At 66.3% G+C, this 112,128-nt stretch carries 101 protein-coding genes and 1 other RNA gene (2 of these 102 only partly in view); 47 read left to right on the top strand and 55 right to left on the bottom strand.

The genetic code is table 11. The features are described 5' to 3' along the window. The 17 genes from ACZ5R1_RS01310 to lptM form a co-directional block, all read right to left on the bottom strand. Positions 1–304, bottom strand: the 5' portion of a protein-coding gene (locus tag ACZ5R1_RS01310) for a glycosyltransferase family 4 protein (RefSeq protein ID WP_027598154.1). The gene continues 896 nt to the left of window position 1, outside the view; the window shows 304 of its 1,200 coding nt (coding positions 1–304); the start codon lies at positions 302–304; its stop codon lies off the left edge, out of view. Positions 305–349: 45 nt separating this feature from the next. Further along, on the bottom strand, positions 350–643 hold the full coding sequence (locus ACZ5R1_RS01315; RefSeq protein ID WP_464712769.1) for a hypothetical protein: 294 nt from the start codon (positions 641–643) through the stop codon (positions 350–352). A gap of 58 nt (positions 644–701) precedes the next feature. After that, positions 702–1,790, bottom strand: coding sequence for a glycosyltransferase family 4 protein (locus ACZ5R1_RS01320; protein WP_042135271.1), 1,089 nt, complete (start codon positions 1,788–1,790; stop codon positions 702–704). Positions 1,791–1,821: 31 nt separating this feature from the next. Then, entirely contained in the window at positions 1,822–3,069 is a 1,248-nt protein-coding gene (locus tag ACZ5R1_RS01325; RefSeq protein ID WP_027598157.1) for a glycosyltransferase family 4 protein, read from the bottom strand. Then, positions 3,066–4,064 (bottom strand): glycosyltransferase, encoded by a 999-nt coding sequence (locus tag ACZ5R1_RS01330; protein WP_464712770.1) that lies wholly within the window; start codon positions 4,062–4,064, stop codon positions 3,066–3,068. The genes ACZ5R1_RS01325 and ACZ5R1_RS01330 overlap by 4 nt, the downstream gene beginning before the upstream one ends. Positions 4,065–4,097: 33 nt before the next feature. Next, the gene (gene rfaH, locus ACZ5R1_RS01335; protein ID WP_042135274.1) at positions 4,098–4,628 is read right to left on the bottom strand and encodes a transcription/translation regulatory transformer protein RfaH; all 531 of its coding nucleotides are present in this window, start codon (positions 4,626–4,628) and stop codon (positions 4,098–4,100) included. 47 nt (positions 4,629–4,675) lie between these two features. Continuing rightward, entirely contained in the window at positions 4,676–6,889 is a 2,214-nt protein-coding gene (locus ACZ5R1_RS01340) for a polysaccharide biosynthesis tyrosine autokinase (protein ID WP_027598160.1), read from the bottom strand. 57 nt (positions 6,890–6,946) lie between these two features. Further along, on the bottom strand, positions 6,947–7,882 hold the full coding sequence (locus ACZ5R1_RS01345) for a glycosyltransferase family 2 protein (RefSeq protein ID WP_007161387.1): 936 nt from the start codon (positions 7,880–7,882) through the stop codon (positions 6,947–6,949). Between the two features lies 1 nt (position 7,883). Further along, positions 7,884–9,419 carry a lipopolysaccharide biosynthesis protein gene (locus tag ACZ5R1_RS01350; protein ID WP_027600347.1) on the bottom strand — a complete coding sequence of 512 codons (1,536 nt, stop codon included), beginning with the start codon at positions 9,417–9,419 and terminating at the stop codon, positions 7,884–7,886. 19 nt (positions 9,420–9,438) lie between these two features. After that, a complete protein-coding gene (locus ACZ5R1_RS01355; RefSeq protein ID WP_007161385.1) occupies positions 9,439–10,611 on the bottom strand; it encodes a DegT/DnrJ/EryC1/StrS family aminotransferase in 1,173 nt (390 codons plus the stop codon). A gap of 44 nt (positions 10,612–10,655) precedes the next feature. Next, entirely contained in the window at positions 10,656–12,035 is a 1,380-nt protein-coding gene (locus tag ACZ5R1_RS01360) for a pyridine nucleotide-disulfide oxidoreductase (RefSeq protein ID WP_464712771.1), read from the bottom strand. Positions 12,036–13,024: 989 nt separating this feature from the next. Continuing rightward, positions 13,025–13,717, bottom strand: coding sequence for an HAD family hydrolase (locus ACZ5R1_RS01365; RefSeq protein ID WP_027598162.1), 693 nt, complete (start codon positions 13,715–13,717; stop codon positions 13,025–13,027). Further along, a complete protein-coding gene (gene xerC / locus ACZ5R1_RS01370) occupies positions 13,714–14,607 on the bottom strand; it encodes a tyrosine recombinase XerC (RefSeq protein ID WP_027598163.1) in 894 nt (297 codons plus the stop codon). Before xerC ends, ACZ5R1_RS01365 begins: the two co-directional genes overlap by 4 nt. A gap of 15 nt (positions 14,608–14,622) precedes the next feature. Next, positions 14,623–15,309 (bottom strand): DUF484 family protein, encoded by a 687-nt coding sequence (locus ACZ5R1_RS01375; protein WP_007161381.1) that lies wholly within the window; start codon positions 15,307–15,309, stop codon positions 14,623–14,625. Then, a complete protein-coding gene (gene dapF, locus ACZ5R1_RS01380; RefSeq protein ID WP_007161380.1) occupies positions 15,306–16,136 on the bottom strand; it encodes a diaminopimelate epimerase in 831 nt (276 codons plus the stop codon). Before dapF ends, ACZ5R1_RS01375 begins: the two co-directional genes overlap by 4 nt. 10 nt (positions 16,137–16,146) lie before the next feature. Continuing rightward, entirely contained in the window at positions 16,147–17,394 is a 1,248-nt protein-coding gene (lysA, locus tag ACZ5R1_RS01385; RefSeq protein WP_464712772.1) for a diaminopimelate decarboxylase, read from the bottom strand. Between the two features lie 9 nt (positions 17,395–17,403). Then, positions 17,404–17,529 (bottom strand): LPS translocon maturation chaperone LptM, encoded by a 126-nt coding sequence (gene lptM, locus ACZ5R1_RS01390; RefSeq protein WP_007161378.1) that lies wholly within the window; start codon positions 17,527–17,529, stop codon positions 17,404–17,406. A gap of 169 nt (positions 17,530–17,698) precedes the next feature. Here lptM and cyaY point away from each other — a divergent pair, with 169 nt between their 5' ends. Both cyaY and rnk read left to right on the top strand, forming a co-directional pair. Continuing rightward, positions 17,699–18,028 (top strand): iron donor protein CyaY, encoded by a 330-nt coding sequence (gene cyaY / locus ACZ5R1_RS01395; RefSeq protein ID WP_027598165.1) that lies wholly within the window; start codon positions 17,699–17,701, stop codon positions 18,026–18,028. Between the two features lie 192 nt (positions 18,029–18,220). Further along, positions 18,221–18,604 (top strand): nucleoside diphosphate kinase regulator, encoded by a 384-nt coding sequence (gene rnk / locus ACZ5R1_RS01400; RefSeq protein ID WP_027598166.1) that lies wholly within the window; start codon positions 18,221–18,223, stop codon positions 18,602–18,604. On the opposite strand, the gene ACZ5R1_RS01405 is transcribed toward rnk, so the two are convergent. Next, positions 18,601–18,879, bottom strand: coding sequence for a hypothetical protein (locus tag ACZ5R1_RS01405; RefSeq protein WP_027600343.1), 279 nt, complete (start codon positions 18,877–18,879; stop codon positions 18,601–18,603). The genes rnk and ACZ5R1_RS01405 overlap by 4 nt on opposite strands. 55 nt (positions 18,880–18,934) lie before the next feature. On the opposite strand from ACZ5R1_RS01405, the gene ACZ5R1_RS01410 reads away from it, so the two are divergent. Both ACZ5R1_RS01410 and ACZ5R1_RS01415 read left to right on the top strand, forming a co-directional pair. Further along, on the top strand, positions 18,935–19,921 hold the full coding sequence (locus ACZ5R1_RS01410) for a magnesium transporter CorA family protein (protein WP_007161374.1): 987 nt from the start codon (positions 18,935–18,937) through the stop codon (positions 19,919–19,921). Positions 19,922–19,957: 36 nt separating this feature from the next. After that, positions 19,958–20,833: an NAD(P)-dependent oxidoreductase gene (locus ACZ5R1_RS01415; protein ID WP_464712773.1), complete on the top strand. Its 876-nt coding sequence runs from the start codon at positions 19,958–19,960 to the stop codon at positions 20,831–20,833. A 146-nt stretch (positions 20,834–20,979) separates the two neighbouring features. Here the strand turns inward: ACZ5R1_RS01415 and ACZ5R1_RS01420 are convergent, their stop codons facing one another. Further along, a complete protein-coding gene (locus ACZ5R1_RS01420) occupies positions 20,980–21,708 on the bottom strand; it encodes an endo alpha-1,4 polygalactosaminidase (RefSeq protein WP_144961253.1) in 729 nt (242 codons plus the stop codon). Positions 21,709–22,038: 330 nt separating this feature from the next. Then, on the bottom strand, positions 22,039–23,433 hold the full coding sequence (gene argH / locus ACZ5R1_RS01425) for an argininosuccinate lyase (protein ID WP_115945129.1): 1,395 nt from the start codon (positions 23,431–23,433) through the stop codon (positions 22,039–22,041). Positions 23,434–23,561: 128 nt separating this feature from the next. On the opposite strand from argH, the gene ACZ5R1_RS01430 reads away from it, so the two are divergent. The 8 genes from ACZ5R1_RS01430 to ACZ5R1_RS01465 all read left to right on the top strand — a co-directional run bounded on the left by ACZ5R1_RS01430 (position 23,562) and on the right by ACZ5R1_RS01465 (position 30,725). Beyond that, the gene (locus tag ACZ5R1_RS01430) at positions 23,562–24,638 is read left to right on the top strand and encodes a sensor histidine kinase (protein WP_007161370.1); all 1,077 of its coding nucleotides are present in this window, start codon (positions 23,562–23,564) and stop codon (positions 24,636–24,638) included. A gap of 4 nt (positions 24,639–24,642) precedes the next feature. Then, positions 24,643–25,389 (top strand): LytR/AlgR family response regulator transcription factor, encoded by a 747-nt coding sequence (locus ACZ5R1_RS01435; protein ID WP_007161369.1) that lies wholly within the window; start codon positions 24,643–24,645, stop codon positions 25,387–25,389. A gap of 93 nt (positions 25,390–25,482) precedes the next feature. Next, positions 25,483–26,421 (top strand): hydroxymethylbilane synthase, encoded by a 939-nt coding sequence (gene hemC / locus ACZ5R1_RS01440; RefSeq protein ID WP_037007646.1) that lies wholly within the window; start codon positions 25,483–25,485, stop codon positions 26,419–26,421. Next, positions 26,418–27,176, top strand: a complete 759-nt coding sequence (locus ACZ5R1_RS01445; protein WP_042135284.1) for a uroporphyrinogen-III synthase — start codon at positions 26,418–26,420, stop codon at positions 27,174–27,176. The genes hemC and ACZ5R1_RS01445 overlap by 4 nt, the downstream gene beginning before the upstream one ends. Positions 27,177–27,193: 17 nt before the next feature. Then, positions 27,194–28,360 carry a uroporphyrinogen-III C-methyltransferase gene (locus ACZ5R1_RS01450; protein WP_042135286.1) on the top strand — a complete coding sequence of 389 codons (1,167 nt, stop codon included), beginning with the start codon at positions 27,194–27,196 and terminating at the stop codon, positions 28,358–28,360. Then, positions 28,357–29,565, top strand: a complete 1,209-nt coding sequence (locus ACZ5R1_RS01455) for a heme biosynthesis HemY N-terminal domain-containing protein (protein ID WP_027598174.1) — start codon at positions 28,357–28,359, stop codon at positions 29,563–29,565. The genes ACZ5R1_RS01450 and ACZ5R1_RS01455 overlap by 4 nt, the downstream gene beginning before the upstream one ends. Before the next feature lie 118 nt (positions 29,566–29,683). Further along, on the top strand, positions 29,684–30,139 hold the full coding sequence (locus tag ACZ5R1_RS01460; protein WP_042135462.1) for a disulfide bond formation protein B: 456 nt from the start codon (positions 29,684–29,686) through the stop codon (positions 30,137–30,139). Between the two features lie 109 nt (positions 30,140–30,248). Continuing rightward, entirely contained in the window at positions 30,249–30,725 is a 477-nt protein-coding gene (locus ACZ5R1_RS01465; protein ID WP_007161363.1) for an Rsd/AlgQ family anti-sigma factor, read from the top strand. On the opposite strand, the gene ACZ5R1_RS01470 is transcribed toward ACZ5R1_RS01465, so the two are convergent. Further along, positions 30,722–31,186, bottom strand: coding sequence for a TIGR02444 family protein (locus ACZ5R1_RS01470; RefSeq protein ID WP_027598176.1), 465 nt, complete (start codon positions 31,184–31,186; stop codon positions 30,722–30,724). The genes ACZ5R1_RS01465 and ACZ5R1_RS01470 overlap by 4 nt on opposite strands. Before the next feature lie 47 nt (positions 31,187–31,233). Between ACZ5R1_RS01470 and ACZ5R1_RS01475 the strand changes: the two genes are divergently transcribed. The 3 genes from ACZ5R1_RS01475 to ACZ5R1_RS01485 are packed head-to-tail and all read left to right on the top strand — an operon-like array spanning position 31,234 to position 34,365. Continuing rightward, the gene (locus ACZ5R1_RS01475) at positions 31,234–33,147 is read left to right on the top strand and encodes an ATP-binding cassette domain-containing protein (RefSeq protein WP_007161361.1); all 1,914 of its coding nucleotides are present in this window, start codon (positions 31,234–31,236) and stop codon (positions 33,145–33,147) included. Further along, positions 33,147–33,725: a mechanosensitive ion channel family protein gene (locus ACZ5R1_RS01480; protein WP_027598178.1), complete on the top strand. Its 579-nt coding sequence runs from the start codon at positions 33,147–33,149 to the stop codon at positions 33,723–33,725. Before ACZ5R1_RS01475 ends, ACZ5R1_RS01480 begins: the two co-directional genes overlap by 1 nt. 4 nt (positions 33,726–33,729) lie before the next feature. Next, the gene (locus ACZ5R1_RS01485; RefSeq protein ID WP_027600338.1) at positions 33,730–34,365 is read left to right on the top strand and encodes a LysE family transporter; all 636 of its coding nucleotides are present in this window, start codon (positions 33,730–33,732) and stop codon (positions 34,363–34,365) included. Between the two features lie 8 nt (positions 34,366–34,373). Here the strand turns inward: ACZ5R1_RS01485 and ACZ5R1_RS01490 are convergent, their stop codons facing one another. Continuing rightward, positions 34,374–35,138, bottom strand: coding sequence for an SDR family NAD(P)-dependent oxidoreductase (locus tag ACZ5R1_RS01490; RefSeq protein ID WP_042135289.1), 765 nt, complete (start codon positions 35,136–35,138; stop codon positions 34,374–34,376). A 100-nt stretch (positions 35,139–35,238) separates the two neighbouring features. On the opposite strand from ACZ5R1_RS01490, the gene ACZ5R1_RS01495 reads away from it, so the two are divergent. Beyond that, on the top strand, positions 35,239–35,700 hold the full coding sequence (locus tag ACZ5R1_RS01495; RefSeq protein WP_017639406.1) for a YaiI/YqxD family protein: 462 nt from the start codon (positions 35,239–35,241) through the stop codon (positions 35,698–35,700). A gap of 9 nt (positions 35,701–35,709) precedes the next feature. Here the strand turns inward: ACZ5R1_RS01495 and ACZ5R1_RS01500 are convergent, their stop codons facing one another. Together ACZ5R1_RS01500 and ACZ5R1_RS01505 are read right to left on the bottom strand one after the other, a co-directional pair. Next, positions 35,710–37,830 (bottom strand): putative bifunctional diguanylate cyclase/phosphodiesterase, encoded by a 2,121-nt coding sequence (locus ACZ5R1_RS01500; RefSeq protein WP_081875192.1) that lies wholly within the window; start codon positions 37,828–37,830, stop codon positions 35,710–35,712. Between the two features lie 118 nt (positions 37,831–37,948). Then, positions 37,949–38,503, bottom strand: coding sequence for a DedA family protein (locus ACZ5R1_RS01505; RefSeq protein WP_027598182.1), 555 nt, complete (start codon positions 38,501–38,503; stop codon positions 37,949–37,951). A 263-nt stretch (positions 38,504–38,766) separates the two neighbouring features. Between ACZ5R1_RS01505 and hemB the strand changes: the two genes are divergently transcribed. Continuing rightward, positions 38,767–39,789, top strand: a complete 1,023-nt coding sequence (gene hemB, locus ACZ5R1_RS01510) for a porphobilinogen synthase (RefSeq protein ID WP_007161353.1) — start codon at positions 38,767–38,769, stop codon at positions 39,787–39,789. A 9-nt stretch (positions 39,790–39,798) separates the two neighbouring features. After that, positions 39,799–42,021, top strand: a complete 2,223-nt coding sequence (gene ppk1 / locus ACZ5R1_RS01515; protein WP_115945132.1) for a polyphosphate kinase 1 — start codon at positions 39,799–39,801, stop codon at positions 42,019–42,021. An 851-nt stretch (positions 42,022–42,872) separates the two neighbouring features. Here ppk1 and ppx read toward each other — a convergent pair. The 5 genes from ppx to ACZ5R1_RS01540 all read right to left on the bottom strand — a co-directional run bounded on the left by ppx (position 42,873) and on the right by ACZ5R1_RS01540 (position 47,311). Further along, positions 42,873–44,372 carry an exopolyphosphatase gene (ppx, locus tag ACZ5R1_RS01520; protein WP_464712774.1) on the bottom strand — a complete coding sequence of 500 codons (1,500 nt, stop codon included), beginning with the start codon at positions 44,370–44,372 and terminating at the stop codon, positions 42,873–42,875. A 112-nt stretch (positions 44,373–44,484) separates the two neighbouring features. Beyond that, positions 44,485–45,216: an amino acid ABC transporter ATP-binding protein gene (locus ACZ5R1_RS01525; RefSeq protein WP_027598184.1), complete on the bottom strand. Its 732-nt coding sequence runs from the start codon at positions 45,214–45,216 to the stop codon at positions 44,485–44,487. Next, positions 45,203–45,853 carry an amino acid ABC transporter permease gene (locus ACZ5R1_RS01530; RefSeq protein ID WP_288404141.1) on the bottom strand — a complete coding sequence of 217 codons (651 nt, stop codon included), beginning with the start codon at positions 45,851–45,853 and terminating at the stop codon, positions 45,203–45,205. Before ACZ5R1_RS01530 ends, ACZ5R1_RS01525 begins: the two co-directional genes overlap by 14 nt. After that, positions 45,850–46,515, bottom strand: coding sequence for an amino acid ABC transporter permease (locus ACZ5R1_RS01535; RefSeq protein ID WP_027598186.1), 666 nt, complete (start codon positions 46,513–46,515; stop codon positions 45,850–45,852). Before ACZ5R1_RS01535 ends, ACZ5R1_RS01530 begins: the two co-directional genes overlap by 4 nt. Before the next feature lie 13 nt (positions 46,516–46,528). Continuing rightward, positions 46,529–47,311 carry a transporter substrate-binding domain-containing protein gene (locus tag ACZ5R1_RS01540; protein ID WP_027600330.1) on the bottom strand — a complete coding sequence of 261 codons (783 nt, stop codon included), beginning with the start codon at positions 47,309–47,311 and terminating at the stop codon, positions 46,529–46,531. A 267-nt stretch (positions 47,312–47,578) separates the two neighbouring features. Between ACZ5R1_RS01540 and ACZ5R1_RS01545 the strand changes: the two genes are divergently transcribed. The 5 genes from ACZ5R1_RS01545 (at position 47,579) to ACZ5R1_RS01565 (ending at position 52,763) form a co-directional block, all read left to right on the top strand. Then, on the top strand, positions 47,579–48,274 hold the full coding sequence (locus ACZ5R1_RS01545) for a FadR/GntR family transcriptional regulator (RefSeq protein WP_027598188.1): 696 nt from the start codon (positions 47,579–47,581) through the stop codon (positions 48,272–48,274). A 107-nt stretch (positions 48,275–48,381) separates the two neighbouring features. Continuing rightward, positions 48,382–48,708: a thioredoxin TrxA gene (gene trxA / locus ACZ5R1_RS01550; protein ID WP_017639417.1), complete on the top strand. Its 327-nt coding sequence runs from the start codon at positions 48,382–48,384 to the stop codon at positions 48,706–48,708. A gap of 227 nt (positions 48,709–48,935) precedes the next feature. Next, positions 48,936–50,198, top strand: a complete 1,263-nt coding sequence (rho, locus tag ACZ5R1_RS01555; RefSeq protein ID WP_007161344.1) for a transcription termination factor Rho — start codon at positions 48,936–48,938, stop codon at positions 50,196–50,198. Between the two features lie 118 nt (positions 50,199–50,316). After that, complete coding sequence (gene ubiD, locus ACZ5R1_RS01560) at positions 50,317–51,783, top strand: 4-hydroxy-3-polyprenylbenzoate decarboxylase (RefSeq protein WP_074583511.1); 1,467 nt, start codon at positions 50,317–50,319, stop codon at positions 51,781–51,783. An 11-nt stretch (positions 51,784–51,794) separates the two neighbouring features. Beyond that, complete coding sequence (locus ACZ5R1_RS01565; RefSeq protein ID WP_027598189.1) at positions 51,795–52,763, top strand: CDP-6-deoxy-delta-3,4-glucoseen reductase; 969 nt, start codon at positions 51,795–51,797, stop codon at positions 52,761–52,763. A gap of 135 nt (positions 52,764–52,898) precedes the next feature. Here ACZ5R1_RS01565 and glpT read toward each other — a convergent pair whose 3' ends face one another. Then, positions 52,899–54,239, bottom strand: coding sequence for a glycerol-3-phosphate transporter (gene glpT, locus ACZ5R1_RS01570; protein ID WP_150340073.1), 1,341 nt, complete (start codon positions 54,237–54,239; stop codon positions 52,899–52,901). A 190-nt stretch (positions 54,240–54,429) separates the two neighbouring features. Here glpT and ACZ5R1_RS01575 point away from each other — a divergent pair, with 190 nt between their 5' ends. Further along, on the top strand, positions 54,430–55,455 hold the full coding sequence (locus ACZ5R1_RS01575; RefSeq protein WP_027598191.1) for a DUF5924 family protein: 1,026 nt from the start codon (positions 54,430–54,432) through the stop codon (positions 55,453–55,455). A gap of 44 nt (positions 55,456–55,499) precedes the next feature. Then, positions 55,500–55,913, top strand: a complete 414-nt coding sequence (locus ACZ5R1_RS01580) for a flagellar basal body-associated protein FliL (protein ID WP_027600325.1) — start codon at positions 55,500–55,502, stop codon at positions 55,911–55,913. A gap of 9 nt (positions 55,914–55,922) precedes the next feature. Here ACZ5R1_RS01580 and ACZ5R1_RS01585 read toward each other — a convergent pair whose 3' ends face one another. Further along, the gene (locus ACZ5R1_RS01585) at positions 55,923–56,378 is read right to left on the bottom strand and encodes an EVE domain-containing protein (protein WP_077171340.1); all 456 of its coding nucleotides are present in this window, start codon (positions 56,376–56,378) and stop codon (positions 55,923–55,925) included. A gap of 182 nt (positions 56,379–56,560) precedes the next feature. Between ACZ5R1_RS01585 and ACZ5R1_RS01590 the strand changes: the two genes are divergently transcribed. Next, the gene (locus tag ACZ5R1_RS01590) at positions 56,561–56,725 is read left to right on the top strand and encodes a hypothetical protein (RefSeq protein ID WP_169742417.1); all 165 of its coding nucleotides are present in this window, start codon (positions 56,561–56,563) and stop codon (positions 56,723–56,725) included. Here the strand turns inward: ACZ5R1_RS01590 and ACZ5R1_RS01595 are convergent. From ACZ5R1_RS01595 to ACZ5R1_RS01610, 4 genes are all read right to left on the bottom strand, one after another. Then, on the bottom strand, positions 56,692–57,327 hold the full coding sequence (locus ACZ5R1_RS01595; RefSeq protein WP_288404052.1) for a 5-formyltetrahydrofolate cyclo-ligase: 636 nt from the start codon (positions 57,325–57,327) through the stop codon (positions 56,692–56,694). The genes ACZ5R1_RS01590 and ACZ5R1_RS01595 overlap by 34 nt on opposite strands. A 9-nt stretch (positions 57,328–57,336) precedes the next feature. Next, positions 57,337–57,514: non-coding RNA, 6S RNA (gene ssrS / locus ACZ5R1_RS01600), on the bottom strand. A gap of 58 nt (positions 57,515–57,572) precedes the next feature. Further along, positions 57,573–57,881, bottom strand: coding sequence for a cell division protein ZapA (locus ACZ5R1_RS01605; protein WP_007161335.1), 309 nt, complete (start codon positions 57,879–57,881; stop codon positions 57,573–57,575). Continuing rightward, positions 57,878–58,108, bottom strand: coding sequence for a TIGR02449 family protein (locus ACZ5R1_RS01610; RefSeq protein WP_007161334.1), 231 nt, complete (start codon positions 58,106–58,108; stop codon positions 57,878–57,880). The genes ACZ5R1_RS01605 and ACZ5R1_RS01610 overlap by 4 nt, the downstream gene beginning before the upstream one ends. A gap of 98 nt (positions 58,109–58,206) precedes the next feature. On the opposite strand from ACZ5R1_RS01610, the gene ACZ5R1_RS01615 reads away from it, so the two are divergent. From ACZ5R1_RS01615 to ACZ5R1_RS01630, 4 genes are read left to right on the top strand one after another with little or no spacing between them, the layout of a single operon-like run. Then, positions 58,207–58,761, top strand: coding sequence for a UPF0149 family protein (locus tag ACZ5R1_RS01615; protein WP_144945809.1), 555 nt, complete (start codon positions 58,207–58,209; stop codon positions 58,759–58,761). 6 nt (positions 58,762–58,767) lie between these two features. Then, positions 58,768–60,117, top strand: coding sequence for a Xaa-Pro aminopeptidase (gene pepP / locus ACZ5R1_RS01620; RefSeq protein WP_288471568.1), 1,350 nt, complete (start codon positions 58,768–58,770; stop codon positions 60,115–60,117). After that, the gene (gene ubiH, locus ACZ5R1_RS01625) at positions 60,104–61,285 is read left to right on the top strand and encodes a 2-octaprenyl-6-methoxyphenyl hydroxylase (RefSeq protein ID WP_058791228.1); all 1,182 of its coding nucleotides are present in this window, start codon (positions 60,104–60,106) and stop codon (positions 61,283–61,285) included. Before pepP ends, ubiH begins: the two co-directional genes overlap by 14 nt. Before the next feature lie 19 nt (positions 61,286–61,304). After that, positions 61,305–62,534 carry a 2-octaprenyl-3-methyl-6-methoxy-1,4-benzoquinol hydroxylase gene (locus tag ACZ5R1_RS01630; RefSeq protein ID WP_027598198.1) on the top strand — a complete coding sequence of 410 codons (1,230 nt, stop codon included), beginning with the start codon at positions 61,305–61,307 and terminating at the stop codon, positions 62,532–62,534. 5 nt (positions 62,535–62,539) lie between these two features. On the opposite strand, the gene cysQ is transcribed toward ACZ5R1_RS01630, so the two are convergent. Together cysQ and nudE are read right to left on the bottom strand one after the other, a co-directional pair. Continuing rightward, a complete protein-coding gene (gene cysQ, locus ACZ5R1_RS01635) occupies positions 62,540–63,382 on the bottom strand; it encodes a 3'(2'),5'-bisphosphate nucleotidase CysQ (RefSeq protein WP_145249151.1) in 843 nt (280 codons plus the stop codon). Next, a complete protein-coding gene (nudE, locus tag ACZ5R1_RS01640) occupies positions 63,379–63,945 on the bottom strand; it encodes an ADP compounds hydrolase NudE (protein ID WP_007161328.1) in 567 nt (188 codons plus the stop codon). Before nudE ends, cysQ begins: the two co-directional genes overlap by 4 nt. Positions 63,946–64,008: 63 nt before the next feature. Here nudE and yrfG point away from each other — a divergent pair, with 63 nt between their 5' ends. The 4 genes from yrfG to ACZ5R1_RS01660 all read left to right on the top strand — a co-directional run bounded on the left by yrfG (position 64,009) and on the right by ACZ5R1_RS01660 (position 68,890). Beyond that, positions 64,009–64,668, top strand: a complete 660-nt coding sequence (gene yrfG, locus ACZ5R1_RS01645) for a GMP/IMP nucleotidase (RefSeq protein ID WP_007161327.1) — start codon at positions 64,009–64,011, stop codon at positions 64,666–64,668. 77 nt (positions 64,669–64,745) lie between these two features. Then, positions 64,746–65,639: a LysR family transcriptional regulator gene (locus ACZ5R1_RS01650; protein WP_007161326.1), complete on the top strand. Its 894-nt coding sequence runs from the start codon at positions 64,746–64,748 to the stop codon at positions 65,637–65,639. A gap of 94 nt (positions 65,640–65,733) precedes the next feature. Continuing rightward, complete coding sequence (gene fdhD / locus ACZ5R1_RS01655; RefSeq protein ID WP_288404040.1) at positions 65,734–66,549, top strand: formate dehydrogenase accessory sulfurtransferase FdhD; 816 nt, start codon at positions 65,734–65,736, stop codon at positions 66,547–66,549. A gap of 16 nt (positions 66,550–66,565) precedes the next feature. Further along, a complete protein-coding gene (locus tag ACZ5R1_RS01660; protein WP_288404038.1) occupies positions 66,566–68,890 on the top strand; it encodes an FdhF/YdeP family oxidoreductase in 2,325 nt (774 codons plus the stop codon). A 61-nt stretch (positions 68,891–68,951) separates the two neighbouring features. Here ACZ5R1_RS01660 and ACZ5R1_RS01665 read toward each other — a convergent pair whose 3' ends face one another. From ACZ5R1_RS01665 to ACZ5R1_RS01675, 3 genes are read right to left on the bottom strand one after another with little or no spacing between them, the layout of a single operon-like run. Continuing rightward, positions 68,952–69,353 carry a type 2 periplasmic-binding domain-containing protein gene (locus tag ACZ5R1_RS01665; protein WP_042135320.1) on the bottom strand — a complete coding sequence of 134 codons (402 nt, stop codon included), beginning with the start codon at positions 69,351–69,353 and terminating at the stop codon, positions 68,952–68,954. Between the two features lie 11 nt (positions 69,354–69,364). Further along, positions 69,365–70,486 (bottom strand): hypothetical protein, encoded by a 1,122-nt coding sequence (locus ACZ5R1_RS01670; RefSeq protein WP_464712775.1) that lies wholly within the window; start codon positions 70,484–70,486, stop codon positions 69,365–69,367. A gap of 51 nt (positions 70,487–70,537) precedes the next feature. Further along, positions 70,538–72,160: a methyl-accepting chemotaxis protein gene (locus ACZ5R1_RS01675; RefSeq protein ID WP_042135324.1), complete on the bottom strand. Its 1,623-nt coding sequence runs from the start codon at positions 72,158–72,160 to the stop codon at positions 70,538–70,540. Between the two features lie 292 nt (positions 72,161–72,452). On the opposite strand from ACZ5R1_RS01675, the gene ACZ5R1_RS01680 reads away from it, so the two are divergent. After that, positions 72,453–72,974 carry a nucleotidyltransferase family protein gene (locus ACZ5R1_RS01680; RefSeq protein WP_420893612.1) on the top strand — a complete coding sequence of 174 codons (522 nt, stop codon included), beginning with the start codon at positions 72,453–72,455 and terminating at the stop codon, positions 72,972–72,974. A 130-nt stretch (positions 72,975–73,104) separates the two neighbouring features. Here the strand turns inward: ACZ5R1_RS01680 and ACZ5R1_RS01685 are convergent, their stop codons facing one another. Further along, positions 73,105–73,671, bottom strand: coding sequence for a methyl-accepting chemotaxis protein (locus ACZ5R1_RS01685; RefSeq protein WP_255211816.1), 567 nt, complete (start codon positions 73,669–73,671; stop codon positions 73,105–73,107). Positions 73,672–73,704: 33 nt separating this feature from the next. Further along, complete coding sequence (locus ACZ5R1_RS01690; protein WP_255211817.1) at positions 73,705–74,967, bottom strand: HAMP domain-containing methyl-accepting chemotaxis protein; 1,263 nt, start codon at positions 74,965–74,967, stop codon at positions 73,705–73,707. Between the two features lie 494 nt (positions 74,968–75,461). On the opposite strand from ACZ5R1_RS01690, the gene ACZ5R1_RS01695 reads away from it, so the two are divergent. Both ACZ5R1_RS01695 and putA read left to right on the top strand, forming a co-directional pair. Next, the gene (locus tag ACZ5R1_RS01695; protein ID WP_042135328.1) at positions 75,462–76,454 is read left to right on the top strand and encodes an LLM class oxidoreductase; all 993 of its coding nucleotides are present in this window, start codon (positions 75,462–75,464) and stop codon (positions 76,452–76,454) included. Between the two features lie 267 nt (positions 76,455–76,721). Beyond that, positions 76,722–80,690 (top strand): trifunctional transcriptional regulator/proline dehydrogenase/L-glutamate gamma-semialdehyde dehydrogenase, encoded by a 3,969-nt coding sequence (putA, locus tag ACZ5R1_RS01700; protein ID WP_042135330.1) that lies wholly within the window; start codon positions 76,722–76,724, stop codon positions 80,688–80,690. 283 nt (positions 80,691–80,973) lie between these two features. On the opposite strand, the gene ACZ5R1_RS01705 is transcribed toward putA, so the two are convergent. Together ACZ5R1_RS01705 and ACZ5R1_RS01710 are read right to left on the bottom strand one after the other, a co-directional pair. After that, on the bottom strand, positions 80,974–83,322 hold the full coding sequence (locus ACZ5R1_RS01705; protein WP_222932059.1) for an FdhF/YdeP family oxidoreductase: 2,349 nt from the start codon (positions 83,320–83,322) through the stop codon (positions 80,974–80,976). A gap of 76 nt (positions 83,323–83,398) precedes the next feature. Next, entirely contained in the window at positions 83,399–83,866 is a 468-nt protein-coding gene (locus ACZ5R1_RS01710; RefSeq protein ID WP_007161318.1) for a tRNA (cytidine(34)-2'-O)-methyltransferase, read from the bottom strand. Between the two features lie 72 nt (positions 83,867–83,938). On the opposite strand from ACZ5R1_RS01710, the gene ACZ5R1_RS01715 reads away from it, so the two are divergent. Beyond that, positions 83,939–84,496: a hypothetical protein gene (locus tag ACZ5R1_RS01715; RefSeq protein ID WP_042135332.1), complete on the top strand. Its 558-nt coding sequence runs from the start codon at positions 83,939–83,941 to the stop codon at positions 84,494–84,496. A 1,109-nt stretch (positions 84,497–85,605) separates the two neighbouring features. Here ACZ5R1_RS01715 and ntrC read toward each other — a convergent pair. The 5 genes from ntrC to glnA form a co-directional block, all read right to left on the bottom strand. Further along, positions 85,606–87,036, bottom strand: a complete 1,431-nt coding sequence (ntrC, locus tag ACZ5R1_RS01720; protein ID WP_042135334.1) for a nitrogen regulation protein NR(I) — start codon at positions 87,034–87,036, stop codon at positions 85,606–85,608. A 12-nt stretch (positions 87,037–87,048) separates the two neighbouring features. Next, positions 87,049–88,113 (bottom strand): nitrogen regulation protein NR(II), encoded by a 1,065-nt coding sequence (gene glnL / locus ACZ5R1_RS01725; RefSeq protein ID WP_007161315.1) that lies wholly within the window; start codon positions 88,111–88,113, stop codon positions 87,049–87,051. A gap of 171 nt (positions 88,114–88,284) precedes the next feature. Next, entirely contained in the window at positions 88,285–88,923 is a 639-nt protein-coding gene (locus tag ACZ5R1_RS01730; protein ID WP_288471582.1) for a DUF4124 domain-containing protein, read from the bottom strand. After that, complete coding sequence (locus ACZ5R1_RS01735) at positions 88,923–89,441, bottom strand: DUF4124 domain-containing protein (protein WP_042135337.1); 519 nt, start codon at positions 89,439–89,441, stop codon at positions 88,923–88,925. Before ACZ5R1_RS01735 ends, ACZ5R1_RS01730 begins: the two co-directional genes overlap by 1 nt. Positions 89,442–89,601: 160 nt before the next feature. Next, positions 89,602–91,008 carry a glutamate--ammonia ligase gene (glnA, locus tag ACZ5R1_RS01740; protein ID WP_017639449.1) on the bottom strand — a complete coding sequence of 469 codons (1,407 nt, stop codon included), beginning with the start codon at positions 91,006–91,008 and terminating at the stop codon, positions 89,602–89,604. Positions 91,009–91,393: 385 nt separating this feature from the next. Here glnA and thiI point away from each other — a divergent pair, with 385 nt between their 5' ends. The 4 genes from thiI (at position 91,394) to ACZ5R1_RS01760 (ending at position 97,730) form a co-directional block, all read left to right on the top strand. Beyond that, complete coding sequence (gene thiI / locus ACZ5R1_RS01745; RefSeq protein ID WP_042135341.1) at positions 91,394–92,848, top strand: tRNA uracil 4-sulfurtransferase ThiI; 1,455 nt, start codon at positions 91,394–91,396, stop codon at positions 92,846–92,848. A 157-nt stretch (positions 92,849–93,005) separates the two neighbouring features. Further along, the gene (typA, locus tag ACZ5R1_RS01750) at positions 93,006–94,823 is read left to right on the top strand and encodes a translational GTPase TypA (RefSeq protein ID WP_027598212.1); all 1,818 of its coding nucleotides are present in this window, start codon (positions 93,006–93,008) and stop codon (positions 94,821–94,823) included. A 146-nt stretch (positions 94,824–94,969) separates the two neighbouring features. Then, positions 94,970–95,359, top strand: a complete 390-nt coding sequence (locus ACZ5R1_RS01755) for a lysozyme inhibitor LprI family protein (protein WP_027598213.1) — start codon at positions 94,970–94,972, stop codon at positions 95,357–95,359. A gap of 433 nt (positions 95,360–95,792) precedes the next feature. Beyond that, entirely contained in the window at positions 95,793–97,730 is a 1,938-nt protein-coding gene (locus ACZ5R1_RS01760) for an autotransporter domain-containing SGNH/GDSL hydrolase family protein (RefSeq protein WP_288471583.1), read from the top strand. A gap of 51 nt (positions 97,731–97,781) precedes the next feature. Here the strand turns inward: ACZ5R1_RS01760 and ACZ5R1_RS01765 are convergent, their stop codons facing one another. The 5 genes from ACZ5R1_RS01765 to ACZ5R1_RS01785 form a co-directional block, all read right to left on the bottom strand. After that, positions 97,782–100,106, bottom strand: a complete 2,325-nt coding sequence (locus tag ACZ5R1_RS01765; protein WP_288479596.1) for a putative bifunctional diguanylate cyclase/phosphodiesterase — start codon at positions 100,104–100,106, stop codon at positions 97,782–97,784. Continuing rightward, entirely contained in the window at positions 100,093–101,142 is a 1,050-nt protein-coding gene (locus tag ACZ5R1_RS01770) for a polyamine ABC transporter substrate-binding protein (RefSeq protein WP_027598216.1), read from the bottom strand. The genes ACZ5R1_RS01765 and ACZ5R1_RS01770 overlap by 14 nt, the downstream gene beginning before the upstream one ends. Positions 101,143–101,296: 154 nt before the next feature. Beyond that, on the bottom strand, positions 101,297–101,926 hold the full coding sequence (locus ACZ5R1_RS01775; RefSeq protein ID WP_027598217.1) for a phosphatase PAP2 family protein: 630 nt from the start codon (positions 101,924–101,926) through the stop codon (positions 101,297–101,299). Positions 101,927–102,096: 170 nt separating this feature from the next. After that, positions 102,097–103,287 carry a methionine adenosyltransferase gene (gene metK / locus ACZ5R1_RS01780; protein ID WP_027598218.1) on the bottom strand — a complete coding sequence of 397 codons (1,191 nt, stop codon included), beginning with the start codon at positions 103,285–103,287 and terminating at the stop codon, positions 102,097–102,099. 116 nt (positions 103,288–103,403) lie between these two features. Continuing rightward, positions 103,404–104,402, bottom strand: a complete 999-nt coding sequence (locus ACZ5R1_RS01785) for an ArsR/SmtB family transcription factor (RefSeq protein ID WP_042135348.1) — start codon at positions 104,400–104,402, stop codon at positions 103,404–103,406. A 213-nt stretch (positions 104,403–104,615) separates the two neighbouring features. Between ACZ5R1_RS01785 and ACZ5R1_RS01790 the strand changes: the two genes are divergently transcribed. The 5 genes from ACZ5R1_RS01790 to tkt all read left to right on the top strand — a co-directional run bounded on the left by ACZ5R1_RS01790 (position 104,616) and on the right by tkt (position 110,202). Further along, the gene (locus ACZ5R1_RS01790) at positions 104,616–105,257 is read left to right on the top strand and encodes a paraquat-inducible protein A (protein WP_027603063.1); all 642 of its coding nucleotides are present in this window, start codon (positions 104,616–104,618) and stop codon (positions 105,255–105,257) included. Continuing rightward, positions 105,254–105,895, top strand: a complete 642-nt coding sequence (locus ACZ5R1_RS01795; RefSeq protein WP_115945141.1) for a paraquat-inducible protein A — start codon at positions 105,254–105,256, stop codon at positions 105,893–105,895. Before ACZ5R1_RS01790 ends, ACZ5R1_RS01795 begins: the two co-directional genes overlap by 4 nt. After that, the gene (locus tag ACZ5R1_RS01800) at positions 105,879–107,525 is read left to right on the top strand and encodes a PqiB family protein (RefSeq protein ID WP_464712777.1); all 1,647 of its coding nucleotides are present in this window, start codon (positions 105,879–105,881) and stop codon (positions 107,523–107,525) included. The genes ACZ5R1_RS01795 and ACZ5R1_RS01800 overlap by 17 nt, the downstream gene beginning before the upstream one ends. Continuing rightward, positions 107,522–108,121 (top strand): PqiC family protein, encoded by a 600-nt coding sequence (locus ACZ5R1_RS01805; protein WP_144961323.1) that lies wholly within the window; start codon positions 107,522–107,524, stop codon positions 108,119–108,121. The genes ACZ5R1_RS01800 and ACZ5R1_RS01805 overlap by 4 nt, the downstream gene beginning before the upstream one ends. An 83-nt stretch (positions 108,122–108,204) precedes the next feature. Beyond that, positions 108,205–110,202 (top strand): transketolase, encoded by a 1,998-nt coding sequence (tkt, locus tag ACZ5R1_RS01810; RefSeq protein WP_464712778.1) that lies wholly within the window; start codon positions 108,205–108,207, stop codon positions 110,200–110,202. Positions 110,203–110,271: 69 nt separating this feature from the next. Here the strand turns inward: tkt and ACZ5R1_RS01815 are convergent, their stop codons facing one another. Continuing rightward, positions 110,272–112,128, bottom strand: partial view of a type VI secretion system Vgr family protein gene (locus ACZ5R1_RS01815; RefSeq protein ID WP_464712779.1) — the 3' portion only. 9 nt of this gene lie beyond the right edge of the window; 1,857 of the gene's 1,866 nt are visible here — the last part of the coding sequence; its start codon lies beyond the right edge, outside the window — the gene reads right to left on this strand; the stop codon is at positions 110,272–110,274.

Consider the following 112,128-nt stretch of genomic DNA (forward strand, 5'->3'; position numbering starts at 1 on the left):
TCAGGACGCCCTTGGCCACCGCATGGCTGCTGGAAATGATCAGGTCGTAGCCGGAGAGGTCGAGTTGCTCGATGGCGTGCGGCATCAGCGGCAGATAGGTCTGATAGCGCTTCTTGGCCTGGGGCAGGCGCTGGATGAAGGTGGTGGTCGCCTGCTTGCCTTGCAGCTGCGCCCGATCCTCGTCCGAGAGGAAGTCGATCACGCTGAACAGGTCGGCCTCCGGCCAGATGTCGAGCAGTTCGGCGAGCACGCGTTCGGCGCCAGCAAAGGTTACCAACCAATCGTGAACGATGGCGATTTTCATGTCGTCTTCCTTAAGCGTGAAATGAAATCAAGTGCTGGTGCTGAATCATGGAGTGCGGGTCTTTCTGGTCACTGCATATCCCCAGGGCAGCCGGGTAATCTCGATCTCGTCCGAAGCGCCGTCGAGTTCGTGCAACTTGATGGTTGGGCTTGGTGCAAAGACGGCGTCTGTTGCAGGCGTTTCGAAACATTCGGCGTTTTCCGGGCGCTCCGCGCTCTCTGCCGCGGTGGCGTCCGAGCTGCTGGGCAGCCGGTGGCAATCAGCGACCTGAAGGACGCGCCCGGACACATTCGAGTCGTCGAGCGTCAGGGGTACAGAGGAACGGCTCTGGCCTGCCATGGCGTTGCTTGTCTCTTCCATGAGTTCTTGATCGCTGAATTGTTGTTGTGGGGTCGTTTCAGGCGGCTCTGGCCGTGACCTTCGTGGTGGTCGCCAGGGCGCTGTCCAGCAGGTCGGAGACCTTTCTCGCCGAGGTCTGCCAGTTGAAGCGCTGGATGTTGGCCAGGCCCTTGGCGCGGAGCGCCTCCCTGAGCGGTGCGTCCTGGAGGATGGTGCGCATCGCCTGGGTGATGCTGGCCGTCTCGTAGGGATCGAAGTAGAGGACGCTGTCCTGCAGCACTTCCGGCATGGAGGCGGTGTTGGCCGAGATCACCGGGCAGCCGCAGGCCTGGGCTTCGAGGGGCGGGATGCCGAAACCCTCGTAGAGCGACGGAAAGACGAAGGCGGTGGCCTGGCGATACTGGCGTGCCAGTTCGGCATCGTCGATGCGGCCGAGCAGCTTGACCCGCGAATCCCGGGCGGCCAGGGTCGCCAGGTCGTTCTGACCGAACACGGCGTGGCTGTCGCCGACGATGCGCAACTCGACCTTCAGATCCCGCGGCAGGGCGGCGAAGGCCTCCAGCATCCGCGAGAAATTCTTGTGGTAGCTGGGCGAGGACACCGCCAGCAGATAGGGGGTCTCGGCGCGATCGATCCTCGGCTCCAGGGTGAAGGCATCGGCGACGGCGTTGGGTACCACCGTGATCGAGTCGCTCGGATAGCGATAGAAGCGCGAGATCTCGTCCCGGGAGAATTCACTCACGGTGATCAGGGCATTCGAGCGCTTGAGCAGCATGGGGATCAGGCAGCGGTACGAGGTGCGGAATTTCCACGAATAGCTCTCGGGAAAGCGCACGTAGTTGATGTCGTGATGGGTGGCGATCTGGTTGGTGTAGAGCAGTGGCGCCGTGCTGCACAGCGACAGCAGTAGGGGACTGCCCTGGCTCTTCAGCCAGTTCGGCAGATCCCATTGCTCCCAGCGCTGCCCCTGGCGGGTGCCGATGACTTCGATGCCCAGCCGTTTGGCCACCTCGGGCCTGACGGCGCCGGGCGGCGCGACGAAGCGCAGGTCGGATCTCAGCTTCGCCAGCTCCAGCGAGATGCATTCCGCGAAGCGCTGAACGCCGCGAAGATCCTGGGTGATGAAGCGGGAATTGACGATGATCATGATTCTGCCCGTTGCCGTGACCTGGGGTGGATCAGTTGGAAAGCTGTGTGTGAGGTACGAGAAGCGGCTTGGTGGAGCCGTGTTGCGCCTTGCCCAGGACGTCCTCGAAGAGCGCCTGGTACTGGTCGAGCATGGTGTCCATGCTCAGCAGATCGGCCACCGCGGTGCGGCTCAGCAGACTCAGGCGCTGGCGCAGCTCGGTATCGTCATGCAGGCACTGCAGGGCGCGGCCCAGGGAGTCGCGGTCGTCGGGGTTGCAGAGCAGCCCGTTGACGCCGTCGCGGACGATCTCCGGCAGGCCGCCCATGCGGCTGGCGATGACCGGCTTCTGGAAGGCACAGGCCTCGACGGCGACCATGCCGAAGGGCTCGGCCCACAGCGACGGCGCGACGAAGACGTCGATGTTCCGGTAGAAGGCTTCAGGCTTCTGATAACCGACGAAGCTGACCTTTTGCGGATCGGCCATGGCCTTGAGCTGGGCTTCGTAGTCCAGCTGGCCCTTGCCGGCGATGGTCAGGGTCGCGTTGAGCGACAGCCGCTGGAATTGCTCGATCAGCCAGCCCACACCCTTGTTTTCCGACAGGGTGCCCATGTAGCCGAAGCGGACGACGCCGTCCGGACTGGGGGTCGCGGTCTCGGCATTGCTGCCGGCGATCAGGCTGGCGTTGTGGATGACCTGGCGCGGAACGCCGCTGAAGTAGCCCTTGTTCACGATGGTATCCAGCAGGTACCGGCTGACGCCGACGACGGCATCCACCTTGGCGGACTGCTCGGCATGGGGCCGGCGCAGGGCCGCGCAGCTGCCACAGAGTTTCTGGCAGCTCTGGCCCTTCTTGAACAGGGTGTTCTTCGGGCACAGCAGGTACATGTCGTGCAGCACCTGCACGATGGGCACGCCGCTGGCGCGGATCTCGTCCCAGGCCGCGACCGACCAGCCGGACAGGTTGTGGCATACCACCAGGTCCGGCTTTTCCTGTTGCAGCACCTGGCGCAGGGGCGCCCGCATCGCGCTGTTGTACTGGTCGCGAAAGTGCCAGCCGAAGCGCGCCAGCGGACCGGGGCGCTGCTGGGTCAGGGGCCAGTAGAAATTCTTCAGCCCGGCGCGATAGACGCGAACGTCGTTCACCGTCTCCTGCCGCACACCCTGCTCGGGACCGGTCACCAGCACGGCCACGTCGTGACCGCGCTGCTGGAAGCCTTCCACGCTGCGTTGCAGGATGAGCTCCGCGCCACCGCCCACATGGGGCGGATAGAAGCTGTTGAGAAAGAGCAGTTTCATAGCGGATAGCTGCGGTTTATCCCCAGCGCGCCGGTTTCGCCGTCCTGGACCGCCTGCCGGATCAGCGCCAGGCGCTGACGGCTCTTGTCGTCACGGGCGAACAGCTTGAGCAGGGTGTGGAAGACATAGCGGTTGAGGCTGTACATCGGCCGGGAGCTGGCCCAGACGTTCTTGTCGAACCAGGCCTGGTTGCGCGCGGCGTAGTAGGCGCGGAAGTCCGAGCCGGCCTGCAGATAGTTCTGGTAGACGTTACTGGTGCCTTCCTTGATGTTCCAGGAGTGCTCCAGCTCTTCGAGTTCCGCCTCGGTGACCATGAACAGCTTTCCGCCGGCCTGGGTGATGCGGTAGGTGTACTCGGTGTCGTCGGAATAGAGCACCAGTTCGCGCAGGGGCAGGCCGATGCGCTCATAGAGGCTGCGGTGGGCGAGCATGCCGCCATAGGGGGCGAAGGGCAGCTCGACCAGGGCTTCCGGCTGGCCACCGCGCGGACGGCCCCAGGGCAGGCGGCGCCAGATCTTGTAGGGGATGCGGGCCACGTGGAAGCCGAAGTAGCTCGAACGTGGCTGGGTGATCATCTTGGTCGGGATGCACTGGGCGATGTCGGCCTGCTGGGTCGGCCGGTAGCCGAGCACGGCGACCTTGTCGTGGCCATGGGCGGCGCCGAGTTCGCCGAGGCGCCGGTGCAGGACGTCGAGGGCATCGCCCAGGGGGGCGTTGTCGTCGTCCATCATCCAGATATGGGTGGTGTCGGTGGCCAGGGCCGCTTCCAGGGCCACGGCGTAACCGTTGGCGGAACCGGTGTTCTCGCTCAGGGCGATCACCTTGACCTGACCGGGCCAGCGGGCTTCGAGGCTATCCAGTGACACCGTCGCCGCATTGCTCACCACGATGACCTGCTGGATGGTGCGCTCGGCCAGGGCGCGGGTGACGAGCTGCTCCAGGTAGCAGAGGCGATTGCCGTAGGTGACGGTAACGACCGTGGTTTTGCATTGCATGAAGAGACTCTCCAAAGGGCCTTGGGTACTGGGTCAGGCGCGCAGCCGTTGGCTGACGGGGGCCGCTGCCGACAATTGATCGAGAGCGACGCTGACCCGCTGTTCGCGCTGCAGGATGCGCAGCAGGATGATGGCTCGCTCATTGCCATCAGCACTCAGGAACACGGCGTCCATTTCCAGCTCCTGACTGTATTGCACCCGCACGGCCGCGCCGGGCTGGTGGGCGGGTGCAGGCTCCGCCAGGGCGGCGAGCCGCTGACGGATATCGTCGATGATGGCTTCGCTCACCGCCGTCGGCTGGGTGCCGAAGCTGACGATGCGATTGACGCCGCGCGTCGAGCGGATGGGGTACCAGTTGTCGTTCACGTCATTGAGCTGGATGAACAGGTACCCCGGGAACAGCGATTCGCTGCCGGCCGCGCGACTTCTGCCGGACGCCTTGCGCTCGCGCTGGGGCCGGAAGCAGACATAGCCCTGTCTGCTCAGGTTTTCTTCGGCGCGGGCCTCCTGATTGGGCTTGGTCTGCACCAGGTACCAGTGACCGGCGGGATGGGCGAGCGTCATGGGCGAGTTCCTTCTCTTGGGGCTATCGGTCGCGACGGAGCGGCGTATCAGGTACGGGGGCCGTATTCGTAGTAGCCGTAGACGCCATCGTCTTCCATGGACGTCGAGGCCTTGCGCTGCACGCCGTTGAGGATGGCGCCCTTGATGGTGATGCCGTTCTGGGCGAAGCGGCGACGGGAGTTCTCCACCGCCTTGAGGGTGCTCTGGCCGAAACGGGTGACCAGCAGGGTGGTGCCGGCGAGGCGACCCACCAGGGCGGCATCGGTCACCGCCAGGATCGGCGGGGTATCGATGATCACCAGGTCGTAGAGGCTGCCCACTTCGTCCAGCAGACGGGAGAAGTTGGCGTGCATCAGTAGCTCCGAGGGATTCGGCGCGGCCTGACCACAGCTGATGATGTCCAGCTGGGCGATACCGCTCGGCACGATGGCTTCACGCAGCTTGCTGCGACCGGTCAGCAGCTCGGACAGGCCGGCTTGCGGCTGCAGGCCGAACACGCGGTGCAGATAGCCCTTGCGCATGTCGGCGTCGATCAGCAGCACGCGCTGACCCGACTGGGCGACCACCGCGGCGAGGTTGCTGGAGACGAAGGACTTGCCGACGCCCGGGGTCGGGCTGGAAATCATGATCACCCGGTTCTTGGCTTCCAGCATGGCGAAGTGCAGGCTGGATCTCAGGCTGCGCAGGGATTCCACCGCCAGGTTGGCCGGCTGCACCACGCTCAGCAGATTGGGTTCGCCGGTACGGGTCTTCTTCTTCAGGCGACGGTTCAGGCGCTCCTGGTCCTTGGTGAAGGGCAGGGTGGAATAGACCGGCAGGCCGATCTGCTCGACGGTGTCCGGATTCTCGATGCCCTTCTGGAAGGCCTGGCGGACGAAGACCACCACCACCGAGGTCACCAGACCCAGCAGCAGCGACAGGATCAGCGCGATCTTGCGGTTGGTGGCCGGCTCGTCGAGGTTGACGTCGGCGTTGTCGACCAGGCGCACGTTGCCGATGGTGCCGGCACGGATGATGTCCTGTTCTTGGGCCTGGTTGAGCAGCAGCTGATAGGTCTGGTTGGTGACCTTCATGTCGCGGTTCAGGCGCAGCAGCTCCTGCTGGGTGCTCGGCAGGGCCTCCACCTTGCGCTGCAGGCTGCGTTTTTCCACTTCCAGCTGGGCGAGCTGGTTCAGCAGGGTCTTGTAGCTGGGGTGATCGCGGGTATAGAGGCGATCGTATTCGGCCTGCTTGAGCTTGAGCTGGGAAATGGAGGTATCGAGGGTGACGATCTTGTCCAGGACCGCCTTGGTTTCCAGGCTGATGTCCACGGAGCGGCTGTTGGTCTGGTAGTTGTTCAGGGCCGCTTCGGCGCTTTCCAGGTCCTTGCGCACCGCCGGCAGCTGGCCACGGAGGAAGTCCAGGCGCTGGGCGGCTTCGGCCGAGCTGCGCTCGACGTTCTGCAGCACGTACAGGCGGCTGATCTCGGACAGGACGCTCTTGGCCAGATCGGGATTCTCGTCGGCCAGGGACAGGTAGATGATCCCCGACTCCTTGCCCGCTTCGCTGGTCTTGATGCGGTTCTGATAGAGCTGCGCGGTGGTGATGACGCGGTTGCGGGTCACCTTGAATTCGGTACCGGGACGCGCGGTCAGGGTCTTGATCTGCATGCGGTAGCCGTTACCGCTGGCCATCTGGCCGACCTGGCCGTCGAGCAGGGGCTGCTTGTCCTTGTCCAGCAGGCGGTAGCGACCATTGCTGCCGGCCACCACGGTCAGGGTTTCACCGTACATGTCGTCCGGCACGTCGAACTGGAAGACGTCGATCTGTTCGCCGCCCCAGGCGAAGCCGCGCAGTTGCGGCCAGCTGTCCGCCAGCTGACCCGGCTTTTCGGCTTCGTAGTGGCGCCACAGGTAGTGGCCGATAAGTGGGAAGAAGCGCGGCTTGGCCTCGATGTCCAGGCGCAGGTTCTCCACAGTCTTGGTCAGCACCGCGCGCGACTTCAGCAGCTCGATCTCGGCTACCGCCGGCGAGGCGGAGTTGGGTCGCACCACGGTCTCGGCGACCGCCGTGAGCGCGTTCTTCTTGGGTTCGATCTGGATCATCGCCCCGGCGACGTATTGCGGAGTCGACAGCACGGCATAGGTGATGCCCACGGCCAGAAAACCCGCGGTGATGCCCGCGATCAGCTTCTTGTGATCAAGAAGCGTGAGGGCCATCGTCTTGAGGTCCAGATGTTGTTCTTCGTGTTGTTCGAACGAAGAGCGCTGCATGACGGTCATTGGGGTCCCTTCCTTTTAGCTGGATACAGCGCAGCCGGAAAACTGCTCTGCGTAAGTTCAGTAGGTGACGCGCTTGGGGGCGAAGCGTCGGCCGATGTTGAGGGTGATGTTGCTTACCGCCCGCAGGAGCGCCTTGACCTTCTGCGTCGGCGGAATCGAGGACAGCGAAAGACTCAGGACCTGGCGCAGGAAGAAGACATGCAGGTCGCGTTCGCCCAGGCGGTAGTAGTAGTTGGCCAGGCAGTACTGGGTGTGGAGATCCATCTGCAGGCGCTTCTGGCTGGCGCGCATGGAAAAGATCCCGCCCTCGTGCACGCGGTAGGCGGCGGGGCGGATCTCGTCCATGAACTTGCCCTTGCCGTGGGCACCCAGCAGCGACCACCAGACGATGTCCATGAGCGCGGCGGTTTCCAGCTCCGGCGGCAGTTCGCGCAGGACGTTGCGGAAGCAGGCGGTCAGGGTCGACAGCGGCAGGGCCTTCTTCAGGTCGGTTTCGCTGCGATCGTAGTGATCCTGGCCATTGAACCGCTGCGGATTGACGATCCCCGTGCTGTTGAAGGCATAGGAGGCGTGGAAGGTCAGGGCGTAGTCCCGGTTGTTCTCCAGGAAGTCCACCTGCAGCTGCAGCTTGCGCGGATCGTTCCAGTAGTCGTCGCCTTCGCAATAGGCGATGTAGTCGCCGCGGGCGTGCTGGAACACCGGCATGCCATAGGGCTTGCCCTGGCTGTACTGGTTTTCCTTTTGCAGGATCAGGCGGATCAGCCGGGGGTAGCGGCGCTCGTAGTCCTGGAGGATTTCCCGGGTGCCATCGGTCGAGGCGTCGTCGTTGACGATGATCTCGAAGGGGAAATCGGTCTGCTGGCGCAGGAAGCCGTCGATGGCCTGGCCGATGTAATCACGATGGTTGAAGGTCAGGCAGACGATGCTGGCGACCGGCCGACTGCAATTCGTCGGCCAGTGCTTCATGATCTCTGCTTCGGTCCGAGCGTCCATGTCAGATACCTGCTTTGTAGAGTTGGGAAAACAGGCGCGAGCGGGTCTGTTTCGGAGAACAGAGCACGTAGCTCAGCGCCATCAGCACCAGGGTCAGGCCACCGCCCAGGGCGAGGGTGGCCAGGATGGAGAACCGCTCCTGCGGTTGAATCTCTTGATACAGCAGCTTGCTCAGGCCCACGCCGATGGCGGTCACCACCACGGCCACCAGCAGATCCTGGTTCCAGTAGCGCTGCAGATTCGGCGCGAAGCGGCCGTGGACGATCATCGGCCAGATCACGAAGGGGATCAGGCGCATGAAGAACCAGGCCAGCGCCGCGCCATAGGCGCCGTAGTGCAGGACCACCAGGATCACGATGGGCACCGAGATGGCCGCCGATACCAGGCTGTACCAGACGTGCAGGCGCAACTTGCCGTAGGCGTACTGCAGGTAGAACTGGAACTGGCTGAGGGCGAGCAGCGCCGAGCCCAGGGCGTACCAGAACAGGATCGGCTCGCTCCAGTGGGCGGAGACCTTGTCGCCGGTCCAGGCAAAGACCAGCGCCTCGCCATGGAAGGCCACCATGGCCGCCAGCGGCAGCAGGATGGCGAAGGCGAAGCGCGCCGCGTTGCGATAGAGCCGTTCCAGTTCGAGCGGCTTGTCTTGGGACACCAGCACCGTCATGCGTGGCAACAGCGCCTGCACCAGCGGATTGGTCAGGGTCACGATGCCGGTGGAGATCAGCGCCACCAGGCTGAAGTAGCCGTACTCGGCCAGGGGCAGCGCCTTGGACAGCACCAGCTTGTCGAGCTGGGTCAGGGCGATCCACAGGATCGAGGTAAAGGACATGCTCAGGGCGAAGGGCACGATGGGCTTGACCCGCTGCCAGTCGAAGCCGCTCCACCAGGTGGGGTTGGGCAGCAGGCGATAGGCCTTGAGCGCATAGACCAGCATCTCGAACACGGCGACGAAGGCCTGGAACACGAAGAAGTCCAGCGGCTCCTGGGAAATCCACATCACCAGGACCAGGCCGCCGAAGTAGCGCACCGTGGCGATCAGCACGTTGACCATGTTCAGCCAGCCGTGCAGCTCGACCCCCTGGACGCCGCTCTTGTACAGCGTCGACAGCAGGCGGAAGGCGATCATCAGCCCCATCAGGCCGATGCAGTGGGCCACGGTCTCGGTGGGCAGGCCCTGGACGTTGAGCCAATGCCCCGCCATCCACTCCGAATTCAGCTCGATGGCGACGAAGGCCAGGGTCGCCAGGGGGATGAAGATGAATTCCAGCGAGCGCAGCAGCTGGCCGCGGGTACGCCCCGCGCCGGTCTGACCGCGGCCGTGGGCGACGTCGCGGACCAGCGAGGCGGAAATGCCGACGTCGAGGAGTTGCAGCCAGGTCTGCAGCACGGCGAAGAAGCCGATCAGACCATAGGTTTCGGCACCCAGATGACCGAGATACATCGGCTGGATCAAGATGCCGATCAGCAGCGCATAGGCTTGGCCGGCATAGTTGATCAGGGTGTTGCGCAACACCGACACTTTCGCGGGACTGGTCATGGGAGATAGCGGGCCAGGGTCAGGTTAGAACAGGAGAGGAGTCGCCGGGAAAATCCCAGCTCGGCAGCAGCTGTGCCGGGGTGATGAGTGCCCGCAAGGATTCCATGCTGGTCTTTTTCTGCTGCGCCAGGAGCAGGGTGTCGATCAGCAGGTCCTGGGTCGCCTGCGGCAGGTCCGGATAGAGCGGCACGCAGAGGATGCGGTGACTCAGCTTGCGCGAGACCGGCTTGATCGCCTGGGGCTGCAGGTAATCCAGGGTTTCCAGCGACGGATAGAAGTAGCGGCGCGGATTGATGCCGACGGCGTTCAGCGCCTTCTTGGTATCCAGCAGACTCGGCTCGTCGCGCAGGGCCACCGGGAAGTAGCTGTAGTTCAGCTGGGTCCCGTAGGTGGGGCGCTGCAGGTCGAAGGCGCCCTGCAGGCGTCTTTCATAGTGCTGACCGATGACGGCGCGGCGGGCCAGGATGTCTTCCAGCTCGTCGAGGATGCACAGCCCCATGGCCGCGGAGACCTCGTTGAGCTTGGCGTTGATGCCGACGCCCTCGATGCGCTCGGCATCGACGATGCCGAAGTTGATCATGCGGCGGACGCGCTCGGCGAGTTCGTCGTCCTCGGTGATGATCGCGCCGCCTTCGATGGTGTGGAACAGCTTGGTGGCGTGGAAGCTGACGGTGGTGATGTCGCCCCACTGCAGTACCGAGCGGCCTTCGAACAGGGTGCCGAAGGCATGGGCGCCGTCGTAGACGACCTTCAGGCCGTGGCGCTGGGCGACCTGCTGCAGGCCGCGGACGTCGCAGGGATTGCCGAACACGTGGGTGGCGACGATGGCCGAGGTGTCAGGCTCAATGGCGGCCTCGACGTTGGCCGGATCCAGGTTCCAGGTTTCCGGGTGGATGTCGGCGAACACCGGCCGGATCCCTTCCCAGTGCAGGGTGCTGGTGGTGGCGACAAAGCTGAACGGCGTGGTGATGGCACTGCCGGTCAGGCCCAGGGCGCGATAGGCGACCTGCAGGGCCAGGGTACCGTTGTTGACCAGGATGATGTTTCTGACGCCCAGATAGTCGCGCAGGCGCTCTTCGAGTTGCGCGTGCAAAGGGCCCTGGTTGGTGATCCAGTTGTTGGCGTAGATCTTGTCGATATACGCCTTGAAGCGTTCCTTATCGCCAAGGTAGGGCTTGGTCACATTGATCATGATCCGGTACCTGCTTATCGAGTCCTTGATACGTGTCGGTTCGGTCAAGCGTGCTCGGCGACCGGGCTGGCCGGTTGCCGGAAGGAGGCGCCGGGCTTGTCCAGGCGCTCCAGAACCGACTCCAGGGCCTCGCGACTGGCATCGTTGTGGAACTGCCAGACCCCGTAGATGCGTCCGGAAAAGGACGCTTCGCTTCCCAGGCGGGGATCCACCGCCAATCCCGAGCCCAGGCCGAACAGGTGCAGGCCCTTGAGGCGCTGGCCGTGCTGGTCCAGCGGACTGCCGGCGGCGTCGGAGTCCAGGCCGCCGCGCAGGGTGCGCAGGGTCAGCGGCCGGCCGTCCTGGCAGCGCAGCTCGGGCACTATGGGTTGGTAACCCATGCCCTGGACCAGCAGGGCGGCGCTGTCGAACAGCGTCTGGGCGCTGGCGAGCTGGTCGGCGCCACCATCCAGCTGCAGCGTCCTGACCTTGACCGGGGTGCCGCCGATGCCCTGACCGGCAAGGACCTGGCGACCGATCTCGTGGGCGCGGTAGCGCAGTCCGCCGGAACGGTTGACCCGCTTGGAAATGGGGCAGATGTCCTGGATCGGGTCGAAGTCGTAGCCGGCGGCCAGGGCTTCGGCGGCGGTCTCGTAGAACAGCCGGATCGGCGAGCGATGGACCAGGGTCAGCTCGCGCAGACCATCGTGGTGCAGGGCGCTGGCCAGGTTGTCCAGGGCGGAGAAGGCACTGTGGGAGCCGCCGACCACGCAGATCGGACCGCCATCCTTGAGGCGCGCCCGATAGCGCTGGCGCAGGGCCTCGGGTTGCAGGCGCAGCAGATTGTCGGAGCTGTCCATCGAGGCGCTCTGGGGCAGCTGCAGGCCCATGGCCTGGATGCTTTCCTCGAAGCTGTGGCGGGTCTGCTGGCCACCCAGGTTGAGGACTAGGCTGGAGGTGCGCACGCGGCGGATGGCACCGGCCTGTTCCAGCCAGACGACATAGCTCGAGCCTTCGCAGGTCACTTCGGTGATGCGGGTCTGGCGCCAGGTGGGGATGCCGTACTGGCGTTCGAGCCAGGGCAGGACCAGGCCGGCGGCCTGCTGGAAGAGCTGGCCGACGATGGGCAGCGCCGGCGCTTCCTGGGAATTCAGCTTGAGGTGGCGAAAGGTCGGCGAGGCCTGCAGCGGGGCCAGGATGGGCGCCAGCAGGGGATCGCGCAGGCAGTCCAGAAAGACGTCGCTGACCGAGTTGGCGATGATCTGATAGTCACCCAGCTTGCCGGCGCCGAGTTCGGTCCCGGCATCGACGATGATGGTGCCGGCCTGGGCCAGCTGCTCCAGGGCGCCACGCTTGATGGCATTGAACAGGAATCCCAGGCCCGCCGGACCGGCGCCGCCAATTAGACATCCTAATGTCGATTCCGATAGATCATTCCTTGCCATCGGGGCATCCTCTCTGTGCGCAATCGGGGCGCAATTAACGTGGTAGAAACTGGCTTTCGCAGTGCCCGGCAGTCAGCAAGAAATTCAAGAGATCGTTTTAATCTTTATTGATTGAGTGACCGTCTGATGAACGTCGGTCAGTACCGGTCCCAGCCATTGCCGGTAATTAATTCGAAAGTATCGGCGCCGGGTGTACAGCAACTTGCTCACGGCCATCTGCCGAAGACTTGCGATCTTTACCCGCTGATTCCGGCCACACTGCGTGCCGCCTTAAGGGTGCTGAAGTTCGTTTGGCTGGGCAGCCACTCGCCCGCCTGTTGCAGGCAAGACTGAAGTGGCATGAGCGAAAAGAGTTAAGTCCAGTTCAGGTGACATCCATGTAGTCCTGCAGGTGCTCGCTGGCACGGTGATCGTCCCCTGCTGTCCAGTGCCTGGGCATGGCTACCGCACAGGTTTGCCGTGTCTTGGGTGGTAACCGGTCCGGTCGGGACATGGCTACCGCACGGGTTTGCACCTGGACGGGATGAACAGAGGGTTATTTACCGATATCAAGACCCGACAACGCAGAAAACAGGAACTTGAAAAGCCATCGGCGAGACGCAGAGGAGGGGGAGGTAATGCTGTCTTCCCTGACCTGTACGGCAGCAGGTTCAGCGCGCAATCCCAGCGCTACTTCGAACCTGGGGCAATGATTGTCAAAAGGGTTTGGACTGTCAACGCGAGGTCCGAACGGCAAATCCGGCCAGCGAGACGGCTATTAATGCCGTTGATCCGGGTGAATCGGCGGCCAAATGAGGTGTGCTTGGCAAAAAAACGGCCGAGGCCGAAGCTTTTGGTGAAGGGAGTCGCAAAGCCTCTGCCAGGCAAGGCAATAAATGTGACGAATATTTTGGCGATTGGTTAACAGAACCCAGGGGTCTAGTAGATGGCTGGCGAGCGGAAATAAATCAGCTTTTCGCTATTTAGTATTGCTAATGTTTTCCGCTGGCTTACCAGCCTGCCAGGACGGCGGGAAGCTCGCTCAAGCTGCGGACCTCCGCATCCGGTTGGCCAGGCCCCTGCCAGGGATGCTGCAGGGGATTGAACCAGACGGCGCGAATGCCGGCGCGCTGGGCGCCCTGGACGTCATCCACGGGGTTATCGCCCACGTGCACGGTGGCTTCGGCGGGAATGCCGGTGAGGCGCAGCGCTTCGCGAAAGGGCGTGGGATCGGGTTTGCCGATGCCCAGCTGCTCGGCATTCAGGGCGAAGCGGAAATAGTCGGCCAGGCCGATGGTCTGGACGTCCGCATTGCCATTGGTCAGCACCCCCAGGGTGTAGCGATCGGCGAGTTGCTCCAGGGTGGGGTGGACGTCATCGAACAGGGTGACCTGCTGGCGGGCGGCCAGATAGACCGCGAAGCCCGCTTCGGCCAGCTGCGCGGCCTCGGGTTCGCCATAGCCGGCATCGAGCAGCGCCTGATGGATGACCCGGCGGCGCAGCTCGCTGACCCGGTGCCTGAGACCGGCGTCCTCTTGCAGCAGGCGATCGCGAATCGCCCAGAGGTGCTCGACCGGCACGCTGCCCAGCCGCGGCGCGGAGGCGGCGAACCAGTCACGCAGCAGGGCTTCGGCGGAGTGGATGACCGGGGCGATTTCCCAGAGGGTGTCGTCGAGGTCGAAGGTCACGAGGCGAATCGTCATCGGCTGGCCTTGCGCTTGGCGCGGGGGTGCGCCTTGTCATAGACCTCGGCGAGCTGGCCGAAGTCCAGGTGGGTGTAGATCTGGGTGGTGGCGATGTCGGCGTGGCCGAGCAGCTCCTGGACCGCGCGCAGATCGCCGGAGGCACTGAGCATGTGGCTGGCGAAGCTGTGCCTGAGCATGTGCGGATGCAGATGCTGGCCCAGCTCGCGCACGCCGGCCTCGCGCACCCGCAGCTGTACCGCGCGGGGCGTCAGGCGCAGACCGCGCTGGCCGATGAACAGGGCGTCGTCACGCGGTGCGGCCTGGAGCCGGACCTTGAGCCAGGTCTCCAGGGCGTCGCGGGCCTTGCTGCCGATGGGCAGCACCCGCTCCTTGTTGCCCTTGCCGCGCACCTGGACCAGGCCCTGGGCCAGGTCCACATCCGCCAGGTCCAGCCCCACCAGCTCGGACAGCCGCAGCCCGGAGCTGTAGAACAGCTCCAGCAGGGCCTGGTCGCGCAGGGCGAGGAAGTCGTCCTCCACGGCGCCGTCGAGCAGCTGCATGGAGCGGTCGACATCGAGCACCTTGGGCAGGGCCTTCTGCGCCTTGGGCGGCGAGAGGCCGTGGGCCGGGTCCTGGCTGCAGTGGCCTTCGCGGATCAGATAGAGATAGAAGCCGCGGCAGGCCGACAGCAGCCTCGCCAGGCTGCGACTGGAGGCGCCGGCCCGGTGCAGCTGGGCGATCAGGGCGCGCAGGCGCCGACTGTCCAGGCCGCCCCAGTCGCTCAGGCCTTCGGCTTCGGCGAAGCTCAGCAGCTTGCGCAGGTCGCGCCGGTAGCCGTCGAGGGTGTGGGGCGAAACCTGGCGTTCCAGGCGCAGATGATCGAGATAGGCATCGAGCTGGACCTGCATGCTCCGCTCCCGGGCTCAGCGCACCGTACGCAAGGGGACGGGAAAGCGCGGCAGGACCCGCGCCAGGACTTCCGCCACATGGCTGAGGAACAGGGTGCCCAGGCTGCTGCGATAGTGCTGGGGATCGGGACTGCCGATCGCCAGGACGCCATGCAGGCCCTGGTGGGAGAGGGCGGCGACGGCGGCGGAGCCGACCTCTTCCTTGGCCGAATCACCGAACAGGAAGGCCAGTTCGTGGGCGCGCAGGACGCCGCTGGTGGTCTTCTCGCCGCCCAGCAGGCCACCGATCACCTTTTGCGCCTCGGCGGGGGTGACGCTGCGGCCGACCGGCAGGGGATGCTCGTGGAACAGGATGAGGCCGACGTAGGGCACCTTGAATTCATGGCGCAGGCTGTCTTCGACGGTGCCTATCACCTCTTCGAGGCTGTTGGCGTCGAGCAGGCCGATGATCAGCCGGCGGGTCTTGTCGAACAGCCGGTCGTTGTCCCGCGCCACGTCCATCAGGTGGGTCAGGCGATGGCGCATCTCGCCGTTGCGATCGCGCAAGAGACCGAGTTGCCGCTCGACCAGGGAGATGGCGGTACCCCGCTGATGGGGCACGCGCATCTCCGCCAGCAGCTCTTCGCGATCGGCGAAGAAATGCGGATGATCCAGCAGCCAGTCGGCGACCTGGTCCGCGGTCAGTTCGGGGGTGTCGCTCATACTCTTACCTGGCCTTCGTAGACACGGGTGGCCGGACCGGTCATGAGCACCGATTGACCGACGCCGTCCCACTCGATGTTGAGCAGGCCACCCGGCAATTCGATGCTCACCGGCGATTTCAGCCAGCCCTGGCGGATACCGGCTACCGCGGCGGCGCAGGCACCGGTGCCGCAGGCGCGGGTTTCGCCGACACCGCGTTCCCAGACCCGCAGGCGGGCGCGCTGGGCGTCGATGACCTGCAGGAAGCCGATATTGGCCTTTTGCGGAAAGCGCGGATGGCATTCCAGCTTGGGCCCGAGGGTCAGTACCGGCGCCTGGTCGACGTCGGCGACGCGCAGCACGCCATGGGGATTGCCCATGGAGACCACCGCCAGTTCGACCGTCTCGCCCTCGACCTGAACGGCATGACTCAGGGTCTCCGTCTCGGCGATGAAGGGGATCTCGGCCGCCTGCAGGCGCGGTGCGCCCATGTCCACGCGGACCTGGCCGTCGCCCTTGAGCAGCAGTTCGATGATGCCGCCCTTGGTCTCGACGCGGATCTGCTTCTTGACCGTCAGGCGCTTGTCGAAGACGAAGCGGGCGAAGCAGCGGGCACCGTTGCCGCACTGTTCGACCTCGGAGCCATCGGCGTTGAAGATGCGATAGCGAAAGTCCACGTCCGGGGTGCTGGGGGTCTCGACGATCAGCAGCTGATCGAAGCCGATGCCAGTCTTGCGGTCACCCCACAGACGGACGTGCTTGGGCTGGATGTGCGCGTGCTGGCTGATCAGGTCGAGGACCATGAAGTCGTTGCCCAGACCGTGCATCTTGGTGAAGCGCAGTTGCATGGAACTCCCCTCAGGCCGGCAGCCGGCTCTCGCCCGCGAAGAGTTCTTCCAGCGTCTCGCGCCGACGGACCAGGTGCGCCTGGTCGCCATCCACCATCACCTCGGCGGCACGGCCACGGGTGTTGTAGTTGGAACTCATGGTGAAGCCATAGGCCCCAGCGGAGCGGATGACCAGCAGATCGCCTTCGGCCAGGACCAGCTCGCGGTCCTTGGCGAGGAAGTCGCCGGTCTCGCAGATGGGGCCGACCAGGTCGTAGCGGCGGGCATCGCCCTGGCGCGCAGTCACCGGCTCCACCGCCATCCAGGCCTGGTACAGCGCCGGACGGATCAGGTCGTTCATCGCCGCATCGACGATGGCGAAGTCCTTGTGGGCGGTGTGCTTGAGGTATTCCACGCGGGTCAGCAGGACACCGGCGTTGGCCACGATGAAGCGGCCGGGTTCGAACACCAGCGTCAGGTTACGCCCGGCGATGCGCTCGCGGATGGCCTGGATGTAGTCGCCGGCCAGCGGCGGCTGCTCGTCGCGATAGCGCACGCCCAGGCCGCCACCGAGGTCCAGGTGGCGCAGGACGATACCGCGCTCGGCGAGGCGGTCGATCAGCGCCAGCAAGCGGTCGAGGGCGTCGAGGAAGGGCGGCAGGGTGGTGAGTTGGGAGCCGATGTGGCAGTCCACCCCGAGGATGTCCAGGTTGGGCAGTTCGGCGGCGCGGGCGTAGACCGCCTCGGCGTCGGCGATGTCGATGCCGAACTTGTTTTCCTTGAGGCCGGTGGAGATGTAGGGGTGGGTCCCGGCGTCGACGTCGGGATTGACCCGCAGCGAGATCGGCGCGACCACACCCAGCTCCGCGGCCACCTGTTGCAGCCGTTCCAGCTCGTCGGTGGATTCGACGTTGAAGCAGTGCACGCCCACTTCCAGGGCACGGCGCATGTCGTCACGGGTCTTGCCGACCCCGGAGAACACCACCCGGTGCGGATCGCCACCGGCGGCCAGGACGCGCTCCAGTTCACCGCGGGAAACGATGTCGAAGCCGGCGCCGAGACGGGCCAGGACGTTGAGCACGCCGAGGTTGGAGTTGGCCTTGACGGCAAAGCAGACCAGGTGCGGCAGACCGGCCAGCGCATCGGTATAGGCGCGGTACTGGCCCTCGATGTGCGCTCGCGAGTAGACGTAGGCGGGGGTGCTGAATTCCTGCGCCACGGCGCTCAGGGCTACCCCTTCCGCATGCAGTTCACCTGCACGGACAGCGAAGACTTCCATGGTGGCTCCTTAGAACACGTCGTGGCGGTGTTCTTTGGCGGCTTTCTGGTCGTCGGGCAGGTACAGCGGGCCTTTCTGACCGCAGCCGGCCAGCAGGCAGGCGCAGGCGATGAAGAGAAGAGACAGGCGCTTCATGACGCTAAACCTTTATTCAGGCGAATATTGCCCGGAGTATAACGGGGTTGAACGACTCTTTGACACGCCCGGATGGCTGAAGCGCAGCTGCCGGCCGCCGTCGCGACTGGACGTCATCTGGGCGGCCCGCTACCGTGCGGCGATTCTTTCCCTTCTTTCGAGGATCGTCATGAGCCGGCTCAGCGAAGCGCAATTCCATCACCTCGTCGACCAGACCCAGCGTCAGGTCGAGGACGCCTATGACGACAGCGGTCTGGACCTCGATCTGGAAAATGCCGGTGGCGTGCTGACGATCAAGTTCGACAACGGCAGCCAGGTCATTCTCAGCCGCCAGCCTCCGCTGGTGCAGCTCTGGGTGGCGGCGCGCTCGGGTGGCTATCACTTCGACTGGGATGGCCAGAACTGGATCTGCGACACCTCGTCCGAAACCCTCGGCGCGCTGCTGGTACGGGTGACCCTGGAGCAGACCGGCGAGAGCGTGGCCCTGCCGGGGCTGTAACGACCTGCGGTCGGTGCGGCTTGACCGCTGCCGAGACCCCTGTGCTAGCGTGACCTGACGGCGCCTTTCGAGCGCCGTTTTCTTTTGCCGCCTCAGGCGGCTTCCCGCTGGGCGCCTGCCGCCCGTCATCCCCGGTGGTCCGGCCGCCTCCCGCGGCGGGGATCGCACCGTCTCGTCCTCCAGGAGTCCGCCATGCGCCACGCATCGCCCATTACCGTTTCCGCCGTCGACCTGCCCCGTCTCGAACGCCTGCTCGATGCCCTGCCCGAATTCGGCCCCGTGGCCGAGGCCCTGGACGAGGAACTGGCCCAGGCCCGGGTGGTGGCGCCCGACGAGATCGGCGCGGTTGTGACCATGAATTCGCGCGTACGCTGCCGCGAGACCGATACCGGCAAGGAGTACCAGGTGGTGCTGGTCTATCCGGAGGACGCCGGTGGCGAGGGGCGGGTCTCGGTGCTGGCGCCGGCCGGCAGCGCGCTGCTCGGAGCCACGCCCGGCGAGCACCTGAGCTGGCCGGTGCCGGGTGGCAAGGAGCAGCAGGTGGAGCTGCTGGCGCTGGAGCCGGCCGAGGCCTAGTCGTCCGCGATCTCGGGCAGGTCCGGCAGGGCCCGCAACAGGCGCTCGTAGTGGGCGCCGTCGAAGGGGCGGTCGGCATCGAGCATGGCGGCGATCTCGCAGGACAGCGCCTGGGCCATCAGCAGCACCGCTTCCTCGCGGTCATAGCCGACCAGGGTCAGCTTGTTGAGTACCGCCTGCACATAGCTCGGCTCGCCGGCGGCAAGCTGATTCTCCACCGCTTCGATTAGATGCGAGGAGACAAAGGATTCTTCGTCATCGGCGTGGTCAATCATGTCTGGATACCTTTTGTTACAGTGCGACCCCTGATGCCGGCCTGGAGTCTTCTCGATGATCACCTGCTATCGCCTGTCCGCCGACGAGCTGGTCGCCCAGCCACTGTCGCCGGGAGACCCGCTGCCCGCGGATCTGCTCTGGGTCGATCTGCTCGACCCCAGCGAGGCAGAGGAACGCTATCTCGAACAGGCGCTGGCGATGGACATCCCCACCCGGGAAGAAATCGCCGAGATCGAGGAATCTTCGCGACTCTATCAGACCGACCAGGCCCTGCACCTGACCACCACGGTGGTCAGCGGCTTCAGTGAGCATCAGCCGCAGGCCTCGGTGGTCAATTTCGTGCTGACCCCCGACTGGCTGGTGACGGTGCGCTACGCCGAGCTGGCCGCCTTCAAGGCCTTTCTCGGCAAGGCCCAGCAGCAGGCACGGCAGCACTGTCGCAGCGACGTCATCTTCGCCTCGCTGCTGGACAGCCTGGTGGACCGCGTGGCCGACATCCTCGAATCGGTGCAGGCGCACCTCAATCGCCTGGCCAAGGCGGTGTTTCGCGAACCCCTGGATCCGCAACAGGAAAAGCAGCAGCCCAAGACCGACCTGCAATCCATCGTCAAGCAACTGGGCCGCAGCAACCAGCTGCTGGCGCAGCTCAGCGAGAGCCTGCTGGGCATCAATCGCATCGTCTCCTACCTGCGCCGGGCGGGGGCGACCTGGATCTCCGGCACGGCCAAGACCTGGTTCAAGACGCTGGAACGCGACGTCCGCTCGCTGAGCGACTACCAGGCCAAGATGAACGGCGAGATCGGCTTCCTGCTCGATGCCACCCTGGGCCTGATCAGCGTGGAGCAGAACAACATCGTCAAGGTGTTCACCATCGCCTCGGTGCTGTTCCTGCCGCCGACCCTGGTGGGCACCATCTACGGCATGAACTTCAAGGTCATGCCGGAGCTGGACTGGCATTTCGGCTATCCGCTGGCGCTGGGCGCCATGGTGGTCTCGGCGCTGATTCCCTATGCCTGGTTCAAATTTCGCCGCTGGTTGTAGCCGGCGGCATCCATCGCACCTTGAGGAGGCAAAGCTATGCGTATCGGATTCATCGGCCTGGGCGGCATGGGCCAGGGCATGGCCGCCAATCTGCTCAAGGCCGGTCATGAGGTGGTGGTCTGGAATCGCTCCCCGGAGCCGGTGCAGGGCCTGGTCGCCCAGGGCGCCCGCGCGGCGGCGTCGCCCGCGGAGGCCTTCGAGACCGAGGTGGTCTTCAGCATCCTGGCCAATGACGCGGCCACCCGCGAAGTGATCCTCGACAGCGGCGCCTTGCAGCGGGCGCAGGCCGGGCTGGTCCACGTCAGCATGGCCACCATGTCGGTGGCCCTGGTCGACGAACTGGCCGCGCGCCATACCGAGGCCGGCGTGGGCTACGTGGCGGCGCCGGTGTTCGGGCGTACCGACGTGGCCGCCAGTGGCCAGCTCAACATCGTGGTGGCAGGGGATCCTGAAGCGATCGCGCGGGTCCAGCCACTGCTCGATGTGCTGGGGCGCAAGACCTGGCCGGTGGGCGCGGAGCCGCGGCAGGCCAATGTGGTCAAGATCGCCGGCAACTTCATGATCGCCAGTGCCATCGAGACCATGGGCGAGAGCACCGCCCTGGCGCGCAGCTATGGCGTGGAGCCCGCGGCACTCTTGGAGATCCTCACCAGCACCCTGTTCGCCGCGCCGGTGTACCAGAATTACGGGCGCCTGCTGACCGAGCGAAAGTTCTCGCCGGCGGCCTTCAAGCTCAGCCTGGGACTCAAGGACGTCGGCCTGGCCCTGGCGGCCGGTCAGGAGAAGGCGGTACCGCTACCCTTCGCCAGCGTCCTGAGGGACAACCTGCTGGAGGCCGTCGCTCAGGGCGAAGGCGATCTGGACTGGATCGCGCTGGGGCAGCGGTCACACAAGAAGGCCGGCCTCGACTGAGAGCCCGCTCAAAGTCTGCTGCGCGTCGGCCAAACTACGTTGAAAAGGCCTTCGGAATGCTCATTTACCACTCGTAAACTCCGCTTCCTCAGGCCTTTTCGCCTTGTTTGGCTCTAGCTCGCGAGCCTTTGAATAGGCTCTCGCGGCTACTTGCAGGCGGTGCCCAGCGCCGCCAGCGACAGCGGGTAGAATTGCAGGTTGTAGCCCGAGGTCTTGGCCTGGCTGCAGCGCTTGGTGCTGTAGAGGCCGTAGTCGATGATCATCACCGGCTTCTTCTGGGTGCGGAAGTAGCTGTAGGCGTTGCACTCGGCGTAGTCGTAGCAGCTCTCGTTGAGGGCGAAGTCGAACTTGGTGTAGAGGCTCGGCACCAGGTCGACGGCGTTCTTCAGGCCCACCAGCAGACTGCGCTTGTGCGCCTCGTCGGCCAGCCAGTTGAGGAAATCCAGCTGCTGGGCCCGGGTCAGCTTGAGGCCGTTGGGGTTGCTGAAGCCATCGACGTTGTCCGGGTCCACCCCCTGGCAGCCCTTCTGCACGGCCAGGTCCAGCCGCTTGGCCAGCAGGGCGCGAACGTCGGCGCGACGGATGTCCAGCCAGCGCTCGCCCGGCCAGGCGTCCAGCGCCTTGCCCAGGGCGGCCTTGGGATAGAGGGCGGCGTCGGGCCGCCAGTCTTCCCAGGTGCCGGCGCTGAAATAGCAGATCACCGTCTTCCCATTGCCCTTCAGATTGGCGATCACCGCCTTGCTGGTGTCATAGAGATCGATGTCGTAGAGGGTGCGATTGGGCTTTTGCAGCACGCCGTTCAGCTGGACATGCCAGGTGAGCGTCTGTGGCAGCGGCGGCGGCAGGGCGGCCTGGCTGGAAGCCGCGGCGAACATTCCGCAAAGCAGGAGGGAACAGGCTGAAAGGCGCATGAGACTTGACTCGAACGGCTGGTCAAGCCTCCAGTATCGGCTGCCGGGTCTCCTTCCTGAGCACCAGTCGTCGTACCTATCAACGGCTGGTCGGCGCTCGTTCGACCGGCTTTCAGGCCTCCTGCGCGGAGACCCCTGGCCTAGAGCCCTTGCCGTCGGACCAGGCGCCTGCGGGGCGGTGGAAGGAGCTCTTGCGCCCTTTGGCGCGGCCGATGAGCGGCAGGGGTGGGGTCTTCGGCCGGCGGCGTTCCCGCCCACCCGCGGAGGGGTAGGCGAGAGGCGCAGTGGCAGGCGTTAGCGCTGGGCCAGCAGCGCGCGGCCGCGCTGCACGGCGGCGCGGACCTGGGCCGGGGCGGTACCGCCAATGTGGTCGCGGGCGTTGACCGAGCCTTCCAGGGTCAGGACGGCGAAGACGTCCTGCTCGATCTGGTCGCTGAAGCGCCGCAGTTCGTCCAGGCTCATCTCGGCCAGGTCCTTGCCGCTGTCCACGCCGTACTTGACCGCATGGCCGACGATCTCGTGGCAGTCACGGAAGGGCAGGCCCTTGCGCACCAGGTAGTCGGCGAGATCGGTGGCGGTGGAGAAGCCGCGGCGGGCCGCCTCGCGCATGATCTCGCGCTTGGGCTTGATGGCCGGGACCATGTCGGCGAAGGCGCGCAGGGAGTCGCGCAGGGTGTCGGCGGCGTCGAACAGCGGTTCCTTGTCTTCCTGGTTGTCCTTGTTGTAGGCCAGCGGCTGGCCCTTCATCAGGGTCAGCAGGCCGGTGAGGGCGCCGAACACCCGGCCGGTCTTGCCGCGTACCAGCTCGGGCACGTCGGGGTTCTTCTTCTGCGGCATGATCGAGGAGCCGGTGCAGAAGCGATCGGGCAGGTCGATGAACTGGAACTGGGCGCTGGTCCAGAGCACCAGCTCTTCGGAGAAACGCGACAGGTGCATCATTGCCAGGGAGGCCGCGGCGCAGAATTCGATGGCGAAGTCGCGATCCGAGACGCCGTCCAGGGAGTTGCCGCCGATGGCCTCGAAGCCCAGCAGCTCGCAGGTGACCTGGCGCTGGATGGGGTAGGTGGTGCCGGCCAGCGCCGCGCTGCCCAGGGGCATGCGATTGACGCGCTTGCGGCAGTCGACCAGGCGCTCGTGGTCGCGGGAGAGCATCTCGAACCAGGCCAGCAGGTGGTGACCGAAGGTCACCGGTTGCGCGGTCTGCAGGTGAGTGAAGCCGGGCATGATGGTGTCGGCTTCGGTCTCGGCCAGTTGCAGCAGGCCGGCCTGCAGGCGGTCGAGCTCGACGAGGATGGCATCGATCTCGTCGCGCAGCCAGAGGCGGATGTCGGTGGCCACCTGGTCATTGCGGCTGCGACCGGTGTGCAGCTTCTTGCCGACCACGCCCAGGCGCTCGGTCAGGCGCGCCTCGATGTTCATGTGCACGTCTTCCAGGTCGACGCGCCACTCGAAGGTGCCGGCCTCGATCTCGCCGCGGATCTCGTCCAGTCCGGCGACGATGGCATCGCGCTCGGCTTCGCTGAGCACTCCGGCCTGGGTCAGCATGCGGGCATGGGCCTGGCTGCCGAGGATGTCGTGGCGGTAGAGACGCTTGTCGAAGTCCACCGAGGCGGTGAAGCGGGCGACGAAGGCGTCGACGGGTTCGCTGAAGCGTCCGCCCCAGGACTGGTTGGTTTTTTCGCTGCTCATGGATCGGCCTGCTGCTGGGCTTGTCGGTAAGGAAAGGAGGGGGCCGATGATAGCAGTCCTGAGCGGGTGCCGGCCCGATTCAACGGAGCCGACTTGCCGACGAGTGGTATCTGACCCACACTGCCTCCATGATACTCGAACGCCGCAAAACCCCCCGACCGGTCAAGGTCGACGACTTCTTCGTCCCGGCGCTCTGCGAACCGGAGGCCCTGCTCGTGCTGGTGGTGCTGGCCGAGCTGCTGGTGCTGGTCCTGGTGCTGGCAGAACCCTTCACCCTGCAGTTCAACTGGATCCGCCTGGCGCTGGTGTCGCTGTTCGTGCAGTGGATCGTGCTGCTGTCGGCGGCGCTGCTCTGTCGCCTGCGGCCCTGGCTGGCACGCCATAGACCGGTGGTGGCGGGCGGTTTCTGCTGCGCCATCGTGGTGGCCCTGACCCTGCTCTGCACCCTGGTGGCCGACTGGCTGCAGCTGGCCGGACCGCTACAGCGGGTCGGCGAGGTGCGGCTGTACATGAGGCACGCGCTGATCGCCCTGATCATGTCCATGCTGCTGCTGCGCTACTTCTGGCTGCAGAGCCAGTGGCGCCGCCAGCAGCAGGCCGAATTGCAGGCGCGCATCGAGTCGCTGCAGGCGCGCATCCGCCCGCATTTCCTGTTCAACAGCCTGAACAGCATCGCCAGCCTGGTCGCCCTGGACGCCGACAAGGCCGAGCGCGCGGTGCTGGACCTGTCGGCGCTGTTTCGCGCCAGCCTCGCCCAGCCCGGCACCAAGGTGCGCTGGGTCGAGGAGCTGGAGCTGTCGCGGCGCTATCTGGAGATCGAGCGCCTGCGCCTGGGCGATCGCCTGCAGTTGCAGTGGGACGTGGACGGGGTGCCGGCGGACCTGCCGATTCCCCAGCTGACGCTGCAGCCGCTGCTGGAAAACGCCCTGATCTATGGTGTGGCGCCGCGCATCGAAGGGGGCCTGGTCACCATCTTCGCCACCTACCGGGAGGGGGTGTTCGAGCTGGTCATCAGCAACCCCTATGACCCCGAGGTGGAGCAGCAGCCACGCCCACCCAAGGGCACCCGTCAAGCTTTAAGCAATATCGAGGCGCGATTGACGGCACTTTTCGGACCAGCTGCGAGTCTCAAAATCGAACGCCGCGACCAGCGGCATACAACGTCTCTTCGCTATCCATGCGAGCGACTCATGCGGGAAGCCTGAGCTTATGAATGTCCTGATCGTCGATGACGAACCCTTGGCGCGCGAGCGTCTGGCCCGTCTGGTGGGGCAACTGGACGGTTATACCGCCCTGGAGCCAACAGCCACCAACGGTGAGGAAGCCCTCGCTTTGGTTGAAAACCTCAAGCCCGATATCGTCCTGCTCGACATCCGCATGCCGGGTCTGGACGGTCTGCAGGTGGCCGCGCGTCTCTGCGAGCGCGAATCGCCGCCCGCGGTGATCTTCGTGACCGCCCACGACGAATACGCGCTCGACGCCTTCCAGGTCAGCGCCGTGGGCTATCTGGTCAAGCCGGTGCGGCAGGAGGACCTGGCCGCTGCCCTGAGCAAGGCCCAGCGACCCAACCGGATGCAGCTGGCGGCCCTGACCAAGCCGCCGGCCAGCGGTGGCCCTGGCCCGCGCAGCCATATCAGCGCCCGGACCCGCAAGGGCATCGAGCTGATCCCCCTGGATGACGTGGTCTATTTCATCGCCGACCACAAGTACGTGACCCTGAGACACTCTGGCGGCGAAGTACTGCTGGATGAACCGCTCAAGGCGCTGGAAGACGAATTCGGTGAGCGCTTCGTGCGCATCCACCGCAATGCGCTGGTCTCCCGCGAGCGCATCGAGCGCCTGCAGCGCACGCCCCTGGGCCACTTCCAGTTGTTCCTCAAGGGCATGAACGGCGACGCCCTGACCGTCAGCCGCCGTCATGTGGCCGGTGTGCGCCGCCTGATGCACAGCATCTGACGTCGCTCGCGGGTTGGCGACCGGCGCGCAGCGGGGGAGGGGCGCCGGTCGACCTGCTATCATGGCCGGCAATCTGACGTGCCGGTAATGTCCATGCTCCGCGAAATCCGTATCGCCACGCGCCAGAGTGCCCTGGCACTCTGGCAAGCCGACTATGTGAAAGCCCGCCTCGAAGCGGCCCACCCGGGCTTGCGGGTGAGTCTGCTGCCCATGACCAGTCGCGGCGACAAGCTGCTCGACGCGCCCCTGGCCAAGATCGGCGGCAAGGGTCTGTTCGTCAAGGAACTGGAAAACGCCCTGCTCGACGGCAGCGCCGACATCGCCGTGCACTCCATGAAGGACGTGCCCATGGAATTCCCCGCAGGTCTCGGGCTGTATGCCATCTGCGAGCGGGAAGACCCGCGCGATGCCTTCGTTTCCAATCGCCATTCCGGTCTTGCCGAATTGCCCCAGGGCAGTGTGGTGGGCACCTCCAGCCTGAGGCGTCAGGCCCAGTTGCTGGCCCTGCGCCCGGATCTCGAGATCCGCTTTCTGCGCGGCAACGTCAATACCCGCCTGGCCAAGCTCGATGCCGATGACTATGACGCCATCATCCTGGCCGCGGCCGGGCTGATCCGCCTGGGCTTCGCCGAGCGCATCCGCGAATACCTGACCGTCGAAGACAGCCTGCCGGCGGGCGGCCAGGGCGCCGTGGGCATCGAATGCCGGACCGACGATGCCGAGGTCCATGCGCTGCTCGAACCCCTGCACCATTTCGACACCGAACGCCGCGTCGCCGCCGAGCGCGCCCTGAATCGGCGTCTCAATGGCGGCTGCCAGGTGCCCATCGCCTGCTATGCGGTACAGGAAGGCGAACTGCTCTGGCTGCGCGGCCTGGTCGGCCAGCCCGATGGCGGGCTGCTGCTGCGTGCCGAGGCCCGCGGCCCGCTGAACGACCCGGCCGGGCTGGGCGTGACCGTGGCCGAAGACCTGCTGGCCCAGGGCGCCCAGGGCATTCTCGATGCCGTCTATGGGGTCTCCGGCGCATCATGAGCGCCTGGCGACTGCTGCTGACCCGGCCGGCGGAGGAGAATCCACCCCTGGCCGCCGCCCTGGACACGGCGGGCATCGCCACGGCCAGCCTGCCGCTGCTGGAATTGCAGCCCCTGGCGGAAACCCCCGAACAGCGCTCACTCTGGCTCGATCTCGATCGCTATGCCGCCGTGCTGGTGGTGAGCAAGCCGGCGGCCCGCATGGGCCTCGCCGCCCTCGATCAGTACTGGCCGCAACCGCCGCTGCAGGCCTGGTTCGCCGTGGGCGCGGCCACCGCCGCCGTGCTCGAAGACTATGGACTGCAGGTGCACCATCCCCAGCGTGAGGACAGCGAAGGCCTGCTGGCCCTGCCGGCCTTGCAGGAAGCCCTAGAGCGCCCGGCGCCCGAGGTGCTGCTGCTGCGCGGAGAGGGCGGCCGCGACCTGCTGGTCGACACCCTCACCGCCCGCGGCGCCCGCGTCGAGGTGCTCGAACTCTATCGCCGCCAGTGCCCGGACTACCCCGCAGGGCAGGTCCTAGAGACCCTGGCAGCGGAACGCCTGAATGCCATCATGGTCAGCAGTGGGCAGGGTTTCGCGCATCTGCAGGCCTGTGCGGGTGCGGATTGGCCCGCGGTGCGCCGTTATCCCCTGCTGGTACCCAGCGCCCGTGTGGCCGAACTGGCTCGTGCCAGCGGCTGCGAGCTCATCATCGAGTGCCAGGGCGCCAGCGCCGGCGCCCTGATCGCCGCGCTTGCCCATCACCATCCGGATTGACCCTACAAGGAATTCCCGTGAGCGAAACTCAAGCCCCCCGCGCCGACGACGTCTCTCCCGATCCTGTCGTGACTCCCGCCTCGCCGCCGCCGGCACCCCCACCGGCAAGCGTGCGCCGCAAGGGCTCGGGCAAGGCGTCCGGTCTGGCGCTGCTGGCCCTGCTGGTGGCCGCCGGTGGCCTGGGTGTCGGCGGCTGGAGCGTCTGGCAACTGCAGCAGGTGCGTCAGGCCGAGCAGAGTCAGGCCGCCCAGGCCGAGGATCTGCGAAGCCAGCTGCGCCAGCTGGAAATGCGCAACCAGGCGTTGAGTGCCGATCTGGGCCGCCTGCCCTCGGCCAACGAGCTGGAAGAGCGCCGCCGTCAGCTCGGTGAGCTGCAGGGCGACCAGCAGCACCTCGCCGAACAGTTCAAGGAGGTGGTCGGCCAGAGTCGCCAGGCCTGGCGCCTGACCGAGGCCGAGCACCTGCTGCGCATGGCCACCCTGCGCATGACCGCGCTGCAGGACGTGCCCAGCGCCCAGAATCTGCTGCAGGGTGTCGATGACATCCTCAAGGCCCAGAACGATCCGGCCGCCTTCGCCGCCCGCCAGCAACTGGCCAATGCCCAGCAGACCCTGCGCCAGCTGCCCGACCTGGATCGCACCGGGCAATTCGTCCAGCTGGCATCGCTGCGCAATCAGGTGCAGAGCCTGGAACCCCTGCCGCCACGCTTTTCCACCACCGTGGCCGACCAGCCCGGCGTCGAGAAGGCCGCGGTCCCGCCGAGCAATGCCCTGCAGCAGTGGTGGCAGGATTTCCGCCAGCGCATCTCCAGCTACTTCCGCATCGACTTTTCCGCCGACCAGCCGATTCGTCCGCTGCTGGCCGAGGAATCCCTGGCCCAGGTGCGCCTGGCCATGAGCCTGGCGCTGGAGCAGGCGCAGTGGGCCGTGCTCAATGGCAACCAGGAGGTCTACCGGCTCTCCATCGAGCAGGCCGAAGACGTCCTCGCCGCCCACTTCAACAACCAGAATCCCGACAGCCGTGCGGTCAAGCTGCGCCTGCAGGAGCTGGCCGAACGGCCGGTCACCTTCGAGGCGCCTGACCTGACGCCGGCCCTGACCGCGCTGCAGGCCTACATCGCCCAGCGTCAGCAAATCCAGCCGAACAATGCCGCCGCCGGCGCGGCTCAGGAGAATCGCCCATGAAGCGCCTGTACCTGCTGTTCCTGTTCGCCCTGCTCGTCGGCCTGGGCGTTGCCGTGGTGCTGGCCAAGGAGCCGGGCTACGTGCTGCTGTCCTACAGCAACTTCCGCTACGAATCGAGTCTCTGGGCCTTCCTGGCTCTGCTGGTGGCGGTCTGGCTGGCTCTCTACATTCTCAAGCTGGTGCTGGGCGCCCTCGGCCTGACCGGCAAGGTGCTCAACCCCTGGTCGCGGCACAATCGCCAGCGCCGCCTGGAGCAGGCGCGCCACAAGGGTCAGCTGGAACTGGCCGAAGGCAACTGGAGCGGTGCCCTCAAGCACCTGAAAGGCGCCGCCGAGCACGCCGACCAGCCGCTGTTCGTCCTGCTGGGCGCCGCCCGCGCCGCCAACGAACTGGGCGACCTCGAAGAACGCGACCGCCTGCTGCGCCAGGCCCGCGAGCGCGAGCCCCAGGCCGACCTGGCCATCGGTCTGCAGCAGGCCCGGTTGCAGATCGACCGCGGCCAGTATCTGGAAGCCCGTGACAGCCTGGCGCCGTTGCAGGCCAAGTATCCGAAGAATGGCGAGGTGCTGCTGCAACTGCAGCGCCTGCAGGTGACCCTGCGCGACTGGCCGGCACTGATCGCCCTGCTGCCGCAACTGCGCAAACAGCAGGTGCTGCGCCCCCAGGAGCAGGACGACCTGGAGCGCAAGGTCTGGATCGCGACCCTCGACGAGGTGCCCGCCCAGGGCGCGGAATCGGCGGTGGATGCCCAGTGGCAGCAGGTGCCCACGGCGCTCAAGGGCGATGCCTCGGTGGTGCTGGCCTATGCCCGTCAGCTGCGCGCCATCGGCCGCGACGACCTGGCCGAAGAGGTGCTGCACATCACCCTGAATCGCCAGTGGGACGAGCGCCTGGTCGAGCTCTATGGCCAGCTGCGTCCGCGCGATGCCAGTCGTCCGCTGCACCACGCCGAAGGCTGGCTCAAGGATCGCCCCCAGGATGCGGTGCTGCTGCTGGCCCTGGGCCGGTTGTGCATGAACAACCAGCTGTGGGGCAAGGCGCGCGAATATCTGGAGCGCAGTCTGGCGCAGCGGCCGTCCGCGGTCACCGCCGGCGAACTGGCCAGGGTGGCCATCCAGCTGGGCGATGTGGACCGCAGCCAGCAGCTCCTGCAGAGCCAGTGGCGCGAGTCCGACACCACTTCGCTGCCGACGCCGCGGGTCTGACGGCGCGGCTCGTCTGCCCGGGTCCTTGAAAGGTGCCCGGGCTTTCTCTACCGTAACGTCCCAATTCCCTGTTGGAGACGGCGCGTCCGTGACTAGTCCCCGCTTCATCTTTCTGTTCATGGCCGCCACCTGTGCGGTGCTCATGGGCGTCGGTCTCTATCTCGAACACGTGGTCGGCCTCGAGCCCTGCCCGCTGTGCGTCATGCAACGGATCTTCTTCATCCTGGTCGGGGTGGTGGCGCTGATCGCCGGCATCCAGGCGCCGGGCAAGCGCGGACGACGCATCTATGGCGTGGTCCTGCTGCTGCTGGCCGCCGCCGGCGCCGCCACCGCGGGCCGCCAGGTCTATCTGCAGACGGTCCCGGCGGAAGAGCTGGCGGCCTGCCTGCCGAGCCTCGACTACATGATGCAGGCGCTGCCCTTCCAGGAAATCATCCGCCTGGTCCTGCACGGCACCGCCGACTGCGCCGAGGTCAACTGGACGCTGTTCGGTCTGAGCATCCCGGAATGGAGCCTGCTGGCCTTCGTGCTGCTCATGGCCCTGAGCCTGGTCAAGATCTTCCGCCGTCGCTGAGCTTTCTCCGAGCAACGGCACTCGCCTGGCGAGGCGATGTCGGTATAGTTCCTGATAACAGCCGGGCGCCTGCGCCCGGACCGTCTCGCCCGTATAGAGAGCTGCCGTCATGCTAGAAACCTGCCGCAATGCCCAGGAACGCTGGGGTGGGGTCCACCAGCTGATCGACCGCTGGCTGATTGCCCGCCGCGAGCTGGTGACCGCTTACGAAACCCTGGACATGGAGCCCCTGCTGGGACCGGTGCGCGAGGTCAGCGAACTGGAGCGGCTCTGCGACATGCTGGTCGACTACATGTCCACCGCGCATTTCGAGATCTACGAGCAACTGGTGGCCGAAGCCCGGGAATTCCAGGACGAGCGCGCCATCGAGTTCGCCGACAGCGTCTATCCGCGCCTGCAGGCCCTGACCGACGCCGCTCTGAACTTCAACGACAGATTCGAGCGCGGGGCCTATCGGGACCCGGGTCTGCTGACCATCGAACTCAAGCTGCTGGGCGAAACCCTGCGCGAGCGCTTCGAACTCGAAGACTGCCTGATCGAGGTGCTGCACACCTCGCACCAGCAACCGCGGCTGGCGTCGGTCTAGCCCCGGTTCCCCCGCGCGGCCTCGGCCAGCAGGTCGAGGTCCGCTGCGGCTGCCTCGCGCGGTGCCAGCGCGTGCAGCCAATCCCCCGGGCCCTGTGCCCCGCGACACGGCCAATGGCCCGCGAGTCGTGCCAGACGCGCGAGCTGTTCACGTTCCGCGGCCAATTCCAGTCCCTTGAGCTGCTCCCGCAGGGCCGCCAGGCTCTCGTCCGCGCTGGACGCGGCCTTCCAGGCCTGGCGCAACTGGCGCAGGGGGCGTACCACCGTATCCTGCCAGTGCTGCGAGGCGCGCTGCAGCCGGGCCAGGCCCTCGGCATCCAGGGCGCAGTTGCGGCGATCCAGCCAGAGCGCCGTCAGCACCAGACAGACGTCGGCGCCGGCCTCTTGCAGACGCAAACAGGCGCCTTCCACGCCGGGCCGGGCGTATACTGCCAACGCGAATTCCCACAGGTCCTCTTGCATGTCCGCCTCCCCGTTCGTGGGTGGTGGAGCTGCTACACTCCGCCGCCATGATCCGACTACAGAACCTTACTCTACAGCGTGGTCCCCAGCGTCTGCTCGAAAGCGCTGAACTGACCCTGCATCCCGGCCAGAAAGCCGGTCTGATCGGTGCCAATGGCGCCGGTAAATCCAGTCTCTTCGCCCTGCTGCGCGGGCAGCTCGGGGCCGATGCCGGCGATTGCCACATCCCGGCGGCCTGGCGCATCGCCCACATGCGCCAGGAGGTGGATACCCTGGAGCGGCTGGCGGTGGACTATGTGCTGGACGGCGACATCGACCTGCGCCGCATCCAGCGCGAACTGGCGGCAGCCGAAGCGGCCCAGGACGGCAACGCCCTTGGCCGGCTGCATGCCGACTTCGAGGCCGCCGACGGCTATACCGCCGATGCCCGGGCCCGCAAGCTGCTCGCCGGTCTGGGCTTTACCGCCGCGCAGATGGAGCGCCAGGTCGGCGACTTCTCCGGTGGCTGGCGGATGCGCCTCAACCTGGCCCAGGCGCTGATGTGCCCCTCGGACCTGCTGCTGCTCGACGAACCCACCAACCACCTGGATCTGGACGCCATCCTCTGGCTGGAAGACTGGCTCAAGGGCTATCCCGGCACCCTGATCCTGATCTCCCACGACCGCGACTTCCTCGATGCCGTGGTCGATCATGTGGTGCACCTGGATCAGCAGAAACTCGTGCTCTATCGCGGCGGCTACTCCAGCTTCGAGCGTACTCGCGCCGAGCGCCTGGCGCAGCAGCAGCAGGCCTACGACAAGCAGCAGGCCCAGCGCGCCCACATGGAGAAGTACATCGCCCGCTTCAAGGCCCAGGCCACCAAGGCCCGTCAGGCACAGAGCCGGATCAAGGCCCTGGAACGCTTGGAAGAGCTGGCGCCGGCCCATGTCGATTCGCCCTTCGAATTCGTCTTCCGCGAGGCGGACAAGCTGTCCAGTCCGTTGCTCGACCTGGCCGAAGGCCGACTCGGCTACGGCGAGACCACCATCCTGCACCCGGTCAAGCTGCAGCTGACGCCAGGCGCCCGCATCGGCCTGCTCGGCCCCAACGGTGCCGGCAAGTCGACCCTGATCAAGACCCTGGCCGCCGAACTCGAACCCCTTGGCGGCCGGCTGCAGCGCGGCGAGAACCTGGCCATCGGCTACTTCGCCCAGCACCAGCTCGATTCGCTGGACGCCAAGGCCAGTCCCTTGCTGCACCTGCAACGCATCGCCCCCGGCGAGCGCGAACAGAGCCTGCGCGACTTCCTCGGCGGCTTCGATTTCCGCGGTCCGCGCTGCGACGAGGCGGTGCTGAATTTCTCCGGTGGCGAGAAGGCGCGCCTGGCCCTGGCGCTGATCGCCTGGCAGAAGCCCAATCTGCTGCTGCTGGACGAACCCACCAACCACCTGGACCTGGACATGCGCCTGGCCCTGACCCTGGCCCTGCAGGAATTCGCCGGGGCGGTGCTGGTGGTTTCCCACGATCGTCATCTGCTCAAGAGCACCACCGACGAATTCCTGCTGGTGGCCGATGGCAAGGTGCAGGCCTTCGACGGCGATCTGGACGACTACAGCCGCTGGCTGGTGGACTTCCGCGCCCGCCAGGAGCCGGGCCTCGCCGCCGGTGAGGGCGCCGCGGTCGACAAGACCGATCGCAAGGCCCAGCGCCAGGCCGCTGCCGCCCTGCGACAGCAGCTGGCACCGCTGAAGAAGGCCGCCGACAAGCTGGAAGCCGAGCTGGGCAAGCTGCAGGAAAGGCTCGCCGCCCTGGAAGCCCGTCTGGGTGACAGCGGCCTCTATGACGCCGCGCGCAAGGAAGAACTGCGCCAGGCGCTGGCCGACCAGGCCGCGGCCAAGACCCGCGAAGCCGAGCTGGAAGAGCAGTGGCTGGAGGCCCTGGAACGGCTGGAAAGCCTGCAAGCCGAACTCGAGGGGGCCTGATGACCGAGTGGCTGCACACCTGGCTGCCGGGGTGGGGCGACTACCTGCTGGTGGCCGGCCAGGTCGCCCTGGTACTGCTGATCGGCTATGTGCTGCAGCGCATCGTGGCCCGCGCCGTCACCGGCCTGGGCGAACGCTATCCGCTGCCGCCGCAGATCGTACTCGGCCTGCGCGGCACCCTGCGCTGGCTGATTATGGGCAGTGCCATCCTCATGGCCCTGGAGCGCTTCGGGGTGTCCGCAGCGGTGCTCTGGACGGCCATTTCCGGTTTCGTCGCCGTGGCCGCGGTGGCCTTCTTCGCCATCTGGAGCGTGCTCTCCAACCTGTTCTGCGCGGTGCTGATCTTTACCGTCGGCCCCTTCCGCCTGGGCGATCGCATCGAGGTGCTGGACGCCTCGGACAAACCCGGCATCAAGGGCCGGGTGGTGGCGATCAACATGCTCTTCGTGACCCTGCAGGAACTGGACGACAACCAGGAAGGCGCCCTGGTGCAGATTCCCAACACCCAGTTCTTCCAGAAGTCGGTCCGTCGCTGGCGCGATGCCGACGGCTCCTTCGATTTCCATCTCGACAGGTGAACCCATGAGTCTGCAGGTCTGGACCGGTTTCTTCATTGCCTGCTGGATGATCAGTCTCTCGCCCGGAGCCGGGGCGATCGCCTCCATGAGCGCCGGCGTGACCCTGGGCTTCCGCCGCGGCTACTGGACGGCCATCGGTCTGCAGCTGGGACTGGCGCTGCAGATCGCCATCGTTGCCGTGGGCGTCGGCGCCCTGCTGGCGACCTCGCAGCTGGCCTTCACCCTGATCAAGTGGTTCGGTGTGGCCTATCTCGCCTACCTGGCGCTCCGCCAGTGGCGCGCGGCGCCCATGGATCTGGGTGAACAGGTGGTCGGCGAGCGTCTGCCACCGCGGATCGGCGCCCTGGTCATGCGCGGTTTCCTGGTCAACGTCAGCAATCCCAAGGCGCTGATCTTCATGCTCGCGGTGCTGCCGCAATTCGTCGATCCCCATGCGCCCCTGACCGCGCAGTACCTGATCATCGGGGCGACCATGGTCAGTGTCGACCTGATCGTGATGGCGGGCTACACCGGGCTGGCTGCCCGGGTGCTGACCCTGCTGCGCACCCCGCGCCAGCAGCGCATCACCAACCGGGTATTCGCCAGCCTGTTCCTCGCGGCGGCCGCGTTGCTGTCCACGGTGCGCCGCGCCGCGGTCTGAAGCCGGGGCTACCAGACCACCGACTGCCCCTGCCAATCCCAGAAACTGCCGGTCTCGGCCGGCGTACGGGCGGCCAGCACCGCCAGCAGGCGCTCTGCCGCGTAGGCGGGCGTGAACAGCTTGTCCGCCGGCACCCGCGCCTGGAAGGGCCGGGACAACGCCGTGTCCGTGGTGCCGGGATGCAGGGCCAGCACGCAGCTCTGGGGATTGAGCCGGGTCAGCTCGATGCTGGCGCAGCGCAGCCCCTGATTCAGCGCCGCCTTGGCCATCCGATAGCCATACCAGCCACCCAGCTGGTTGTCGCCGATGGAGCCGACCCGCGCTGACAGCGCCGCGATCTGACAGGGATGCTGGCCCTTGAGCAGTGGCGTCAGCTGGCGGATCAGCAGCAGCGGCAGCACGGCATTGGCCAGATAGCTTTCCAGCAGCCCGGCCTGATCCACCTGCGCCAGACTCTTCTCGGCGCGCGCCCGTTCGCCCTGCAGCAGCCCCGAGGCGCACAGCAGCAGATCCAGGCGGGGCGTCTCGTCCGCCAGCCGGGCTGCCAGATCGGTAGTGGTCAGCGGATCGACGTCGAGGCGGCGCAGGCGTGGGCCATGCTGCCGCTCCAGCGCGGCCAGGCCGTCATGCGTGTCGGCGTGGCGCGCGCAGGCCCAGACCCGCGCGACGTCATCGCGTGCCAGCAGCTGTTCGCACAGGGCCAGGCCGAGGCCGCCGGTGGCGCCATACACCAGGGCCTGGGCGGGCTGCGCCAGGCGTTGCCAGAAAGTCATGGGGGACTCCAGTCAGGTCGCTATCCCTGTCCGACCGCGCCGCTGCGCTGGGGTGCGCCGGCGTAGCGCGGTATCCTGGGCTTTTGCCGGAGAAATTCCCGTGATCCTGTGGATCGATGCCGATGCCTGTCCACGCGCCGCCAAGGAGCTGGTCTGCAAGTTCGCTCTCAAGCGCAAGCTGGAGGTGGTGCTGGTGGCGGGGCAGCCGCAGATCAAGCCGCCCTTCGCCTGTGTCCGCTTGGTGGTGGTCCCCAGTGGCCCCGACGCCGCCGACGACCACCTGGTCGAGCAGGCTCAGCCGGGTGACCTGGTGATCTGCAGCGACATTCCCCTGGCCGATCGGCTGGTTAAGAAGGGCGTGGCCGCGCTGGATCCGCGTGGTCAGGAATTCGACGAGCGCAACATGGGGCAGCGGCTGGCCATGCGCAATCTGATGACCGATCTGCGCGACCAGGGACAGATGGGCGGGGGCCAGGCCGGCTACGGCGAGCGTGATCGCCAGGCCTTCGCCAACGCCCTGGACCGGCTGATCACCCGCCTCCAGCGCAGCGCCGCCGGCTAGGGCGGCCTGCTAGGCGGGCACGGCGGCGAGGGCGGGTTGCTGCAGCCAGGTACGCAGCTGCGGCAACGGCATGGGCCGGCCGAACAGATAGCCCTGCATGAAGTTGCAGCCGTTGGCCTGCAGGAACTGGCGTTGCTCGCTGGTTTCCACCCCCTCGGCGACCACATTGAGGCCCAGCTTGTGCGCCATGGCGATGATCGCCGCGGCGATGGCCATGTCGTTGCTCTGCTTGGGGATGGTGCGGACGAAGGCGCGATCGACCTTGAGCGAATCCACCGGCAGCCGGCTCAGGTAGGCCAGCGACGAGTAGCCACTGCCGAAATCGTCGATGGATACCCGCACGCCCAGGGTCCGGATCTCGCCGAGCACCTCGACCGCCACGTTGAGGCTGTGCATCAAGGCGTTCTCGGTCACCTCGAGAATCAGCGCCGAGGCCGGCAGATCTTCGGCCTGCAGCGCCCGGGCGATGGACTGGGGCAGGAGGCGATCGCTCAGATTGAGCGCCGAGCAATTCACCGAGACGCGCAGAGCCGCGTGACCTTCGCGGTGCAGCTGGGCGAGGTCCGCGCAGGCCTGGCGCATGACCCAGCCATCCAGGTCGGCGATCAACCCGGTTTCCTCGGCGACGCGGACGAAGCGCTCGGGACTCAGCGGACCCAGGACCGGATGCTGCCAGCGGACCAGGGCTTCCAGGGCCACCGGCGCACCGGCGGGGTCGACGATGGGTTGGTAGGCCACGTGCAGGCCGCCCTGGGCTAGAGCCTGGCGCAGGTCCATCTCCAGGCTCAGCAGGTCGTCGGCGTCGCGCTGGAGTTCGGTGGTGAATCTCTGGCTGCGATTGCGCCCGCTGCGCTTGCAATGGCCGACCGCGAGGCCAGCGCTGCGCAGCAGCTGGCCGGCGTTGGCGCCGTCCTGGGGATAGTGGGCGATGCCCAGGCTGAAGGTCATGGCAATGCGCTGCCCGGCCAGCTCGAAGGGCGGTCGCAACTGCTCCAGCAGGCGCATGGCCAGGGGCTGGCTGTCGCCGCGCTGGCCGAGCGGCAGCAGCAGGCTGAACTCGTCGCCGGCATAGCGGGCCAGCGGCAGGTCGTCATCGAGCACCGCGCGGATCCGCTGCGCCATCTGGATCAGCAGTTCATCGCCAAGGGCATGGCCGAGGCTGTCGTTGATGCGCTTGAAGTGATCGATGTCCAGCATCAGCAGGGCGAACTGCTCACCGGTGCGCGCCTGGCCGATGGCCCGATCGACGGTCTGGATGAAGCTGCCGCCATTGAGCAGGTGGGTGAGGGGATCGTGCAGGGTGATCTGGTCGAGGGTGGTCGAGACCCGCTCCAGCCGCAGGCGCTGGGCATTGAAGCGTTCGCCGGCCCAGGCGGCGAGCAGGCCGACCATGATGATGAACAGGGTGCCGAGGGCGATGCCCATGCCCAGTTCCAGGTGCTGATTGGCTTCCGCCAGGCCGCCGGGTTCGAAACCGATAGGCACGGCGAGGGTGAGGGCGGCCATGCCGGTGAAGTGCATGGAGACGATGGCGAAACCCAGGACCAGACTGCCCAGCAGGCGCAGCCAGAAGGTCCTGAGGCCGGTCCTGCCGCGCAGGCGGAAGGCCAGCAGCAGCGCGCCCAGGGAGGCGAGGCTGGCGACCACCACCGAAACCACCACCAGCAGGGGATCATAGAGCTGCACGGCCACCGACTGCATGGCCAGCATGCCGGTGTAGTGCATGGTCGCGATGCCCAGGCCGGCGGCGAGGGCGGCGAGCCCGTATTGCGGTGCGGTCAGGGACTCGCGCCCGATCAGGTGCATGACCGTATAGGACACGGCGATGGCGATCAGCAGCGAGGCCAGGGTCTGCAGGGGCGCATAGTGCACATGGATGCCGATCTTGAACGACAGCATGGCGAGGAAGTGCATCGACCAGATGCCCCCGCCCAGGGCGACGGCACCGATCAGCTTGGCCAGCTCGCTGCCGCGGCGGGAGCGACTGTTGGTCACCCAGTCGGCCATGGCCAGGGCGGTGTAGCCGGCGGCGCTGGCGATCAGGTACGACAGGACCACGAGCAGACTTTCGTACTCGTTGGCAGCCAGGATCTGATGGCCGGGAGGCAGCAGGGTGGAGAAGTTCAGCATGCTCAATCGCCAGCGTGCACACGAGGTTTTGGGAGGGGTTGCTGCTCAGGGCATCGGCAGCAGCAGCCGGGCCTTTAATCCATTCGATGGACGTAGCGGGTGAGGAGCTGCCCGGCCGTCAGGCTTTGGGCGTGCGGCTGCGACGCCACAGCCAGAGCAACAGACCGATCACCACCAGACCGCCCAGCACCATCAGTTCATACCGCTTGAGATTGCCCAGCACCCCTTCGAGGACGGCGCCGAAGTGATAGGCGGCATAACCCAGCACCGTGGCCCAGACGATGGCACCGATGCCGTTGAGGATCAGATAGCGCGCTGGCGGATAGCCCGACAGGCCGATCGCCACCGGCATCACCGTGCGCAGGCCGTAGACGAAGCGAAAGCTCAGTACCCAGAGGTCCGGATGGCGCCGGATGTGCGCCAGCGCCTTTTCGCCGGCGGCTTCCCACTTGGGTTTGCGTGCCAGCAGCTTGCGCCCGTGGCGTCGGCCGAGGAAATACCAGAGCTGATCGCCGGCGTAGCTGCCGCAGAAGGCGACCAGGATGACGGTCTGGATGTTCATGTAGTCGCGGAAGGCCAGGAAGCCGGCCAACACCAGAATGGTTTCGCCCTCGAAAAAGGTGCCGAGAAAAAGGGCGAAATAGCCGAAATCATGGAGGAATTGTTGGAGCATTCGGCGCTACACGAGATGAATAAAGATGGCGCAGCCTACCCCGGTTGGCGTCTGGAAAGAAAGTGTGACGGACTTCCGTCCGCCGGGCGCCAGACGGTCAGGCAGGGATTTCACTGCGACCCTGTGTCACGCCGGGTCCAGCCGGCGTCTGCCTTGGATAGGACCTATAGGCACTCCATATTGTCATCTGCTGTTACCAATCGGTCATGATTGTGGCCTATAACCCATCACACTGACCCGTGATCCGGGTCTGGGAGTCGATCGTGAGTTTTACCCCCATCAACCGTAGCTACCCTGCCACTCGCATGCGCCGTCAGCGCCGCGACGAGTTTTCCCGTCGCCTGATGCGCGAGCATGTGCTGACGGTGGATGACCTGATCCTGCCGGTATTCGTGCTCGATGGCGAAGGCCGCCGCGAGGCGATCCCCTCGATGCCCGGCGTCGAGCGGCTGTCCATCGACCTGCTGCTGGAAGAGGCCGCCGAGCTGGTGGCGCTGGGAATTCCCGCGGTCGCCCTGTTCCCGGTCACCCCCACCGAGCGCAAGTCGCTGGACGGCGCCGAGGCCTACAACCCGGACGGGATCGCCCAGCGCGCCACCCGCGCCCTGCGCGAGCATTTCCCCGAGCTGGGGGTGATCACCGACGTGGCCCTGGATCCCTTCACCACCCACGGCCAGGACGGCATCCTCGACGAGCGCGGCTACGTGCTCAACGACGTCTCGGTCGAGGTGCTGGTCAAGCAGGCGCTGTCCCATGCCGCTGCCGGGGCCCAGGTGATCGCCCCCTCGGACATGATGGACGGTCGCATCGGCGCCATCCGCGCGGCCCTGGAAGACGCCGGTTATCACAACGTGCAGATCATGGCCTACTCGGCCAAGTACGCCAGCGCCTACTATGGGCCGTTCCGCGACGCCGTCGGCTCGGCCGCCAATCTGGGCAAGGGCAACAAGGCCACCTACCAGATGGATCCGGGCAACAGCGACGAGGCGCTGCACGAGATCGCCGGCGACCTGGCCGAGGGCGCCGACTCGGTGATGGTCAAGCCGGGCATGCCCTACCTAGACATCGTCCGCCGGGTCCGTGAGGAATTCCGCGTGCCGACCTTCGTGTACCAGGTGAGCGGCGAGTACGCCATGCACATGGCCGCGATCCAGAACGGCTGGCTGTCCGACGCCGTCATCCTCGAATCGCTCTTGGCCTTCAAGCGTGCTGGGGCCAACGGCATCCTCACCTATTTCGCCAAACGCGCCGCCCAACAACTTCGCCAGGGGCCTTCGCGTTCCTAAGGAGCTTCAATGAGTAGCCAGGGTTTCGTCGAAACCGATCTGCAACAGCCCGTCACCGCCGAGTCCCTGGAGACCGCGGAAGAGACGTTGGCGCTGGACGCCGAAGTACCGGCACCCGCCGCCGAGGTGCCGGCCGCGCCCAGCGCGCCGGCGGCCAACGTGGACGACAGCAGCCTCTACATCCATCGCGAGCTGTCGCAGCTGCAGTTCAACATCCGGGTGCTGGAACAGGCCCTCGACGAATCCTATCCGCTGCTCGAGCGGCTCAAGTACCTGCTGATCTTTTCCAGCAACCTGGACGAATTCTTCGAGATCCGCGTGGCGGGTCTGAAGAAGCAGATCACCTTCGCCCGCGAGCAGGCCGGCGCCGACGGCCTGCTGCCGCACCAGGCGCTGGCGCGCATCAGCGACATCGTCCACGGCCAGGTGGAGCGGCAGTACGCCATCCTCAACGACGTGCTCCTGCCGGCCCTGGCCGAGCAGCAGATCCGCTTCATCCGCCGGCGTTACTGGGACGTCAAGATCAAGGCCTGGGTGCGCAAGTTCTTCCGCGACGAGATCGCGCCCATCATCACCCCCATCGGCCTGGATCCGACCCACCCCTTTCCGCTGCTGGTGAACAAGAGCCTCAACTTCATCGTCGAGCTGGAGGGCATGGACGCCTTCGGCCGCGACTCGGGTCTGGCCATCATCCCGGCGCCGCGCCTGCTGCCGCGGATCATCCGGGTGCCGGAGGAGGTCGCCGGGCCCGGCGACAACTACGTCTTCCTGTCCTCCATGATCCACGCCCATGCCGATGACCTCTTCCCCGGCATGAAGGTCAAGGGCTGCTTCCAGTTCCGCCTGACCCGTAACGCCGATCTCTCGGTGGACACCGAGGACGTCGAAGACCTGGCCCGCGCGCTGCGCGGCGAGCTATTCTCGCGGCGCTATGGCGATGCGGTGCGGCTCGAGGTGGTGGACATCTGCCCGAAACACCTCACCGACTACCTGCTCAAGCAATTCGGCCTGGGCGACAGCGAGCTGTACAAGGTCAATGGTCCGGTCAACCTGACCCGGCTGTTCTCCATCACCGGGCTGGATAGCCACCCGGAGCTGCAGAACGCGCCCTTCACCCCGACCATTCCCAAGCTGCTGCAGAAGAAGGACAACCTCTTCAACGTGCTGGGCAAGCTCGATGTGCTGCTGCTGCACCCCTTCGAGTCCTTTACCCCGGTGATCGACCTGATGCGCCAGGCCGCCAAGGACCCCAACGTCCTGGCGATCAAGCAGACGCTCTACCGCAGCGGCGCCAACTCGGAGATCGTCGACGCCCTGGTGGATGCGGCGCGCAGCGGCAAGGAGGTGACCGCGGTCATCGAATTGCGCGCGCGCTTCGACGAGGAATCCAACCTGCAGCTGGCCAGCCGCCTGCAGCAGGCCGGCGCCGTGGTCATCTATGGCGTGGTGGGCTTCAAGACCCACGCCAAGATGATGCTGATCCTGCGCCGCGAGAATGGCGAGCTGCGCCGCTACGCCCACCTGGGCACCGGCAACTACCACGCCGGCAACGCCAAGCTGTACACCGACTACAGCCTGCTGACCGCCGACGTGGCCCTGACCGAGGACGTGCACAAGCTGTTCAACCAGCTGATCGGCATGGGCAAGACCCTGCGCATGAAGAAGCTGCTGCACGCGCCCTTCACCCTGAAGAAGAACCTGCTGGAGATGATCAACCGCGAAGCGGTGGCGGCCAGCGAAGGGCGGCCGGCGCAGATCATGGCCAAGGTCAACGGCCTCACCGATCCCAAGGTCATCCGCGCCCTCTACAAGGCCAGCCAGGCCGGGGTGAAGATCGACCTGGTGGTGCGCGGCATGTGCTGCCTGCGGCCAGGCGTACCGGGCGTGTCCCACAATATCCAGGTGCGCTCCATCATCGGCCGCTTCCTGGAGCACAGCCGCATCTACTACTTCCTCAACGGTGGCGACGAGAAACTCTATCTCTCCAGCGCCGACTGGATGGAGCGCAACCTCGACATGCGCGTCGAGACCTGCTTCCCGGTGGAAGGCAAGAAGCTCATCAGCCGGGTCAAGAAGGAGCTGGAAGGCTACCTCACCGACAACACCCAGGCCTGGGTGCTGCAGGAAGACGGCAGCTACATCCGCCAATCGCCCACCGGCAACCAGAATGCCCGCAGCGTGCAGGCGACGCTCTTGGAGCGGCTGGCCAGTCCGGTGGTGAATACGCGGTGATGGCGTTTCGGGCCCATGCCGCCATGGGCCCTGGCCGGTTTCGTAGGTTGGGCTGAGCGGGAGCGAAGCCCAGCTGTTGCGTGTGCAGCTCTGCACCTTAGGTTTTGTGGGTGCCCTGGCTGTGCATTGAGCTTTGCTGATGTTTCTTGTTTCGCCCGCCCGGGCGAGTCACTTTTTGCAGTCGCGCAAAAAGTAACCAAAAACGCTTGCCCCGACCATCCGGCCCTACGCTTCGCTCCGGGTCCGCTCACACCAGCACCGTTCCGGGGTCGGTCCAGATGGGCCATCCATGGCCCACTGAACCTCTCGCCGCATCCATGCGGCTCGACCCACTCCACGGCACTGGCGTTCGCCCTCCTGAACGGGGCGAATCGCTAGCCTGAAAGTTTTGATTGAAAAACCGTAGCGTGGGCAACGGCGTGGCCTTGTCCACAAAGCCCGCGGTGCATACCAGTGGAAAACGCTGCGCGGTTTTCCACGCTACAAGGATGTGCATCAGGCATCAGGCTTGCGCCCTGTTCCCGTCAGTGAGGCAGAGTCCAGGTGTCGCGGAGGGGGATGCGAGGCAGGACGGCGAGCAAGGCGCAAGGGGCAAGAGTCCACTTCGTGTCGTGCACTTGGAGCGGCGCCGGAGCGAGGGGATCCGGAGCGCAGCGGAGGGCCGAAACGTGGGGCAAGCGTTTTTGCTTACTTTTGTCCGGGGCGCGCAGCCGCGATTGGCAAAAGTGAGTCGCCCGGGTGGGCGAAACAAGAGCCATCAGCAGACCACGATAATCAGCTAGTGCCGTGAAAGGCTAAAACCCAAAGCGTGGGGCTTCGCTCCCGCTCCACCCAACCTACGAAAAATCCCCTCAGCGTACGCTCAACCGATACCCCACCCGCTCCAGCCACTGGGCCTCCAGCTCGAAATCCGCCTGGGTCAGGGGGTTTTCCGCCAGCCAGCCATCGGGGAATTGCACGTCCAGGCTGCGCTCGCCAGCGCTGAGCTGCACATCCGGAATGCTCTTGTGGCGGATGTGGTGGAAAAGGATGGCGAAGCGCAGCAGCAAGGTCAGGCGCAGCAGCGGCTCGCCTTCCGGGCCCAGCTCCTGCAGGCGCTCCAGCGGAATGTTGCGGCGATGACCACGCACCAATAGTGCCAGGGCCTGCTGATCGCGGCGGGAGAAGCCGGGCAGGTCCGAGTGCTCGATCAGGTAGGCGCCGTGCTTGTGGTACTGGTAGTGGGCGATGTCCAGGCCGACGCCGTGCAGGCGCGCGGCCCAGCGCAGCAGTTCGGCATGGTTCTCGTCGGTCAGGGCCCAGGCCTCGGCGACCTGTGCCAGGGACTTCAGGGCACGCTTTTCCACCCGCTCGGCATGGCGCTGATCGACGTGGTAGCGCTCGGCCAGGGCGTTGAGGGTGCGTTCGCGGACGTCTTCGTGGCTGTGCCGGCCGATCATGTCGTAGAGCACCCCTTCGCGCAGGGCGCCTTCGGAGAGATGCATCTCCTGCAGTTCCATGGCCTTGAACAGGGCTTCGAGGATGGCCAGGCCGCCTGGCAGGATGGCGCGTCGATCCGGCTTCACGCCGTCGATGTTGAGCAGGTTGATGTCACCCTGCTTGAGCAGCTTGCGCTTGAGCCATTCGATGCCGTCCGGGGTGATCTCGCCATTGCCGCGGCCGGCGGCCTGGATCGCCAGGGCCACCGCGCGGATGGTGCCGGAGGCGCCGAGGGCCTGGTGCCAGCCCATCTCGCGCAGGCCCTGGTCGATGTTCATCAGTTCCAGGCGGGCGGCGGTATAGGCGCGGGCGTACTGGGCGGCAGTGATCTTGCCGTCGGCGAAGAATCTCTTGGTGAAGCTGACGCAGCCCATCTGCAGACTCTCGCGCTGCAGGGTCTCGAAGCGCTGACCGATGATGAATTCGGTACTGCCGCCGCCGATGTCGGTCACCAGGCGGCGTCCGGGCACATCGGGCATGGAGTGGGACACGCCCAGGTAGATGAGACGGGCCTCTTCGCGACCGGAGATGACCTCGACCGCATGGCCGAGCACGGCTTCGGCGCGCTGGATGAATTCGGCGCGGTTGCGCGCCTCGCGCAGGGCGTTGGTGCCCACCACCCGCACGGCGCCGCGCGGCATGCCGGCGATCAGCTGGGCGAAGCGGCGCAGGCAGTCCAGGCCCCGCTGGATGGCCTCTTCGCTGAGCAGGCGCGACTCGTCCAGACCGGCGGCCAGCTGGATCTTTTCGCCCAACCGCTCAAGGATGCGGATTTCCCCGTGGGAGTGGCGCGCCCGGACGATGTGAAAGCTGTTCGAGCCCAGGTCGATCGCGGCGATCAGTTCGTGGGGTTCGGCTGGCGAAGGCTGCATCTGGAGGCTCTCGGCGATAAACCGCGCCATCGTGCCAGCTAGCCGGTGGCGGCTTCAAGCGCACAGCGGTTACGGTTGCGCAAAGTGGCAGGAAAAATAGGGTTTTTCCGCCTCAGGAGGCCACCTGACCGATGAACTGGGCCAGTTCCGGCGTCTGCGGATGGGCGAACAGCTCCTGGGGATGACCGCTTTCGTGCACCTTGCCCTGGTGCATGAACACCAGCTTGTCGCCGACCTCGCGGGCGAATCTCATCTCGTGGGTGACCATGATCAGCGTCATCCCCTCGCGGGCCAGTTGCTTGACCACCATCAGCACCTCGTTGACCAGTTCCGGGTCCAGCGCCGAGGTGATCTCGTCGCAGAGCAACACCTTGGGCGACATGGCCAGGGCGCGGGCGATCGCCACCCGCTGCTGCTGGCCGCCGGAGAGGCGATCCGGATAGCTGTCGAATTTCTCCGCCAGGCCGACCCGTTCGAGCATCTGCCGCGCCAGGGCGCGGGCTTCGTCCTTGCTGGTCTTCTTGACCACCTGGGGCGCCAGCATCACGTTCTCGCCCACGGTCAGGTGCGGGAAGAGGTTGAATTGCTGGAAAACCATGCCGACCTTCTGCCGCAGCGACCTCAGATTGACCCGGGCCGCGTCCAGGTATTCGCCATCCACCTCGATGACGCCGTCGTTGATGGATTCCAGGCCGTTCAGGGTGCGCAGCAGGGTGCTCTTGCCCGAGCCGCTCTTGCCGATGATGGCCACCACCTGGCCTTCCTCGACGGTCAGGTCGATGCCCTTGAGCACATGGTGGTTGCCATAGTGTTTGTGCAGGGCGGTCACTCTAAGCAGCGGCATGCAGTCTCCTTTCCAGCCAGCGGGCGGCCAGCGACAGCGGATAACAGAGGATGAAATAGCCCAGGGCCGCGAGGCCGTAGACGGTGAAGGGCTGGAAGGTCGCATTGGCGAGCATGCCGCCGATCTTGGTCAGTTCGGTGAAGCCGATGATGGAGGTCACCGCGGTGCCCTTGACCACCTGCACCGAGAAGCCCACGGTGGGCGCCACGGCGATGCGCAGTGCCTGGGGCAGGATCACGTGGCGCAACTGCTCGAAGCGGGTCAGCGCCAGGCTTTCCGAGGCTTCCCACTGGCCATGGGGAATGGCGTCGACGCAGCCCCGCCAGATCTCGGCGAGATAGGCGCTGGTGAACAGCATCAGGGCCAGGCCGGCGGCCAGCCAGGCGGGGACTTCCAGGCCCAGCAGCGACAGGCCGAAGAAGGTCAGGAACAGCTGCATCAGCAGCGGGGTGCCCTGGAACAGCTCGATGTAGCCGCGCGCCAGCAGGCGGAGCGGCCGGAGCGTCGAGTTGCGTGCCAGCAGCACCAGCACGCTGGCCAGGCCGCCGAAGAGGAAGGCCGCCAGCGACAGCAGCAGCGTCAGGCCGAGACCGCTGGCCAGGCTGCGCAGGATGTCGGCGAGAGTGAAGTCCATCAGCGCCTCCTGACGATGAAAAAGACGCCCAGCCAGTGCAGCGCCTGGCGCACGCCGATGGCCATGAGCAGATAGATGAGGGTGGTCAGCAGATAGGTTTCGAAGGCGCGGAAATTGCGCGACTGGATGAAGTTGGCGGCAAAGGTCAGCTCTTCGGTGGAGATCTGCGAGCAGACCGCCGAGCCCAGCATCACGATCACCACCTGGCTCGACAGCGCCGGCCAGACCTTGGCCAGCGCCGGGCGCAGGATCACGTAGCGCAGGGTTTCGAAGCGGGTCATGGCCAGGGCCGCCGCCGCTTCCAGCTGGCCGCGCGGGATCGCCTGGATGCCGGCGCGGATGATCTCGGTGGAGTAGGCACCGAGGTTGATGACCATGGCCAGCACCGCCGCCTGGCCGGCTTCGATCCGCACCCCGATGGAGGGCAGGCCGAAGAAGATGAAGAATAGCTGGATCAGGAAGGGCGTGTTGCGGATCAGTTCGACATAGACCCCGAAGGCCTGGGCGAAGGGTTTCAGGCGCCAGGCGCGGCAGGTGGCGCCGACGATGCCGATGAGGATGCCGAAGAAGCCACCGATCACCGTCAGCTCAAGGGTGTAGAGCGCTCCCTTGAGCAGCAGGTCGCTCTGCGCGAGCACAGGCTGGAAGTCGAACTGATACGCCATGGCGCGTCGATCCTCAGAGAGTGGCCGGCAGGGGATCGCCCAGCCATTTTTCGGAGTTCTTACTCAGAGTGCCGTCGGCGCGGGCCGCGTCGAGAATGGCGTCGACCTTGGCCTTGAGCGCCGGCTCGTTCTTGTTGATGCCCACGTACACCGGCGAATCCTTGAGCTTGACCTTGAGCACCGGCTCCTTGGCCGGATTGCGCGCACCGATCACCTTCATCACCACGCTGCCGCTGGCGATCAGCTCGGACTGCCCGGCCAGGTAGGCGGCGATGGTGGAGTTGTTGTCTTCGAAGCGCTTGATCACGCTGTCCTTCGGCGCCACGTCGGTGAGCGCCAGGTCTTCGATGGAGCCGCGGGTCACCGAGATCACCTTGCCGGCCAGCTGCTCGGGCGTGCTGATGGCGGCATCCTTGGGACCGAAGACGCCGAGATAGAAGGGCGCATAGGGCTTGCTGAAGTCGATGACCTTTTCGCGGTCGGGATTCTTGCCCAGGCTGGAGATGACCAGGTCGACCTTGCCGGTGGTCAGGAAGGGAATGCGGTTGGTGCTGTTGACCGGGGTGACTTCCAGCTTCACGTTCAGCTTGTCCGCCATCAGTTGCGCGGTGTCGATGTCCAGGCCGCGCGGCTTGAGATCCGGGCCGATCGAGCCGAAGGGCGGGAAGTCCTGCGGCACGGCGACCTTGAGCACGCCGCGCTGCTGGATGTCGGCCAGCTGATCGGCTTGGGCGGAGGTGTGCAGGGCGGTCAGGCCCAGGGCGAGCAGGGAGAGGGCGGTCCAGCGCTTGAGCATGACGAGACTCCGAAAGCAGGAAGGGATGGCTCTGCCCAGTGCATTTCATGTGCCAGTCCCCTGCCAGACGGGTGCAAGGGCCGTCTGGCCTGAGGATTGGTCTTACTGGTCTGAACAGTTGTCCCGCTCAGCACCCTGAACTTCCGCTTGCCGTGAGCCGCTTTGGTGCGCGGCTATGGCGGCGTGCTCTGCCTTGGGGCTGCACTTGAAGTCGCTGGAAATTGGGCATAAAAGGCAAGCTTCCGGACTGACTGGCCTGACCACGCCATGCCCCTCGCTGCCACCCGTGCCGTACCCCAATATGCCGTCGACGCCATTCGCCGGCTGATCGAGACCGAAGGCTATGCCCCCGGCGCGGCCCTGCCCGCGCAGCGCGAGCTGGCCGAGCGGCTGGGGGTGAGTCGCGCCTCCCTGCGCGAGGCGCTGTCCACCCTCAGTGCCCTGGGCCTGGTCAGCGTCCAGCCTGGGCGCGGGGTCTATGTGCAGGAGGCGACGGGCGCGCCGGATGGGCACTGGCCCTTCGCCGGCGAGGTCGCCGCCGCCCATGTCTTCCAGTTGAGATTCGCCCTGGAGGGCTTCGCGGCTGGCCTCGCCGCCGTCACCCTGGGCCCCGCCGACCTGGATCGCCTGGAGGTCAATCTCGCCGCCCTGCACCGGGCGCTGCGGGCCAACGAGCTGGAAGAGGCCGCCGTGCTGGATTTCGATTTCCATCGCCAACTGCTGCTGGCCGCGGACAATCCGGCCATGCTCGCGGTGATCACCAGCAGCCCCGAGCGTTTCCACGAAAGCCAGAAACTGCCCTTCGTGCGCCCCGAGCGGGCCTTGGAAACCTGGCAGGAACACCGGCGGATCCTCAGGGCGCTGAGCCGCCGCTCGCCCGCGGCCGCGCAAAAGGCCATGCGCGAACATATCCGCAATGCGGCGCTGCGCAGCGGAACCCCTTTCCCGGTACCTGCGGTCTAACATCAATGCCGGTCATAGCCACCATCAATGTTCGAATGCTTTCGAAGTGACGGCAGCAGGGCTATCATGGCCGTACTTCAAGTCGCACCCGAATTCGGAGAGAGTCAATGAGCGAATACATCACCAACGTCAGCGACGCCAGCTTCGAGCAGGACGTGCTGAAGTCCGACAGCCCCGTGCTGGTCGACTACTGGGCCGAATGGTGCGGTCCCTGCAAGATGATTGCCCCGGTTCTGGACGAGATCGCCAAGGACTACCAAGGCAAGCTCAAGGTCTGCAAGCTGAACATCGACGAAAACCAGGACACCCCGCCGAAGTACGGCGTGCGTGGCATCCCGACCCTGATGCTGTTCAAGAACGGCGCGGTCGAGGCCACCAAGGTCGGCGCCCTGTCCAAGTCGCAACTGGCCGCCTTCCTCGACGCCAACGTCTGAGTCAGCCAGTCGAAAGCCCCGCCATGCGGGGCTTTTTTATGCCTGGACGGCTGGACGAGCACAGGTGCAGGTGCTAGATTCCAGCCCACGACCCCATCAGCGGGCCGTCTTCTCATCTGCTGTAGCCGTCAGTTCTCCTCTTCAGAACGCATCCCGCGAAGCTAATCTCGCATCCGGCCGCTCAGCTCGAATCCCTCCTTCGCCTCTTCTCACGTCAACATACGTCTATGAATCTGACCGAACTCAAGCAAAAGCCCATCACGGAACTGTTGGAAATGGCGGATGCCGCGGGCTTGGAAAACATGGCCCGGTCCCGCAAGCAGGACATCATCTTTGCGCTGCTCAAGAAGCACGCCAAGGGTGGCGACGAGATTTCCGGGGATGGCGTGCTGGAGATCCTGCAGGACGGCTTCGGCTTCCTGCGTAGCGCCGACTCCTCCTACCTGGCCGGTCCCGACGACATCTATGTCTCTCCCAGCCAGATCCGCCGCTTCAACCTGCGCACCGGCGACACCATCATCGGCAAGATTCGTCCGCCGAAAGAGGGCGAGCGCTACTTCGCGCTGCTAAAGGTCGACACCATCAACTTCGACCGTCCGGAAAACGCCAAGAACAAGGTGCTGTTCGAGAACCTCACGCCCCTGTTCCCCAACAAGCGCCTGACCATGGAAGCCGGCAACGGCTCCACCGAAGACCTCACCGGTCGGGTCATCGACCTCTGCGCCCCCATCGGCAAGGGTCAGCGCGGTCTGATCGTCGCGCCGCCCAAGGCCGGCAAGACCATCATGCTGCAGAACATCGCGGCCAATATCACCCGCAACAATCCCGAGTGCTACCTCATTGTGCTGCTCATCGACGAGCGTCCCGAGGAAGTGACCGAGATGCAGCGTACCGTACGCGGCGAAGTGGTGGCCTCCACCTTCGACGAGCCGCCGACCCGCCACGTGCAGGTCGCCGACATGGTGATCGAGAAGGCCAAGCGCCTGGTCGAGCACAAGAAGGACGTCGTCATCCTGCTGGACTCCATCACCCGTCTGGCGCGTGCCTACAACACCGTGATCCCCAGTTCCGGCAAGGTGCTCACCGGTGGTGTCGATGCCCACGCCCTGGAGAAGCCCAAGCGCTTCTTCGGTGCCGCCCGTAACATCGAGGAAGGCGGCAGCCTGACCATCATCGCCACCGCGCTGGTGGAAACCGGCTCGAAGATGGACGAGGTGATCTACGAGGAATTCAAGGGCACCGGCAACATGGAGCTGCCCCTGGAGCGGCGCATCGCCGAGAAGCGCGTCTTCCCGGCCATCAACATCAACAAGTCCGGCACCCGCCGCGAAGAGCTGCTCACCGACGAGGAAGAGCTGTCCCGCATGTGGATCCTGCGCAAGATCCTGCATCCGATGGACGAGATCGCCGGCATCGAATTCCTCCTCGACAAGTTGCGTCAGACCAAGACCAACAACGAGTTCTTCGATTCGATGAAGCGCAGCAAGTAAGGCGCAGTCGCATGCAAAGGCCGGGAAATCCCGGCCTTTGGCGTTTCTGGGCCAGTGCTTTCTCGATGCGCGACTCAGGCGGTAGACTGCCAGACTTTCCCCAGCGCCAAGAGGCCGCATGCAATACCGAGATCTGCGTGACTTCATCCGCAGCCTGGAGCAGCGTGGTGAACTGAAGCGCGTGACCGCCCCGGTCTCGCCGATCCTCGAGATGACCGAAATCTGCGACCGGACCCTGCGCAAGCAAGGCCCGGCGCTGCTGTTCGAGAATCCCGTGGGCTTCTCCATGCCCGTGCTGGGCAACCTGTTCGGCACGCCCCAGCGCGTAGCCCTGGGCATGGGTGCCGAGGACGTCGGCGCCCTGCGCGAGATCGGCAAGCTGCTGGCCTTCCTCAAGGAGCCCGAGCCGCCCAAGGGCCTCAAGGACGCCTGGTCGAAGCTGCCGATCTACAAGAAGGTCATCAGCATGGCGCCCAAGGTCCTCAAGGACGCCCCCTGCCAGGAGGTGATCGAGGAGGGCGAGGCGGTCGATCTGGGCAAATTGCCGATCCAGCACTGCTGGCCGGGCGACGTGGCGCCGCTGATCACCTGGGGCCTGACGGTCACCCGCGGCCCCAACAAGGAGCGTCAGAACCTCGGCATCTATCGCCAGCAGGTCATCGGCCGCAACAAGCTGATCATGCGCTGGCTGAGCCATCGGGGCGGCGCCCTGGACTTCCGCGAGTGGTGCCAGAAGCATCCCGGTCAGCCCTATCCGGTGGCCGTGGCCCTGGGCGCCGATCCGGCCACCATCCTCGGCGCGGTCACGCCGGTGCCCGATACCCTGTCCGAATACGCCTTCGCCGGCCTCTTGCGCGGCAGTCGCAGCGAACTGGTCAAGTGCGTGGGCAACGACCTGCAGGTGCCGGCCAGCGCCGAGATCGTGCTGGAAGGCGTCATCCATCCGGGCGAGACCGCCCCGGAAGGGCCCTATGGCGATCACACCGGCTACTACAACGAGGTCGATACCTTCCCGGTCTTTACCGTGGAGCGCATCACCCGGCGTCGCGATCCCATCTATCACAGCACCTACACCGGGCGTCCGCCGGACGAGCCGGCCATCCTGGGCGTGGCGCTCAACGAAGTCTTCGTGCCCATCCTGCAAAAGCAGTTTCCGGAGATCGTCGACTTCTATCTGCCGCCGGAAGGCTGCTCGTACCGTATGGCGGTGGTGACCATCAAGAAGCAGTACCCCGGCCACGCCAAGCGTGTAATGCTGGGCGTCTGGTCGTTCCTGCGGCAGTTCATGTACACCAAGTTCGTGATCGTCACCGACGACGACATCAATGCCCGTGACTGGAACGACGTCATCTGGGCAGTCACCACGCGCATGGATCCCAAGCGCGACACCGTGATGATCGACAACACCCCCATCGACTACCTGGACTTCGCCTCGCCGATCTCCGGCCTGGGCTCGAAGATGGGCCTGGATGCCACCCACAAGTGGCCGGGCGAAACCACCCGCGAGTGGGGGCGGGCGATCGTCAAGGACGAAGCGGTGGTCAAACGGGTGGACGAGATGTGGTCCAGTCTCGGGATCGATTAACGGAGACGACGATGAAGGTCACCCTGCAGCCCTCGGGTGCGGTACTGGAAACCCAGCCCGGCGAAGCCATCCTGGCCGCCGCGCAGCGCCTCGGCTACAGCGGACCGCACAGCTGCCGCAACGGCAACTGCCAGCTCTGCGCCGCACTGCTGGTGGAAGGGCAGGTCAGCCAGCACGGCCAGACCGTCGATCACGGCGAGGTCTATGTCTGTGTGGCGGTGCCCCTGAGCGATTGCCTGCTGCAGTGGGACGGCGTCCTGGCGCCCGGCGAGTTGCCGGTGCGCACGCTGGCCTGCCAAGTGGTGGCGCTGGACGACGTGGGGGGCGATGTTCGCCGGGTGCGGCTGCGCGCGCCGGCCGGGCGGCCGCCGCGCTATCACGCCGGCCAGTACCTGCTGATCGGTCGTGACGATGGCAAACAGTCGGCCTTTTCCCTGGCCTCGGCGCCCCACCAGGGGCGCGAGCTGGAATTGCACGTGCTGGCGCGCGAGGCCAGCAGCCAGGCGCTGCTGGCGCAACTGGAAGGCAAGGGCATGGCCCAGGTCGAGCTGCCCTATGGGGATGCCCATCTGGCCGAGCTGCCCGATGGTCCCCTGGTGCTGATCGCCGCCGGGACCGGCATGGCGCAGATGCACAGCCTGATCGAAGACGCCCGCACCCGCGGCTTCGCCCATCCGGTGCACCTCTACTGGGGCGTGCGCACGCCGGACGACTTCTATGCCATCGAGGCCTGGGAGCAATGGGCGGAGCTGCCCAATCTCGTCCTCAACCGCGTGGTGAGCGATGCCTGTGGCTGGGAAGGGCGCTGTGGTCTGCTGCACGAGGTGGTGCGGGCGGATTTCGCCGACTTGAGCGGCCTGCACGTCTATGCCAGCGGCTCACCGGCCATGGTCTATGCCACCCTGGACGCCCTGGTGGACGCCGGCATGGACGCTCACCAGATGCGCGCCGACGTCTTCGCCTACGCGCCGCGGGGTTGATGCGGCTCGCTACGGCGCACTGGCATGGCCGCGATGGATACGTCCGTAGGGTGGAAAACCGCACAGCGTTTTCCACCTTGAGCCCCGGTGGATGAGGCTACGCCGTCATCCACGCTACGGGGATCCTTTCCAGGCTCAGCGCGCCGACTTGGCCACCATGCCGGTGTGTCTCAGAGTCATCGCCAGGAAGACGATGGCCAGGACGCAGGAGCCGATCAGCAGCATGAAGCCGCCATCCCAGCCGAAGTGGTCCACGGTGTAGCCGACCAGGGCATTGGCCGCCACCGAGCCACCCAGGTAGCCGAACAGTCCGGTAAAGCCCGCAGCGGTGCCGGCGGCCTTCTTGGGCACCAGTTCCAGCGCCTGCAGCCCGATCAGCATCACCGGGCCATAGATCAGGAAGCCGATGCAGACCAGGGCCGCCAGGTCGACGCCGGGGTTGCCTTCCGGGTTGAGCCAGTAGACCAGGGTGGCGATCATCACGCCAAGCATGAACACCACGCCGGTGGCGCCGCGGTTGCCGCGAAACAGCTTGTCCGAGAGCCAGCCGCAGAGCAGGGTGCCGGGGATGCCGGCCCACTCGTAGAAGAAGTAGGCCCAGGAGGTCTTGTCCACCGAGAAGTGCTTGGCTTCCTTGAGGTAGGTGGGGGCCCAGTCCAGCACGCCATAGCGCAGTAGATAGACGAAGACGTTGGCAAAGGCGATGTACCAGAGCAGGCGGTTCTTGAGCACGTACTCGACGAAGATCTCCTTGGTGGAGAATTCACGTTCGTGACCTTCGCTGTAGCCCTCGGGGAAGTCCTGTTTCCAGTGTTCCACCGACGGCAGGCCGCAGGATTGCGGGGTGTCTCTCATGGCGATGAAGGCGAAGGCCGCGACCGCCAGGGCCACCACGGCCGGGACATAGAAGGCGGCGTGCCAGTCGTTGAACCAGGCCAGGCCGAGCAGGAACAGCGGACCGATCAGGCCGCCGCCGACGTTGTGGGCGACGTTCCACACCGAAACCACCCCGCCACGCTCCTTCTGCGACCACCAGTGCACCATGGTGCGACCGCTGGGCGGCCAGCCCATGCCCTGGAACCAGCCGTTGAGGAACAGCAGGACGAACATGATACTGACGCTGGAGGTAGCCCAGGGCGCGAATCCGAACAGCAGCATCACCAGCGCCGACATCACCAGCCCGAAGGGCAGGAAGTAGCGCGGATTGGAGCGGTCCGAGACCAGCCCCATGAGGAATTTGGACAGGCCGTAGGCGATGGCCACCGCGGACAGCGCCACGCCCAGTTCGCCCCGGCTGTAGCCTTGCTCCACCAGGTAGGGCATGGCCAGCGAGAAGTTCTTGCGGAGCAGGTAGTAGCCGGCATAGCCGATAAAGATCCCGGCAAAGATCTGCCAGCGGAGACGGCGGTAGACGGGGTCGATGCGATCGGCGGGCAGCGGCGCGCGGTGGGCCGCGGGGGCGAAGATTCCAAGCATGGGAGCCTCGGTATTGTTATAGGTATTAATCGAAAGCGAACATTCCAGGTTCGTTTTCGAATATTACAATGATATTACAGCGGGTCCAGGCTTTTCCGCCCTGTGGCAGCGGCAGCCCGGATTCCCTCTTGATCTGCGGGGGTTGCGCGCCTAGGGTGGCGCGTCTTTGCCGCTGTTTTCGCGAGTCGTCATGCCTGCCTGGAAAGTCCTCTCCTCCCGCGCCCTGAACCTGGCCACCGCCCTGTTCGAACGCTATCCACGGCTGATCGCTCTGGCCGGCTTCATCTCGGGGATCTGCAGCTTCCTCCTGGTGGACCGACAGAAGGGCTTCGCCCCGGTGATGGCCGTGGTCATGCTGGCGAGCTGGGTCTGGCTGATGCTGGAAAACGTGCTGCGGGGCTGGGTCAGCCGCCGCTTCGGCTGGGAATTGCCGCCGCCGCTGTTGCGCTACGCCACCCAGCTGATCCACCAGGAAAGCCTGTTCTTCTGCCTGCCGTTCTTTGCCATCACCACGGCCTGGAACAGCGGCCAGGCGCTGTTCACCGGGCTGCTCGGCGCGGCCGCCCTGGTGTCCATCATCGATCCGCTCTACTACAAGGCCCTGGCACCGCGGCGCTGGGTGTTCCTCAGCTACCACACCCTGACGCTGTTCGCGGTGCTGCTCACGGCGCTGCCGATCATCCTGCACCTGACCACCACCCAGAGCTACGAACTGGCCCTGGGCGTCGCCGTGCTGCTGTCCTTTCCCAGTCTGGCGGTGGCCTTCCGGGTACGCCTCGGCTGGCGCTGGCTGGGTCTGCTGGGGCTGTGCCTGGCCATCGGCGCCTTCGGCTGGCTGGGGCGCGCCTGGGTGCCGCCGGCCACCCTGTGGCTGACCGACATGGGCATGAGCACCAACTTCGACAGCCTCAAGCGCCAGCCCGGCGATGCGGTGAAAAGCCTGAGCATCGCCCAACTGCGCGCCCAGGGGCTCTATGCCTTCACCGCCATCAATGCGCCGCGCGGTCTGAACGAGCGCATCTACCACGTCTGGCGCCATGCCGGTCAGGAGGTGGATCGGATTCCGCTGGATATCAGCGGCGGTCGCGAGGCCGGTTATCGCGCCTGGACCCACAAGCAGAACTTCCCCGGTGACGTGACCGGCCGTTGGCAGGTGCAAGTGGTGACGGACGTCGGCCAGGTGATCGGAACCCTCAGGTTCGAGGTGACCCCTTGAGCCGTGCTGGCTATGCTGCAGCCATCCACCCGCGAGGATCCAACGTGAAAGCTGTCGTTGCCATTATGTTGTCTTTCTGCCTGGCCATGAATGTCTGGGGCGAAGAGAAGAAGGAAGGGAAGGAAGGCGAGGCGCCCAAGACCGAGTTCTACAACCTGACCCCGGCGCTGGTCGGCAACTATGGCAGCGGTCCCAAGCTCAAGTACTACAAGGCCGACATCGCCCTGATGATGACCGGCAAGGAAGCCAAGGATAAGGTCGAATTCCATGAGCCGCTGCTGCGCAATCAGCTGGTGATGCTCTTCGCCCAGCAGACCGACGAGACCCTGGCGGGTGTCGAAGCCCGCGAGAAGCTGCGCCAGGAGGCCCTCAAGCAGGTGCAGAGCGTCCTGACCCAGGAGGAGGGCAAGCCCCTGGTGGAAGACCTGCTGTTCAACAACCTGATCATCCAGCCCTGAGGTCAGCGCTCAGCCGCGGGCCGCGGCGACGATCGCCGCCCATTCCGCCGCGCTGACCGGCATCACCGAGAGGCGGTTGCCCTTGCGCAGCAGGGCGAAGTCGGCGAGTGCCGGCAACTGGCGCAGGCGCGGCAGGGTCAGCACCCGCGGAAAGGCCTCGACGAAGGCAACTTGGCGCGCCGTCCAGGGGTTGTCTGAGACACTGGCCTTGGGCGCATGATAGGGACTTTCGGGATCCAGGGCGGTGGGATCCGCGAAGGCTTCGCCGACGATGCGGCCGATGCCGGCAATGCCGGGTTCGGCGCAACTCGAATGGTGAAAGAAGAACAGCTCGTCGGGCGCCATGGCGCGCAGGAAGTTGCGCGCCTGGTAGTTGCGTACCCCGTCCCAGCGCGCCTGGCCCAGGCGTTCCAGGTCGGCCAGCGAGAATTCATCGGGCTCGGATTTCAACAGCCAGCAGGCCACGGTTCGTCTCCTGACGAATGGAGGCTCGGGAGCTTCCAGGAAAGGGTCTGGTCGATTGCAAGGGGCGACCGCTTGTCGCAGAATGCCGCGCATTCCGGATGTAGTCTGATCGTACGCGCTGAGCATAACAGGGCGACGTCCTGTCCTGCCCAAAGGTGCCAGCAAGGGGGTGGCCCAGCTCGATGAAACGCAAACCTGATCTGTTGTGGGTGCTGGTCCTGATCTTTACCCTGGGTGTCGTCACCACCGGGTACACCCAGAGCTTCTGGGAACAGCGCCAGAGCCAGCAATACGCCCGCTATGCCAGCGACACTCAGCCGGCGCGGGAAGTCTCGCCCGTACGCTGAGCGTACCAGCCGTCATCGCTCACCACGGCCGCCATGGGCACGTCCCAGGCCGCCAGTGCCAGCCGCTCCACCTTCTGACATTCATGGGCACAGCCGATCAGCTGCGGGCTGTGCCATTGCCGCCGGCGCGCCAGATAGGCCAGGTTGCGATCATAGAAGCCCTTGCCCATGCCCAGGCGTCCGCCCTGGGGATCGAAACCCACCAGTGGCATCAGAATCAGGTCCAGGGCCCAGGTCGGGCGACCCAGGCGCCGATCCGGGCGCGGCTCGGCGATGCCGAACCTATTGCGCACCCAGGATTCGCCACGACCCACGCGCTGAAAGATCATCGCCGTCCGCCGCCAGCGGGACAGCACCGGCAGGTAGGTGGCCTTGCCGCGGCGCTGGGCTTCCTCGAGCAGCGGACGCGGATCGATCTCGCCATCGCTGGGCAGGTAGAAGGCGATATGCCGGGCACGGCGAAACAGCGGATGCTGCGCGAGCTGCCGATAGAGTTGGCGGGCGGCCTGGCGTTGCTGCACAGGGGTGAGGGCGCGACGTCGCTGGCGAAGGAGCTTGCGCAGCGCGGGCCTGCTGAGATCGGAGGAAGGCGGGGTGGTCATGAAGGAAATGAGCTCTCCGGAATGCCGCTGCCGGTGTAGCCCTTGAACCCTTGGTTCAAGGTGGGAGAAGTCGTAGACCTTTAGGCTTTCCGCCGTAGCGGACATGCACACCAGTCTGACGAGCAACCCCCGGGGTGTTGCTTATCGGCTCGGGGACATGACCGACTGGCGCACACACCAGAGAGTGATCTCCAGTATACGCCCCTGAGCCGGGATGCAAACCCCCACCTGTCCCCGGTCGGCGATCAGGCGGTGGTGTCGTGTTCGGTTATCAGCGCCCGGTCGACGCGATCCAGCAGATCGCGAACCCGCTCGCGGGTGCTGCTGACTTCCAGGCTGACGTCGTCCTGGCGGTGCAGCAGTTCGTGGGTGATGTTGAGAGCGGCCATCACGGCCACGCGGTCGGCGCCGATGACCTTGCCGCTGCCGCGGATCTCGCGCATCTTGCCGTCCAGGTAGCGAGCGGTGCTCTCCAGGTTGGCGCGCTCGTCAGCCGGGCAGCTGATGCGATATTCCTTTTCCAGTATCTGGACGGTCACGGTCTCGATGCTCATGAGTCCTGCTCCAAGGCTTTCAGGCGTAAAATCATCGCTTCGACCTTCGATCTGGCCAATTCGTTCTTCTCGATCAACTCGGCGCGCTCCTGGCGCCAGTTGCGCTCGCCCTGGCGCAGTTGTCGATTCTGCCGCTGCAATTCCTCGAGACGCAGGAGCAGGCGCTCCACACGGTCACCGAGGGCTTCCAGATCGGCGTCGAGGGGCGTGTCGCGAGACTCGCGCATGAGGGCTACAGCTCCAGAAGGGTGCAACGAGATTGGCCGCCGGCGGGGTCAGCGCGTAGGATAAGGCTTCATTCTAGCCAGCGCCTCACCTCGACGCCATGTCCAGCTCAGCATCCGCCTACGCCGCCTTCGCCACCCTGCTCGCCGAGGCCGCTCTGCCGGTCTCGCCCGCCGAACTCCACGGTCACCTGCTCGGGCGGGTCTGCGGGGGCGCGGGCTTCGACGAGAACGACTGGCTGGCCGCGGCCAGCGAGCTGCTCGGTGGCGCGCCGGGCGAGCGTCTGCAGGCGGCGCTCTCGGGGCTGCTGGGCATGGTGCAGCAGGAATTCGCCGGTCAGCAGGTGGCCCTGGTGCTGATGCTGCCGCCGGACGAGGTGCCGCTCGCCGAGCGCACCGCGGCCCTGGGCCAGTGGTGTCAGGGCTTCCTCGCCGGCTTCGGCCTGTCCGGCCGCACCGGCGAGGTCTCCGGCGAGGCGCGCGAGGTGCTCGAGGACCTGGCGGCCATCGCCCAGATCCAGGCGCCGGCCGAGGAAGGCGAAGAGGGCGAGAACGACTTCATGGAAGTCACCGAATACCTGCGCGTCGCGCCGCTGCTGCTCTATGGCGAATACGGCCGCGGTCCCATTCCCGAACCCGCGCCCGTGGTGCACTGAGCGGCCATGCCGCGGATCCACAAGGCCGAATTCGCCCGTCGCCGCCGCGCCCTGATGGCCGAGATCGGCCACGGCGGCATCGCCCTGCTGCCCGCCGCTCCGGTGTGCCTGCGCAATCGCGATATCGAACAACCCTATCGCCAGGACAGCGACTTCCATTACCTCACCGGCTTTCCCGAACCCGAGGCCCTGGCCGTGCTGATTCCCGGCCGGGCCCACGGTGAATACCTGCTGTTCTGTCGCGAGCGGGACGCGGAACTGGAGCGCTGGGAGGGCCGGCGCGCCGGTCAGGAAGGGGCACTGGCCGACTATGGCGCCGACGATGCCTTTCCCATCGGCGATCTGGACGACATCCTGCCTGGGCTGCTGGAGGGGCGTGAGCGGGTCTACTACGCCATGGGCGCCCATCCGGAATTCGAGCGGCAACTGCTCAACTGGATCGAACTGATCCGCGCCAAGGCCGACCAGGGCGCCTCGCCGCCGCGGGAGCTGCTGGCGCTGGATACCCTGTTGCACGACAGCCGGCTGTACAAGTCGGCCGCCGAGGTGCGTCTGCTCAAGGCCGCCGCCGAGCTGACCTGCGCCGCCCACCTGCGCGCTATCCAGGCCTGCCGACCGGGGCTGCGCGAGTATCACCTGGAGGCGGAGCTGGACTACTGCTTCCGCCAGGGCGGTGCCCGGCTGGCGGCCTATGGCTCCATCGTCGCCGCCGGGGCCAATGCCTGCGTCATGCACTACCAGGCCAACGATGCCCCTCTGCGCGACGGCGACCTGGTGCTGATCGATGCCGGGTGCGAGCTGGAGTGCTATGCCAGCGACGTGACCCGCACCTTTCCGGTGAATGGCCGCTTCTCGCCGGAGCAGCGGCAGCTGTACGACATCGTGCTGGCCGCCAACCAGGCCGCCATCGCCTGCGTGGCGCCCGGACGGCACTGGAACGAACCTCACGAAGCCACGGTCAGGGTGATCACCGAGGGGCTGCTCGCCCTGGGTCTGCTGCAGGGCGAACTGGATGCGCTGATCGAGGCCGGCGCCTGTCGTGAGTTCTACATGCACCGCGCCGGACACTGGCTGGGGCTGGATGTCCACGACGTCGGCGAATACCGCATCGGCGATCAGTGGCGGATGCTGGAGCCGGGCATGGTGCTGACCGTGGAGCCCGGACTCTACATCCCGGTGGAGGCCGAGGTGCCGCGCAAATGGCGCGGCCTGGGCATCCGCATCGAAGACGAGGTGCTGGTGACGCGCAGTGGTTGCGAGGTGCTGACCGCCGGCCTGCCCAAGGCGGCCGCGGAGATCGAAGGCTTGATGGCGGCCGCGCGCGACCGCCGGGAGAACGCTCATGCAACGTCCTGATATCGCCATCATCGGTGGCGGCCTGGTGGGCGCCAGTCTGGCCCTGGCCCTGCAGGCCGGCGCCAAGGCGCGCGGCTGGCGCATCCTGCTGGTGGAGCCCTTCGCCCCCGGCGACACCTATCAGCCCAGCTACGATGCCCGCTCCTCGGCGCTCTCCTACGGCTCGCGGCTGATCTACCAGCGCCTCGGCGTCTGGGACGCCCTGGCCGAGCATGCCGAGGCGATCCGCGAGATCCAGGTCTCCGACCAGGGCCGCTTCGGCGTGACCCAGCTGCTCGCCCGCGACGAGAACCTGCCAGCGCTGGGCTATGTGGTGGAGAACGCCTGGATCGGCCAGGTGCTCTGGCAGGCGCTGGATCGCGAGGTGGTGGAATGGCGCTGCCCGGCCGAGGTACGCACGCTCACCGCCGTTGCCGACGGCTATCGCCTGGAGCTGGAGGATGGCGACATCCTCGAATGCGGCCTGGCGGTACTGGCCGACGGCGGCCGCTCGGCGCTGCGCGAGTCCCTCGGCATCGAGGTGCGGCGGACGGTCTATGAGCAGACCGCGCTGATCGCCAACGTCTCGACCAATCTCGGCCATGGCGGGCGCGCCTTCGAGCGCTTCACGCCCCACGGCCCCCTGGCGCTGCTGCCCCTGCCGGGCCAGCGCAGCGCCCTGGTCTGGACCCAGCCGGACGGCGAGGCCCTGCGACTGCAACAGGCGCCCGCTGCCGTCTTTCTCGCCGAATTGCAGCAGGCGGTGGGCTATCGCCTCGGCAGCTTCACCCAGGTCGGCACCCGCCACGCCTATCCGCTGACCCTGCTGGAAGCCAACGAACAGGTCCGCCCGCACCTGGTGGTCCTGGGCAATGCCGCCCACAGCCTGCACCCCATCGCCGGCCAGGGCTTCAACCTGTCCCTGCGCGATGTCGACAGCCTGGCCGAGTGCCTGCTGGAGAGCGCCGCGGCGCCTGGCGACTTCGCCACCCTGCAGGACTATCTGCAGCGCCAGCGTTTGGACCAGCAGCTGACCATCGGCTTTTCCGATCGCATCACCCGGCTGTTTTCCAACAGCCGGCCCTGGCTCAGTGCCGGGCGCAACCTAGGCCTGGTCGGCCTGGAGCTGTGCCCGCCGGCCAAGAGTGCCTTCGCCCGCCAGGCCATGGGCCTGGGTACCCGTCCCTGACCTGCGAGGAGAAACGAGCATGCTGACCCATGCGGATCTGGTGATCGTCGGTGCCGGCATGGTCGGCAGCGCCCTGGCCCTGGCCCTGGCCGACAGCGGCCTGTCGGTGGTGCTGCTCGACCGCGGCCCGCTCACCCCCGGCGCGGTCGAGAGCGACCTGCCCTTCGAACCCCGGGTCAGCGCCCTGTCGCTGGCCAGCCAGCGCATCCTGCAGCGCCTCGGCGCCTGGGACGGCATCCTCGCGCGGCGCGTCAGTCCCTACCAGGCGATGCACGTCTGGGACGGCTCCGGCACCGGCGCCGTGCATTTCGATGCCGCCAGCGTGCACGCCGAGGTGCTCGGCCACATCGTCGAGAATCGCGTGGTGCAGGATGCCCTGCTCGAACGCCTGGCCGAGGCCAACGTCCTGCTCCTGCCCGAGGCGCGCCTGGAATTGCTGCGCCGCTCCGGCGATCAGTGGCTGGTGCAACTGGCCGGCGATCGCCAGATCCGCGCGCCCCTGGTAGTGGCTGCCGATGGCGCCACCTCCGCCGTGCGCCGTCTGGCCGGGCTGGAAACCCGCGAATGGGACTATCTGCACCATGCCATCGTCACCAGTGTGCGCTGCGCCGAATCGCACCAGCGCACCGCCTGGCAAAGATTCACCGACGACGGCCCGCTGGCCTTCCTGCCGCTGGACCGCGGTGGCGACACCCGCTGGTGCTCCATCGTCTGGTCCTGCACGCCCAAGCAGGGCGAGCGGCTGATGGCCCTGGACGACGCGGCCTTCTGCCAGGCCCTGGGCGAGGCCTTCGAGCAGCGCCTGGGCAAGGTGGAGTGCAGCGACACACGGCTGTGCATCCCGCTGCGCCAGCGCCATGCCAAGCGCTATGTGGAACCCGGTCTGGCCCTGATCGGCGATGCCGCCCACGTCATCCACCCGCTGGCCGGGCAGGGCGTCAACCTGGGCTTTCTCGACGCCGCGGTGCTGGCCGAGGAACTGCGCCATGCCCAGGCGCGCGGCGAATCCATCGCCGAGCAGCGGGTGCTGGAGCGCTACGAGCGCCGCCGCATGCCGCACAACCTGGCGATGATGGCGGCGATGGAAGGCTTCCAGCGGCTGTTCCAGGACGACCGCCTGCCGCTGCGCTGGCTGCGCAACGCCGCGCTCAAGCAGGTCGATCGCCATTTCGAAGCCAAGGCCCTGTTCGTGCGCCGCGCCCTGGGCCTGTCCGGCGATGTGCCGGAATTGGCCAAGGTAGTGGCCTAGCAGCCTCAGGCGTCGCCCAGGTCTCCGGCCAGCTCCAGCACCTGCTGCCGCCAGGTGGCCTCGCGGGGCAGGGCGAGAAAGTGCGGATTGAGAAAGGACTCGCGCATCTCGTAGGTGAGGGGCTGGCCGTCCAGGGTCAGGACCTCGCCGCCAGCGCCTTCCAGCACGCCCTGGGCGGCGGCGGTGTCCCACTGGGAGGTGGGGGCGAGCCGGGGATAGAAGTCGGCCAGGCCTTCGGCCAGGAGGCAGAACTTGAGCGAGCTGCCGACGCTGACCAGCTTGGGTTCGCCCAGGGTGGTGCCCAGTTCTTCCAGCAGCCGCTGCTGGGCCGGACTGCCGTGACGGCGACTGGCGACCACGGTGAAGGCTTCTTCCGGTTGGGTGCGCACGCCGATCTCGACGCCGTCCTCGCCCTGGATACGGAAGGCGCCCAGTTCGCGGCCGCCGCTAAAGCAGACGTCCCGGGTAGGGATGCCGACCACGCCAAAGATCACCTGGCCGCGCTCGACCAGGGCCACGTTGACGGTGAATTCCTCGCTGCCGTCGATGAATTCCTTGGTGCCGTCCAGGGGGTCGACCACCCACCAGACGTCCCAGGCGCTGCGCGCCGCGAAGGGGATGTCACAGGCTTCTTCCGACAGCACCGGCACGTCCGGGGTCAGGCGCGCCAGGCCTTCGGCCAGCACCCGGTGGGCGGCGAGGTCGGCTGCGGTCACCGGCGAGTCGTCGCTCTTCTGCCGCACCGCCACGCCCTGGCGCCAATGGGGCAGGATGGCCGCGCCGGCCTGGCGCACCAGGTCGACGACGTTGAGCACCAGCGGAGCGGTAATGGAAACGGGCGCCATCATGCCGGCAGTTCTCCGCGTTGGGTGAGCAGGTCGCGCACCAGGTAGAGGGCGGCCAGGGCGCGGCCTTCGGAAAAGCGCGGATTCTGCACCAGCTGCGACAGTTCGCGCAGGTCGACGCTGCTGACTTCCAGGGGCTCGGGTTCGTCGCCCGGCAGGCGCTCGGGATAGAGGTCGCGGGCCAGCACCACGTGGATGCGCTGACTCATGTAGCCCGGGCTCAGCGACAGGGCGGTGAGGTATTCCAGTTGGCGCGCGCCAAAGCCGGCTTCTTCCTTGAGTTCGCGATTGGCGGCGTCGAGGATCTCCTCGCCCGGCTCCACCAGGCCCTTGGGCAGCGACAGCTCGTAGTCTTCCACGCCGCCGCAGTATTCCTCGATGAGCAGGGCGTGGGTGGCATTTTGCAGCGCCACCACCATCACCGCGCCATGACCGGTGCCCTTGTTGGCCAGGCGCTCATAGGTGCGTTCCTCGCCGTTGGCGAAGCGCAACTGCATCTCCTCGACGGTGAACAGGCGGCTCTTGGCCACGATCTGTCGGGCGAGAACAGTGGGTTTCTGGCGCATGGACGGCTCCTGGGCTGGGCGGACGGGTATGATAACCCGCCTGTTACATGATCCGGAGTCACCATGACCCCTCTCGACTGGAGCCGTATCGATACCGTGTTGCTGGACATGGACGGCACCCTGCTCGATCTGCATTTCGACAACCATTTCTGGCTGGAGTACCTGCCGCAGCGCTATGCCGAGCGCCACGGCCAGTCCCTGGCGCTGGCCAAGGCCGAGCTGGAGCCGCTGTTTCTCAGTCACCAGGGCAAGCTGACCTGGTACTGCCTGGACTTCTGGAGCGCCGAGCTGGGCTTTTCCATGCGCGAACTCAAGGAGGAGATCGCCCACCTGATCGCCCTGCGGCCGGACGCCGACACCTTTCTAGCCGCCCTGCAACGCGCCGGCAAGCGGGTGGCGCTAATCACCAACGCCCACCGCGATTCCCTGTCGCTGAAGCTGGAGCGCATCGAGCTGGCGCCCTATTTCGACCGGCTGATCAGCTCCCACGACTACGGCTTCCCCAAGGAAGAACAGCAGTTCTGGCACGCCCTGCAGGCCGACTTCGCCTTCGATCCGGCGCGTACCCTGTTCATCGACGATAACCTGCCGATCCTGCGCAGCGCCCGCGACTATGGCGTCGCCCACCTGCTGGCGATCCACGAGCCGGACAGCCGGCGCGGTCCCAAGGACAGCGAGGAGTTCGAGGCGGTGCGGGATTATCGCGAGCTGCTGCCGCAGTGAGGATTGCCACCGTCCTGGCGACCCTCACCCCGGCCCTCTCCCGGGGGGAGAGGGGTCAGAGCGCCCGGAGGTAATCAGTGGATATCAAGCAACTGCGTTTTCTCATCGCCCTGGACGAGACGCGTCACTTCGGCCAGGCGGCGGCGCGCTGCCACGTCACCCAGCCGACCCTGTCCATGCGCCTGCGTGGCCTGGAAGACGAGCTGGGCGTGGAGCTGGTGCGTCGCGGGCAGCGCTTCGAGGGATTCACCGAGGCGGGGCAGCGCATCCTCGCCTGGGCGCGCACCCTGATGGCCGCCCATGACGGTCTCTATGCCGAGGCCCAGGCCTTCCAGGGGCAACTGGTGGGCACCCTGAGGGTCGGCCTGGTGCCGCTGGCCAGCTTCGATCCCATGCCGCTGCTGCAGCACCTGCGCCTGCTGCACCCCAAGCTGCATTTCCAGCTGCAGGTGCTCAGCACCGAGCGCATCCTCGAAGCCGTGGCCAGCAATCGCCTGGAGCTGGGCATCTCCTACCTGGAACACCTCGATCCGGCGCGCTTCGACAGCCTGACCCTGACCGAGACGCGAATGGGCCTGCTCTATGACGAGCGCCATTTCAGCTTCGACCAGGCCGCGCTGGATTGGCAGGCGGTGGCCGGCTTGCCGCTCGGCCTGCTCACCGGCGCCATGCATTTTCGCCAGTCGGTGGATCATGGCTTTCGCAGCCTGGGGCTGACGCCACAGCCGGTGCTGGAGACCGACGCCGTCTATCTGCTCTTGCAGGCGGTCAATGCCGGTCTCTGCTGCGCCGTGGTGCCCCTGGCCGGCGGTTTCGATCGGCTCACCCCCCATGCGCGGCTGATCCCCATCGCCACGGCCCGCACCCTGGCGCCCCTGGGGCTGCTCATTCGTCGGACCGAACCCCGACTGGCGGTCGCCGATGCCTGTTTCCAGGCGGTCAAGGCGCTCTATGCCGAGAGTGATAGATAGCGTTTATCAAGGCATCGGTCATAGCGATTAGACGCCCCGGGATGTGCTGGTTAATCTTTGATCTGTGTCAAACCGCCGCAGGTCGTTTTCGCCCATGTCCCAGGATTTGCCGGACCTCGTTGCCGCGCCCCCCGCCGGCTATGCCTTCGCCGAGCTGGAACAGCCTGCTGTGCGCGGCGAACAGCCGCTGGCCGAGGAGGTGGCGCTGGCCATCGCCTACAACGGCATCAGCCATGCGGTGATGATGGCGACGCCGGCCGACGTCGAAGACTACGTGGTCGGTTTCAGCCTCAGCGCCGGCATCGTCGATGCCATCGACGACATCTATGGCATCCAGGTGCGGCGCGTCGGCGAAGCCCTCAATGTCGACGTCGAGATCAGCAGCCGTACTTTCTGGGCGCTCAAGCAGCAGCGCCGCCAGCTGGCCGGCACCAGTGGCTGCGGCCTGTGCGGGGTCGAGGCCCTGGAACAGGCGCTGCCGCAGCTGGATCGCCTGCGCAAGGTGCCGCTGCCACCGGCCGCCCACCTGCACGACCTACGCCAGCGCATCGATGCCGCCCAGGACCTGGGCCAGCGCAGCGGCGCGGTGCATGCCGCGCTGTTCATCGACGGCCAGGGCGAACTGACCCTGTGCCGCGAGGACATCGGTCGCCACAACGCCCTGGACAAGCTGATCGGCGCCCTGTTGCGCCAGCGCCAGCCGGTGCGCGAGGGCTGCGTGGTGGTCACCAGCCGTTGCAGCCTCGAACTCATCCACAAGGCGGTGCGGGCCGGACTCGCCACCCTCATCACTCTGTCGGCGCCCACCGGGCTGGCCGTGGAGTGGGCGCGCCGTCATCGTCTCAATCTGATCCATCTGCCACACCGGTCGCCGCCGCGGGTCTATGCCCCGGCGCCGGTGGCCCCTTGATCCCACGGGAATCGCCATGAACAAACCTCAGCAGTCCTTCAAACCCTATCAAGGCCCCGCCGCCGGCTGGGGCGCCCTGAAGAGCGTGGTGCACTTCTGGCTCGACAGCGGCAACGCCTTCAAGAATCTGCGGACCCTGCTCAAGACCAACCAGGACCATGGCTTCGACTGCCCCGGCTGCGCCTGGGGCGAGGCGCCGGAAAACGGCCTGGTGAAGTTCTGCGAGAACGGCGCCAAGGCGGTCAACTGGGAAGCCACCAAGCGCCGCGTCGATGCCGCCTTCTTCGCTCGCCACAGCGTGACCTCGCTGCTGGAGCAGAGCGACTACTGGCTCGAATACCAGGGCCGGCTGACCGAGCCGCTGCGCTATGACGCGGCCACCGATCGCTATATGCCCATCGCCTGGGACGCCGCCTTCGCGCTGATCGCCAAGGAGCTCAAGGCCCTGGCCAGTCCCGACGAAGCCGAGTTCTACACCTCGGGGCGCGCCAGCAACGAGGCGGCCTTCCTCTATCAGCTGTTCGTGCGCGCCTATGGCACCAACAACTTCCCCGATTGCTCGAACATGTGCCACGAGGCCAGCGGCGTCGGCCTGGGCCGCAGCATCGGCGTCGGCAAGGGCACCGTGACCTATCACGACCTGGACGAGGCGGATGCCATCTTCGTCATCGGCCAGAACCCCGGCACCAACCACCCGCGCATGATCGAGACCCTGCGCAACGCGGTGAAGCGCGGTGCCCAGGTGGTCTGCTTCAACCCGCTCAAGGAGCGGGGCCTGGAGCGCTTCCAGCACCCGCAAAGTCCGCTGGAGATGCTCACCAACGACTCGCGGCCGACCAACACCGCCTACTTCCGTCCGGCCCTGGGCGGCGACATGGCGGCGCTGCGCGGCATCGCCAAGTACCTCCTGCAGTGGGAGCGCGAAGCCGCTGCCAAGGGCGCCAAGCGGGTCTTCGACCACGATTTCATCGCCGCCCACACCCTGGGCATGGACGACTACCTGGCCCAGGTCGACGCCACCTCCTGGGAGCTGATCGAGCGCCAGTCGGGCTTGTCGCTGCACGAGATCGAGCAGGCCGCGCGCATGTATGCCCGCGCCGAGAAGGTCATCATCTGCTGGGCCATGGGCATCACCCAGCACCGCCACTCGGTGGCCACGGTGCAGGAGATCGCCAACCTGCAGTTGCTCTGCGGCCACATCGGCCGGCCCGGCGCCGGCCTCTGCCCGGTGCGCGGCCACAGCAACGTCCAGGGCGACCGCACCATGGGCATCGACGAGAAGGCCCCGGCCTGGCTCAGCGACGCCCTGGCCAGGCGCTTCGCCTTCGAGCCGCCACGCAATCGTGGTCACAACACCGTGGAGGCCATCGCCGCCATGGAGCAGGGCAAGGCCAAGGTGTTCATCGGCCTCGGCGGCAACTTCGCCCAGGCCACCCCGGACACCCCGCGCACCCACAGGGCACTGCGCCAGTGCGACCTGACCGTGCATATCGCCACCAAGCTCAACCGCAGCCACCTGGTGACCGGTCGCCAGGCGCTGATCCTGCCCTGCCTGGGCCGCACCGAGATGGACGTGCAGAAGGGCGGCAAGCAGGCGATCACCGTGGAAGACAGCTTCAGCATGGTGCACGCCTCGGCCGGTATCCTGCGGCCGCTGTCGTCGCAGATGAAGTCCGAGCCGGCCATCGTCGCCGGCCTGGCCAAGGCCACCCTGGGCAACCATCCGGTGGACTGGGACTGGCTGATCGAGGATTACGACCGCATCCGCGACCTGATCGCCGACGTCATTCCCGGCTTCCAGGACTTCAACGCGCGTCTCGCCGCACCCGGCGGCTTCTACCTGGGCAACAAGGCCGGACGCCGGGAGTGGAACACCCCCACCGGCAAGGCCAACTTCGCGGCCAATGCGCTGTTGCATGACCTCTTGCCGGACGCGGTCCGCCGCCAGGGCATCAAGCCCGACCTGATCCTGCAGACCATGAGATCCCACGACCAGTACAACACCACCATCTACAGCCTCGACGACCGCTATCGCGGCGTGAAGGGCCAGCGCGACGTGGTCTTCGTCAACCAGGCCGATCTGGATCGCCTGGGCGTGGCCGCCGGCGAGAAGGTGGATCTGGTCGCCCTGTGGGACGACGGCCTCGAACGCCGGGTCCGCGGCTTCACTGCGCTGCCGTTCGACATCCCGGTCGGCCAGGCAGCCGGCTACTACCCGGAGACCAATCCGCTGGTGCCCCTGGAAAGCTACGGCGAGGGCAGCTTCACGCCCACCTCCAAGTTCGTCGCCATCAAGGTCGAGAAGGCCAGCGCCGGCAACCGCATCGCCTCGGTGGCCTGACGCTCTCCCGGAAACGAAAAAAGCCGTCGTTAAGACGGCTTTTTTCATGGCGCTGCGCTGATCACTGCAGGGTGAAGAGGACCTTTACCTTGTCGGTGACCGCGGCCTTGTCCACGTAGCCGATGGCGTCGGCCTCGCCGGCCACCTGGGCGACCACGGCGGCGTCGCCGGCCACGCTGGGCAGCGGTTGGCCCTTGCCGGTGAACACCAGACCCGACCAGTAGGACTTCAGCTGGGCTTCGTTCTTGTTGGCGACCTTGGCATAGAAGGTTTCCTTGGTGGCCGACCAGTCCTTCTGGTCGACGCCCTTCAGCGACTTGTCCTTGCCGAGGAAGATGTTGGCCACTTCCTCCTGGCCAGGCGTCTTGGTGGCGGCCGGATTGACGATCACGGCGACTTCGGCGTGGACCAGGCTGGCGCTGAACAGCAGGGCGGCGCCGGTGAGCAGGCGGAGAGAACTCATGGGCGGATTCCTTAGAAGATGAAGTCGAGGCCGATGCTGATGATGTCGCCGTCGAAGTTGCGGGCCGGCGCGCCGAAGCGGCCGCCACTGCGGTCGTAGACGGCATTGGCGATGCTCTCGTTGTCGGTCTTGACGAAGGTGCCGTTGTAGCCGCCGGTGGTGTCGACGCGCTTGTATTCGCTCTTGAGCACCAGGCTGGGGGTGATGTTGTAGTTCAGGCCGTAGGTCCAGGAGCTCTGGCGGCCGGCGCGTTCCTCGTCCAGCTGGGCGTAGGTCACATGGGCCAGGAAGTCACCGAAGCGGCGACCGGCCATCAGGTAGAAGGCGTTGCTGCTGCCCTGGTTGTCACCCTCGATGACGCGGCGAGTCCATTCGTTGCTGGTCAGCCAGGTGCCGTTGTCGTACTGGTAGCCGAGCGAGGTGAACTTGCCCTTCTGGTCGTCCAGGGTCAGCAACGGATAGTGCAGGTCGATGCTGGACTCGGTGTAGGCCAGGCGCACGGTGCCGTAATCGTTGGTCGCCAGGCTGACGTTGGCGGCGGCGATGCGCTTGTAGTCGATGTCGTAGAGGTCGTCGTTGACGAAGTAGTTGCGATTGACCGCCTGGCCCCCGCTCACCTGGAGGTTCAGGGTGCCGAAGGCGACCGGCAGACTCCAAAGGGCATCGGCGCCTTCGTAGTTGGAGACCTGCACCTGGCTGTAGACCTCGTCGGGCAGGCGCAGCCAGGGGTAGGTGATACCCACGTCCAGGGTCTCGGAATACATGAACACCGGCGTACGCAGGCGGCCGGCGCGGAAGGTCAGGTTGTCGGTGGAGTGGAAGGCCAGGTAGGCCCATTCCAGGTTGGCCTTCCACTGGTCCTGCTCGGCCTTGGCGGTGACCTGCACGGTGGCGTCCAGCTTGTCGGTCAGGCCGTACTGGAACTGGCCGCCCAGCTTGCTCAGCTGATCGCCGCGCCAGTGGTCGTTGGTCTGGCCATTGATGCCGAAGCTGCGGCCGTCGTCTTCGCCGCCCAGGTGGGTGATGCCGGCGGTGCCGAAGCCGTTGAAGCGATAGTCACCCTGATCGAGGGCGAGCGCGGATCCCGCGCAGGTGAGGGCCGCGCCGAAGGCGAGCAGACGTGCAAAAGCCATGGAAGTGCTCCTAGAGGTTTCTCGGTATAGGGAAAGGCGGTAGAGGGATAGCTAGATGCGGAAGCGCGAGGTCGCCTGCCGGAGATCGGTGTCGACCACCACCAGCTGCTCGCCCATGCGGGCGGTGGCGGTGGTGCTGTCCGCGCTGGACTGGGTATCGCTCTGCAGGCGGCGGGTGTCGCTGCTGATCGAATCGGAAAGGCTCAGCTGCTCGCCGGTGAGCAGGGCGATCTGAGCGTTGTAGTCATTGATGCGCGCCACGGCCTGGGCGATGCCTTCGAGCATGGCAGTGGCGGCCTGGGAGCTGCTGGCGCTGACCTGCGCCTGGGTATGGCTGCCCTGCATGGCCTGCAGCACGCGCTGGGCGTTGCCCTGCAGGCGTTCGATGATCTGCTGGATCTCGGCGGTGGAGCGCGCGGTCTTCTGCGCCAGATTGCGCACCTCGTCGGCCACCACGGCAAAGCCGCGGCCCTGTTCACCGGCGCGCGCGGCCTCGATGGCGGCGTTGAGCGCCAGCAGATTGGTCTGCTCGGCGATGGATTTGATCACGTCCAGCACCAGCCCGACCTGGCGGGTTTCCTGTTCCAGCTGCTGCATGGACTCGGCCGACTGGCGCACGCTGTCGTCCAGTTCGCCCATGTTGCGCGACAGCTGGCCGATGCTGGTACGGGCAGCGGCGGACTGCTCGGCCGCGGCGGAGGCCTGGTCGGCGGCCTCGCGCGAGCGGTCGGCTACCTCGTGCAGGTTGGTGTTCATGGTCTGGATGTCACGGCCGATGGACTCGGTGTGACCCTGCTGGGAACGGGCGTTGTTCTCCACCGTCTGGGTGAGTCTATAGAGCTCGCCGGACACCTGGCCCAGCGGATGGGCGGCATCGACGATGGCCTTGATGGTGCCCTGCAGCTGATCGAGAAAGACGTTGAACAGCGCGGTCATCTGGCCGATCTCGTCCCGCGAGCCGACCTGCAGGCGGCGGGTGAGGTCACCGTCGCCCTCGGCGATGGCGCGCAGCGAGGCGATCACCTCGCGCACGCTGCCGAGTACGCTGCGGATGGTTAGCACCGCGGCGCCGGCCAGGATCACCACCAGTAGTAGGCTCAGCCAGATACCCACCCGGGTGGTGTCGGCGTTCTGGTCGCGAGCCTGGGCCAGGGTCTGCTGGAAGTCGGTATAGGCATGGCTGCGCAGGGTGGTGCCCAGCTGCTGGGCGGCGGCGAGATCCGTGGCCATGCGGTCCAGGTTGGGTCGCAGGGAGTCGAAGGAGCCGCTGCCCTTGATCAGCTGCTCGGAGGCGCCCAGGGCATTGTCCGCATAGCGATGGATGCCCTGGCGCCAGCCGGATATCTCGTCGTTGCGCGCCGAGGTCTGACGGGTGAGGTCGGCCATTTCCTGCAGGCGGTGGTCGATGTCATCGACTACCTTGCGCGCCTCGCCCAGGGTTTCCAGCTCACTGGCGGTCACCGCGCTGTTGAACAGGCCGGGCAAACGGGAAAACTGGAAGAGTACGGCGTCAGCCTTTTCCAGCAGCGGATAGCTGTGATTTTCCAGCTGGTCGAGGCGTTGATCGTTGCCAGCCAGCTGGGCCGAGGTGTAGGCCACGTAGAGCAGCAGGCCCAGCAGAGCGGCAGCGGGCAGCAGCGACAGCTTGAGCGTCAGCGACAGGTTACGGAACATCTACACCTCGGAAAGCTTGGGCAGTAGCGAGCAGCGAGGTGCGGCGCCCTCTTTTCAGCGAGGGCTGCCAGTGGTCATGTCCTGACCGGTCACCACGTCCTGTTGGCCTCGCAAACGTGATCAAGCGAAGCCGTCACATTTTCGACATCTGTTTGTAAAACTTAAGAGGGCCAAAGGTTATTGCGATTATTGGCGATGGACGTTGCGAAAGCGGGTGTAGACGGTCATCTTCGGGATTTTCCGACTCTGTAGCCGTGCCATGACCCCGGAGTTCTCCCAGATAGCGTCCTGGTTGAAGACTGACGCCGAGCGTCTGCGCCTGCTGCGCGTCCTCGCCGACCTGCACCTGCCCGACGCCTGGCTGGCCGCGGGCTTCGTACGCAACCTGGTGTGGGATCGACTGCATGGCCACGCCGAGTCGACGCCGCTGGCGGATCTGGATGTCATCTATTTCGACGCGACTGACTGCCGGCCCGGGCGGGACAGGGAAATCGAAGCGCTGTTGGCGGCGCAAGCGCCGGGCTGGCCCTGGTCAGTGAAGAATCAGGCGCGGATGCATTTGCGTAACGGTGATCGCCCTTATCGCGACTGTCGGGATGCCATGGCCCACTGGCCCGAGGTGGAAACGGCCCTGGCCGCGCGCCTGACCGCCGACGGCGAGCTCGAAGTGGTCAGCCCCTTCGCCCAGGAAGGGCTTTTCGCCCTTCATCTCACGCCCAATCCCTGGCGTCCACGACCTGAAGCCTTTCGCCAGCGGCTCGCGACCAAGGGCTGGCTGGAGCGTTGGCCGCGGTTGCGTATTCAAACCGCTTGAGGAGGGGGGCTCCCGCGGGTGTGGGTCAGGCGCGTCGCCCGTGGCCTTCCGGCAACGCGGCCCGATCGAGTTCGAAGCCTTGCGGCCGGGGTGCGGCCAGGCGATTCCCGAGCATCGCCTGGCCCGGGTCTCAGACCCTGAAGCGCGACGTCAGCTCTTGCAGCTGCAGGCTCAGGTTGGCCAGTTCGGTGCTGGAGCCGGCGGTTTTCTCGGTGGCGGCGGCGGTCTGGTCGGCCACTTCGTGGACCTTGACCACGCTGCGGCTGATGTTTTCACTGGCCGCACTCTGTTGCTCGACCGCGGTGGCGATCTGCTCGTTCATGGCCTCGATCTCGCTCACCGCACTGCTGACGCTGCCCAGCACCACGCCTGCCTGGCGGGTCAGGTCGACGCTTTCGCCGGTCAGCTCGATATTGCGGTCGAGGGCGGCGCTCATCTTGTCGGTGCTGCCGTGCAGTCGGGTGATGAGGCTGGCGATCTCGTCGGTGGAGGTGCGCGTACGCTGCGCCAGGCCGCGCACCTCGTCGGCGACCACGGCGAAGCCACGTCCGGCTTCACCGGCGCGAGCGGCCTCGATGGCGGCGTTGAGCGCCAGCAGATTGGTCTGCTCGGCGACCGCCTTGATCACGTCCAGCACGCCGCCGATGCGGTCGGCATCCTGCCTGAGCAACTCCATGGTGGCCTGGGTGCTGTCCACTTCCTGGGCCAGGCTCTGAATCTGAGTGGCGACCTAGTTGACCATCTCGTCACCCTCCCGGGTCTTGAGCGTGGCCTCGCGGGCGGTGGTCGACGCCTGTTCGGCATTGCGCGCCACCTCGTTGATGGTGGCGCTCATCTGCTGCATGGCGGTGGCGATCTGCTCGGTCTCTATCTTCTGCGCCGAGGCGCCAGCGCGCGTCTGCTCGGTGACGGCGGAGAGTTCTTCGGCGGCACTGGCGACCTGGATGACGCCGTCCTTCTGCTCGCGGATCAGGTCGCTCAGATTGACGATCATGCGCTGCATGGCCGCCTGCAACTGGCCGATCTCGTCCTTGCGCGCTGCCTCGATCTGCACGGTCAGGTCGCCGGCAGCGAGCTGTTCCACGGTCACCAGGGTCTGGCGCAGCGGCGTCACGATGGAGCGGGTGATGACCCAGGCCGCGACCAGGCTGAGCAGTACCGCCAGCAGCAGCCCGCCAAAGAGCATCAGCTTGGCTTCGCGGATATCGTCGAGGCGGAACTGGCTCTGTAGCTGCTTCATCTCGTCGGAGGTCTTGAGCAACATCTGGATATGCTGGTAGAGCCCCTGATTGACGTCCTGGTACGCCTTCTGGACGCTGAACAGCTGCTGGACCTGACGCTGGTACTCGTCGAGAAGTCCTGGCAGCTGCTGCAATTCCGGGGTCGGAGGCAAGGTCTTGAGCACGTCACCGGTCTTGGTCAGGGACGCCAGCAAGGCTTCCTGTTGTGGCCCGGCGGACTTGAGCACATAGAGGTGCAAGTGGATCCGCAGTTGCTGCAGCGCCGCCAGCAGGGAGGGCAGCTGGGCGCTGGCTTGATCGCGCTCACGATCCAGGGCGCTGGATGCCTCCTGCAATCGCTGGTCCATCATGTCGCCCGTATCGCGAATGTCCTGGATCGCGGTGGTGCGATCCTGGGTCACCTTGAGCGCCTGCTGATAGATATCGCGGTATTCCCTGAGGGTCTGTTCGGTACGGGCCAGTAGTGCTGTGCTTTCCGGACGTTTGAACAGTGGACGGACATTCTCTAGTTGCTGTTCGAGGGCATCGATGCCGCCTTTCCAGCGAGCGGCCTGGTCGGCTTCCGGCATGAGGGCGAAATCCTTGCGGGCATTGCGCATGTCGCGGGCGAGTAGACCGATTTGGGTGAACTGTTCGATCAGGTTGCCGCGTCGGCCCAGGGCCTGGATGCCGTCCCAGCCGGCATAGGCGATAGCCAGGGACAGAATGATCAGGATGGTAAAGCCGGAAAACAGCTTCGTACGAACACTCATGTTGCTCATCTTCATGGGGCTATTTCCAATGTTCGGCGGAAAGTTCCGGAGTTTGAGAGGGGCGGAGGGCGTCGGATTCTAGCCGAGGGTAATGTAAAAAAGTTAGGTGTTTACAACCTTTAAATAATGGTAAGTCTAATTCTTATATATCAATATCAAGAGTGATTTCGTTTCCAGGCATTCGCTGTTATCGCTATTGATATATATAGAATTTTTAGTCGAAATTTGGCCTTGGACAATCCGTGTTAGTTGAGGGATTGCTTTTTATTAGTCTGGCTTTAGAGATATGACCAAAAGGCAGGAGCAGAGGCCCTGGCCTGTATCCGGAGAGAAGGGGATTTGGCGGGACGGTTCTTCGCTGGCGGCCAGCGGCTCCCGCTCGCGCAGACGGCGATGAACACCTTCGCCGCTCTCATCGACTGTCCGGCGAACCCTGGAATGCCGCTAGACTCCATAGAAGGTCATTCGCTTTCCCTCTCCGGCAAGGAATCCCCATGTCCACCACGGAGCGTCGCCGCGCCTTTCTTCAGCATCCGGGCTTTTCGCGGCTGTTCGCACCCGGGCGCCTGACCCTAGGCTTTCTGCTGCCACTGGAGGGCTATCCCGACGATCCCATGCCGACCCTGCGCGACCACGCCCGCCTGGCGCGGCTGGCCGACCAGCTGGGCTTCGCGGCGCTCTGGGCGCGCGACGTGCCCTTCTACGATCCCGGCTTCAACGATGCCGGCCAGGTGTTCGAGCCCTTCACCTATCTCGGCTATCTGGCGGGCATCACCCAGCACCTGACCCTGGCCACCGGCAGCGCCGTCATCACCCTGCGCCATCCGCTGCACCTGGCCAAGATGGCGGCTTCGGTCGACCAGTTGAGCGATGGCCGGCTGGTGCTGGGCGTGGCCTCCGGCGACCGTCCGGTGGAATACCCGGCCTTCGGCCTGGAGAGTGAATTCGAGCGGCGGGGCGAGCGCTTTCGCGATGCCTTCGAGATGTTTCGCCTGGCCGGCGAGACTAATTTCCCGCTGGGGGCCTTTCGCCGCTTCGGCGATCTGCAGGGGCTGGCCGATCTGGTGCCCAAACCCGTGCATGGGCGCATTCCGGCGCTGGTCACCGGGCGCAGTCGGCAAACAGTGGACTGGATCGCCGCCAAGGCCGATGGCTGGTTCTATTACTTCGTACCGGCCGAACATGTTCCGGCGCTGACGCGGGTCTGGCGCGAGGCGCTGGACGAGATCGGCGGGCGCGAGCTGTTCAAGCCCTTCGCCCAGGGGCTGTTCTTCGAGCTGGCCAGCGATCCGGCCCAGCCGCCTCGGCCCATCCATGCCGGCTTGTCCTGCGGGCGGCGGGCGTTGGTGGACTACCTTGGTCAGTTGCAGGAAGCCGGCGTCAATCACCTGGCCCTCAACCTGCGCCCCTCACGGCGTCCGGCCAGCGAAGTGGTCCAGGAACTGGGCGAATTCGTGCTCCCGCAGTTTCCTTCCCTGCAGCCGTAGCGATCGTCGCGGTGTGGCGCCAGGTAACACTTGTCTGGCTAACGATTCCCGGTCGTCGTCACCTGGGCAGGCGATTCCCCTGTGGTAGGGGTTCAACCGGGTCGCACCCCTTGGCCTGATCTCTGCATAACCTTCCGTTCTGTTACCCAGCTTTTGGTGCAACCGGATCGACGGTAGAACCTTGCGGGTTGCACTTGGTTGCACTTTTCTTTCGAGCGGCGCTAAGCTGCGCCGAATTTCGACGCCTTCTTGCTTGAGGACCTGCGCATGGCCACTACCACCACCCTGGGCGTAAAGCTCGACGAAGCCACCCGCGATCGCCTCAAGGAAGCGGCGCGCCGTATCGACCGGACGCCCCACTGGCTGATCAAGCAGGCCATCTTCACCTACCTGGAAACCCTGGAAAGCGGCGCGACCCTGGCCGATCTGCAGGGCATCGCCCAGCGCCTGGCCGAGGGTGACAACGAAGCCGTCGAGGCGTTGGCCGATCCGGTCTACCAGCCGTTCCTGGAATTCGCCGAGAGCATCCTGCCGCAGTCGGTGCTGCGCTCGGCCATCACCGCGGCCTATCGTCGGCCGGAAGAAGAGCTGCTGCCGCTGCTGCTGGAGCAGGCGCGCCTGCCGGCAGCCCAGGCCAAGGCCACCCATGAACTGGCTCACCGCATCGCCGAGAAGCTGCGTAATGCCAAGGGTGCAACCGGGCGCTCCGGAATGGTGCAGAGTCTGCTTCGTGAATTCTCGCTGTCGTCCCAGGAAGGCGTGGCCCTGATGTGCCTGGCCGAAGCCCTGCTGCGCATCCCCGACAAGGGCACCCGCGATGCGCTGATCCGCGACAAGATCAGCACCGGCAACTGGCAGCCGCACCTGGGTAACAGCCCCTCGCTGTTCGTCAACGCCGCCACCTGGGGCCTGCTGCTGACCGGCCGCCTGGTCTCGACCCACAACGAGGCCGGCCTCACCAGTTCGCTCAATCGCCTCATCGGCAAGAGCGGCGAGCCGGTGATCCGCAAGGGCGTGGACATGGCCATGCGCCTCATGGGCGAGCAGTTCGTCACCGGCGAGACCATCGCCGAGGCCCTGGCCAACGCCAGCAAGTTCGAGGCGAAGGGCTTCCGCTACAGCTACGACATGCTCGGCGAAGCCGCCCTGACCGAGGCCGATGCCCGCCGCTACCTGGCCTCCTACGAGCAGGCCATCCACTCCATCGGCAAGGCCTCCCATGGCCGTGGCATCTACGAGGGCCCGGGCATCTCCATCAAGCTCTCGGCACTGCATCCGCGCTACAGCCGCGCCCAGTACGACCGGGTGATGAGCGAGCTCTATCCGCGCCTGCTGGAACTGACCCTGCTGGCCAAGCGCTACGACATCGGCCTGAACATCGACGCCGAGGAAGCCGATCGCCTGGAGATCTCCCTGGATCTCCTGGAGCGCCTGTCCTTCGAACCGCAACTGGCCGGCTGGAACGGCATCGGCTTCGTCATCCAGGCCTACCAGAAGCGCTGCCCGCTGGTGATTGACTACCTGATCGACCTGGCCAAGCGCAGCCGTCGGCGTCTGATGATCCGGCTGGTCAAGGGCGCCTACTGGGACAGCGAGATCAAGCGCGCCCAGGTGGAAGGCCTGGAGGGTTATCCGGTCTATACCCGCAAGGTCTACACCGACGTGGCCTATCTGGCCTGCGCCCGCAAGCTCCTGGCGGCGCCGGAATCCATCTATCCGCAATTCGCCACCCACAACGCCCACACCCTGGCGGCCATCTACCAGCTCGGCGGGCAGAACTACTACCCCGGCCAGTACGAATTCCAGTGCCTGCACGGCATGGGCGAGCCGCTGTACGAGCAGGTGGTGGGCAGCGTCAAGGACGGCAAGCTGGCACGGCCGTGCCGCATCTATGCCCCGGTGGGCACCCACGAGACGCTGCTGGCCTACCTGGTCCGCCGCCTGCTGGAAAACGGCGCCAACACCTCCTTCGTCAACCGCATCGCCGACCATTCCATCTCCCTCGACGAGCTGGTGGCCGATCCGGTGGTGCAGATCGAGCAGCAGTCCACCAACGAAGGCGCCATCGGCCTGCCGCATCCGCGCATTCCCCATCCCAGCGCCCTGTACGGCGCCGAGCGCTGCAATTCCAGCGGTCTGGACCTGTCCAGCGAACACCGCCTGGGTTCGCTGTCCGCGGCCCTGCTGGCCAGTGGCAACACCGCCTGGGAAGCCCGCCCGCTGCTGGGTCGTGCCAGCGAGCCGTCGATTGCGCAACCGGTGCTCAATCCGGCCGATCGCCGCGATCGCGTCGGTCAGGTCAGCAACGCCACCCGTGCCGATGTCGACATCGCCCTGGAAGAAGCCCTGGCCGCCGCACCCATCTGGCAATCCACGCCGCCCGAGCAGCGCGCCGCCGCCCTGGATCGCGCCGCCGAATTGATGGAGGCGCAGATCCAGCCGCTGATGGGCCTGCTGGTGCGCGAGGCCGGCAAGACCTACGCCAACGCCATCGCCGAGGTGCGCGAGGCGGTGGACTTCCTGCGCTACTACGCCGCCCTGGTGCGCCGTGACTTCGCCAACGACAGCCACCGCCCGCTGGGTCCGGTGGTCTGCATCAGCCCCTGGAACTTCCCCCTGGCCATCTTCAGCGGCCAGATCGCCGCGGCCCTGGCCGCCGGCAACACCGTGCTGGCCAAGCCGGCCGAGCAGACCCCGCTGATCGCCGCCCAGGCCGTGCGTATCCTGCTGGAGGCCGGCATCCCCGAAGGCGTGCTGCAACTGCTGCCGGGCGAGGGCTCGACCATCGGCGCCGCCCTGGTCAACGACGTGCGGGTCAAGGGCGTGATGTTCACCGGCTCCACCGAGGTGGCGCAGATTCTGGCGCGCAACATCGCCGGACGCCTGGACGCCCAGGGCCGGCCGATTCCGCTGATCGCCGAGACCGGTGGCCAGAACGCCATGATCGTCGACTCCTCGGCCCTGGCCGAGCAGGTGGTCGCCGACGTGGTGGCCTCCGCCTTCGACAGCGCCGGTCAGCGCTGCTCGGCCCTGCGCGTGCTCTGCGTGCAGGACGACGTGGCCGATCGCGTGCTGGAAATGCTCAAGGGCGCCATGGCCGAATGCCGACTGGGTAACCCGGAGAATCTGGCCATCGACATCGGCCCGGTGATCGACGGCGAGGCCAAGGCCACCATCGACAAGCACATCCAGACCCTGCGCGGTAAGGGTCGCCGGGTGCACCAGGGCGGGCGCGTCGAAGGCGATGCCATCCACCGCGGCACCTTCGTCATGCCCACCCTGATCGAGCTGGAGAGCCTGGCGGAACTGGGGCGCGAGGTCTTCGGCCCGGTGCTCCACGTGGTGCGCTATGGCCGCAAGGACCTGGACAAGGTCATCGACCAGATCAATGCCACCGGCTACGGCCTGACCTTCGGCGTGCACACCCGCATCGACGAGACCATCGCCAAGGTGGTGGAGCGCGCCCATGCCGGCAACCTCTACGTCAACCGCAACATGGTCGGCGCGGTGGTCGGGGTGCAGCCCTTCGGCGGCGAAGGCCTCTCGGGCACCGGTCCCAAGGCCGGTGGCCCGCTGTACCTCTATCGCCTGCTCAGCACCCGTCCCGATGGTGATCCCGCGGTGGCCCTGGCCAAGGGCAGCACCGGCGAGACCGAATGGCAGGTGCGCGATGCCCTGCGCCAGCAGGCCGGCAATCCGCTGGGCGCCCTGCACGACTGGGCCAGGCAGCAGGGCCTGGGCGAGCTGGAGCAGGCCTGCCTGAGATTTGCCGAGGAATCCCTGAGCGGTCTGACCCGCCTGCTGCCGGGTCCGACCGGCGAGCGCAACAGCTACAGCCTGCTGCCGCGCAGCCGGGTGCTGTGCCTGGCGGCCGACGAAAGCGATCTGCTGCTGCAACTGGCGGCGGTCATGGCGGTGGGCAGCACGGCCCTAGTCGAGGACGCCCACAAGACGACGCTGACGCGCCTGCCGCAAGCCGTGCGCGCGCGGGTTCAGGTGGCGGCCGACTGGCGCAAGGACGAGGTCGCCTTCGAGGCGGTCCTGCACCACGGCGATTCCGATCAGCTGCGCCAGGTCTGCCAGCAGGTGGCCAAGCGCAATGGTCCCATCGTCGGCGTCCAGGGCCTAGCCCGCGGCGAGACCGCCATTCCGCTGGAGCGCCTGCTCATCGAGCGCGCCCTGAGCGTGAATACCGCAGCGGCGGGTGGTAATGCGAGTCTGATGACCATCGGCTGAGGAGGCGCTGGCTGAGCTGCATGCAACGAAGCCCGACACTCGTGTATCCGTTGGGCTTCGACGGTGGAGCCGTTTCAACCCAATCTACGGACGCGCGCCGCGATGCCCCCTCTCCCTCCGGGAGAGGGTTGGGGTGAGGGCGAGGTGCGAGGGATAGGCCCAGGGCTGTTGGGCTGGGATGGTGGAGCCGTCTTGACCCAACCTACGAATGCACGTCCGTAGGTTGGGTAGAGCGCAGCGAAGCCCAGCAGGCAGACTTGCTGTCTGGCTCCGATAGCAGAATCTAATACAGCGCCCCATACCCCTCCGGTTCCACCGGAAAGCTGCCATCGTTGGCGGCGATCAGTTTGTTCAGGCGTACCGGGATGGCCTTGGCAGCTGGCACCTTGCTGCCTTCGGCGTGGTGCCAGAGCGGGATCAGGGCGTTGCATTCGGGGTAGTAGCCGCCACAGGCCCCTTCCGGAATGTTGTAGGGCGTGACTCGCAGCGGACCCACCTCACGGCGCACGCCATCGTCGGCCACCGTCGACACCTGCACCTTGTCGCCTTCCGCCAGGCCCAGGCGTTCGATGTCGTTGCGATTCATCAGCAGCACCGCACGGGTGCCCTTCACGCCGCGAAAGCGATCGTGATAGCCATAGATGGTGGTGTTGAACTGGTCATTGCTGCGCAGCGTCATCAGGGTCAGGACGTCACGCCCGCGGGCGGGCATGTCCGGATCCTCTTCCAGGCTGCGCGGCACGATGAGATTGGCCTTGCCGGTGTCGGTCTTCCATTCACGCTTGGCCGCCGGCAGTGGGCGATGGAAACCGCCCACCTCCCACATCCGCGCATTGAAGTCGTGGAAGATCTCCGGGAAGGAGCGCGCGATCTCGTCGCGGATCAGCGCATAGTCGGCGACCCAGGCGTCCCAGGTGACCTGCGGGTTGTCGGGCAGGGTAGCTTTGGCCAGGCCGGCGACGATGGCCGGCTCGGACAACAGGTCGCCTTCGGGCGGTTCGGCCACGCCACGCCAGCCGTGGATGCAGCCGGTACTGTCCTCGGTGCTGTGGGCCTGTTCCACCCCATTCTGGCGATCGATTTCGGTACGCCCCAGGCAGGGCAGCAGATAGGTCTTGTCCGCCGGCACCAGATGATTGCGATTGAGCTTGGTGGCGATCTGCACCGACAGGCGCAGGGTGCGCCAGGCCGGCTCCATCAGGCTGGTCTCGGGAATGGCGCGCAGAAAGTTGCCGCCCAGGCTGATGAAGGCCTTCACCGAGCCGTCGAGGATGCCCTCGCAGGCTTCCACGGTATTGCGACCCTTGTCCTGTGGCGGGGCGAAACCGAAGCGCTCGCCCAGCTGTTCGAGCGGCGCCAGCTCCGGCTTCTCGGTGATGCCCACGGTGCGCTGGCCCTGGACGTTGGAATGCCCGCGCACCGGGCAGATGCCGGCGCCGGGCTTGCCGATGTTGCCGCGCATGAGCAGCAGGTTGGTCAGCATCTGGATGGTTTCCACGCCATGGCGATGCTGGGTCAGCCCCATGCCATAGATGCCGATGACCTTCTGACAGCGACCATAGACGGCAGCGGCGGCTTCCAGAGCGCTGCGGGTCAGCCCCGACTGGCGCTCCAGCTGCGGCCATTCCTGGCGCTGCAACCACTCGCAGAAGTCGGCGAAGCCGTGGCAATGCTCGGCGATGAAGGCATGGTCGAGCACGGCCGGTTGGCCCTGTTCGCGCGCGAGATCATCGGCCGCCAGCAAGGCCTTGCACAGACCGGCGAGGGCCGCGGTGTCGCCACCGGGCTTGAGCTGATGGTACTGGGTGCTGATCTGGGTGGGCTGGTCAGTCAGCATCTCCACCGGCGACTGCGGATTGACGAAGGTTTCCAGGCCGCGCTCGCGCAGGGGATTGAAGGTGATGATGGGCGCGCCGCGTTTGCGCGCCTCCTGCAGGTCATGCAGCATCCGCGGACTGTTGCTGCCCGGATTCTGGCCAAAGAACAGCAGGCAGTCGGCCTGATCGAAGTCGTTCAGGGTCACGGTACCCACGGTCACGCCAATACTTTTGGGCAGAGCGACCGAGGTGCTCTCGTGGCACATATTGGAACTGTCCGGCAGGTTGTTGGTGCCGTACAGGCGGGCATAGAGCTGATAAAGGTAGGAGGTCTCCAGCGCCGCACGACCCGAGGCGTAGAAGATCACCGAGTCCGGCGCCAGCGCCTTGAGTTCGGCGCCGATGTCGGCGAAGGCCTCGGCCCAGCTCACCGGACGATAGCGGTCGGTGGCGGCGTCGTAGCGCAGCGGATGGGTAAGCCGGCCAACCTCTTCCAGGTCATAGTCGCGCCAGCCACGCAGTTCGCTGAGCGAATGCTGGGCGAAGAATTCCGGTCCGCATCTCTTGCTGGTGACCTCCCAGGCAGTGGCCTTGGCGCCGTTCTCGCAGAATTCCAGCGGATGGGGCTTGCCCGGCTTGGCCCAGGCGCAACTCACGCAGGCGAAGCCACCGTGCTTGTTCTGCCGGGCCAGCAGCGCACCGGATTTGAGCGGCACCCGTTCACGCAGGACGATCTCGGTCACCGAACGCGCCGAGCCCCAGCCACCGGAGGGCGCGTCATAGCGTTCAACCTTGGGTTTGCCGATCTTGCTCATGGTGCGCCTCACGTGACTGTCTGGCGATGTGCCTGTAGGTCATGGGACGACGCGTCTGGCGGGAAGGTTCTGGCGGTCAGCCAGGCGGTGCGGCGAAGCCCAGCTGGCGCCAGCCTTCGTAGACCGCCACGGCAACGGTATTGGACAGATTGAGGCTGCGGCGATTGGGCAGCATCGGCAGGCGCAGCCGCTGTTCGGGCGGCAGCGACTCCAGCACCTCGGCCGGCAGCCCGCGACTTTCTGGACCGAACAGCAGGGCATCGCCCGGCGCATAGGCGATCTCGGTGAAGGGATGGCTGGCCTTGGTGGTAAAGGCCAGCAGTCGGGGCGGCTGCAAATCTGCTATACAGGCCGCGAGGCTGGCATGGGTCCGCACGCTGGACCACTCGTGGTAGTCCAAGCCGGCGCGACGCAGTTTCTTGTCGTCCAGCGCAAAGCCCAGTGGCTCGATCAGGTGCAGGCGGCAGCCGGTAATGGCGCACAGGCGAATGACGTTGCCGGTATTGGGCGGAATTTCCGGTTGGTAGAGGATGATGTCGAACATGAAGGGCAGGGCGCCTGGCAAAGCGCCTATGGTACTGCGCCGCCGTCGCGCCGTCGCGAGCGGGGTGGGGCGATGAACCTCTGGCGCCGGCTGGTCGACTGGCTGCTGCGCGAACAGCGCGCCCGCCGGGACGAACTGGCGCGGGTGGAAGATCCCGATCTGCTCAGGGCCGAATGGCGCGGCCAGCGCCAGCGCCTGACCCTCTGGCTGGCCTCGGCAGCCCTGGGCGCCGGGCTATTCGGCATGATCCTCGGCCAGCTGGTGTACCAGCGCACCCATCCCGATCCCTGGTCGGCCGAGGCCCGCCGCCCGGTCATCCTGGGGGTGGAGGCTCATCAGGAGGCGGGGCGCTTCGAATTGCTGATCACCGCCGACCGCTCGCTGTTCTACGAACGCTATCGCCCCGATGGCGCCCTCAGCCTGCGCCTGCCCCGCGCCCGCTGGGACGGCGGCGAACGCCAGGGGCGGGTGGCGCGGCCGGGCGGCAGCTTTTCCTGGACGGTGCGCCAGGATGGCCAGGACCTGAAGGTGCTGCTGGTCGGTGTGGGCGGTGCCTTGCAGGCCAGCGACCGCATCGTCGAAGCCGGCGAGGACTGGGTGCTCCACGTCGAGGTCCCGCTGACACCCTGAAATGCCCCGTTATCAGGCAAAAGGCCGCTGGTTTGCACCAGAGCGGAACGGGGTGCGGAGCCGGATTGTTTTGAAGCTTAGTCCTCCTTTGCCGACCCCTGCGTCCTTGTCGAGGAGAAAAAGCGCTCTAGCCTGCGGCTTTCCACTTTTCGCAGACGAAAAAAAGAGGCCATCACACTGGGTGATGGCCTCGGGAAGAAAAGAGGGGATTCCCCAGCCTGCCTGTACCGAGGTCCCCAAAAGGGTAGTTACCTAGAACGTTGCAGAAGGTGTGCCAAGTTTTGAGTTAGGTGGTGTTGGGGATTTTGCAGGTTGGGTTGAGCGCTAGCGAAGCCCAACGTTTCGGTGCAGCAGACTCGGCTTTCTTGGTGCCATAGTCGCTCATCGAATTCTGCTGATGTTTCTTGTTTCGCCCCCTCGGGCGAGTCACTTTTGCCAGTCTCGGCTGCGCGCCCCGGACAAAAGTAACCAAAAACGCTTGCCCCGGTCATCCGGCCCTCCGCTGCGCTGCGGGTGCGCTCACGCCAGCGCCGTTCCGGGGTCGGTCCAGATGGGCCGTCCATGGCCCATCTGGACCTCTCGCCGCATCCATGCGGCTCGACCCACTCCACGACACTGGCGTTCGCCCTCCTGAACGGAGCGATTCGCCAGCCTGAAAGTGTTGGTTGAAGAGCCCGTAGCGTGGACAACGGCGAAGCCTTGTCCACTTTCTCGATCAAGCTCATCAGTGGAAAACGCTGCGCGGTTTTCCACGCTACAAATCCTATGAACACCGAAGTCTCAGGCTAGCGCCCCGTCCCCGTCAGTGAGGCCGAGTTCCGGTGTCGTGGCGGGGGTTGCGAGGCAGGACGCCGAGCAAGGCGCGAGGGGCAGGAAGCCCCTTCGTGCCGTGCCCCTGCCACGGCGCCGGAGCGAGGGCACCCGGAGCGCAGCGGAGGGCCGAAACATGGGGACAGCGTTTTTGGTTACTTTTTTCGCGTTTGAAAAAAGTGACTCGCCCGGGTGGGCGAAACAAAACCTATCAGCAAACCGCGATAATCAGCTTGGGCAGCTATAAGTCCAAACTCGAAACGTTGGGCTTCGCTATCGCTCAGCCCAACCTACAACAACTAGTCCTCCCCATCCTCATCCGGTCCGTCCACCTTCATGCCCAGCTCCTTGATCTTGCGGGTCAGGGTATTGCGGCCCCAGCCGAGCAGGACGGCGGCGTCGCGGCGGCGACCGGCGGTGTGCTTGAGGGCGGTCTCGATCATGATGCGTTCGAAGGCCGGCACGGCGTTGTCCAGCAGGCTGGACTGGCCGCGGGTGAGGGCCTGGTCGGCCCACTGGCGCAGGGCCTGTTCCCAGTTGGCGGCGGGGGCGGCGTCCTGGGGCTGGTTGAGCAGCTCCGGCGGCAGGTCGTCGATCAGCACCTCGCGGCTGGAGGCCATCACCGTGATCCAGCGGCAGGTGTTCTCCAGCTGGCGCACGTTGCCCTGCCAGGGCAGGCCCTTCATGTATTCCTCGGTCTCGCCGCGCAGGGTCTTGGGCTCCACGGCCAGCTCCTGGGCGGCGCGGGCGAGGAAGTGGCGGGCGAGGGCGGGGATGTCCTCGCGGCGGTCGGCCAGGCGCGGGATGTGGATGCGGATGACGTTGAGGCGATGGAAGAGGTCCTCGCGGAACTTGCCCTCGCGCACCAGGCCCTCCAGGTTCTGGTGGGTGGCGGCGATGATGCGCACGTCCACCTTGACCGGGGTGTGGCCGCCGACGCGATAGAACTCGCCATCGGCCAGTACCCGCAGCAGGCGGGTCTGGGTATCAGCCGGCATGTCGCCGATCTCGTCGAGGAACAGGGTGCCACCATCGGCCTGCTCGAAGCGGCCGCGGCGCTGGGCGGCGGCGCCGGTGAAGGCGCCTTTCTCGTGGCCGAACAGCTCGGACTCCATCAGGTCCTTGGGGATGGCGGCCATGTTCAGGGCGATGAAAGGGGCCGCGGCGCGCGGACTGTGGCGGTGCAGGGCGTGGGCGACCAGTTCCTTGCCGGTACCGGATTCGCCGTTGATCAGCACGGTGATGTTGGAGTGCGAGAGGCGGCCGATGGCGCGGAACACCTCCTGCATCGCCGGCGCCTCGCCGATGATCTCGGGGGTGCGGGTCAGGTGCGCCGGTTCGGCGAAGCCCTGCTGCTCCTGGGCATGCTGCCCGGCGCGCTTGACCAGGGCCACGGCCTCGTCGACGTCGAACGGCTTGGGCAGGTATTCGAAGGCGCCGCCCTGGTAGGAGGCCACGGCGCTGTCCAGGTCGGAGTGGGCGGTCATGATGATGACCGGCAGGCGCGGGTGCATCTCGCGGATGCGCGACAGCAGGTCCAGGCCACTGGTCCCCGGCATGCGGATGTCCGAGATCACCACGTCCGGCTGCTGACGGCCGAGGCGGGTCATGACGCTGTCGGCGCTGTCGAAGGCGACGGTGGTCATGCCCTCCTGTTGCAGGGCTTTTTCCAGGACCCAGCGGATGGAACGGTCGTCGTCGACGATCCAGACGGTCTCCTGACGGCTCATGCGTACTCCTCGTTATTCCAGCGGCAGGAAGATGCTGAAGGCGGTGTGGCCAGGATGGCTTTCACACTCGATCAGCCCCTGGTGCTGGGTGATGATGTTCTGGGTGATGGCGAGCCCGAGGCCGGTGCCGTCGGGGCGACCGCTGACCATGGGATAGAAGATGGTTTCCTGCAGGTCCTGGGGGATGCCCGGACCGTTGTCGGTGATCTCCACCTTGCACACCAGGCGATGGCGGTGGTGGCCGATGGTGAACTGGCGCAGGGTGCGGGTTCTCAGGGTGACCCGGCCCAGGCGCAATTCGTTCTGCTGGGAGATGGCCTGCATGGCGTTGCGCACGATGTTGAGCACCGCCTGGATCATCTGCTCGCGGTCGATCATCAGGTCGGGAATGCTCGGGTCGTAGTCGCGCACTAGGTTGATCAGCCCCTGGCTTTCCGCTTCCACCAGGCTGCAGACGCGTTCGAGCACCTCGTGCACGTTGGTGATGGCCAGCTTAGGCAGCTTGTTGGAGCCGAGCATGCGATCGACCAGATTCCGCAGTCGGTCGGCTTCCTCGATGATGACGTTGGTGTAGTCCTTGAGCGCCTCTTCCGGCAGCTCGCGGGCCAGCAGCTGGGCCGCGCCACGGATGCCGCCGAGGGGATTCTTGATCTCGTGGGCCAGGCCGCGCACCAGCAGCTTGGTGGTCTCCTGCTTGGAGAGCTGGGCCTCTTCCTTGGTGATGCGCAGCAGCCGGTCACGGGGATGGACTTCCAGCAGCAGCAGGGTGTTGTGGCGATCCAGGATCGGGGTCACCGCATAGTCCACCGTGAGGCTGTTGCCCGAGGTGGAGATCAGCAGCGCCTCGCGCTTCGTGAAGGGGTGGGCATGGTCCACCGCCTGGCGCAGCGCCTGCAGGGCCTCGGGCGATTCGGTGAACAGCTCGCTGATGAACTGGCCATGGCTGCGCTGGCCGCTGATGGCCAGCAGCATCTCGGCCGCCGGATTCATGTACTCCAGACGCAACTCCGCATCCAGCAGGATGACTGCGGTGGTGAGGTTGTCGAGCAGGAGTCGGTGGATGACGTCGGTAGGCATGAGGGGCCACAGCGCTATAGGGACGATAGGAAAATGCAAGAAGCAAACCAAGACGCCCCGAGTTAGGGCAGATGGCTGAAACGTGCACTAACAGCCGCCGCACGCCGGACGGAGCTGCACAGGATTTGTATCAAGATGGTGCACAGTCAAAAAGCGCACCAAAAAGGTGCGCTATAGGAAGGGTAGCCAGGATTTCTTGGCTTCGGGCGGTTTCATGTCCAGCGGGCATTCCGGCCGCTTGCCCCAGTCCTTGTCGCTGCAGGGATGGGCGCGGCGCCTCTGCTCCAGGGAGGGGCGCCGCAGATGGAAGGGCTGCGCCGGCGTCCGCTCCAGTACGTTGCCATCGGCGGCGAGGATCTCCGCCACCAGGCTGTGGGTGCCGCGGTCCAGGCCGCCCAGGGGAAACACCGGACTGCGTCCGGCGCCGGCTTCCCGGTCGTCCAGCAGCAGGCGGTAGCTGTGACCCGGCTGCAATTCCGGCTCGCTGACCAGGCTGACGATGAGCTGCCCTTCCTGGTCGATCACCGTGGCATCGGGCTCAGGCACCAGGATGCGCAGCATCTGGTAGCGGAAGGGCGCCGCCTTGGGCGTCCTGGCCACCGGCGCGGCGGGAGTCGGACTCAGCTTGCGGGTCGGCTGGCCCTGCTGATTGAGGTTGTTGGGCACCGTGATCGGCACCTGGGTCGCCTTGACGCCCTTGGGCGGCTGGTCGGTGTAGACCCGATTGCCTTCCTTGTCGACATAGCTGTAGACCGCTGCCTGGGCGGGGAGCAGCAGGCAGAGCAGCAGCAGGGTCAGGAGCGCGCGCATCAGCGGGCCGGGCTGTTGACGCTGATGCGCTGCACAGTCACGGTCTTCTCGGCACTGGTCTGGACCACCTCGCCGTTGCCGGACAGCACCTGGGCCGCGAAACGGTGCTCGCCGCGATCCAGGTTGGCCACGCCGAAGCGGGTGCTCTGGCCGGGGCTGCCGTAGGGGGCGCCGTCCACCAGCAATTGCAGCGACTGCCCCGCACCCAGGGCCGGTTCCAGGGATACGCCCACCGAGAAGGTGCCGTTGTTGGCGCGGATGGCCTCATCGTCGGGCACGTTGACCTCCAGGCGGCTGAAGGCCGGGCCGGCGGGCGTCGCCGCCGCAGGCGCACTGGGGATGGGCAGCGCCGGCCGTGGATTGTCCACGGTATTGGTGGGTGCCACCTGCACCGGCTTGGCATTGGCCGAGGGCTGGTCGCTGAACACCGTGTTGCCTTCGGCATCCACCGACTTGTAGATCGCGGCCTGGGCGGAGCAGGCGAGGCAGAGCAGACAGCAGGCAAGCAGGCGAGGCATGGCGGAATCTCGGCCGGGCAGTGGAGATCAAGGGTAGCAGGCGCGCCCGGTGCACAGGTAGGCAACCTGGCCGCTGTGCCCGGGCGTCGGTCGCGGCGGTTTTCCCAGGGCAAAAGAAAAGGCCTCCCGAAGGAGGCCTCTTTACCTTACTGCAGCGGGATCAGACGCTGTAGTACAGGTCGTATTCCAGCGGGTGCACGAAGGTACGCACCTTGATCTCTTCCTCGGACTTCAGCTCGATGTAGGCATCGATGAACTCGTCGGTGAAGACGCCGCCCTTGGTCAGGAACGCGCGACCGGCGTCCAGGGCTTCCAGGGCTTCCTTCAGGCTGCCGCAGACCTGCGGGATCTTCTTGCCTTCTTCCGGCGGCAGATCGTACAGGTTCTTGTCGGCGGCATCGCCGGGGTGGATCTTGTTCTGGATACCGTCCAGGCCGGCCATCAGCAGGGCAGCGAAGCACAGGTAGGGGTTGGCAGCCGGATCCGGGAAGCGGGCCTCGATGCGGCGGGCTTTCGGGCTCGACACATAGGGGATACGGATGGAGGCGGAGCGGTTACGGGCCGAGTAGGCCAGCATGACCGGGGCTTCGAAGCCGGGCACCAGACGCTTGTAGCTGTTGGTGGACGGGTTGGTGAAGCCGTTCAGCGCCTTGCCGTGCTTGATGATGCCGCCGATGAAGTACAGGGCGGTATCGGACAGGCCGGCATAGCCTTCGCCGGCGAAGGTGTTCTTGCCATCCTTGGAGATGGACATGTGCACGTGCATGCCGGAGCCGTTGTCGCCGTACAGAGGCTTGGGCATGAAGGTGGCGGTCTTGCCGTAGGCATCGGCCACGTTGTGCACGACGTACTTCAGGGTCTGGGTCTCGTCGGCCTTCTTGACCAGGGTGTTGAACTGCACACCGATCTCGTTCTGGCCAGCGGTCGCCACTTCGTGGTGGTGGACTTCCACGACCAGGCCCATTTCTTCCAGGGCGTTGCACATGGCTGTACGGATTTCGTGGTCGTGATCGACCGGCGGTACCGGGAAGTAGCCGCCCTTGACGCCCGGACGGTGGCCCTTGTTGCCGGACTCGAAGTCGGCATCGGTGTTCCAGGAAGCCTGCTCGGAGAAGATCTTGAACATGGAGCCGGAGATGTCCGACTTGAACTTCACTTCGTCGAAGATGAAGAACTCGGGCTCCGGGCCGACGAACACGGTGTCGCCGATGCCGGTGGACTTCAGGTATTCCTCGGCAGCACGGGCGATACCGCGGGGGTCGCGCTCGTAGGGCTGCATGGTGGAGGGTTCGATGATGTCGCAGACCAGGATCAGGGTCGGCTCTTCGGTGAAGGGATCCAGAACGGCGGTGCTGTCGTCGGGCAGCAGGATCATGTCGGAGGCTTCGATGCCTTTCCAGCCGGCGATGGAGGAGCCGTCGAACATCTTGCCGTGGGCGAAGAAGTCTTCGTCCAGCGCGTCACGCGCCGGCATGGTGACGTGTTGCTGCTTGCCTTTGGTGTCGGTGAAGCGCAGGTCTACCCACTTCACGTCGTTTTCTTTGATCAGTTGAACAGCCTTCGACATGGTTTCCTCCAGAGGAATTTCGGCCGGGAGCGGTTGGCGGTACTCCCGGTATCAGCTGTGCCCTTGAGGGGCGCTCCCGTACTGCCTGGTCAGCGACCGGCGTTCCACGAAAAGCGCCCTATGCTGGCCCAGGGGCGGCTGCCTCACAAGAGAGCAAGTTGTATGCCAGTGCCCCTAAATGGGCTGGAGGGCCGTCCTGGCGCCTGTCGTGCCGTTTTCAGGTCAATGGAGGCCGTATTCAGGCACGAATTTGGTGCGCTTAATTCGGCGGATGCACCTTAATGGCGCATTGGGTGATTTTGTCGGGCGAATTCGAGTGCCGGGTGGTTTTCAGGTATCATATTCGCCCTTTTCTTTCGCGTTGCCCGCCTCCCGTTTCCCGCTCATGAAGCTCATCATCAAGGTCTTTCCGGAAATCACCATCAAGAGTCGCCCGGTGCGCAAGAATTTCATTCGCCAGCTGGTGAAGAACATTCGTGTCGTGCTGCGCGATCTGGATCCGGATGTCCGCGTGGAAGGGGTGTGGGACAACATCACCCTGGAGACCGCGCTCGACGAGCCGCGGCTGCTGGCGGAAATGAAGCAGCGCCTGGCCTGCACCCCGGGCATCGGCCAGTTCCTCGAGGTGCACGAGTATCCGCTGGGCGATTTCGATTCGATTCTCGAGTTGTGCGTACGCCACTTCGGCGAGCGCGTGCGCGGCAAGGTGTTCTCGGTGCGCTGCAAGCGCGCCGGCCGCCATGACTTCTCCTCGATGGATGTGGAGCGCCATGTCGGTGGTGGCCTGCGCGAACGCTGCGGCGGCGCCGGCATCGCCCTGAAGAATCCCGAGGTGAACGTTCGCCTGGAGATCCGCGACCAGCAGCTGTTCATCATCGACGAGCACCACGAAGGGCTGGGCGGCTATCCGCTCGGCGCGCTGGAACAGGTGCTGGTGCTGATGTCCGGGGGATTCGACTCCACCGTGGCCGCCTACCAGATGATGAGACGCGGCATGGTCAGCCATTTCTGCTTCTTCAATCTCGGCGGGCGCGCCCACGAGCTGGGCGTGATGGAAGTGGCCCACTATCTCTGGGAGAAGTACGGGCGTTCCCAGCGCGTGCTGTTCATCAGCGTGCCCTTCGAGGAAGTGGTGGGGCAGATCCTCACCCAGTGCGACGACAGCCACATGGGGGTCATCCTCAAGCGCATGATGCTGCGCGCGGCCAGTCGCATCGCCGAACAGCTGCAGATCGAGGCGCTGGTGACCGGCGAAGCCGTCTCCCAGGTCTCCAGCCAGACCCTGACCAACCTGGCGGTGATCGACAAGGCCACCGATACCCTGGTGCTACGCCCGCTGCTGGCCAGCCACAAGCAGGACATCATCGATACCGCCCAGCGCATCGGCACCGCCGACTTCGCCAAGCACATGCCCGAATACTGCGGCATCATCTCGGTGAATCCCACCACCAAGGCCAAGGCCCTGCGGGTGGACCACGAGGAAGGCAAGTTCGACCTGGCGGTGCTCGACGCCGCCCTGGAACGTGCGCGCTTCATCACCGTCGACAAGGTGATCGAAGAGCTGGGCAAGGACGTGCAGGTCGAAGAGCTGGCACAGCCCTTGCCAGGTCAGATCGTGGTGGACATCCGCCATCCCGATGCCCAGGAAGACCAGCCGCTGGAGCTGCCCGGCATCGAGGTGCAGGCCATGCCGTTCTTCGCGCTGAACAGCCGTTTCAAGGAACTGGACGAGAATCGCCAGTACCTACTCTATTGCGACCGCGGGGTGATGAGCCGGCTGCACGCCCATCACCTGCTCACCGAAGGGCACGCCAATGTGCGCGTTTATCGTCCGGCCTAAGCAGCCGGGCCTGCTGGGTGGCAGTATCCGCCACCGCCCTCCCGACCTCTTCTAGCCCTCCGGCCACGTACCGGTCGGCCGCGTTTCGCGCCTTTGCAATCTCCGGCTGTCAGCCTGCTGGCTGAAGCTCCTTCATTTCTATACCGAGAACACCACTGTGATCGAGAATCTACGCAACATCGCCATCATCGCGCACGTCGACCATGGCAAGACCACCCTCGTCGACAAGCTGCTGCGCCTGTCCGGCACCCTGGACCGCAAAGAAGCGGAAAACGAGCGGGTGATGGACAGCAACGACCAGGAAAAGGAACGCGGCATCACCATCCTGGCCAAGAACACCGCGCTGAAGTGGAAGGACTACAACATCAACATCGTCGACACCCCCGGCCACGCCGACTTCGGTGGCGAGGTGGAGCGCGTGATGTCCATGGTCGACTCCGTGCTGCTGGTGGTCGACGCCCAGGACGGCCCCATGCCGCAGACCCGCTTCGTGACCCAGAAGGCGTTCAAGGCCGGTCTGCGTCCGATCGTGGTGGTCAACAAGATCGACCGTCCCGGCGCGCGTCCGGACTGGGTCATCGACCAGATCTTCGACCTGTTCGACAACCTCGGCGCCACCGATGAGCAGCTGGACTTCCCGATCGTCTACGCCAGCGCCCTGAACGGCATCGCCGGTCTGGACCACGAGAAGATGGACGACAACATGGATGCCCTGTTCCAGGCCATCGTCGACCACGTACCGGCTCCCCAGGTCGATCTGGACGGTCCCTTCCAGATGCAGATTTCCCAGCTGGACTACAACAGCTTCCTCGGCGTGATCGGCATCGGCCGTATCGCCCGTGGCCGCATCAAGGCCAACACCCCGGTGGTGGCCATCAGCGACGACGGCAGCAAGCGCAACGGTCGTATCCTCAAGATCATGGGCCACTCCGGCCTGCAGCGCGTGGAAGTGGCCGAAGCCGAAGCCGGCGACATCGTCTGCGTCTCGGGCATGGACGAGCTGTTCATCTCCGACACCCTGTGCGATCCGCAGAACGTCGAAGCCCGCCCGCCGCTGACCGTCGACCAGCCCACCGTGAGCATGACCTTCCAGGTCAACGACTCGCCGTTCGCCGGTCGTGAAGGCAAGTTCGTCACCAGCCGCAACATCAAAGACCGTCTGGACAAGGAACTGCTGCACAACGTGGCCCTGCGCGTCGAGCCGGGCGAGTCCGCCGAGAAGTTCAAGGTCTCCGGGCGTGGCGAGCTGCACCTGTCGGTACTGATCGAGAACATGCGCCGCGAAGGCTTCGAGATGGCCGTGGGCCGTCCGGAAGTGGTGATCATCGAGAAGGACGGCGAGAAGCAGGAGCCCTACGAGAACGTCACCATCGACATCGAAGAGCAGCACCAGGGCTCGGTGATGGAGCAGATGGGTCTGCGCAAGGGCGATCTGACCAACATGATCCCCGACGGCAAGGGCCGTATCCGCCTGGAATACACCATCCCGGCGCGTGGCCTGATCGGCTTCCGCAACAACTTCCTGACCCTGACGTCGGGCAGCGGCATCCTGACCTCGACCTTCAGCCACTACGGCCCGATCAAGGCCGGCGAAGTGAGCAACCGTCAGAACGGCGTGCTGGTGTCCATGGCCACCGGTACCGCCCTGACCTACTCGCTGGAAACCCTGCAGAGCCGCGGCAAGCTGTTCCTGGCTCCGGGCGACGAGATCTACGAAGGCCAGCTGTGCGGCATCAACAGCCGTGACAACGACCTGGTGCTCAACCCCACCAAGGGCAAGAAGCTGGACAACATGCGCGCCTCGGGCAAGGACGAAGTCATCGCCCTGGTGCCGCCGATCAAGTTCACCCTCGAACAGGCGCTGGAATTCATCGCCGACGACGAGCTGGTGGAAGTGACGCCCAAGTCCATCCGTCTGCGCAAGAAGTTCCTGAACGAAAACGACCGCAAGCGCTTCGAGCGTTCCAAGGTCTGATCCCGTCCGGGTGATGCAGGAAAGCGCCTTCGGGCGCTTTTTTGTTGCCGGTTTTTCAGAGCCTGCTACGCGCACGACTGGCGGCTCTGCTAGCGTTTATCCCACGGCCGCGCCATTCGGGACGGCCCCTTCTGCAGGATGCTGCCATGCTCAAGACTACCCTCGCCGCCGCCCTGACCCTGAGCGGTCTCAGCGTTTTCGCCACGGCCCAGGCCGCCGGTTGCGGCACGCCGCGCAATGCCTTCGATACCGTCTACTGCGCCAGCAACCTGTTCGCCCAGAGCGACAAGTCGCTGAACCAGACCTATGGCGAGTTGCGTAAGCAGCTGCCGGCCGATCAGCAGGCCGTGCTCAAACAGAGCCAGTTGGCCTGGATCAAGCAGCGCGACAGCCAGTGCGCCCGCGAGGAAGCCGATGGCTACTTCGTCAACCTGGATTGCGCCGTCAGCCTGACCGACAGCCGTCTGGAGGTGCTCAAGGAGCGCCTGCGCGAATGCGCCAGCACCGGTTGCGAGGCGGGCAAGCTGGGGCAGTGAGGTAGCTGGCGGGATAGGGGGCGCGCCGTTCCCTCACCCCAACCCTCTCCCGGGGGGAGAGGGGGCTATCCGGAACGGGCGCTTGGCGTCATCGCTCCGGAGAAAATCGTAGCCTGGAAAACGGCGCAGCCTTTTCCACTGGGCTCGCTGCCAGGGGGCCCTCACCCCAACCCTCTCCCCGGGGGAGAGGGGGCTATCCGAGCGGGCGATCAGCCTCATCGTTCCGATGAGCGCCCACGGATTGAGCGGCAGACTCGACGGTCATGGCAGGCCGCTCCGGTCGAATTGCCGACAGCCATCGGGCCTGCCGTTCAAGCCGAACAAATGTCTTCCAGGTTTTTGTTTACACCCAGATACAACGTCACAAAAACCGTCTAGCGTGGGGCAACACGCCCCGACGCGTGCTCCGATAACAACAATCAAGGATGCAGGCATGACATCTTTCCTCAGGCAACGCCTGCCGCTGGCCATCGCCCTGGCCACGGCGCTCGCGGCAACCGCCCAGGCGGCTCCCAATCCCTACAGTGGCTTCACCGTGTTCGGCGACAGCCTGCTCGATGCCGGGCAATTTCCCGATACCGGGGTCACGGGCGCCAGCCTCAGATTCACCAACCGCGTCGGTCCCGGCTACAGCCCGGCCAGCGGCGCGGTGACCGGACCGGTGTCCTCGATCCTGCTCGGCCAGCAACTGGGCTTCGATGTCCGTACCCTGGACGCCTCGACCTCGCTGATCAATCAGCGGATCGGCCTGAGCGATGGCGACAACTGGGCCACGGGTGGCTACACCACGGCGCAGATCCGCGATTCCATCACCGCTCGCAACGGCTCGGTGGTGGCGGTGGGTGGCCTGACCCTGCGCAGCCGTGACGGCTACCTGCCCGGCCTCGCCAGCCAGGGACTGAGCCTGGATCCCAACACCCTGTTCTATATCAGCGGCGGGGGTAACGACTTCCTCCAGGGACTGGTCACCTCGCCGGCCACCGCAGCGGCCGCGGCCAATCGCCTGGGTGACGGCGTGGCTGCGCTGCAGCAGGCCGGCGCCCGCTATATGGTGGTCTGGCTGCTGCCCGACATCGGCCAGACCCCAGCCCTGGCCGGTTCGCCGCAACAGGCGGCCAGCTCGGCCCTGAGTCGGGTCTACAACCAGGCGCTGGTGGCGCGCCTGGCCGGTATCGACGCCGAGATCATCGGTCTCAACGTGCCCCAGCTGCTGGCCGAGGTGGTGGCCGAGCCGGGCCGCTATGGCCTGGCCAGCGGGCAGAATCTGACCGGCACCTGCTTCAGCGGCGACAGCTGCACCCGCAACCCCACCTATGGCCTGGGTGCGGTGGCGGCCGATCCCAGCCAGCTGCTGTTCAACGATCGCGTCCACCCGACCATCACCGGCCAGCGGCTGATCGCCGACTACGCCTATTCGCTGCTGGCGGCGCCCTGGGAGGTCACCCTGCTGCCGGAGATGGCCCAGTCCACCCTCAGGGCGCACCAGGACGGCCTGCACCAGCGCTGGCTGGGCGACTGGCATGCCTGGCAGCCGGTGGGGCGCTGGCAGGGCTATGTGGATACCAGCGCGCGGCGCCTGGACGTCGACGACCAGCGCAGCACCGCCGGCGGCGATGGCAACGGCTACAGCCTGGATCTGGGCGGCAGCTATCGACTCAGCGAGGAATGGCGCCTCGGCGTGGCCGCCGGTGTCGCGCGCCAGCGCCTGGAGCCCGGCGCGGCCGATTCCAGCTATCGCCTCAACAGCTATCTTCTCAGCGCCTTCGCCCAGTACCAGGGCGAGCGCCTCTGGGGCGATCTCACCGCCACCGGTGGCCGGCTGGACTATGACGACCTGAGCCGCCGTTTCGCCCTCGGCCCGACCACCCGCAGCGAGCAGGGCGACACCGACGGCGATCTGCGCGCCCTCTCGGCGCGGCTGGGCTACGACCTGGCGGCGGCCGGCAGTCCCTGGCACCTGAGTCCCTATCTCAGCGCCGACTATGCCCGCGTCCAGGTGGATGGCTATCGCGAGCGCGGCAACGACGCCACGGCGCTGGAGTTCGACGACCAGTCGAGCACCTCGCGGCGGCTGGGGCTGGGTCTGCAGGGGCGCTGGCAGCTCGCCCCGGCCACGGCGCTGTTCGCCGACCTGGGTCGCGAGCGGGAATTCGCCGATGGCACCCGCGACGTGACCATGCGCCTGAACAGCGTGCCAGGTCTGGACTACACCCTGGACGGCTACCAGCCCGACAGCGACCGCACCCGACTGAGCCTGGGCGTGGTCCAGCGGCTGACCCCGGAACTGACCCTGCGCGGTGGCTACAGCTATGCCGGCGCGGGCGATAGCCATCAGCAGGGCGTGGGCCTGGGCCTGTCACTGGACTTCTAACCGCCGCGCTGCGGGCAAGGCCCGCTGACAGGCTGTCAGCGGGCGTCGTGGCTAGACCCGGGTGGGATCGCCCAGGCGCTGGCGCTGCCAGTCGCGCAACTCGTCCAGACGGCGCGGCGGGCAGACCAGAAAGCCCTGCAGAAGATCGCAACCGGCCTGTTGCAGGCAGAGCTGCTTGAGTTCGGTGTCCACGCCCTCGGCGATCACCTGGGCGTCGCGGGCATGGCAGAAGGCGATGAGCGCATCCAGGCTGGCCTGGTTGCCGGGCTGGCTGAGGCGCTCGACGATGAGCCGGTCGAACTTGATGGTATCGGCGGGATAGTCGGTGACCTGCTGGATCGAGGTGTAGCCGACGCCGAAATCGTCGATGGCCACGCGAAAGCCCTCGGCGCGCAATTCATGCAGCAGCCCCAGGGTCCGCTCGTTCAGCTCGGCGGCGAAGGTCTCGGTGAATTCCAGTTCCAGACGGGCCGGATCGACACGGTGGTGGCGGACCCGCTCGCGCAGATAGGGCACGATGTCGGCCTGATCCAGTTGCGCCGACGACAGGTTGATGGACAGCACCAGGTCGCTGCCCAGCACCTCCTGCAGCGCCGGGTATTCGCGGCAGGCCTGGTCCACGACCCAGCGATCGATCCAGCGAAAGTGCCCCTGGCGTTCGGCGATGGGGATGAATTCCGCCGGTGACACCGGGCCGAGGCGCGGCGAATACCAGCGCAGCAGGGTTTCGGCGGAACGCACCTGGCCGTTGCTGTCGACGGCCGGCATGTAGACGAGATGGAATTCCTCGTCCGGGTTCATGCGCCGCAGGTGCTCGTCCAGCAGATCCTGGCGGCGCTGGCGCGCGGCCAGTTCCGGGGTGAAGTGCACCAGGCGGTTGCCGCCTTCGTTCTTGGCCCGCTCCAGGGCCAGGTCGGCTTGGGCCAGCAGGTCGGCCAGGTCCAGCGGGGCCTCGGGGGTCGCCAGGCCGATACTCAGGGTCACCGCATAGCGCCGCTCGCCAACCAGGGTGCCGTTGTCGTGGTTCTGCTGCAGCTGCTGGCCCAGGGCGAGGGCGTCGGTCGCCGCCGCCGGGCCGCGCAGCAGGATGGCGAATTCATCGCCCGCCAGGCGCGTGAACACCAGCTCGTTGCCCGCCTGATAGGCTTCCAGCTGCTGCTGGGTCTGCCGGGCCACGGCCTGCAGCAGCTCATCGCCCACCTCGTGGCCGAATCTGTCGTTCACCGACTTGAAGTGATCGAGGCCGAAATAGAGCAGGGCGATATGGCGGCCGTCCGGCTTGCCCGCCAGCCAGGACTCACCCATGAGCTGGAAGTAGCGACGATTGCCGATCTGGGTGAGGACGTCGGTGCGCAGGGCCGTGCGCAACTGCGCCAGGATGGCCAGGTTGTTGTCGTGCAGGCGCTTCATGTTGGCGCCCAGATGGCCGATCTCGCCGGGTTCGTCGCCGGTTTCGAGGGCCTGGCGCTGGCCTTCCAGCACCTCGGTGAGCTGACTGTCCAGCCGCGCGATGGGCCGGGTGATATAGCGGCGGATCAGCAGGATCAGGACCAGGATGCAGGCCAGGGTCACCAGCAGGCCGCCGCTGAAGTAGGCGATCGCCAGACGGCGCAATTCCCGGTCCAGGTGCCCCGGATCCGGGGTCAGGCGTACATAGAGATCGGGCGACAGGCGCTCGACGGCGGTGAAATCGCTGGTGCGGACGGGCAGCGTCCGGCTGAATTCCAGGGGCGCACCATAGCTCTGCTCGAGGGTACGGCGCATGGCCTCCATCCGGTCCGGGCTGACCGCCAATTGCAGCGTCATCGCCAGCCCGCGCTGACCCGGCAGGGGCGGTCCGGCGGTGCTCGGCAGCAGCGAGGTGGTCGCCACCAGCAGTGATCGCCCCTGTTCGTCGAGCAGATAGTCGCGCCGCTCCAGCGGACCGCTCGGCTCCTGGGCCAGGCGTTCGAGCAGTTGTCGCTGGGCAGCGCTCAGTTGGGCGAAGGGATCGCCACTGCGTTCGTAGTAGTAGGCCAGGCTGAGGTCGGGGCGGGCGATGGCCAGGGAGATATGGCTGGGCGCATCGTCGCCGGCCAGCTGGCGCACCGCCAGTTGCAGCTGGGTACCCAGGGCTTCGTTGCGATAGGGCACCTCGGTCTGCCGCAGGAAGTTGCCCAGGGCGGCGCTGTTGGACAGGGCATAGAGCAGGTTGCGGCTGAAGTGGTCGTACTCGCGATAGGTGGTTTCCAGCGCCGCCAGGTCATGGTTGACCCGCGAGCGTTCGAGGCCGATCACCGCTTCGCGCTGGACCGTGTAGCCCAGGCCCACCAGGGTCAGGCTGCAGAGCAGGGCGACCGGCAGGATCAGCAGCAGGGCGCGTCTATTGAGCGTCATGGCGACCTACCAGAGCACTGCCGATGCGTTGCCGGGTCTGGAAGGTGTCGGGCGGACCTTCGCGAAAGACCTGGCTGCGGGCGAGCACCTCATCGGGGGGAAACAGGCTGGGATCCTGACGCAGGTCTGCCGACAGCAGCCGCAGGGCGCCGGCATTGGGAGTCGCCAGGTGCAGGTCCTCGGTCGCCAGCACGGCATTGCGCGGTTCGTTGAGGAAATCGATGAAGCGCCAGGCGGCGGCCTGGTGCCGGGAGCTGCTGAGCAGGGCCACGCAGTCCACCCACAGCAGGCTGCCCTCGCGCGGCGTGACGAAGCGCCAGGGCTGCCCGGGCGTCGCGGCATTGAGCAGGTGCTGGTCGCCGCTGTAGCCCAGGGCCAGCTCGATGCGATCGCTGTAGGCCGGATTGTGCAGGGCGCTGACCACGTATTGATAGGTCAGCACCGCCGGGGCCTGGGCCTTGAGCAGGGCGAAGCTGCGTCTGAGCAACTCGGGGTCGTCGCTGTTGATGGCGGCGCCGAGGGTGATCAGAGGCGCCACCAGGAGGTCGTCGTGGTCTTCGAGCATGGCGATATGACCGTGCAGGGCCGGCTCCGGCTGCAGCAGCGGCTGCCAGGACGAGGGCGCCTGGGCCAGGCGATCGCTGCGGTAGAGCAGGCCCAGGGTGCCCCAGACGTAGGGCACGGCATAGTCGCCGCAACTCTGGCGCCAGCGCGGATCGAGCTCGCTCAGATGGGGCAGGCGCTGGGGATCGATGCGCATCAGCAGGCCGTCCTGGCCGAGGCGGGTGGCGCTGACCTCGTTGATCACCACCAGGTCGAGATCGGCATCGCCGCGTGCCAGGGTGGCATCGCGCACGTCGCTACTGTCGAAATGGATTTCCTGCACGGGCGAATGAGCCTTGGCCCAGCGCTGCAATAGGGTGTCGCTGAAATAGCCTTCCCAGGTATAGAGCCGCAAGGGCTCGGCAGCCGCCACGGGTGACGCGGGCAGCCCGGTGAGCACCAGGCTGCAGACAAGGGGGAGGCAGTAGCGCATGCGGACGACTCGGCGGCAAGGACTGACTTAACTAGGAGGGGCCGCAAGGCCCTGACGTTCACCCCGCGAACGTCGGGGCTCTTGCCAGTCTAGGAGTCATCCGCGTATTCGCCAGCCGCGGGCGCCGTCTATTGCACGCGCTGAGTTCTGACCTTCAGTTCTGCAGCGGCGCCACCCCGGCGCGCTGATGGGCGCGGGTCCAGGGATTCTGCTCGTCGGCGAATTTCACCGCCAGACGCTCCAGCACCCGTTGCGTGGGCGCATTGGTGCCATGCAGCAACAGCAGGGGCAACAGCAGCAGGCTGGCGCCCAGCGCGGCCTGACGCGGCTTGAGGTTGACCTCCTGGCCCCGCAGCAGCCACAGCAGGCTGCCGCTGGCGGCGTAGCCGATGGGCAGGCCGGTGACCACTTCCGAGATCGAGTGATAGCCCAGCACCACCCGCGAGACGGCGATGAGCAGGGCGCACAGCGCGCCCAGGGCGGCCGCGGTCAGCCGCAGCGACGGCCGCGCCCGGCTGGCCAGCAGCCAGCCGAGGACCGGCAGCACGCTGCCCACCAGCATGGAATGGCCGCTGAAGCCGGTGAAGTCCAGGCGCGGAATGCCCAGGCCCCAGCCGAAGAAGGCGATCTTCGACAGGGCCACGCTGAGGCTGGCCGCACCAAACAGCAGCAGCCAGAGCAATGCCGCCCGCGCCGACAGACCGGCCAGCAGCCAGAGCGCGATCAGCACGGCGCAGGGAAGCATCACCGAGGAATCGCCGAAGTTGGTGATGAACAGCCACATGGATAAGCACACTCCTGGAGAAGACGAGGCATTCTGACCACCGCACGCCCAGAGGTTGCATCGCCCGTGCCAGCCTGTGGACTGGCGCAAGAAAGCGCTGGGACCCCGGTTGCAGACCCAGAAAAAAGCCCCGGCACCGGAGGTGGCGGGGCTGTCTGCCGGGAAGCGTCTTACAGACCGGCAGCGGCGCGCAAGGCAGCGGCGCGATCGGTGCGTTCCCAGGTGAAGGTGGTGAAGGTGTCATCGCCCACGGTGATTTCCTGGGGATGGCGACCGAAGTGACCGTAGGCCGCGGTGGCCCGGTACATCGGGTGCAGCAGGTCGAGCATGGTGGTGATGGCGTAGGGGCGCAGGTCGAAATGCTCGCGCACCAGCTGCACGATCTTCTCGTCGCTGATCTTGGCGGTGCCGAAGGTGTTGATCGAGATGGAGGTGGGCTGGGCCACGCCGATGGCGTAGGACACCTGGATCTCGCAACGATCGGCCAGGCCGGCGGCGACGATGTTCTTGGCCACGTAGCGACCGGCGTAGGCGGCGCTGCGGTCGACCTTGGACGGGTCCTTGCCGGAGAAGGCGCCACCGCCGTGACGGGCCATGCCGCCGTAGCTGTCGACGATGATCTTGCGGCCGGTCAGACCACAGTCACCCACCGGGCCGCCAATGATGAACTGGCCGGTCGGGTTGATGTGGAACTGGGTGTCCTTGTGCAGCAGCTCGGCGGGGATGACGTGCTTGACGATCAGCTCCATCACGGCTTCGCGCAGGTCGGCGTACTTGACCTCGGGATTGTGCTGGGTGGACAGCACGATGGCGTCGATGCCGACCACCTTGCCGCCGTCGTAGCGGCAGGTCACCTGGGACTTGGCGTCCGGACGCAGCCAGGGCAGCAGGCCCGACTTGCGTGCTTCGGCCTGACGTTCCACCAGGCGGTGGGAGAAGGTGATGGGCGCGGGCATCAGCACATCGGTCTCGTTGCAGGCGTAGCCGAACATCAGGCCCTGGTCACCGGCGCCCTGGTCTTCCGGCTTGCTGCGATCTACGCCCTGGGCGATGTCCACCGACTGCTTGCCGATGATGTTGACGATGCCGCAGGTGGCGCCGTCGAAGCCCACGTCCGAGCTGTCGTAGCCGATGTCGACGATGACGTCGCGCACCAGTTGCTCCAGGTCGACCCAGGCGGAGGTGGTCACCTCGCCGGCGACGATGGCCACACCGGTCTTGACCAGGGTCTCGCAGGCCACGCGGGCGTGCTTGTCCTGGGTGATGATGGCGTCGAGCACGGCATCGGAGATCTGGTCGGCGATCTTGTCCGGATGGCCTTCGGACACGGACTCGGAGGTGAACAGGGAATATTCGCTCATCGAATGGTTCCTAAATTACCAAGGGGTAGGGGCCCGCAGGCCGGTCGAGACAGCAGTTTCCTTGCTGGACATGACGCCCTTGAGCGTCGGGTCCGCCCGCCACTGGCCGGTTGGCCTCATGACGGGGTGTTTCCCTGATCCGGGCGCGCGAACTGGCGCACCTGGATCTGAAAGCCGTTGCGCAGGCCGAGGTAGAGGCTTTCGCCCGCCTGCAGGCCGGCGGCCTGGGCCCAGCGCGCCAGTTCGTCCTGGTCGAAGCCGAGCCAGAGATCGCCACAGGCCGCGCGCGCCCAGGTCTGGTCGTGGGGGCAGAGGTCGGTGATCACCAGGCTGCCGCCCGGTGCCACGCGCCGCGCCAGCTGCTGCAGCGCCTCCGCCGGCGCGGCGAGGTGGTGCAGGACCATGTTGAGGACCACGCAGTCGGCCGCTGGCAGCGGCTCGGCGAGGGCGTCGGCCAGTTGCAGTTCGACATGGGCGAGGCCATCGCGTTGGCAGCGCTGGCGCGCCAGTTCGAGCATGGCCGGGCTGTTGTCCACCGCCACCACCCGGGCGAAACGCCGCGCCAAGTCCGGCAGGAAGGCGCCGTCGCCCGGACCCACTTCCAGGGCGCAGCCGCGCGGATCCAGGGCCAGGGCGTCCAGCAGGCTGAGCAGGCCGTCGCGATACTGCGGCAGACTGGCGATGAGGTCCTGCTGGGCCTGGAATTTTTCCGCCACCCGGGCGAAGAAGTCGCGACTCACCGCCGCGCGCTGGGCATGCACCTCAGTGATCCGCGTCTGCACGGCGCTGGGCAGGTCCAGGGCGTCCACCTCTTCGAGCAGGGCGGCGTGCAGGGCGCCCCCCAGGCTGCCGGGGCGGGGCAGGGCGCGGCGATAGAAGATGGCGTTGCCCTCGCGGCGGGTGGCCACCAGCTGCGCCTGAGCCAGCACCTTGAGGTGGTGGCTGATGCCGGACTGGCCGGTGGCGAAGATCTGCGCCAGTTCCAGCACGCCGAAGGAGGCGCTGTGCAGGGCGCGCAGGACGTTCAGGCGCAGGGGGTCGCCGCCGGCCTTGCACAGGGCGGCGAGGGTATCTCCTGGTTCTTGGCCGAGCGCCGGCACGCGGAGCGGATTCATGGGGCGCTAGTCTAGAGACCCGTCCCGGGCCTCGCAAGAAAAGCATCAAAAAGTTTTGATACTTGTCCATGGGGGTGGGCCGCGCATACCTTCGTCGAGGAAGGTAAGATGCCGGGGCCTTTTGCTCAGCGGTCTTCGCAACGTTGCGGTAACGACCGCGAGACTCGCGCGTCCAACCTGCAGCCCCCTTCCAGGAGCGTCACCGGGTAACCCATGTCCGTCCAGCCACCGTCCCCTTCCGCGCCTGCCGCCGGCACGCGCCTGGTGATCTGCGAGCACTGCGATTCGGTGCATCGCCTGGAGCCGCTCGCCGCTGGCGAGCGGGCGCACTGTCTGCGCTGTGGCGCCTTGCTCTATCGTGCCAGCCGCCTGGACATCCAGGGTCTGCTGGCGCTGGCGATCGCCGCGGCGGTGCTGTTCGTGATCGCCAATGTCGGGCCCATCCTGCAACTCAGCTTTCGCGGCCTGCACAGCGAGGCGACCCTGCTGGAATCGGTGGTCGCCATGAGTCGCGGCTTCGCCGGCCCCATGGCGCTGGTGGTGGCCATGACCCTGTTCGTGGTGCCGCTGCTGCAGATCCTGCTGCTGCTCTGGGTGCTCGGCTTCGCCCAGCTCGGCCGCCGTGCCCCCGGCTTCGCCACGGCCATGGTCACCCTGCATTACCTGCGGCCCTGGAGCATGATCGAGGTCTTCGTGCTCGGCGCCCTGGTGGCGGTGATCAAGCTGGCCGGCCTGCTGCACGTGGTGGTGGGGCTGGGGCTGTTCGGCATGGTCGGGCTGATGGTGGTCCTCTTGATCATCGCCAAGCGCGACCTGCACCCGCTGTGGGACGCCGTCGGGGAGCGCGAGTCTTGAGCGCGCCGCAGTTGCCGCCGCGCGCCGACGAACTCGGCCTGTGCCTGTGCCACGTCTGCGGCAAGGTCTGCACCGCGCCGCGCCGGCACAAGGCCGGCTGCCCGCGCTGCGGCTCGGCGCTGCACCGGCGCAAGCCCAACGTCTATGCCAAGACCTGGGCCTATCTGCTCGCCGCGCTGATCCTCTATATCCCCGCCAATACCCTGCCGGTGATGTTCACCGGTACCCTGGGCCGCGGCACGGAAAGCACCATCCTCGAGGGGGTGATCGAATTCTGGGAGAACGGCTCCTGGGGCGTCGCCCTGGTGATCTTCATCGCCAGCGTGGCGGTGCCCTCCATCAAGTTTCTGGTGCTCGGGACCCTGCTGGTGAGTTGCCAGCGCCGCAGCGACTGGGCCACCGCCCAGCGCGCCCGGCTCTATCGCTTCGTCGAGCTGATCGGCTACTGGTCGATGCTCGACGTGATCGTGGTGGCCCTGGTCTCGGCGCTGGTGCACTTCGGTGCCCTGAGTTCGGCGGCGCCGCGCCTGGGTATCGTGTTCTTTGGTTTCGTGGTGGTGCTGACGATGCTCGCCGCGATGAGTTTCGATCCCCGCTTGATCTGGGATGCAGAGGTGAACGATGACGGACAGGCATGAACCCGACGCCCTGGCGCCTACCCCCGAGGTACGCCGCAGTCGCTGGAGCGTATCGCTGATCTGGCTGGTGCCCATCGTGGCGGCCCTGATCGGGCTGTCCATGGTGATCCACAGCTGGGCCTCGCGCGGGCCGACCATCACGGTGACCTTTCTCACCGCCGAGGGCCTGGAAGCCGGCAAGACCCAGGTCAAGTACAAGAACGTGGTGATCGGCACCGTCAGCGACATCCAGCTGGCGCCGGATCGCAACCGGGTGATCACCACCATCGAGCTGGAAAAGTCCGCCGAGGGCTTCGCGACCAAGGACGCGCGCTTCTGGGTGGTGCGGCCGCGCTTCGGCGTCAATGGCGTCTCGGGGGTCGACACCCTGGTGTCGGGCGCCTTCATCGGCGCCGACATCGGCGATTCCACCGAGTCCCATCGCGACTTCCGCGGCCTGGAGCAGCCGCCGGCGCTGATTCACGGCGCCTCGGGCAAGAGATTCATCGTCACCGCCGACGACATCGGCTCGCTGGACGTCGGCTCGCCGGTCTATTACCGGCGCATCCAGGTCGGCCGGGTGGTGTCCTTCCACCTCAACCAGGACGGCAAGGGCGTCAGCGCGCAGATCTTCGTCGATTCGCCCTACGACCGCTTCGTCACCGCCAACAGCCGCTTCTGGAACGCCAGCGGGGTCGATGTCTCGCTCAGCGCCTCCGGCCTCAAGCTCAATACCCAGTCGCTGGCCACGGTGGTGGCAGGCGGCATCGCCTTCGTCACCCCCGAATGGCCCAAGGATCCGCAGGAGGCCGACGAAGACCAGAGTTTCACCCTGTTCGACGACCAGGCCAGCGCCCTGGCGCCGCCGGATGGCGAGCCCTTCTATGTGCGGATGAGATTCCAGCAGTCGCTGCGTGGCCTCGCCACCGGGGCGCCGGTGGAATTCCTCGGCATGAACGTTGGCCGGGTGGTCTCCCTGACCCCCGACTACGAGGACGCCCAGGATCGCTTCTCGCTGATCGTCGGCGCGGTCATCTATCCCCAGCGGCTGGGCGACGTCGGCAAGCGCATCGAGACCAAGGACCGCGACGGCAAGCTGTTCGCCGGCTGGGTGGCCCGCGGTCTGCGCGCCCAGGCCCGCACCGGCAACCTGCTGACCGGCCAGCTCTACATTTCCGTCGACTTCGTGCCCAATGCACCCAGGGTGGCCTTCGATCCCCAGGCCAAGCCGCTGTCGATTCCCACCGTCACCGGCAGCTTCGATCGCCTGCAGGAGCAGATGGCCGGCATCGTCAACAAGATCGACAAGATCCCCTTCGATTCCATCGGCAAGAATCTCGACACCAGCCTGGCGCAGCTCAGCGGCACCCTCAAGCAGCTCAACGCCGGGGTCCTGCCGCAGCTGACCACCACCCTCATGGGCGTGCAGCAGCTCACCGGCAGTGCAAGCCAGAGCCTGGGCGCGGATTCCCCGGTGCAGCAGAATCTGACCCAGACCCTGGAAGAGATGCAGCGCATGGCGCGTTCCCTGCGCGTGTTCGGCGACTACCTCGGCCGCCATCCGGAATCCCTGATCCGCGGTCTGGTGACCGATCCGCCGCCCAAGTTCGAACCGGGCTCCCGCGATCCCGCCAAAGGAAAACTGCAATGAAGCGCCTGACCTGCCTGGCTCTGCCCCTGCTGCTGGCCGCCTGTTCGTCCAAGGCGCCGCTCAACTACCACACCCTGACCAGCGCCGCGGAGCCCGCCAGCCAGGCGCGCGCGGCGGACTTCCGCTTCGCCCTGCAGGGCGTCTCGGTGCCGCCCCAGGTGGATCAGCCGCAGCTGGTGGTGCGCCAGGGCGAGGGCATCGCCCTGCTGGAGAACGAGCGCTGGATCGCGCCCCTGGCCGACGAGGTGCGCAGCGCCCTGTCCGCCGACCTGTCCCGGGACCTCGGTACCCTGGACCTGGGCGATGCCCCGCGCGGCAGCGGCGCCCCGGTGCTGCGCATCAAGGTGGACCTGCAGCGCTTCGATTCGCGGCCCGGGCGCGGCGTCCAGCAGGACGCGCTCTGGACCCTGCGCCTGGCCGAACCGGGTGGCGAGCGGGTGCTCACCTGCGGCAGCCGGATCAGCCAGCCCGCCGGCGCCTCCTATGCCGAGGTCGTCGCGGCGCACCGCCAGGCCCTGGCAGCCCTGGCCCGGCGCATCGAACCGGTGGCGCGGGCCTTCGTGGCCGACGGCGCGACAGTCTGCCCGGCGGGCTGAGGCGACCGCGCCGATTGCTGGAAGTGCCCTGGCTGGGCCAGAATGATGGCCCTTTCGCTCTGCCTCTGCCAGGAGACACCGCAATGCCCAGCCGTCGTGATCGAGCCAACGCCATCCGCGCCCTCAGCATGGATGCCGTGCAAAAAGCCAACAGCGGCCACCCCGGCGCCCCCATGGGCATGGCCGACATCGCCGAGGTGCTCTGGCACGATCAGCTCAAGCACAACCCTGGCAATCCCCAGTGGGCCGACCGTGACCGCTTCGTGCTGTCCAACGGCCACGGCTCCATGCTCATCTATTCGCTGCTGCACCTGTCCGGCTACAACCTGTCCATCGACGACCTGAAGAATTTCCGTCAGCTGCACAGCAAGACCCCGGGCCACCCCGAATACGGCTACGCCCCGGGCATCGAGACCACCACCGGTCCCCTGGGCCAGGGCATCGCCAACGCCGTGGGCTTCGCCCTGGCGGAAAAGGTCATGGCCGCCCAGTTCAACCGCGATGGCCACCAGATCGTCGACCACCACACCTACGCCTTCCTGGGCGATGGCTGCATGATGGAAGGCATCTCCCACGAGGTCTGCTCCCTGGCCGGCACCCTGGGCCTGTCCAAGCTGATCGCCTTCTATGACGACAACGGCATCTCCATCGATGGCGAGGTCGAAGGCTGGTTCACCGACGACACCCCCAAGCGCTTCGAGAGCTACGGCTGGCAGGTGATCCGCAACGTCGACGGCCACGACGCCGACGAGATCAGGACCGCCCTGGACACCGCGCGCAAGAGCGACAAGCCCACCCTGATCTGCTGCAAGACCGTGATCGGCTATGGCGCGCCGCACAAGCAGGGCAAGGAAGAGTGCCACGGCGCTCCCCTGGGCAACGACGAGATCCAGGCCGCCCGCGAACTGCTCGGCTGGTCCCATGCGCCCTTCGAGATTCCCGCCGAGCTCTATGCCGACTGGAGTGCCAAGGAGCGCGGCGCCGCCGCCGAAGCCGAATGGAACGAGCGCTTCGCCGCCTACGCCCAGGCCCATCCGCAGCTGGCCGCCGAATTCAAGCGCCGCATGGCCGGTGACCTGCCCGCCGATTTCGCCGAGCGCGCCGCCGCCTTCATCCAGGACGTCGCCACCAAGGGCGAGACCATCGCCAGCCGCAAGGCCAGCCAGAACGCCCTGCAATTCTTCGGTCCGCTGCTGCCCGAGCTGCTCGGCGGCTCCGCCGACCTGGCCGGCTCCAACCTGACCCTGTGGAAGGGCGCCAAGGGCGTCACCGCCGAAGACGCCAGCGGCAACTATGTCCACTATGGCGTACGTGAATTCGGCATGAGCGCCATCATGAACGGCGTCGCCCTGCACGGCGGCCTGGTGCCCTACGGCGCCACCTTCCTGATGTTCATGGAATACGCCCGCAACGCGGTGCGCATGTCGGCGCTGATGAAGCAGCGGGTGCTCTATGTCTTCACCCACGACTCCATCGGTCTCGGCGAAGACGGTCCGACCCACCAGCCGGTGGAGCAACTGGCCTCCCTGCGCTACACCCCCAACCTGGACACCTGGCGTCCGGCCGATGCGGTGGAATCCGCCATCGCCTGGACCGCGGCCCTGGAGCGTCGCGACGGTCCCAGCGCGCTGATCTTCTCGCGTCAGAACCTGGCCCACAGCGTGCGTGACGAAGCCACCCTGGGCAACGCCGCCCGCGGCGGCTACGTGCTCAAGGACTGCGTCGGCGAACCCGAGCTGATCCTCATCGCCACCGGCTCCGAAGTCGGCCTGGCGGTGCAGGCCTACGAGCGCCTGAGCGCCGAAGGTCGCCAGGTGCGCGTGGTCTCCATGCCCAGCACCAGCGTCTTCGACCGCCAGAGCCCCGAGTACCGCCAGCAGGTCCTGCCGGTGGAAGTCGGTGCCCGCATCGCCATCGAAGCCGGCATCGCCGACTTCTGGTACAAGTACGTCGGTCTCGACGGGCGCATCATCGGCATGCACACCTACGGCGAATCCGCCCCGGCGACCGCGCTGTTCGAGCACTTCGGCTTCACCCTGGACAACGTCCTGGCGGTGGCTGGCGAGTTGCTGGAAGACTGAGTCCTGCCGCGCTAATAGAAAAAGCCACGCTGAGGCGTGGCTTTTTTATGCCCGGGATTCAGCGCCTGCTCAGGGATTCACCCGGATGCTCGGCCCTGCCAGGGTGACCCCGCCGGCCTCCAGCTGCATGAAGCTGCCGCCGGCCTTGAGGGTCAGGCGGGCGCCGGCTTCCAGGACAATCTTCTGGCCGGACTGGAGCCGGATCTCGCTGCCGGCCTCGACCAGCAGACTGCCGTCCAGCCGCAGGTGCTGACTCTCGCCGATGTCCAGGTGGTCGTCGGCGCGCACCTCGCTGCGGCGCTCGCCCCGGGTGATGCGGTGTTCCTCGGCGTGGAATTCGCTGTAGCTGTTGCCGCGGATGCGCTCATGACGCTCGTGGCCGATCTCGCTGCGGTGATCATGGCCGATGCGTTCGTCCCAGTCGCGCTGGGCATGGACATGGATCTCTTCCTGACCCTCTTGATCCTCGCTGCGCAGTTCGTTGTATCCACCGCCGCCGGGGCTGCTCAGGCTCTTGAAGGTGGTGCGGGTCTTGTCCCGGGGCAGCTCCAGCGGTGGGCGATGCTCGGCGTGGTACAGGCAGCCGATCACCAGGGGTTGGTCGGGATCCCCCTCGAGAAAGCCCACCAGCACCTCCATGCCGATCCGCGGCACCGCCAGGGCGCCGTGGCCGTCACCCGCCCAGCCGCTGGCGACCCGCAGCCAGCAGCTGGTGCGCTCATCGGCCCGGCCCCGTCGATCCCAGTGGAATTGCACCTTGATCCGGCCCAGGGCATCGCAATGGATGTCCTCGCCGGCCGGTCCGGTGACCACGGCGCTCTGGGCGCCCAGCAGCCTGGGCTTGGGATGGCGCAGGGGCAGGCGGAAGGGCTGCGCCCAGGGCCGGGCGACAAAGCTGTTGCGATAGCCCTGGCGCCAGCCGTCGGCCGGGATGGCGTCGGTGGCGTCTTCCTCCAGGACCTGGGGCTGGCGACCCTCGTGCTGGATCTCGGTCAGCAACCAGAGCTGATTCCAGTCGGCGCGCGGGTGCTGTTCCAACGGCAGGAAATGCCCGCTCACCAGGCTGGGCTGGTCGCTCGCACCCTCGGCCTGAACGGCGTCCCCGCGCAGGCGCTCCAGGCGCCGGCTGCTCAGGCGCTGGCCGGTAGCGCGATCGGTGAAGCGGCCGGGAAAGCCATAGTCTTCCAGCGCGGGCTGGGCCGCGGTTTCCGCATTGCTGTGCAGGCGCAGCCGAGGTTGCAATGGGTCGTGATCGCGCAGGGTCGCGGCGCTGCTGCGGATCTGCAGGCCGACCGCCAGGCGACTGATCACGGGTTCGTCCGTCACCAGACCACTGCCGGGTCGATAACGGGTGGCGCCCAGCCGCGCAAAGCCGGTGGCGTCATCGCCAAACACCAGCACATGACCGTCGCGGCGATGCTGGTGGTGGAAGTGCAGGCCCTCTTCTTCGCAGAGGCGGGTGAGAAAGGCCAGATCGCTTTCGCCGTACTGCACGCAGTAGTCGCGCGGCGGATAGCGCGTTGGCCCCAGGGCGAAGCGATAGTCGCCGTCGAGGATGCCGTGCTCCTCGAGCAGCTGCGCCAGGATCTCGGGCACGCTGCGTCCCTGGAAGATGCGGGAATTGACGCGGTGGGCCAGGGCAGCCAGGCGCGGCACCAGTTCGGCGCGATAGCGGGTCAGGCGCCGGCCCGTATCGCCCTGGGTCACGGCGGCGAGCTGGCCGTGGATGCCCTGGTCACCCGGACCCAGGGCGAGAAAGGCGGGCCGCTGCAACAGCGCTTCCAGCGGCCAGTCCGGGCGCTCGCTGACCAGCTCGAGCTGGAAGCGATAGGGCTGGCCGATGGCCTCGTGGCCGTCGAAGGCGAGCACCTGGAAATCCTGGGCGACGCCGTCCAGCGTCAGGGTGAAGGTCGGGGTATTGGCTGA

The sequence above is a fragment of the Pseudomonas sp. Pso3 genome (assembly GCF_055393275.1).

Bases quoted from the DNA above. Each gene is read 5' to 3' on its own strand.
- ACZ5R1_RS01315 (WP_464712769.1), bottom strand. From the start codon at position 643: ATGGCAGGCCAGAGCCGTTCCTCTGTACCCCTGACGCTCGACGACTCG.
- ACZ5R1_RS01320 (WP_042135271.1), bottom strand. From the start codon at position 1,790: ATGATCATCGTCAATTCCCGCTTCATCACCCAGGATCTTCGCGGCGTT.
- ACZ5R1_RS01325 (WP_027598157.1), bottom strand. From the start codon at position 3,069: ATGAAACTGCTCTTTCTCAACAGCTTCTATCCGCCCCATGTGGGCGGT.
- ACZ5R1_RS01330 (WP_464712770.1), bottom strand. From the start codon at position 4,064: ATGCAATGCAAAACCACGGTCGTTACCGTCACCTACGGCAATCGCCTC.
- rfaH (WP_042135274.1), bottom strand. From the start codon at position 4,628: ATGACGCTCGCCCATCCCGCCGGTCACTGGTACCTGGTGCAGACCAAG.
- ACZ5R1_RS01340 (WP_027598160.1), bottom strand. From the start codon at position 6,889: ATGACCGTCATGCAGCGCTCTTCGTTCGAACAACACGAAGAACAACAT.
- ACZ5R1_RS01345 (WP_007161387.1), bottom strand. From the start codon at position 7,882: ATGGACGCTCGGACCGAAGCAGAGATCATGAAGCACTGGCCGACGAAT.
- ACZ5R1_RS01350 (WP_027600347.1), bottom strand. From the start codon at position 9,419: ATGACCAGTCCCGCGAAAGTGTCGGTGTTGCGCAACACCCTGATCAAC.
- ACZ5R1_RS01355 (WP_007161385.1), bottom strand. From the start codon at position 10,611: ATGATCAATGTGACCAAGCCCTACCTTGGCGATAAGGAACGCTTCAAG.
- ACZ5R1_RS01360 (WP_464712771.1), bottom strand. From the start codon at position 12,035: ATGGCAAGGAATGATCTATCGGAATCGACATTAGGATGTCTAATTGGC.
- ACZ5R1_RS01365 (WP_027598162.1), bottom strand. From the start codon at position 13,717: ATGACGATTCGCCTCGTGACCTTCGACCTCGACGACACCCTCTGGGAA.
- xerC (WP_027598163.1), bottom strand. From the start codon at position 14,607: ATGCAGGTCCAGCTCGATGCCTATCTCGATCATCTGCGCCTGGAACGC.
- ACZ5R1_RS01375 (WP_007161381.1), bottom strand. From the start codon at position 15,309: ATGAGCGACACCCCCGAACTGACCGCGGACCAGGTCGCCGACTGGCTG.
- dapF (WP_007161380.1), bottom strand. From the start codon at position 16,136: ATGCAACTGCGCTTCACCAAGATGCACGGTCTGGGCAACGACTTCATG.
- lysA (WP_464712772.1), bottom strand. From the start codon at position 17,394: ATGGAAGTCTTCGCTGTCCGTGCAGGTGAACTGCATGCGGAAGGGGTA.
- lptM (WP_007161378.1), bottom strand. From the start codon at position 17,529: ATGAAGCGCCTGTCTCTTCTCTTCATCGCCTGCGCCTGCCTGCTGGCC.
- cyaY (WP_027598165.1), top strand. From the start codon at position 17,699: ATGAGCCGGCTCAGCGAAGCGCAATTCCATCACCTCGTCGACCAGACC.
- rnk (WP_027598166.1), top strand. From the start codon at position 18,221: ATGCGCCACGCATCGCCCATTACCGTTTCCGCCGTCGACCTGCCCCGT.
- ACZ5R1_RS01405 (WP_027600343.1), bottom strand. From the start codon at position 18,879: ATGATTGACCACGCCGATGACGAAGAATCCTTTGTCTCCTCGCATCTA.
- ACZ5R1_RS01410 (WP_007161374.1), top strand. From the start codon at position 18,935: ATGATCACCTGCTATCGCCTGTCCGCCGACGAGCTGGTCGCCCAGCCA.
- ACZ5R1_RS01415 (WP_464712773.1), top strand. From the start codon at position 19,958: ATGCGTATCGGATTCATCGGCCTGGGCGGCATGGGCCAGGGCATGGCC.
- ACZ5R1_RS01420 (WP_144961253.1), bottom strand. From the start codon at position 21,708: ATGTTCGCCGCGGCTTCCAGCCAGGCCGCCCTGCCGCCGCCGCTGCCA.
- argH (WP_115945129.1), bottom strand. From the start codon at position 23,433: ATGAGCAGCGAAAAAACCAACCAGTCCTGGGGCGGACGCTTCAGCGAA.
- ACZ5R1_RS01430 (WP_007161370.1), top strand. From the start codon at position 23,562: ATGATACTCGAACGCCGCAAAACCCCCCGACCGGTCAAGGTCGACGAC.
- ACZ5R1_RS01435 (WP_007161369.1), top strand. From the start codon at position 24,643: ATGAATGTCCTGATCGTCGATGACGAACCCTTGGCGCGCGAGCGTCTG.
- hemC (WP_037007646.1), top strand. From the start codon at position 25,483: ATGCTCCGCGAAATCCGTATCGCCACGCGCCAGAGTGCCCTGGCACTC.
- ACZ5R1_RS01445 (WP_042135284.1), top strand. From the start codon at position 26,418: ATGAGCGCCTGGCGACTGCTGCTGACCCGGCCGGCGGAGGAGAATCCA.
- ACZ5R1_RS01455 (WP_027598174.1), top strand. From the start codon at position 28,357: ATGAAGCGCCTGTACCTGCTGTTCCTGTTCGCCCTGCTCGTCGGCCTG.
- ACZ5R1_RS01460 (WP_042135462.1), top strand. From the start codon at position 29,684: ATGGCCGCCACCTGTGCGGTGCTCATGGGCGTCGGTCTCTATCTCGAA.
- ACZ5R1_RS01465 (WP_007161363.1), top strand. From the start codon at position 30,249: ATGCTAGAAACCTGCCGCAATGCCCAGGAACGCTGGGGTGGGGTCCAC.
- ACZ5R1_RS01470 (WP_027598176.1), bottom strand. From the start codon at position 31,186: ATGCAAGAGGACCTGTGGGAATTCGCGTTGGCAGTATACGCCCGGCCC.
- ACZ5R1_RS01475 (WP_007161361.1), top strand. From the start codon at position 31,234: ATGATCCGACTACAGAACCTTACTCTACAGCGTGGTCCCCAGCGTCTG.
- ACZ5R1_RS01480 (WP_027598178.1), top strand. From the start codon at position 33,147: ATGACCGAGTGGCTGCACACCTGGCTGCCGGGGTGGGGCGACTACCTG.
- ACZ5R1_RS01485 (WP_027600338.1), top strand. From the start codon at position 33,730: ATGAGTCTGCAGGTCTGGACCGGTTTCTTCATTGCCTGCTGGATGATC.
- ACZ5R1_RS01490 (WP_042135289.1), bottom strand. From the start codon at position 35,138: ATGACTTTCTGGCAACGCCTGGCGCAGCCCGCCCAGGCCCTGGTGTAT.
- ACZ5R1_RS01500 (WP_081875192.1), bottom strand. From the start codon at position 37,830: ATGCTGAACTTCTCCACCCTGCTGCCTCCCGGCCATCAGATCCTGGCT.
- ACZ5R1_RS01505 (WP_027598182.1), bottom strand. From the start codon at position 38,503: ATGCTCCAACAATTCCTCCATGATTTCGGCTATTTCGCCCTTTTTCTC.
- ppk1 (WP_115945132.1), top strand. From the start codon at position 39,799: ATGAGTAGCCAGGGTTTCGTCGAAACCGATCTGCAACAGCCCGTCACC.
- ppx (WP_464712774.1), bottom strand. From the start codon at position 44,372: ATGCAGCCTTCGCCAGCCGAACCCCACGAACTGATCGCCGCGATCGAC.
- ACZ5R1_RS01525 (WP_027598184.1), bottom strand. From the start codon at position 45,216: ATGCCGCTGCTTAGAGTGACCGCCCTGCACAAACACTATGGCAACCAC.
- ACZ5R1_RS01535 (WP_027598186.1), bottom strand. From the start codon at position 46,515: ATGGCGTATCAGTTCGACTTCCAGCCTGTGCTCGCGCAGAGCGACCTG.
- ACZ5R1_RS01540 (WP_027600330.1), bottom strand. From the start codon at position 47,311: ATGCTCAAGCGCTGGACCGCCCTCTCCCTGCTCGCCCTGGGCCTGACC.
- ACZ5R1_RS01545 (WP_027598188.1), top strand. From the start codon at position 47,579: ATGCCCCTCGCTGCCACCCGTGCCGTACCCCAATATGCCGTCGACGCC.
- trxA (WP_017639417.1), top strand. From the start codon at position 48,382: ATGAGCGAATACATCACCAACGTCAGCGACGCCAGCTTCGAGCAGGAC.
- rho (WP_007161344.1), top strand. From the start codon at position 48,936: ATGAATCTGACCGAACTCAAGCAAAAGCCCATCACGGAACTGTTGGAA.
- ubiD (WP_074583511.1), top strand. From the start codon at position 50,317: ATGCAATACCGAGATCTGCGTGACTTCATCCGCAGCCTGGAGCAGCGT.
- ACZ5R1_RS01565 (WP_027598189.1), top strand. From the start codon at position 51,795: ATGAAGGTCACCCTGCAGCCCTCGGGTGCGGTACTGGAAACCCAGCCC.
- glpT (WP_150340073.1), bottom strand. From the start codon at position 54,239: ATGCTTGGAATCTTCGCCCCCGCGGCCCACCGCGCGCCGCTGCCCGCC.
- ACZ5R1_RS01575 (WP_027598191.1), top strand. From the start codon at position 54,430: ATGCCTGCCTGGAAAGTCCTCTCCTCCCGCGCCCTGAACCTGGCCACC.
- ACZ5R1_RS01590 (WP_169742417.1), top strand. From the start codon at position 56,561: ATGAAACGCAAACCTGATCTGTTGTGGGTGCTGGTCCTGATCTTTACC.
- ACZ5R1_RS01595 (WP_288404052.1), bottom strand. From the start codon at position 57,327: ATGACCACCCCGCCTTCCTCCGATCTCAGCAGGCCCGCGCTGCGCAAG.
- ACZ5R1_RS01605 (WP_007161335.1), bottom strand. From the start codon at position 57,881: ATGAGCATCGAGACCGTGACCGTCCAGATACTGGAAAAGGAATATCGC.
- ACZ5R1_RS01610 (WP_007161334.1), bottom strand. From the start codon at position 58,108: ATGCGCGAGTCTCGCGACACGCCCCTCGACGCCGATCTGGAAGCCCTC.
- ACZ5R1_RS01615 (WP_144945809.1), top strand. From the start codon at position 58,207: ATGTCCAGCTCAGCATCCGCCTACGCCGCCTTCGCCACCCTGCTCGCC.
- pepP (WP_288471568.1), top strand. From the start codon at position 58,768: ATGCCGCGGATCCACAAGGCCGAATTCGCCCGTCGCCGCCGCGCCCTG.
- ubiH (WP_058791228.1), top strand. From the start codon at position 60,104: ATGCAACGTCCTGATATCGCCATCATCGGTGGCGGCCTGGTGGGCGCC.
- ACZ5R1_RS01630 (WP_027598198.1), top strand. From the start codon at position 61,305: ATGCTGACCCATGCGGATCTGGTGATCGTCGGTGCCGGCATGGTCGGC.
- cysQ (WP_145249151.1), bottom strand. From the start codon at position 63,382: ATGATGGCGCCCGTTTCCATTACCGCTCCGCTGGTGCTCAACGTCGTC.
- nudE (WP_007161328.1), bottom strand. From the start codon at position 63,945: ATGCGCCAGAAACCCACTGTTCTCGCCCGACAGATCGTGGCCAAGAGC.
- yrfG (WP_007161327.1), top strand. From the start codon at position 64,009: ATGACCCCTCTCGACTGGAGCCGTATCGATACCGTGTTGCTGGACATG.
- fdhD (WP_288404040.1), top strand. From the start codon at position 65,734: ATGTCCCAGGATTTGCCGGACCTCGTTGCCGCGCCCCCCGCCGGCTAT.
- ACZ5R1_RS01660 (WP_288404038.1), top strand. From the start codon at position 66,566: ATGAACAAACCTCAGCAGTCCTTCAAACCCTATCAAGGCCCCGCCGCC.
- ACZ5R1_RS01665 (WP_042135320.1), bottom strand. From the start codon at position 69,353: ATGAGTTCTCTCCGCCTGCTCACCGGCGCCGCCCTGCTGTTCAGCGCC.
- ACZ5R1_RS01670 (WP_464712775.1), bottom strand. From the start codon at position 70,486: ATGGCTTTTGCACGTCTGCTCGCCTTCGGCGCGGCCCTCACCTGCGCG.
- ACZ5R1_RS01675 (WP_042135324.1), bottom strand. From the start codon at position 72,160: ATGTTCCGTAACCTGTCGCTGACGCTCAAGCTGTCGCTGCTGCCCGCT.
- ACZ5R1_RS01690 (WP_255211817.1), bottom strand. From the start codon at position 74,967: ATGAGTGTTCGTACGAAGCTGTTTTCCGGCTTTACCATCCTGATCATT.
- ACZ5R1_RS01695 (WP_042135328.1), top strand. From the start codon at position 75,462: ATGTCCACCACGGAGCGTCGCCGCGCCTTTCTTCAGCATCCGGGCTTT.
- putA (WP_042135330.1), top strand. From the start codon at position 76,722: ATGGCCACTACCACCACCCTGGGCGTAAAGCTCGACGAAGCCACCCGC.
- ACZ5R1_RS01705 (WP_222932059.1), bottom strand. From the start codon at position 83,322: ATGAGCAAGATCGGCAAACCCAAGGTTGAACGCTATGACGCGCCCTCC.
- ACZ5R1_RS01710 (WP_007161318.1), bottom strand. From the start codon at position 83,866: ATGTTCGACATCATCCTCTACCAACCGGAAATTCCGCCCAATACCGGC.
- ACZ5R1_RS01715 (WP_042135332.1), top strand. From the start codon at position 83,939: ATGAACCTCTGGCGCCGGCTGGTCGACTGGCTGCTGCGCGAACAGCGC.
- ntrC (WP_042135334.1), bottom strand. From the start codon at position 87,036: ATGAGCCGTCAGGAGACCGTCTGGATCGTCGACGACGACCGTTCCATC.
- glnL (WP_007161315.1), bottom strand. From the start codon at position 88,113: ATGCCTACCGACGTCATCCACCGACTCCTGCTCGACAACCTCACCACC.
- ACZ5R1_RS01730 (WP_288471582.1), bottom strand. From the start codon at position 88,923: ATGCGCGCGCTCCTGACCCTGCTGCTGCTCTGCCTGCTGCTCCCCGCC.
- ACZ5R1_RS01735 (WP_042135337.1), bottom strand. From the start codon at position 89,441: ATGCCTCGCCTGCTTGCCTGCTGTCTGCTCTGCCTCGCCTGCTCCGCC.
- glnA (WP_017639449.1), bottom strand. From the start codon at position 91,008: ATGTCGAAGGCTGTTCAACTGATCAAAGAAAACGACGTGAAGTGGGTA.
- thiI (WP_042135341.1), top strand. From the start codon at position 91,394: ATGAAGCTCATCATCAAGGTCTTTCCGGAAATCACCATCAAGAGTCGC.
- ACZ5R1_RS01755 (WP_027598213.1), top strand. From the start codon at position 94,970: ATGCTCAAGACTACCCTCGCCGCCGCCCTGACCCTGAGCGGTCTCAGC.
- ACZ5R1_RS01760 (WP_288471583.1), top strand. From the start codon at position 95,793: ATGACATCTTTCCTCAGGCAACGCCTGCCGCTGGCCATCGCCCTGGCC.
- ACZ5R1_RS01765 (WP_288479596.1), bottom strand. From the start codon at position 100,106: ATGACGCTCAATAGACGCGCCCTGCTGCTGATCCTGCCGGTCGCCCTG.
- ACZ5R1_RS01770 (WP_027598216.1), bottom strand. From the start codon at position 101,142: ATGCGCTACTGCCTCCCCCTTGTCTGCAGCCTGGTGCTCACCGGGCTG.
- ACZ5R1_RS01775 (WP_027598217.1), bottom strand. From the start codon at position 101,926: ATGTGGCTGTTCATCACCAACTTCGGCGATTCCTCGGTGATGCTTCCC.
- metK (WP_027598218.1), bottom strand. From the start codon at position 103,287: ATGAGCGAATATTCCCTGTTCACCTCCGAGTCCGTGTCCGAAGGCCAT.
- ACZ5R1_RS01785 (WP_042135348.1), bottom strand. From the start codon at position 104,402: ATGAATCCGCTCCGCGTGCCGGCGCTCGGCCAAGAACCAGGAGATACC.
- ACZ5R1_RS01790 (WP_027603063.1), top strand. From the start codon at position 104,616: ATGTCCGTCCAGCCACCGTCCCCTTCCGCGCCTGCCGCCGGCACGCGC.
- ACZ5R1_RS01800 (WP_464712777.1), top strand. From the start codon at position 105,879: ATGACGGACAGGCATGAACCCGACGCCCTGGCGCCTACCCCCGAGGTA.
- ACZ5R1_RS01805 (WP_144961323.1), top strand. From the start codon at position 107,522: ATGAAGCGCCTGACCTGCCTGGCTCTGCCCCTGCTGCTGGCCGCCTGT.
- tkt (WP_464712778.1), top strand. From the start codon at position 108,205: ATGCCCAGCCGTCGTGATCGAGCCAACGCCATCCGCGCCCTCAGCATG.